Source organism: Bacillus piscicola, from assembly GCF_022458745.1.
In the GTDB taxonomy this organism is placed as follows: Bacteria; Bacillota; Bacilli; order Bacillales; family Marinococcaceae; genus Alteribacillus_A; species Alteribacillus_A piscicola.
This window is the reverse complement of record NZ_JAJJJF010000002.1, coordinates 56,800-172,142: the sequence shown is the minus strand read 5'-3', so window position 1 is coordinate 172,142 and position 115,343 is coordinate 56,800. Positions and strand designations below refer to the sequence as shown.

Sequence of the window (115,343 nt, the reverse complement as noted above, 5' to 3'; positions counted from 1 at the left end):
CTTTTGATACAGGTACCGTCCCCTCCATCGTAATAAAAACGTCCAGCTTCCCGCGCTCTACTGCTGCAGCAATCAGCCGGCGCAGTCTATCTTCCAAAAAAGCAAGCTGTCTGGGCATCCGGAATTGAATCTCACGAAACCGGTGATTTACCGACTTTATTTCTACAAGAATACGGCCGCCATCTTGATCCATCCATGCGCGGCCGTACCCGGTCATACTAACTGTCATTCCCTATCACATCCGCTTATTTCTATAATAAACAATTCTATCACCTGCTACAAGCGAAAGGAAAGAGGAATCTATAATATTGTCAAACGATGACAGCTGTCTGCCTTAGAATGGAGTACGTTATTTGCGCTTCGATCTCCCAAATAAGCTCCTTCCTGCTAATGCAAAGGTTGGAATCGAAGCAAGGGCCGTAATGAAAAGCCATTCCACCGCTGTAAGTGACGTCGTATGGAAAACCGGCTGTAACGCAGGTGTGTAAATAACAAGCAAGAGTAAGAGCAAAGATGAAAGCACGGCTCCAATCAAATATTTGTTCTCCAATGGATTGCGATCGAAAATGGTTCGATCGGTACGACAGTCAAACACGTGGATGAGCTGGGCCAGAACTAAAATCGAAAAGGCGATGGTCTGGGCGCGGACAAAGTCGTCCGGCTGTTCATAAAGGGCGGTAACAAAACCAATGAGTGTCACAACTCCGATGATGAAACCTCGGCTGATGATTTTCCATCCCATTCCGCGGGCAAAAATACTTTCGGAAGCAGAGCGCGGCGGCCGTTTCATCACATCTTCTTCCGGCTGATCAAGACCAAGGGCCATCGCCGGGAGACCGTCCGTTATTAGATTAATCCACAAAATTTGAATAGCGACGAGCGGGAGCGGCAGACCCAGAATCACCGCAAAAAGCATCACAAGAATTTCACCAACGTTTGAGGCGAGCATATAGCGAATGAATTTACGAATGTTTTCGTAAATGTTGCGCCCTTCGGTGATAGCCGAGCGGATCGTTGCAAAATTGTCGTCACGAAGCACAAGTGCCGATGCTTCCTTTGCTACGTCGGTTCCAGTTCTCCCCATTGCAATCCCGATATCAGCCGCTTTTAAAGCAGGAGCATCATTTACACCATCACCCGTCATCGCAACCACGTGTCCTTGACTTTGGAGAGCATGGACGATATTCAGTTTGTCCTGCGGGCTGACACGAGCGAACACATACGTACCTTGGATTAACGACAATTGTTCTTTTTGTGACGCTTCGTTCCACTCCTTACCTGTCAACACTTTACCATGAGGAGGAAGAATCCCGATATCTTTCGCGATTGCAGCAGCGGTATCTTTATGGTCACCGGTAATCATAATCGTTTTTATTCCAGCGCGTCGGCATTCCATGACCGCCTCTTTCACTTCCGGACGAGGTGGGTCAATCATTCCCTGGATGCCGACTAACGTTAAGTTCCTTTCTGCTAAATCAGCATTCTTGACTTCTTCATTTGCAGCTAGCGGCCGATAGGCGACGGCAATAGTACGGAGCGCTCCCTTTGCCATCCGTGCAACTGCTTCTTTCAACTCTTTTTTACGAGCCACTGTTAATCTTTCCTGTTTTCCATTGATTTCAATGGTTTGGGCTTTTTCAAGCAAAATATCAGGCGCGCCTTTGGTGATTACAAACGAATTTCCGTTTTTATTAGTTACCACCACCGACATCCGTTTTCTTTCCGAATCAAAAGAAAATGTTCGTTCAACCCTGTACTCTGTGAAAACATCACGGAGCCGGATTCCGGAAGAAATCGCAGCATTTGCCAGTGCTTTTTCAGTTGGATCTCCCTTAATCTCATCCGTGTCGGCTCCTGCGTCTGCGACGTGGTCAAGGACGGCTTGATTACAAAGGGCCCCGTAGGACAAGAGTTTGTCGTATTTTTTTATAGGGAAGCCTTTATTTTGCGATCGTGAAGCAATACTCCCGCCATTCCATACCGCCATGACCTTCATTTTGTTTTGCGTAAGCGTACCTGTCTTATCGGAACAAATGACAGAAGCACAACCAAGCGTTTCTACTGCCGGCAGTTCTCGAACAATTGCATTTCTTTTGATCATACGCTGGACACCTAGCGCAAGCACTACCGTCACAATCGCGGGCAGCCCTTCTGGTATTGCAGCAACAGCAAGGGACACGCCGGCAAGCAGCATCTTAAACAGCGGCTCTCCCTGCATCAAGCCAAGCACCACAACTAAAGCTGTTAAGAGAAGAGCCGTTGTCACTAATATTTTACCTAAGTGAGAAAGCCGTTTTTGAAGCGGCGTTTCTTGTTTCTTGGATTGTGATAATAAATGAGCGATCGTACCCATCTCTGTTTTCATCCCGGTTGCGACAACGATCCCTTCCGCTCTTCCTTTTGTAATAATCGTGCCCGCAAACAACATATTCGTACGGTCGCCAATCGACACATCTTCCTTATCGATCACGGTATTGTCTTTCGAAACGGGGTGTGATTCACCAGTTAACGCCGACTCCTCAACGGTGAGTCCGTTTCCAGATAAGATACGGATATCAGCACTGATTTTGTCGCCGCCATTCACTCGTACAACATCGCCAGGCACCACATCCCGCGAAGAAACCGGTATCCATCTCCCGCTTCGTTTTACAGTCATCGACGGTGAAGATAATTCTTTTAAAGCATCTAGTGAATTTTCTGCTTTCCTCTCTTGGACAAATCCGAGAATGCCGTTCAAAATGACGATAAAGATGATTGTCACCGCATCCGCATATTCCCCTAGAGCTGCTGATACCGCTGTCGCTCCAAGCAAAATAAGAATCATCGTATCCTGAAACTGCTGCAGAAACAGCTGCCAAGCCGGCGTCTTCTTCTTCTCATCCAATACGTTCGGGCCTGCTTGTTTAAGACGAGCTTTTGCCTGTTTTTCGTCCAAACCAGCTTTTGAAGAAACATGAAATATCTTCTCTAAGCTTTCTTGCGGTTGTTTATGCCAGTCCATTTCCATTCACCTCTGCATATACGTGTCCTCACATCCTATTCAGACAAGCCCGATTTCATGCTATACTTTTCAAAAGCGGGCATTTCTGAAAGGAACGCTCGTAGATGCACGATATGGAAAGGACGTCTTACTACATGTCTTTTGATGGAATCATGACAAGAGCTGTCGTACACGAATGTTCCCAGACTTTAATGAACGGCAGAATTACGAAAATAAAACAGCCGTACCAATCAGATTTACTGCTAACCGTTCGCGCAAACCGTACCAATTATCAACTGTTATTATCAGCGAATCCGAGCTTTGCGCGTGTTCATCTTACGAATGCCAAATTAGACAATCCTTCTGAACCGCCGATGTTCTGTATGATGCTCAGAAAGCATCTCGAGAGCGGTTTTATCCGGGAGATTAGGCAGCATGGGATGGAGCGGATCATCACGTTTGTGATCGAGGGGAAAGATGAGATCGGTGACACATCGACGAAGCATCTAGTCGTTGAAATTATGGGGAAACACAGCAATATTCTACTAGTCGATCCGGAGACGAACCATATTCTCGACAGCATGAAACACATCCCCCCTTCAGTGAACCGCCACCGGACGATTTTACCGGGCAGAGACTATGTCGCACCACCGGAACAAGGGAAAGCCGATCCTCTTACTGCCGATGACGATACAGTCCTCCGCAAGCTCGATATGAATCAAGGAAAACTTGGCCGCCAGCTCGTTCACGCATTTACCGGCTTGTCTCCACAAACAGCCGAAGAAATCATCCACCGGGCTGGTATCGGGAACCCCCGTAAGATTGCCGAGACGTTTACCGCGGTGATGCAGGATATACAAAAACACCACTACGAGCCGCAAATGCGGATAGCCGCGGGGAAAGAATTTTACAGTGTCATTGACTTAACGTATGTAGAGGGGGAGAAACGAACCTTTGCCACTGTCAGTGAACTGCTTGAACATTTTTTCACCGGGAAAGCAGAACGGGATCGCGTGAAGCAGCAAGCACACGATCTTGAGCGGCTGCTACGCAATGAGCTCGCCAAAAACAAGAAAAAGATTAAAAAACTCGAAAAAACAGTCCAAGAAGCCGACAAACGCCAAGAACAACAGAAATTCGGCGAACTGTTAACCGCTAATTTGCATCTGCTCAAAGGTGGCGAAAAAGAGATCGAAGTTATGGATTATTATGATGAAGCCGGCGGCACCATTACGATCCCGCTCGACCCGGAGAAGTCACCCGCCGAGAACGCTCAGCAATTCTTCCGCAAATACAACAAGGCGAAAATGTCACTCAAAATGGGGAAAGAACAAATTAATGAAACAAATGCGGAGATCCGCTACCTGGAACAACTCATCCAGCAACTCGACTCCGCTTCCCCTGCCGACATTGCCGAAATTCGCGAAGAACTTGCGGAAGAAGGCTATGTGAAGAAACAGCCAAACAAAGGAAAACAGAAAAAGAAGCCGGGAAAACCGGTTCTCGAGCATTATCAATCAAGCGAAGGTGCGGATATCCTCGTCGGAAAAAACAACAAACAAAATGAGTACTTAACGAGCCGGGTGGCACACAAAGAAGACACGTGGCTTCATACGAAAGACATCCCCGGCTCCCACGTTGTGATACGCGGGGAACATGTCGGAGATACGACCCTTAAAGAAGCAGCAAACATTGCCGCCTTTTACTCGAAAGCCAAAGACTCTGCCTCCGTTCCGGTAGACTACACAAAAATCAAACACGTCAAAAAACCAAACGGCGCGAAACCCGGCTTCGTCACCTACGATCAGCAGGCAACCGTGTTCGTCACCCCTGACGAAGAACTGGTCCGAAAGCTACGTGTACGGGAAGGAGCAAAATACAAAAACACCTGATAAGGCGTTAATCAGTTCAGCGAGCACCGGGAACATACCCGGCTCGCTTTTTTAGTGACTGCTTGCAGGGTATCTCATCCGTATTAGAGCTTGAAACAGGTCTGCGGGAAAATTGTCGAATAATTGTTATTGACCAACGTACTGAAAAGTGAAACAATTGTATTTGAAGATCCCCCTTTTCCTCTCAGAAATCAATCTTCTCAGATAGCACCACAACATTTCCCAACCTGTGTGTAAACTCCTTTTTCATCATTGTACTCCATCCCACTCTGATTCTTTTTCTCCTGTCATCTGTCTCCATTCTAACCTATCGTACCGACAATATTCCTCTGTACAAACAGTTCTATCATGCAGTTTATCCTTTCCCTTTCACGAATCCAAAAAAAACGTTTAAAGGAGGCCACCTTTATGGGGCACGATATCTGTGGTTTTAACAAAGAAGGAGAAGAAATTGCGTATGCCAGATTCAGCATGGGTAATTATAATGCGCTTACATTATACAAGGTATTGGATGCATACGAGTATTATGGCGGAGTAAGCGGAATTGGGAGAGCTTCCAATTTTTCTACAGAACAAATGGAAAAGGCCTGGCTTGCCTATGAGGAAATGGCTAATACAGACACTTCTCCATCACCGGAAAGTAAATTTGTAGAATGGGATAAGAAACAAATCTCGCAGTTCATACAAAATTGTTTAAAAACCGCCCAAGAAGAAGGTAGTGTCCGGGTCTCTTTCGGTTAATACAAGGCCAATCCCGTCTTAAACGCGTTGTCGTTGTCTGCTTGCGCTTAACAAAGGGGATCAAGAAAGGGGGGTATAAGTAGTTCTAGTGGGAAAGCCTCACAGATGCGTATGTGATCCAAAGGTCTGTCCCCCCTGAACTATTATTTATAGACCGTTTCTACACTTTCTTGATCTTTGTACATATTGTACAGGCAAAATTTTGGTTCTCACGAACTTTTGGTGATGTTATTTATTGAATATATATGGATATAGCTCTGTAAAAAAGGAGCGATGATATTAACAGACACATTGTCTACTAATATATGGTCACTTGTATAAAACAATAGACACGATGACTATTTGATTAGGTCACTTGCCGAAGTTATAGTTTCACTAGAGATATTGATTTAAATCTTTATCTCAAAGGATGCAATATAAAAAACGGCAAACCAATCTTATGGAAAAGGGGAATAAATCATGTCAACTATGAAGGCTTGGCAATTACAAGGCGTTGGGTTAGAACATCTAAAATTGGTGGATTTACCCGTGCCGGAACCCGGACCGAAACAAATTCTCGTTCGTGTGAAAGCGGTTTCTCTTAACTTCCGTGACGGAGGAATTGTGGATGGGAGTTATTTACCAGAATTAATGGTTAGACCATTTATACCAGTATCTGACGCGTCTGGCGAAGTGGTAAGTGTAGGGTCAAAGGTAACTAAATTTAAAAAAGGTGATCGTGTAACGTCGCATATGTATTATAAATGGTTGGATGGCAGCCCAAACCAAAATGATATTTTCACTTACTCAATAGGAGGCCCTTCAGATGGTGGGTTAGCAGAATACATATTGCTTAATGAGGATGCAACTGTAATGACACCAGTTACCTTTACAAACGAGGAAGCTTCGACACTTCCTATTGCTGCACTTACTGGTTGGTTTTCATTAGTTGAGTATGGAAAAATCAAAGCAGGAGATACAGTACTTGTACTGGGAACCGGAGGAGTTTCAGTATATGCTGTTCAATTTGCCTCAGCATTGGGAGCAAGAGTAATTGTGACGAGTAGCAGCAACGAAAAATTAGAAAAGGTAAAAGCACTTGGTGCAAAAGATGTTATAAACTATGTAGAGACTCCAGATTGGGAAAAAGAAGTATTAAAAATTACTGAAGGAAAAGGCGTCCAGCATATTCTGGAAGTAGTTGGTGGCCAAAGTATTAACCATTCACTTGAAGCTCTAGCTTTTCAAGGTCATATCTATGTCATTGGTTACTTGGATAATATGTTATCAGAAGTGAAACTACGGTCAATAATAGAAAAACAAGCTCAAATCCAGGGAATTAATGTAGGACATCGTAGAGCGTTTGAAGACATGATCAAAGCATTTGATGAGCTAAACATTAAACCTGTTATTGACACTGTCTATTCATTTAATCAAGCCCATGAAGCTTTTGAACATCTATACAAAGGGGCATTTGGAAAGATTGTTATAAAAATTTCTGAGTAAGTAAGCACCATGTATGAGAGGATTGCTTTGTTCCATAAGCAGATTACATACTGAAACCGTTTTCCTTATTCGAATGGAGAACGGTTTTTTGTTCTTATCACAACTCTTGGTGAAACAGGATAAAACAGGACCCGGTCTTTCGGAATCGTACCTATATTCATACAATGTGGAGGTGGCCAGGTTACGGTTCATATGGTCTAGTAGGGCCTATGACTCTAGCAAGTGTAATAATTGGTTTATTACAAGGGCTTTTTGCAGGAGTAGGTTATAAACTTATTAAATATGTAGAATATTATTGTAACTCATAAACTTTCACTTGAAGCGTTGGTTTACTGCGGAAACCCGAGTGGCCCTTATGTAACATTCTTTATATTACTTGATTTGCTGATTGGTTTTTTTGTGACCATGGACTTCTACTGGTGATTTCCTTATCTTCAAAGTTTCTTCCTCTATTTATGGTACGATTCCCCCCTATTTATCTTAAACTCACAAACCTATGGACAGGTTTTTTCCTGTCTTGTTTTGTTTATCCATTCTCTGCATAATGGGTAATCTCCTCATGAAAGGAATGATCTGTGTCGGCGACTGTACTTGCACCCCCGTCTCATAACCAACATACCATATTCAAAGTATTCTATATTCCTCGGATAGAGGGGGTAACGTTCATGGAGTTAGAACTGTCACATTGGTTATATTTGGTTGGAACATTACTCATTATTTTAACGATGTTATTTCGGCAAAATGTCGTTGTTCCAGCGTTAAGCATGATTTTTTTCGTTGCCTGGTCCTTTACAGGTTCTTTCTTAGATGGTATTCAAGCTATTTTCACCGCAAACTTAACCGCAGCTTCAGAGTTATTTAACATCTTTTTAATCATTGCGATTATGACGGCTCTCTTGCGTTCGATTCAATCGATTGGCGCTGATGAGCAAATGATTCAGCCGTTCCAGAAGGTAATGAGAAATGGGACGTTAGCTTATTGGGTGCTTGTCGTGATCACGTACCTTTTGTCTTTATTCTTCTGGCCCGCACCGGCAGTTCCACTAATTGGTGCCCTGTTAATACCTGTTGCTATTCGGGCAGGTCTTTCACCAATAGGAGCAGCACTTGCGATTTCCCTTGCTGGTCATGGGATGGCACTGTCGTCTGATTTTGTCTTGAAAGTTGCACCTGAATTAACTGCTTCTAGCAGCCGTGTCCTGGAAGCGAGTGCCATCGGGGAACAAGCGTTAATTTTATCCTTAGTGGCCGGGGCAGTTTCTCTCACAATCGTGTATTTCTCCGTTCGTAGATCGATGAAAAAACCAGCAAAAGAAAATCTCACAGAATGGGAAGAGAGTGGGGATGATGACTTAAACATTAAAGCTGATGATGCTGAAGTGAAAAAAGGTCGATATAGTCCCATATTCGCGTTTCTCGTTCCCGTCATCTTTTTAGTCATTGTCACCTATGTCATTGTCGCCACCTTTTCTAATCTCTTGCCAGCGATTGAAGATGGAGCTGGGTCCTCCCTCGTTGGTGGTACGGCGATCCTCTTAATTATTATCATGTCCTTGTTTCGTAACTACAAAGAAACGTTACAGGAGGTCAGCGATAATATTGTGAAAGGGTTCGTATTTGCTTTTAAAGTAATGGGGCTTGTTATCCCTGTTGCCGCCTTTTTCTTCATCGGAAGCGGTGAACTAGCAGGCCAGATTTTCGGTACAGATCCTGACACGACACCCTCTTTTCTATTTGACCTGGTTCAAGCAAGTCAGGCATATATTCCTGACAACGCCTTTTTCACAGCATTAGGTGTCTTGATTCTAGGGATGGTTTCCGGTCTGGATGGTTCCGGTTTCTCTGCCCTTCCCTTAATTGGTTCGCTTTCTGAAGCGTTAGCCGCGTCAACGGGAGTCGATCCAACAACACTTGCCTCCATTGGGCAAATCGGTGCTATTTGGGTAGGTGGCGGCACACTCGTCGCTTGGTCACCAATCATTGCCATCGCAGGCTTCGCCAAAATATCCGTCATTGACCTCGTCCGCAAAAGCTTCATCCCTGTCGTCATCGGCCTCCTTGTTTCAATGGTCTTTGCTTTACTATTATTCTAAAAGCAAAGATGAAAAAGAGCGCGACTGGGCAAATCTAACACTCGTAACTGAAAAGTCGAACAATTAAATTGTGAACGTATATTCTAAGTGTAGTTAAAATACGTAGACTCCAGCAGGAACAGCACGAGCCGAAGATCCACTTGGTAAAGGGTTTTCCTTTACCAAGTTAGCTGAGGCCGTGCCTGCGGAAAGCAAAGTATGTTGACGGAACGGTGTTAACAATTAATTCGTTAACTTAATAATCCGAACTGATTGTCTCCAATCGTTCGGATTATTCTGTACGTAAGATACTTTTGCCCCGGTTTAGTTCTTTTTCATGCCGTCTTAATTTCGATTATGTCGTTTATTTTTCTTTCCATCCAAATTTAAAAACTCGGTATCCTTAGCAATTTCCACGTCATTCTTTTCATGTTTCGGTTCCGTATCATATTTTATAACATTTTTTTGTTTTCCCTTATCTTTATTACGATTCTTATTTTGTTCCGACACTGCTTTAACCTCCCATGATAATAATCGACAAACTTAGTATATCCATGACCCAAAACCTTATGCTCCGAAGTAAAAGGATGTAACTGAGTTGGAAGGCATTAAGTACGAATCGGCTTTGACAGGCAAATGTTGCTCACCAAAAAGCGAGCTCAGGAAAACTCCTGGCTCGCTCTATTTTAGAAATTATGTCTACACATTTTGTAATTGTCTTGTTTTCTCATCCACTGCATCTTCCTCTGCGTTACTTACGCTGAGACCTAGTGACTGAGCGGTTGACGTTTGAATCTCATGGTAAAGCTCTGGGTTGTCCGCTAATGAGACGCCATAGGACGGAATCATTTCTTTTAATTTCGGTTCCCACTCTTTTAGTTGCTCAGGGAAACATTTCTTGAAGACTTCAATCATAACGTGCACAGCGGTGGACGCACCTGGAGATGCACCGAGTAATGCCGCGATCGTGCCGTCTGCGTCCGTCACTACTTCGGTACCGAATTGAAGGGTGCCTTTGCCGCCTTCTTCGGTATCTTTAATCACTTGCACACGCTGGCCCGCAACCACGAGTTCCCAGTCTTCGCTTTTTGCATTTGGCACAAATTCCCGTAGTTCTTCCATGCGTTGCTCTTTCGATAACATTACTTGCTGTATCAAGTATTTTGTCAAGGACATTTCTTTTACTCCTGCTGACAGCATCGTAAAGAGGTTATCTGGTTTCACAGAAGTGACTAAGTCGAGCATGGACCCGGTTTTTAAGAATTTTGGCGAGAATCCAGCGAACGGTCCAAACAGCAGCGACTTTTCATTATCGATATATCTGGTGTCCAGATGTGGAACGGACATCGGCGGTGCACCGACGGCCGCTTTCCCGTATACTTTCGCATGATGCTCCTCGATCACATCAGGATTATTACAGACCATAAACAAGCCGCTTACCGGGAATCCGCCGATATGCTTTCCTTCGGGAATACCTGATTTTTGCAGCAAATGTAAGCTGCCGCCCCCTGCACCAATAAAGACGAACTTGGCAGTGTGGGTTTCGCTCATACCGTTGTTAAGATTTTTCACTTTTAATTCCCAGAGCCCGTCATCGGCCCGTTTTATATTCGTGACACTATGCTTATAGTTGATATCTACATTATTACTCCTGAGATGGTCAAATAGCTTGTGCGTCAAAGCACCAAAGTTGACATCCGTACCCGAGTCAATTTTCGTTGCCGCAATCGGCTCATTTAACGTACGGCCTTCCAACATAAGCGGAATCCATTCCTTCAGCCTCTCTGGGTCTTCTGAGTACTCCATTCCCTGAAACAGGTGGTTATGAGAAAGAGCTTCAAACCGTCTTTTTAAAAAGTTTACATTTTCCTCTCCGTGAACGTAACTCAAATGAGGCAGTGGCATAATAAAGTCTTGTGGTCTTCCAATCATGTCCCTATTCACAAGATAAGACCAAAACTGTCTAGAAAGCTGGAACTGTTCATTAATGTTAATCGCTTTCGTAATATCCACAGAACCATCAGGCTTTTCGACGGTATAGTTAAGCTCACACAATGCAGAGTGACCCGTTCCTGCATTATTCCATTCGTTCGAGCTTTCCTCTCCTGCATCTGCTAGTTTCTCAAACACAGTAACCTTCCAATCCGGCGCTAATTCTTTCAACAGTGTACCTAAAGTAGCACTCATGATGCCGGCACCTATTAAGATAACATCTGTATCAGCTTGTCTGCTCATATTTACCATATCCTTCTATCATAAGATTTGCAGAAAGAATGTGGGCGCTTTCCGATTATGCCTCACAATTAAACAACAAGTAACCTGAAAACACCTCTTCTGTATCAATATCCTGATTGTAGTATAGCACTATTAAGTGTAGTATAGCACTATTTTTAATAAATTAGTAGAGTAAAATAACTACTGTTATATGATAGTTATAGTTTTTCCATATCGTAAAAATATTTTTGTAATCTTCGTTTCTTTTTATCATATACGAATGCGTTGATAGATCTGCTTCTCCCACTTGTTCTCGTTTTCAAAGGTACTGTTACCCTTATATCCTCGTAGGTATTCCTAAAAACTGGATCTTTCCCAATAGCCATTCAGCAATCGTTTGTTTTTCTAATCCGCGTGTATAATGTCCTATGTATTGCGGCCGAATATAACTGGAAAAAAGTAAGCTCGATTGCAGGAACCGAGCTTACTTTTTTATGTAACCTGTACCGAGAGTAGCCCATCTTTATCAACTTCGATTGAGGTCTCAGCAGGTGTTAGCTTAAGTGCGTTCCGGAGATCACGAAGAGAGCTGCATTGTTGTAATGCAAGTGTCATCACCTTCATAGGTGGAAATGCTAGATTCCACTGTTTCCCCGTCATGCTGTATAGCTACGTTATACGTGTCATTACGTGGCAGCCACAAGTCGATAAATCCATTTGGCTTGGAGTTCATCGTTTTATCCAGAATAATGTTACCTTCTTCGTCTTCAATAAGCATGTCAAATTCTTCATCCTTTAATTCTCCCTGACAACCTGTCAGGCTATGAATTTGTCATGGATGGGTCTCATGTACATACGGAGCAATTGAAACAAAGAATTCATTCTCAGGTAAGTCGTAAGCCTTCTCGCTGTTATTTTCATCTGTTAGGATGAGCTCTTCTGAAGTAATAACAGCAGATACGTTGGCACTGTTTGCCGCACTGTATTCACTCACCAATTCCTTGACGTCGTCTGGCTTTGTTCCTTCTGCATTATCTTGTTCACCAGCACCGCTCGAGCAAGCTGTTAAGAACGCACAGGCCAGCCCAATACATATAGCAATCAAACGCTTCAACGTCTATTCACCTCACTTGATACGTACTTTATTTCATAACCCCTCTTCTCATCTTAACTGAAAAAGCGAGCCATTCTACTATAAATATCGAAAAATAAGCGAAAGATTATACTATCCTTATTCACTGAGCCATTTGCTCGTTATTTTACCGTCGAGGCAAGCCAGTCTGTGCTTTCAGGGTTGCTTTGCCATTTACGAAGACGGGTGACGTCTTGTTGCGTTAAATACTCGTTGTCACGAGCGGTTTCTAACAAATTGTCGTAGTCGGTAAGCGTATGATAGGAAAGACTGGCGGCGGCGAGCTTTTGCTTCCCTTTCTCTAATCCGTATGTGAAGATAGCAGCGGTTCCAAGTACGGTGACTTTTTGTTCAAGCAGTGCTTCTTGTACGTTGATGACGCTGCCTCCTGTGGAGATTAGGTCTTCGATGATAACTGCTTTTGCGCCTGCGTCAACCTTGCCTTCAATTTGATTTTCTTTTCCGTGTGATTTGGACTTGGAGCGTACATACGCCATTGGGAGTCCCATTTTGTCTGCGACGAGCGCCGCATGGGCAATGCCCGCAGTCGCCGTGCCGACAATGACCTCTGCTTCTGGATAATGTTTATGAATCATCGCAACCATGCCTTCGGCGATGCTCTGGCGCAGTGTCGGGTAGGACAGCGTCAAGCGGTTATCACAGTATATCGGTGATTTTAAGCCAGAGGACCACGTGTAAGGCTCGTCTGGGCTTAACGTCACGGCGTTGATGTCCAACAATTCTTTTGCTAACCAATGTTGCATGATGCATTCCTCCATTGCCTATTTATTGCTTGGTATGCGCTCCGTGGATTCTCTGCTTGAATGATACTTCTCCCGACGACAATCGCATCACTACCTAGTTCACGTGCTCTTTCCGGGGTCACAACCCGCTCTTGGTCGTTGTTTTCATTTTCTTTAAGACGAATGCCTGGTGTCACGGTTTCGAAGGTTGGGCCGACTTTTTCTTTAATCATCGGTACCTCGAGAGCGGAACAAACGACACCTTGCAGGCCGGCTTTTTTGGCGTTTTTCGCATAATGAATGACGGTTTCTTCTAACGACTGGGCAATGCCAAGTTCGTTTTGCATCACCGCTTCGCTTGTACTCGTCAGCTGTGTGACTGCAACACAGTCGGGAGTTGTTTCCGAGGCGGGTGTCCCCGCTTCAATTCCTTCACGGGCTGCTTCCATCATCTTCATGCCGCCGGCTGCATGAACGGTGATGAGATCAACATGTAACGATGCGAGCTGACGGGCTGCGCTTTTTACGGTATTCGGGATGTCATGAAGCTTTACGTCCAGGAAGATATGATGTCCTTTTGCTTTCCACTCTTGTACGAGAGCGGGTCCTTCTTTATAAAATAATTCCATGCCGATTTTCAGAAAAAGCGGCTCGCCGGCAAACGCTTCTAAACAACGGTCTGCCGTATTTTTATCTGGAAAATCCATCGCCACTATCAAGGGATTATTCATGATGTTTTCACCTCGTTTATATGTAGGTCCTGTATATTGGAAAGGCTCTTTTCTGTTGCCCACTTTTCCAGTCCTTCGATTAGTTCCAGACAAATAAAAGGATTGGTAAAGTTTGCGGTTCCAACCGCGACTGCATTCGCTCCTGCCATGAAAAACTCGATTACATCTTCCACAGAGGAAATTCCTCCCATGCCGATAATCGGAAGATCCGTCGCTTGACGTACTTCATAAATCATCCGGATAGCAATCGGTTTGACGGCGGGTCCCGATAAACCACCGGTGCCATTCGCAAGCAGCGGTCTTCCTGTTTGGATGTCGATTTTCATCCCGGTTACCGTATTAATCATCGACAATCCATCAGCACCTGCTTTTTCTACCGCTTTAGCAAGCGTTGTAACGTTCGTCACGTTTGGTGATAACTTGACATAAACCGGCACGTGAGAAACGGTTTTTACCCGTTTGGTCAGCTCGGCTGCGAGCTCTGGATCTGTTCCGAAGGTGATGCCGCCTTCCTTCACATTCGGACACGATATATTTAACTCAAGTGCACAGACGCGCTTGTGTGCTGATAAAGCCGCTGCTGTTCTTTCATAATCTTCCATCGTAGAGCCCGAGATATTCGCAAGGAGCGGTACCGTATATTTTTCAAGCCAGCTGAGCTTCTCGTTTATTACTGTTTCTACACCAGGATTTTGAAGGCCGATTGCGTTTAGCATTCCCGAGGATGTTTCCGCTACTCGCGGTGTTTCATTTCCGTAGCGCGCTTCCTGTGTCGTTCCTTTCAGTGCAATCGCGCCTAGTTCATTCAAGTCATACAACTTCGCAAACTCTTCGCCGAACCCGAAGCATCCGGATGCCGGCATAATTGGATTCTCCATGGAGAGTCCTGGCAGATTTGTCTCAAGTCTGTTCATAGTGCTATCTCCCTCCATGGAAATACCGGTCCATCACTGCACACTTTTCGGTACTCCCGGCCGCTTGGATCTTCTTGCAGATGGCAGACACAGGCAAGACACGCCCCAATGCCGCATCCCATTCTTTCCTCAAGTGACAGGCTGCCTTTTGCCTCAGGATACTGGCATTCCAGTGCCCGCAGCATCGGTTTCGGGCCGCATGCATACAGCCAGTCACAATCAATGTGTTCACGCTTCATCACATCTGTGACCATCCCTTTGTACCCGGCACTGCCATCAACCGTACATGTGTAAACATCGCCAAGTTCTTTAAATTTTTCTTCGTAAAATATGGTATCTGCATCGTTAAAGCCAAGAACCGTTACGACGTTTATCCCCTTCGTTGTAAGTGCTTTTGCGAGGCCGTACAGGGGTGGCACTCCGACACCGCCGCCGACAAGTACTGCTCTCTTTCCGACTTCTGTTCCGTTAATAGCAAAACCATTGCCAAGCGGGCCGAGTACGTCCAGTGACAATCCCGCTTTCTTTTCGGCGAATAGTCTCGTGCCGGCACCTCCCGCTCGGTAAATAACGGTCATTCGACCTGCCTTTTTGTCCGCATCGCAAATACTAAGCGGGCGGCGTAGGAGGAATGGGGATTCATCGGCCGTTTTTATATGGACAAATTGACCGGGCCGTTCTATATCATAAACGATTTCCCCTTCTAGTACCATCTCAAAAATAGAATTAGCTATTTTTTTATTAGAATAGATTGTCATGTTGTTTTTTTTCATGACGCTCCTCCATTCACACTCACTTTTTCACTCGGTTCCATTTGCGGCATTGCTTCTGCTCGGAACGTCATCATTTCAAGTACTTTTAGTAAAGCATCGGCCGTATCGATGGATGTCAGACAGACAACTTCATTTTCAACCGCTTCCCGGCGGATACGGAAACCGTCCCGTGCCGGCAGTTTCCCCTTTGTGAGTGTATTAATGACAAACTGTGCCTGTCCTTCTCTAATAATATCGAGAAGATTAGGAGAAGACTCAGCCACCTTATTCACGACAGTTACCGGGATATCTTCTTGCAGTAAGTACGAAGCGGTTCCCTCTGTCGCAATCAGTGTGTAACCTATATGATGAAATCTTCGGGCGAGTGCAAGTGCTTCTTTCTTATCTTTATCGGCGATTGTAAACAAGACCGATCCGTGCTTTGGAATATTCATCCCTGATGCCACCAATCCTTTATACAATGCCTTTTCAAGGGAATGGTCACGCCCGATTACTTCTCCAGTAGACTTCATTTCCGGTCCGAGTGAAATATCGACACGTCGTAGTTTGGCAAAGGAGAAAACCGGCACTTTAACGGATACTTCCTTTTTCTCCTGCAACAGCCCATTGTCATAGCCTTGATTAAGTAAACTTCTCCCGGTCATTATTTTGGCGGCAACAGAGGCAATCGGTACCCCGGTAATTTTACTTAGAAAAGGCACGGTCCTGCTGGCGCGCGGATTCACTTCGAGTACGTAGACCTCCTCTTCATGAATGACAAACTGGATATTTAATAGTCCCTTGATTTGCAGCCCTCTTCCTATTGCAATCGTCCGCTCCACGAGTTTTTGTTTCAACGCTTCCGGGACGGTTTGTGTTGGATAGACAGCAATCGAGTCTCCGGAATGGACACCGGCTCGTTCAATATGCTCCATAATTCCCGGTACAAACACGGTTTCGCCGTCTGAAATCGCATCCACCTCTATTTCTTTTCCGAGCAAGTAGCGGTCAATGAGAACAGGATGCTTTTCATTCACTTTCACAGCTCGCTCCATATAGAGAAAAAGCTCTTCCTCATGTTCGACAATTTCCATTGCACGGCCACCGAGTACATAAGACGGGCGTACGAGGACAGGATAGCCGATATCAGCGGCAATCACGAGTGCTTCCTCGGGCGAATAAGCAGTGCGGCCGAGCGGCTGTGGAATCCCAAGATTTTGAAGTGCTTGTTCAAATTTATCTCGATTTTCTGCTCGGTCCATATCTTCAAGGGTAGTTCCTAAAATATTCACCCCACGCTCCTGGAGGCCTTCTGCTAAATTGATTGCGGTCTGACCTCCAAATTGGACGATTACGCCTTCCGGTTGCTCAATATCAATGACATGCATGACATCTTCAAGTGTAAGTGGCTCAAAGTACAATTTATCCGAAATACTAAAATCCGTTGATACCGTTTCTGGATTATTATTAAGAATGATAGCTTCGTAGCCTTCTTCTTGGAGCGCCCAGACTGTGTGCACCGTGGCGTAATCAAATTCTACCCCTTGGCCAATACGGATCGGGCCAGAACCAAGGACCAGCACAGATGGCTTTTCGGTACGAGTACTTTCATTTTCTCTTTCGTAAGTTGAATAGTAATAGGGAGTGTCGGATTCGTATTCACCTGCGCATGTATCGACCATTTTGTATACTGGCTTGATACCCTCTTTTTCCCGAAAATGGTAGAGGTCCAGCTCCGTCCATTCCCACAGCCTGGCTGCTGTTTCATCAGCGATGCCAAGTTCTTTTGCGCACAAGAGTTTCTCAGCGTCTCCTGGATAGTCGCGCAGTTCTTCACCAATGCTGACTATCCGCGCGATTTTCTCTAAGAAGAATGGGACAATTTTCGTTAACTCATGTACCTCTCTTACGGACCAAGCGCGGCGGAATGCTTCCCCGATGACAAAGATTCGTTCATCTTCTGCTTTTTGGAGCTTCATCTCCAGCTGTTCATCAGACAGCTCCATATATTCATTATTATATAAATGCGGCTTCCCGAGTTCCAACGAACGGATGCCTTTCATGAGCGACTCTTCGAAAGATCTGCCGATGGCCATTACTTCCCCGGTTGCTTTCATCTGTGTACCGAGTTTGCGGTTCGCCGACTCAAATTTATCAAAGGGCCAACGCGGAATTTTTGTTACGACGTAGTCCAGTGCCGGTTCGCAATAAGCAACAGTAGTGCCAGTAATCGGATTTTGCAATTCATCTAATCGATATCCTGCAGCAATTTTGGTCGCAAGCTTTGCAATCGGATAGCCCGTTGCTTTTGAAGCCAATGCCGATGAGCGGCTTACACGTGGATTCACCTCGATAATATAATACTCAAAGCTGTCCGGAGAGAGAGCGAATTGAACATTACAACCGCCTTCTATTTCAAGTGCTTCAATGATCTTAAGAGCGGAGCGGCGGAGCATCTGGTGTTCTCGATCGGTCAGAGTCTGACATGGTGCTGTCACGATCGAGTCACCTGTATGGATCCCGACAGCGTCGACGTTTTCCATGTTGCAGACGACGATTTTCTGCCCAGCCGCATCCCGCATTACTTCATATTCAATTTCTTTATAGCCAGCTATACTCTTTTCAATTAAGCACTGGGTGACCGGGCTGTATTTCAAACCGGAGCTGACGATTTCATGAAGGTCTTCGCTGTTATAGACGAGACCTCCGCCAGTTCCGCCCAGTGTGTAGGCGGGCCGGACAATGACTGGATACCCGATCTCTTCCACGAATCGCTTCGCTTCTTCCATATTTGTAACAATTTCACTCTCCGGCACTGGTTCGTTTAACGTTCTCATTAATGTCCGAAAAGCATCACGGTCTTCCGCTTGCTCGATCGCTTGTAGTTCGGTACCGAGAAGGAGAAGGTTAAACCCTTTTAAAACACCTTCGCGGTGAAGCTCCATCGCCATATTTAAACCTGTCTGTCCGCCTAATGTTGGCAAAATCGCATCCGGTCTTTCTTTACGGATGACGCGCGTTACAAATTCAAACGTAATCGGCTCCGTATATACCTTATCCGCCATATTCGTGTCTGTCATAATGGTCGCTGGGTTTGAATTAATAAGGATAACTTCATAACCTTCTTCTTTTAGCGCTTGACAGGCCTGCGTACCGGCATAATCAAATTCTGCTGCCTGTCCGATAATAATGGGTCCCGAACCGATAACGAGGATTTTCTTTATATCTGTACGTTTTGGCATGTTCATCTCTCCTATCCCTTTATTGGTTGATTTTTATAGTTATCCATCATCTTCACAAAAGCGTCAAAGATATGATTGGCATCATCCGGTCCTGGTGATGCTTCAGGTTGGAACTGGACGCCAAATGCAGGCCCGCCGGTATGAGATACTCCTTGCAAGGTGCCATCGTTTACATGGAGATGGGTTGCTTCAAGTTCTGTTCCTTGAAGTGACTCCAGTTCGATCAGATAGTCATGGTTTTGCGCCGTAATTTCTACTTTTCCGCTCTTTACGTGACGGACTGGATGACCGCTGCCGTGACGGCCGTACTTCATTTTAACGACCGCAGCACCTGAAGCTGCACACAAAAGCTGGTATCCAAGGCCGATACCGAAAATGGGAAGCTTACCTATCAGCTCTTGCACCGTGTCCACTGCCTCAGTAATATTTGCAGGGGATCCAGGGCCATTACTTAGCATGACACCATCCGGGTTTAATTTCAGAACCTCCTTCGCTGAGGTGCGAAAAGGGAGGACAAATAAATCACAGTTACGCTCAATTAAGTTACGGGCAATGCTATGCTTCGCACCGTAATCGATAAGTACGACACGACGGCCGAATCCAGGTGCATGGTAGGCATTTTTCGTTGAGACTTTTTCTACTTTATCCAGAGACGGTATGTATTCCTGTAGTTCTGCAACGACCCTGTCCGTATCAGCGTCTTCATTTGCAATCCGGCCACACAGTGTCCCTTCGCTCCTCAGCATTCGAGTGAGCATACGTGTATCAATCCCGGAAATTCCCGGAATATCGTTTTCCGCTAACCACTCATCAAGTGTTGCAATACTTCGGAAATTACTAGGCTCTGCGACTGCTTCTTTTACGATGACACCTCCGGCCACTGGATGAAGTGTTTCAAAATCATCCCGGTTAATACCAGAGCCTGTGATGAGCGGATAGGTCATCGCAACAATTTGTTCACAGCTAGACGGATTCGATAATACTTCTTGATGCCCCGTCATGCCTGTATAAAAAATAATTTCACCCGTGCTTTCCCGCTTGCTGCCAATAGCTTTTCCTGTGAAAACAGCTCCGTTTTCAAGGATCAATTTTCTATTCATGTACCTTTCCTCCTCTTGCATTTTTTAAGACATGGGTGAGTACTGCCATTCGTGCAAAAACCCCGTTGGTCATCTGCCTGAAAATCCTGGAGCGGCTGCACTCCACAAGCTCGCTTGCGATCTCTACCCCGCGATTAACAGGACCTGGGTGCATAATAATGCTGTTTTTTTTCATCACTTGTTCTCTTTCTAACGTAAGACCGTAACGCTCATAGTACGATGCTTTTGTTTCTGTATGGTTGTCTCTATGCCGCTCGTTCTGAATACGCAGCATCATCATGACATCCGCTTGCCGGACAGCATCATCGATTGGTACAAACATAGGCATGTACTCTTCTGGAATCCATGCTGGCGGACCGCTTACATGTACGAGAGCGCCGAGCTTCTTTAAAAGTTTCATATGGGAGCGAGCGACTCGGCTGTGGCGGATGTCACCGGTGATCACGACATTCCGTCCTTTAAATCCTTTGAATTCTTGATAGATAGTCATCAAGTCGAGAAGTGTTTGAGTCGGATGATCCCCACAACCATCTCCGCCGTTAATGATCGGAACCTTGATACGGTCCTGCAATTCCTCAAAGTACCGCTCTTTGCTATGGCGAATGACGATGACATCCGCACCAACACTCTCGATCGTCTTCACTGTGTCGTATAGTGATTCCCCTTTACATACGCTCGAGGTATTTACATCAAAAGGCAGAATCTCGAGTCCAAGGTTTCGTTCTGCCGCTTCAAAGCTTATTTTTGTACGGGTGCTCGGCTCATAGAAAAGGTTTACAGCAAACAGCCTCTTCGGTATTGGTTGACACCGCGGTTCAGCCGCATAACTTTCGGCTTTGGTGAGAAGGGTATGTATGTCAGCAGCTTCCCAATCTTCGGCTCTTAAGATATGCAACTGCCTGTTAGTATCCTGCGCTCTTTGTTCCGTCATCATCTGCTGTCGTACCCCCTTATGTGGATAAAAAAATCCCCCTGAAGACACTTCTCAGGGGGAGGCGGAGTTCGTTTTCTCCTCGATAGGCGTATAAAGCCACGGAGAGGAACATGATGTCCTTTTCCACTTCGTGTATACACCTATATTGCCTTTCAACCTTGAGAGTCTCTCTGTACTCTGTTAAAGGTGCTATAATGTTGTCCCATTCACGCGGTATCTTTACTCTTTTCATCTTCAGCTTCGTCAAGTGATGCAAACATCGCTCCATTTCCAGATCCATACTCTTTTCCAGGGAGAATCGCATTTAAGATAATACCGAAGAACGTCGCCAGTGCCATTCCTGAAATTTCTACACTGCCGAGATTAATAAATGCTCCGCCGATTCCCGTAACAAGAATGACAGAAGGGATGATAAGGTTACGGTTTATGCCAAAATCAATTTGGTTGTCAATTAGCATTCTCATACCTGATGACGCGATAATCCCGTACAAGAGAATCGAAACACCGCCGAGCACTGGTCCCGGGATACTCGCAATCAATGCCTCTACTTTACCGACGAATCCAAATATGATAGCAAGCGATGCTGCTCCCCCTATGACAAACACGCTGAACACTTTTGTGATTGCCACCACACCGACGTTTTCTCCGTACGTTGTATTCGGAGGACCACCGACAAAGGACGCGATCATCGTTGCCACACCGTCTCCCATAATCGTCCGATGAAGGCCCGGTTTCTTCCAGAAGTTTTTTCCTACTACTTTACTTAAGACCGCTGTATCACCCAAATGCTCAGCTAACGTAACGAGCGCGATCGGGGTCATTAACGCGACAATACCCCAGTTCCAATTAGGGGTGAACGTGACAAATGGGATAACGAAATCCGGAATGCGAAACCACGGTGCTTCCACAACTGACGTAAAATCGACTAATCCGGCGATTGCTGCGATAATGTAGCCACCTACTACACCAATGAAAATCGGAATCAATTTTAAGAATCCTCTGAAAAAAACAGCTGCAACAATCGTAATCAAAAGGGTAAGGAGCGCCACACTTAAGTGGAGCATCGGTTGGGTATACTCACCACTGTCTCCATCAAAATTCATCGCCATTTCAATTGCATTTCCCGAGAGCCCTAGGCCAATAACCATAATAATCGGCCCTACAACCACAGGTGGCAGGAGATTCATCAGCCACTGAACACCGACCCCTTTAATAATGATAGACGCGACCCCATACACTATCCCTGCAGTAAACGTTCCAATCATGACCCCTTCAGGACCACCTATCGTCATGGCAGCAATAATCGGCATGATAAAAGCGAACGAAGAACCGAGATAGGCAGGAACCTGCCCTTTTGTAATGATCAAGTAAGCAATCGTCCCGAGACCACTGGAGACAAGAGCAACTGCCGGGCTTAGTCCTGTTAAAATCGGGACTAGAATCGTGGCACCAAACATAGCAAATAAGTGCTGCAAACTTAAAATAATCCACTCGTTCCACTTTGGTATATCATGGACCCCTAACCTCACTTTTTCTTTTTCCATGTCATACGTCCTCCCCTTTTCATAATATATATGGTACGTCTTTCCTACCAGCGAAAAACAAAATACCCCCTTGCCCCGGAGACAAAGAGGTATAGATCGCTGGTAGGAAGGCCGGGTGGCCCGCATTCGATTATACTCTTCTCAGTCTCTCAGGACCGAATTAAAGATAGTATATTATTTGTTTTGCTGAATCATGACTTCATCAGTACCATCCACTTCCGCAAAGCGAACGGCAATCATCTCATCTTTGGATGTGGGGACGTTTTTCCCAACAAAATCCGGACGGATCGGCAGTTCACGATGACCGCGGTCTATCAGGACAGCGAGTTGGATTTGAGAAGGCCTTCCTCCCGCGTCCATGAGCGCATCCATCGCCGCCCTTACCGTGCGTCCCGTATAGAGAACGTCATCAATCAGGATTACCCGTTTCTCGTCAAGGTTGATCGGGATGCTCGTCCCTTTTAATTCTGGGTCTAGGGTAGAAGATGCAGGTGAAAGGTCATCCCGATACATTGTAATATCTACTTCGCCAACCGGAATTGATTCCCCTTCTATCCGGGTAATATTCTCTGCAATGCGCTCGGCCATGTAAATACCTCGTGTTTTAATGCCGACAAGCATACAATCTGTAATGCCTTTGTTTTTTTCAATGATCTCGTGAGTGATTCGTGTTAGTGCCCTTCTGATTGCTTGTTCATCTAAGAGAGTTCTTTCTTTTGTTTCCATGTTTAGTACCTGCCTATCATAGAGTTATCTCACACAAAAAGACCTCTCACCCGTTTAGATGAGAGGTTGGTTCGCTGCTTGTTATACTTGTCGAACTGGTAAAAACGATACGTTCGACTCGCATAGACATGATCCTTCTCAGCCTCACGGGACTACATTAAAGGGTGACTATCTACATGATGTGTGTGTTCTTTTGTTATATTGATTATGCCAAACGTTTAAACAGAAATCAAGGCTTTTGCTGTAATTCATCCAGCAATTGTTTCATATCTGTAGGAATCTCTGCGTTTATCGTCATTTCTCGTCCAGTCCGGGGATGGATAAAACCCAGTTCTGCCGCATGCAAGGCCTGTCCCTTAATCGACAGCATTTTAGTAGGCCCGTATTTCGGATCGCCAGCGACCGGATGCCCGATATATGCCATATGCACGCGAATTTGGTGAGTACGCCCAGTCTCTAGTTGGCATTCTACGTAAGTGTAGTCTTCCCACTGTTCCAATACATTAAAATGAGTCACCGCTTCTTTTGCATGCTCCGCTGTCACGGCCATTTTCTGGCGGTCTTTCGGATCTCGGCCTATTGGCGCTTCAATCGTACCGTATTCATGAGGAATCACCCCGTGGACAATCGCTCGGTAGACACGTTTTAAGCGGCGCTCTTGTAATTGTTCATTCAGATTTTCATGAGCGTCATCTTTTTTTGCGACAATAAGTAAACCAGATGTGTCTTTGTCAAGACGATGGACAATTCCTGGACGCTCTTCTCCGTTCAAAGAGGATAAATCCTTCACATGATAGAGGAGTGCGTGTACGAGTGTCCCGGAATCATGGCCCGGCGCAGGATGAACAACCATGCCCCGCGGCTTATTCACAACTAGGATGTCATCATCCTCGAAGCAGATATTGAGCGGAATGTTCTCCGGCACAATTTCTTTCTCCTTTGATTTCTCTGGATATACCGTTATTTCATCATCTTTCTGGAGTGCATAGTTACTTTTTACTGTTTTTCCGTTTACGAGCACACGACCATCTTTGATCCAAGCCTGCAAGAGTGTCCGTGACCAATCCGCACGCATATTCGCCAAATGCTTGTCTATTCGTCTGCCTGTTTCATCTGCTGTGATGATCCATACCTCTTGATTCATGCGCTTTTCTTCCTCTTTCCTTTCCATTCATCCTGCACCATTTTAATAAACAATAGAACCACCCCAACGACTAACGCGGAGTCTGCTATATTAAAGATCGGGTAATTATAGTTGAAGATATAAACGTTAAAAAAGTCGACCACTTCCCCGTACAAAACACGGTCAATGAAATTCCCAATGGCACCTCCCAAAATGAGGGCAAGTGTCACTCCTATCATCTGACTGTCTTTCCCGAATTTATGCAAATAATAAATAACCGCGATAATGACAGCAACCGTAATGATATAAAAGAAAGCCATCTGCCCCTGTAAAATACCAAAAGCAGCACCAGCATTACGGTGAGAAGTTAAATAGAAAAAGCTCGGGATAATCTCAATACTTTCTCCTATCTCCATATTTTTCGCTACAAAATATTTCGATACTTGGTCGAGACCGATAATGAAAAGTGTGAGCACATAGTACAAAATGAACATGTTAGCGACACCCTGCTTTTCCATCTGAAACACAACCAGCAGTCTCTCACTTTCCAATAAACTGCTGGCTGCTCCAGGTTTTAATTAAACTTGACTGTAATGAGTCTTTACAATTTCTGCACATTTTTCACAAAGATCAGGATGGTCTTCATCGTTTCCAACCGTCTCCGACACTGTCCAGCAACGCGCACAAGTCTCCCCTTCAGCTGGGCGGACTTCGACTGCTGTATGTTCAAAAGTTTCGGCACTTGCCGGTGCTGTTTGTTTGTCTCCACCAATTCCGGCCTTGGATACGATAAACAATTTCGCCAAATCACCTGCGTTTTCGAGCAGACTTTTCCAGTCAGCATCAGGATAAAGAATGATCTCTGCTGTTAACGATTTGCCAATCACTTTTTCGTTCCGTGCCTTTTCAAGTGCTTTAAGAACATCATCACGGACAGCCATAACTTGGTCCCATTTTCGGGAGAGTCTGCGTTCGTCTTCTGAAACAGCTGCATGTTCCGGCATGTCTGTCAGTTGTACATGATCAGCGTTCGTTTCGGGGATGAAGTCCCACACCTCTTCTGCGGTGTGCGGGATAATCGGTGCTGCCAACTGTACAAGCGCTGTCAGCGTGTCATACATTACCGTCTGAATGGCGCGTCGGTATTTATTATCAGCCGCTTCAATATACAATGTATCTTTCGCGATATCCATGTAAAAAGAGCTCATTTCAATTGTACAGAAATTGTGTAAGTCATGATAGACACTGGCAAACTGATAATCGTCATACCCTTTTCTTACTTTATTTACCAGTTCCTGCAGTTTAATGAGCATATACCGCTCAAGCTCTGGAAGCTCTTCAGCTGCTACTCGGTCGGTTGACGGAGTAAAGTCATTTAAGTTACCGAGCATGAAGCGGAACGTATTTCTTAATTTCCGATATACTTCCGCTACTTGTTTTAGAATGTCGTCGGAAATACGTACATCAGCTTGATAATCGACAGAAGCGACCCAGAGTCGTAAAATATCGGCACCCAATTGTTTCATAACTTTATTAGGCACCACAACGTTCCCGACAGATTTACTCATTTTCCGTCCTTTGCCGTCAAGCGCAAAACCATGGCTGATAATCGCTTTATACGGCGCTTTGCCAGTCGTTGCGACGCTTGTAGATAACGAAGAATTAAACCAGCCTCGATATTGGTCGGACCCTTCTAAATAAATATCAGCCGGACGAACGAGATCCTCTCTTTCTTCCAGTACAGCTTGGTGAGACGAGCCGCTGTCAAACCATACATCCATAATATCCATTTCTCTCGTGAATGTACCATTTGGACTGTGTTCGGACGCAAACCCTTCTGGAAGTAATTCTTTTGTTTCCCATTCAAACCAAATGTTTGAGCCGTGTTGCCGGAAGAGTTCAGAGACGTGAGCAATCGTTTCATCATTGATGATCGCTTCTCCATCTTCTCCGTAAAAAATCGGAATTGGCACACCCCAGGCACGCTGGCGGGAAATACACCAGTCACCACGATCACGCACCATATTATAAAGGCGTGTCTCTCCCCATTCCGGAAGCCATTTCACATTCCGAACCTCTTGAAGCAGATCTTCACGGAAATTCTCAATAGAAGCAAACCATTGCGCCGTTGCTCGGAAAATAACAGGCTTCTTCGTACGCCAATCATGCGGATAAGAGTGCGTGATGAATTGCAGCTTCAAAAGCGCTCCCAGTTCTTCTAATTTTTCTGTGATCGCTTTATTCGCTTCGTCGTAAAACAGCCCTTCAAAGCCTGGTGCTTCTTTCGTAAAATACCCCTTATCATCGACCGGACAGAGCGCGTCCAGGCCGTACTGCTTACCGACGATATAGTCATCCTCCCCGTGTCCAGGAGCTGTGTGTACACATCCTGTTCCCGCATCAAGTGTTACATGCTCACCTAAAATGATAAGGGATTCCCGGTCATAGAGCGGATGTACCGCTGTAATCTGTTCTAGTTCCCGACCTTTTATCGTTTTTAGAACAGTCGGATTTTCCCACTCCAGCTCTGTTTTTAATGTTTCCAAGAGCCCTTCGGCAACAATATATTTTTGTCTGCCTTCCTCAATGACTACATACGTGTAATCAGGGTGAACCGTAATAGCAAGATTTGCAGGGATCGTCCACGGTGTCGTCGTCCAGATAATAAACTGCTCATCGCCTGCGAGCACATTTTTGCCGTCTTTGACGGAAAATGCCACATAAATAGACGGCGAACGCTTATCATGATACTCAATTTCTGCTTCAGCAAGTGCTGATTCGGAAGAAGGCGACCAGTAAACAGGTTTTTTCCCTTTGTAAATATAGCCTTTTTTGGCCATTTCTCCAAAGACGTTAATTTGTTGAGCTTCATATTCGTTTGTCAACGTAATATACGGGTTCTCCCAGTCACCACGCACTCCGAGACGCTTGAATTGTTCACGCTGGCGGTCAATCTGTTCGCGTGCGTAATCTTCACAGAGCTGCCTGAAAGCCGCCACAGACATCTCTTTCCGTTTCACTTTTTTGTTTTTCGTGAGCGCCGTTTCAATCGGCAGTCCATGTGTATCCCAGCCCGGCACGTACGGGGCATGATATCCCATCGTCGACTTGGACCGAACAATAATATCTTTTAAAATTTTGTTTAGGGCGTGCCCCATGTGAATGTCGCCATTTGCGTAAGGAGGTCCGTCATGCAAGACAAAGAGCGGACGTCCCTTCGTACGCTCCTGAACTCTTTCATACATGTTTTCTTCTTCCCACTGTTGCTGTCTTTCCGGCTCTTTATTTGGCAGATTACCCTTCATCGGAAATTTTGTTTTTGGCATTAATAACGTCTCTTTATAACTCACTTTATTACTTCCTCCTCATGTGATAAGTGAAAAAAAAACGAATTTTATTCGAACAGAAAAGCCTTCTCATCCCTTGGAAAAGGGACGAGAAGGCCTCGCGGTACCACCCTAATTGATTGAAGACGCTGCTTTTCGGCAGTCTCCAAACCACTTGTAACAGGATAACGGCAGCGGCCGCCAGAGCTTATTTGGCAATGTGCAAGTCGGCTCTGGAACTCCAAGGTGATGTCCGTTTTGCGCTTCCACCGTGCTCCCACCTTCCACGGCTCGCTGTTTCGGAAAACATGCAAAAACGGTGCGTCCTTATCGTTGTCTGTAGTTTATGATATTGTAAAAAATTATAAAACAAACGGCATGTCCACGTCAAACGACTATTATTCGTTATATGCGTCAAGTCTTTCCCGACATGGTTATCCGTGCAATATTTCTAACATACACATACTTATTCGTTATTAGACATGCTTTCTTCCATTTCTCTTTTCTCATCTTCTGTCACCTGGTCCCAGTCGTCATTATGTAACATTTCCATCTGTGCTTCAATCAACATTTTGAAACGCATCCGATACACCGATGCCTGTTTTTTCAGTTCTTCAATTTCTAGTTCTATCTTGCGAGATTTATTCAGTGCATCATTAATAATGCGATCGGCATTTTTTTCTGATTCTTTGATAATTAACTGGGCCTCTTTTCTAGCGTTGCGCCGCACTTCTTCTGCCGACTCTTGAGCAATGAGAATCGATTTATTCAATGTTTCTTCAATATTTGAAAAATGCTCCAGCCTTTCTTCTAACTCATCTACTTTTGAGAATAATTCACTCTTTTCACGGATAACCGTCTCATAATCTTTAATGACCTGATCTAAAAATTCATTCACTTCATCTTCATCATATCCGCGAAATCCTCTTGTGAATTCTTTGTTATGAATATCAAGTGGCGTTAACGGCAAACCAAACACCTCCATACATGTCTGTTTTGTTTTTTGTATCATTCGTCAAATATCGCAAAAATCCTTTATAAAAAATCAAGGATCTTGTTTTTTTCCAAATGTCACCTTAAAGCGGCCTTTTTTCGTCTGTCCGGCTGTTTCGATTACCTTTCTCCTGCCGAGTCCGCGTATGGACACGTAATCATCACTGTTTAGCAAAAAGTCAGGCTGTTCGGTAGTCTTCCAGTTGACTTTCACCAGTCCTTTTTCGATATAAGTAAGCGCCTTGCTTCTGGATAAATGATACATCTTGGCGGTAAGAGCGTCGAGTCTGAAAGAGGATACCGTTGTCTCGGCTTCTTCCCAAACATCGCTGATCGGCAGCATGCGGTGAAAAGAAATCGGCTCTACCGAAACGGAAGCGTTGCCGACCTTATGTAAATTCATCTCAATAAAAGAAGAGATCTCCGCGGCAGCAATAAATTGAAACCGTCCTTCTTTTTCCATAATATCTCCGAATTTACGCCGCTCTATCCCAAGACCGATTAATGATCCAAGAATATCCCGGTGCTTGATAACCGTGAATTTAGCAGGATAGTTGAGTTGAAACAAGGAGAGCGCAAAGTCTTCCTTTGATATTTCTTCATAAAAGGGATAAAGGAGAGCCCGCTTTCGTTCACATTCGCCATCTCCCCCCCAGAAAGAGAGATGGACGGTATCATCTTTTCCAATGACAGATGCCAGTATTTCTTGTTCACGCGGATCCAAAAAATCAGTCCGCTTTTTTTCATAAAATGTCTCCACAGCGCCTTTCCATTCGAGGGCCTGTTCAATAAATATATGTTCTTCTTTACGATAATGATCGAAAATAGACATGACAGCACCCTAGAAAAAGAGCGCTTGGACGCCGTAACGAGCAAAATGGAGCGCAATAATAGCCACAATCGGAGAAATATCTATCATACCGAGTGGAGGGATGATTCTCCGAAATGGTTCCATGTATGGCTCTACGACCGACCCAAGCATCTGTCCTAGAGACGACTCACGCGCGTTTGGAAACCATGACATTAAAATATAAATGATAATCAGATAAGAATATATCTGCATTCCAGCAAGCAAGATAAAACCAATTGTTTGCATAGGCTACATTTCTCCTTTAATTCTATTCAATCGTGTGAAAGATTCAGCATTTCAGATATTGCCCCGGATACATCGACGTTATCCGGTGTACAAAGAAAAATAGCAGCGCCGACCTTCTGCATCTCTCCGCCAATAGCGTAAACAGTACCACTTAAAAAATCAATGATCTGACGTGCCTCATCATTCGGAAGTCGCTGTAAATTAATAATGACCGATTTGCGGTTTTTTAAATGATCGGCTATATCTTGGGCTTCCTCAAACACGCGTGGTTCCACGAGCATCACTTTGGACACTTGCTGTACACTTTGGAGACTGACAACGTTCTGGGCTTTTTTATCGCTATCTGTCGGCTCTGCACTCTCAATTTCGTGTTCTACAGTGTCATCATCTAATTCAAAAAAACGTTTGAATTTCGATTTAAAATTCACCGTTTTTCCCCTCCCCTTGCCAAGTAAAAGCCAGGACGGCCTATTCTTTTCCTACTAATATGCTGCCAATGCGAACAAATGTCGCTCCTTCTTCGACGGCAACATGAAAATCGTTGGACATTCCCATCGATAATTCTCGGCACGGTGCATGAGAGAGATTCAGTTTTTGTACCTCGTCACGCAGTTCCCGTAATCCACGAAACACCGGACGAGCTTCCTCTGGATTCTCTACAAAGGGCGCCATCGTCATGAGTCCGATAACTTCCAAAGCCGGGTATTTTTCCAGTGATTTAATAAAGGGGATCGTTTCTTTTAGAGAAAGGCCAGCTTTTGATTCTTCCCCGGATACGTTTACTTGGACAAAGCAGCGAATTTTTTCACCCTCCGGACAGCGCTTTTGGAACTCTTTTGCAAGCGAAAGACGATCGAGCGAATGAAAATAATCATATTTTCCGATTAGATCTTTTGCTTTGCGCGACTGCAGTGTTCCAATAAAGTGAAAAGTGGCTTGTCCGTCAAATTCCTGCCATTTTTCAAGGGCACCTTCCAACCTATTTTCACCTAAGTGCTCTACTCCAGCTTTAAGGGCAGCTCCCGCCGTATCAATCGAGACATACTTCGTCACAGCAATAATTGTTACGTCTGCTGCATCACGTCCTGCTTTATCGCACGATTTTTGAATGGTGTTCTTTATATGAGCAAGATTATCTGCAATCGTCACGTTGATTTCCTCCTATTTTTTTCTTCCTGCTGGCTTTTACGGCCGATAAAAGCCAGCATTCTGCCTGTTCGTCCGTGCTCACGCCGGTAAGAAAAAAACAAATCCTCCTCGTCATATGTACAATGTCCGCTTACGACAATTTGGTTGACAGGCAGCCCTTCTGCCGCAAGCAATTGACGATTCATCTCTTTCAGATCAAGATGGAAACGGTTGTTACCGACGGGCCTCCATGGTTTCTCGTTCTCATTTGGTAGAACCGCTTTCATCTTTGCAATAACGTGATTATCCACTTCATAGTTTAATTGGGAAATTGCAGGCCCGATCACCGCATATATCGTTTCCGGCGAAATCTTCTCTTCCTTCTCCCATGTCCGAATGAAAGTACCGCCAATGTTTTGGGCTGTTCCTTTCCAACCAGCATGGACAAGCCCGATAAACCCCTGGTCTGGTGCAAAGAAGTACAGTGGCACACAATCAGCAAAAAAGCTAGCAAGCAGTACATTCGCTTCTTCCGTATAGAGTCCATCTGCTTTTCCGACACTATCTGCGTCGGAATATGCGCCATGTCCCCGGTGTTCGGTGCCCACTTTTATAATCCGGCTTCCGTGCACCTGCTCTGCCACTGTCCAATCAGAAAGTGCAAAGCCGGTATCAGTGGCGACGCGGCGGCGGTTTTCTCTTACTGCTTCTGCTTTGTCGCCTGCATAAAAAGCCATATTTAAAGTGTCGTAAGGAGGAGCGCCCACTCCCCCTGTACGCACTGTTATCCCGGCAGTGACATGAAAACGCGATTGAAACGGGTTGGTTTCAATCTGTAGCAAACGGTCTGTCATTTTAGTGAAAGGTTCTTTTCCCACCATTATCCGCTTCTTTCTTTCCTAGCATAAGCAGGAATCGTTTCTTTATTTTAACATATTTTGTCGCTTTCCCATAGAAAAGTTGCCTTTTCCACGTACACTTTATTCTCTTATGAAGAAGTCTCCCGAGATAATCCCTCCGCTGCTTTATAATTCTTCTTCTTCGTACAAATTAACGAGAATAACATCTGACCCTATTTTGACAATTTGCGTCCATGACACGACAAATTCGTTGTCCTTGTTAAAGAAGCTCATCATTTTCCCAGCACCGCCGACGATAATGGCCTCCACTTGCCCTGTAGAGACATTAATATCAATATCTCCGACATTTCCCAGTCTTCTGCCTGTATGCATGTTAACAATGTCTTTCGCCTGTAAATCTGATATTCTCATTGGTGTCTCCCCTTCTTTTAGAAGTAGCCGTATTACATTGTATGTCAGAGAACGGCCGAACATTTCTCCATACGCAAAAGTTCAGAAGGGAATGAAAGAGAAATCAAAAAAGACCAGCCTCCTTTTTCAGAAGACAGGTCATCATTCATCAATAACTTAAACACTTGCTGTACGATTCATTTGTTTAATTGCCGCTTTTTCCAAGCGTGACACTTGGGCCTGTGAAATTCCAATTTCTTCTGCTACTTCCATTTGTGTTTTTCCTTGGAAGAAACGCATATCGAGTATCATCTTCTCGCGGCCATTCAGCCGGACCATTGCCTCTTTTAAGGCGAGATGATCGAGCCATTTGCCATCTTGTTCTTTGTCGTCGCTAATCTGATCCATGACGTAGATTGGATCACCACCGTCATTATAAATAGGCTCAAATAACGAAACAGGATCTTGGATGGCATCCAAGGCAAACACGACATCCTCTTTCGGCATATCAAGCTTCGCTGCAATTTCTTGTACAGTAGGCTCGTCTTCCCGAGCTTTTTCGGCCATCAGTTTGTCGCGAACCTGAAGCGCTTTGTAAGCCGTATCCCGCAGTGACCTGGAGACGCGAATTGGATTGTTATCGCGAAGATATCGTCTCACCTCTCCAATTATCATCGGGACGGCATACGTAGAAAAACGAACGTTTTGAGATAGATCAAAGTTATCAATGGATTTCATCAACCCGATACAGCCAACTTGAAAGAGATCATCCATATGTTCTCCTCGGTTATTGAAACGCTGAATGACGCTTAGGACGAGTCGGAGATTGCCATTCACCAACGCTTCACGTGCCATTTCATCTCCTGCTTGCAGTTTTCGAAAAAGTTCTCTCATTTCGTTATTTTTTAGAACGGGAAGTTTCGATGTATCCACACCACAAATTTCCACTTTGCTACGTGCCACTGTCATTCCTCCCAAGCAATGATGTCTGGGGATGTCCTTTTTATGTAAAAGGAAATCATCGAATGAGTAGTAAGTATCATCCCGCTTCTTCGTATGTTTCATGAACAGTATGGTCGTTCGGCAAGAAAATTATGCAGTGGCAAAAAATACCGTTAGGTGGATTTCGTCTCATTCAAAGAATAAAACCCGGCATCCTGCCGGGTTTTTTATCTTAAACCATTTTATTAAATTCTTTTTGCAACCGCTTAATAATTCTTTTCTCTAAACGGGAAATATAAGACTGAGAAATGCCCAATAAATCCGCAACGTCTTTTTGAGTCTTTTCTCTTTTTCCTGATAAACCAAAGCGCATTTCCATGATTTGCTTTTCTCGTGGATTCAACGTTTCCAACGCCCCTTTTAGAAGCGTTCGGTCGACCTTTTCTTCGATTCCTCTCGTAATAATATCCTCGTCCGTGCCGAGAATATCAGACAACAGCAGCTCATTTCCATCCCAATCAATATTGAGCGGTTCATCAAACGATATTTCGGAACGTATTTTGTTGGTTCGTCGCAAATGCATTAAGATTTCATTTTCAATACAGCGGGAGGCATAAGTCGCTAATTTAATTTTCTTTTCCGGATTAAATGTATTCACGGCCTTAATGAGCCCAATCGTCCCAATACTGATTAAATCCTCGATATTAATGCCAGTGTTTTCAAACTTGCGGGCAATATAGACGACAAGCCGTAAATTGCGTTCAATTAAGAGTGAGCGTGCTTCTTCATCATTATTCGGAAGCAGGCTGATTAAATGGGCCTCCTCTTCTTTTGAAAGTGGTGGCGGCAGGGCTTCACTTCCTCCGATGTAATAGAGTTCGTCCGGTTTTATTCCAAACTTTTTTAATACCTTAATCCAGTAGAGTCGCAGCTTTAATTTCAGCAAACCGATGACCTCCTACATATTGTATTATGCTGTGGCATTTGTGCTGGTCTGCAGAGGATCCGCTGGTAATATCATTGTGAAATCTCCGTTTGATGAAAGAGATTGAGGTTCGAGTCCGACTAACATGGAATCAAACTGTACTTCCGTGTTGTCGTAGTTTACCCGGACATTATCCGGTTTCAGCGCAAACATCATCTGTAAGTCCTGTCCTGCAGTCCGAAATGGTATCAATCGCCACCTCTCTTTCCAACTTTCCACATGTTCGATATCCTCCATGCGCTTCTCACGCACCATTGTCTGGATTTGCTTGTATTTGTCACTTGAGAGCTTGTCTTCAAGAACCGACACTTCCATAACCATCACGGGCGCACGGGTTATCGGGTCCTTAAGCTCATTTCCTGTATCTACGAGCGCCTCCCCGTGAAAATGATCTTCCCCTATTTGAACATTGACATTGGCAAGCTTGGCCGATTTCAGTTTTCTTGTTTTTGTCACAAGGTCTGTCCAGCGATTAATCAACCAAATGACTGGCAATGCACTTACCATAAGTATGATCGAAAAACTACCGTACATGGAGGCTGTGTAATCATTTAAAAATCCATGGTTTTCAAGCATTGAAAAGCGGATTGTTTCTAAAGCGATTAACGTCCCTGCCGCAAGAAAGCTGACAACATAAAACATAAAAACGGTCTGAGCAAAAGTTTTTAAGGACCGATAACCAAATGCCATCCACACGAGCAGAACAGAGAGAAGAGCTTTTCCAACCGGATGAACAAACCAAGACTCGAACGGAGTAAGAATGATAAAGACCGTACAGGAACCAGCAATCGACACCGTCCATAATCGTTTCTTTGTTAATCTTCGTTTCATTAAGCGAGCGGTTCCTGAAAATAAAATGAAGTGAATGATGACATTTAGGCACCACAGCACGTCTAGGTAATATATCCCTACCACCTTCTTTCACCGCTATATAATTGTTTAATTCCATTATATAAATAACGTATTTAAAAGTCTGTCAGTTCATGACACACTTTTCTACTTCTTTTGTGTTTTTTTGTCAATACGCGTATAGCAGTGGCTCGTGAGGTGAGACCAGGGGAACAAAACATAGTAGAGATCCATATATTTCTTCGTAGGGAATACAGAGGCAGGTGAGGAATACCCAGTCTCTCAGCAAGGAATCCAAATTTGAACGCGGGGTATCCAGTTTTCGAGTGAGTTATCTGAATTCTAATGAGAAGACAACCTCTATGACGTCGTTATTTTGACCACGATGCGATTTCATGACTTCATCCACCCTCTATGGCGTTGCTATTTTCATCACCGCGCTTTTTCACGACTTCATACGCACTCTATGGCGTCGTTATTTCGGCACCAACGCGGTTTCACGACTTCATACAACCCCTATGACTGTGCTATTTTGACATCAACACGGTTTCGTTACTTCATACAGTCCCTATGACGTCGTTATTTTCACCACAATGCGATTTCAGTATCTAGACTCCGCGCAAAAAACCGCCTGTGCAGAACAGGCGGCTTTGGTAAATATGTTATTATTTGCGTCTGCGGCGGTTGCGAAGGAATGCGGGAATATCCAATGTGTCCGCTCCTTCTTCTTGTGCAGATGGTACTTCGCGAGGTGGTTCTTTCACTTCTTCTTGCTGCGGACGTTCTTGTTGCGATGGAAGACGGGATCCTCCGCTTTGCTGCTGGGAGCGCCGTTTTTGGAGAGCACTTTGATTTTGTGCCGCTTTCGCCTTTTTATCCTCGATGTCTTCAAAACCAGTAGCGATGACTGTGACAACAATCTCCTCATCCAGATTTTCATTAATGACCGAACCGAAAATCATGTTTACCTCTTGATCAGATGCTTCTGAGACAATTTCAGCTGCTTCATGTACTTCAAATAAACTTAAATTACTGCCGCCGGTAATATTCATCAGCACCCCTTGGGCACCGTCAACGGATGTTTCTAAAAGCGGGCTTGAGATTGCCTTTTTCGCTGCTTCTGCTGCCCGATTCTCACCGGTTGCAATGCCTATTCCCATCAATGCGGAGCCTTTTTCACTCATGATCGTTTTTACGTCAGCAAAGTCAAGGTTAATCAATCCTGGAACAGCAATTAAGTCGGAAATTCCCTGCACCCCTTGACGAAGAACGTTATCTGCTTCCCGGAAAGCTTCGAGCATCGGTGTACTCTTATCTACTATTTCTAATAAACGATCGTTCGGGATCACGATTAATGTGTCCACTTTTTCCTTCAAAGCAGCGATTCCTGCTGCTGCTTGTGTCGAGCGTTTACGTCCTTCAAAGGTGAAAGGTCTTGTGACGACACCGACAGTCAATGCACCAATTTCCTTTGCTGCTTCCGCAATAACCGGTGCTGCGCCAGTACCAGTTCCCCCACCCATGCCGGCTGTGATAAACACCATATCAGCACCATTTAACGCTTCTTCAATCTGTTCTTTGCTTTCTTCGGCTGCCTTTTTCCCAATTTCAGGGTTGGCCCCAGCTCCCAAACCGCGTGTTAACTTACCGCCGAGCTGTAGCTTTGTCTCCGCTTCAGAGAGCTGCAGTGCCTGTGCATCTGTGTTGACTGCAATAAACTCTACTCCTTGGAGACCGTTTTCTATCATTCGGTTAACGGCATTTGATCCACCGCCTCCGACACCAATTACTTTTATTTGTGCTAGCTGTTCCATATCCATTTCAAATTCCAACATTCAAGGTCCTCCCTAATCAAATCTATCTATCGAGCTAGATGCATTATTCAAAAAAGACTTTGAAGAAATTCTTCATTTTCGATTTCATTCCAGGGTCATCCGGTTTTTCAGCTTTTTGTGTAGTCTTCCTCTCACTTGGGCTTCCTTTCGGTTGTTGAAGGCTGTTAGCCGTATTCACAGATGCAGCTGTCTCTTTGTTTTGAATTTTTACATTCTGGTGAGCAAATTCAATAAGTCCGATGCCTGTCGCATATTTCGGTTCTCTTACCCCAATATAATCGGGGACAGCCATACGGACATTCTGCCGCCATACATCCCTTGCCAGTTCCAGGACACCTGGTATCATAACGGTTCCACCTGTCAGGACAAAGCCTCCGGGTAGATCTGAAAACCCAAGCTTGTACACTTGATCTGCAGCCAATTCAAAAATCTCTTCCATCCTCGGCTCTATGACATGGGCAATTTCATATTGCGTGTACTCTTCCATTTCTTCGCTGCCAATCGTTTTCATCTCAAATGAGACTTCATCCGAAGCATCATCGATGAAAGCGTGACCATGCTCTGTTTTCACACGCTCTGCTTCTTCCATTGTCGTACGAAGACCAACGGAAATGTCGTTCGTAATGTGATCTCCACCAATCGTAAGCACAGATGTTGCCTGCATCGTGCCGTTTTGGAAAACAGATACCGTCGTGGAACCTCCTCCGATATCAACAAGCGCCACCCCAAGGGCTTTTTCATCTTTTGAAATAGCAACTGTTCCAGCGGCTAGCGGCTGCAAGCATATATCTGCAACGCCGAGCCCAGCTTTTTCCACGCAGCGAAGTAAATTATGTAAAGCTGTTTTAGCTCCTGTTATAATTGTCCCTTCCATTTCCAGCCTAACGCCAAGCATTCCCCGCGGATCTTTGATCTCACCGAGCCCATCTACGATAAACTGGGTTGGAATGACATCGATAATCTCTCTTTCCGGGGGTATCGGCATCACTTGCGCCGCATCCATGACTCGTTCAATATCTTCATCTCTTATTTCTCTATCCGAGCCGGATACAGCAACGACACCACTGCAAAACTGCATATCAATGTGATTACCATTAACTCCAACAACCACTTGTTCAACATTAAGCCCGACCATCCGCTCCGCTTCTTCAACTGCTTGTTTAATAGATTTCACCGTTTCATCGATATCTACGATTGCCCCTCTTTTCAAACCGGTTGAAGGAGCATTCCCGACCCCCATAACTTTTAAGGAACCTCCGGACATATCACCAATTATAACGCGCACGCCGGATGTACCGATATCAAGGCTGACATATATATCCTCGCTGTTCACTTAGTGGCACCTCCCGTTGTTGATCTTAACTGCATCTATTAATTGTTGTTAGCCTTTTACTTCATCTTCTTCTCATCTTAGCACGGGTGACTGCTTTGTAATAGTGAAAATAACCTATAAACGATTACGATTGTTTTTCAAAGTAGTTACAACTTCCACATATCCTCCTCATTTTCCTTTAAGAAGACTGAATTAAATAAGAATGAAGTTATGTTTAAGTCTACACTAACTTTTAGCAGCAGAAAAGCTAAACCTATATGAAAAGGAGAAGCATCTGTACTATTCTTCTGCTGTATCAGTCTCCTGCTGTTCTTTTTCCTCTCCGGTGTACTCAAAGTAGGAGCTCATTTTCATATGCAAAACTCCTTCTGCATCAGAGTCTATTTCTTTAGCAATAGCAGGATAGGAGGACATGTTGGTAGCAAATCCAGGGATCGCACTCACTACTTCAATACCATCATTCATATAGAGGAGAAGCTCCTCTTCATTCTGCGGCCGGTAGTGAACCTCGGAAATACGGTTTAAAATCCCGTCTCCCAACCGACTGAGTTCTTCCGTAAATGCTTTTAGTTTCGTTTCTTCCGTGAAATTTATTAACAACGGGGCATCCGCAAGAAGTTGTTTGATGGTATTGTCGGTAAGAACATCTCCGTTTTGCAGAACGGGAACATATTGATTTCCCGTATCCACATAGGCGATCCGTCTATGTTCTGTTACAGTGATCTGAATGTCCGCTGGAAAACGGCGGCTGACAGAGGCAGACTCCACTTCCCTTAAACCTGCAATTCTTTTTTCAACTTGAGCAGTGTCCACTTTCCAAAGGCTTGTCCCTTCTTCAACTTGACTGACTTCTTCTATTTTCTGAGGGGCCAAATGTTCTGTCCCCTGCACCGTAATGTCACGCACATGACTCAATGGAGATTGGAAATAAACGACGAGCAAAATTAGAATAAAAAAGATGGAAAGATACATGATAAGCCGCCGATTTGTGCGTTTGCGGCGCTGTTCTTTCAATGCTGGGATACGGTCATCTACTGGTACTACTTTCTCATCCGGCATCTTTTTTACCCTCCAATCTCGTACATGAAGCAAGCTGACCTACCTTTCAGAAGGCGAACTGCCTATACTTATTCCATCAAGCCATTGAAGAGGAGAGCGGGCCCGGCAAGTCGGGGCCTCACGCCTCTCTTTTTACAATTTCTACCTCTGTCCGCATCTCCACCCCGTAACGTTCATGGATCGTGTCTTGCACATGGCGGATAATAGCAAGAACATCAGCAGCTTTTGCCTCTCCTAAATTCACAATAAAATTACCATGAAGTTCAGAGATTTGCGCATCCCCAACCCGGTACCCTTTTAATCCGGACTTTTCAATAAGTGCTCCTGCATGATCCGGAAGCGGGTTGCGAAAGACACTGCCGGCGCATGGACGATTCCAAGGCTGTGTTTCTCGTCGATATCGTTTATGTTTCATCATCTCTTGTATAATTTCTTCTTTATTTCCTGGTTTCACTTCTAAAGCGGCCTCTATACAAACCCCTCTTTCCTTTTGCAGGCGAGAGGTACGGTAGGAAAATTCCATTTCTTTATTTTTTATCCATTCAAGCCTGCCATCAGGGAATAAAATATGAGCCTCCGTTAAAATATTCGCTATTTCCGAACCGTGGGCACCGGCGTTCATAAAGACAGCCCCACCAATCGTTCCCGGAATACCGCCAGCAAACTCGAGGCCCGTCAATCCCTCTTTACTAATCACGTTCGCAAGTTTGATAATAGAATAGCCGGCTCCGACCTTAACTATATTCCCATCCAGCTCTAAGTGGCTTAATTTCGGGCCAAATTTCAGCACTGCTCCGGCAATCCCGGCATCATCAACGAGAAGATTTGATCCTCTGCCAATTGCCCGCCAAGGCAAATTGTGGCGCTTGATCACTTCCATCGTTTGAATGACACCATCTACGCTGTCCGGTTCAATAAAGATATCAGCAGGACCGCCAATTTTCCACATGGTATGTTTAGAAAGAGGTTCATTTTGTGCGACCTTTCCGACTTTCGCCTCTTCCAGTTCCCGTATGATTTCTATCATGTTGCCGTTATTCCCTCCTTTTCTTTGGTTTCATTAATCCTTTCACTAGTCGAACTACATTCTCAGCCGCATGAGGATATGCTAACTGCAAAGATGCTTCATGCATCGCTCCCCAGACCTTTTGATCTTGCAAAATATGGTCAATGTCTTGGAGCAGCAGATTTCCGTTCAGATCAGTTTCTTTTCTAAGGATCGCTGCGCCGTTCTCACTAAGCATTCTTGCATTTTTTTCTTGGTGATTGTTAGTGACATAGGGGCTTGGAATTAAGACAGCCGGCAATCCTAATGCGGTAATTTCCGCAAGTGTCGTAGCGCCTGCCCGTGTCACAATGAGGTCGGCATGATATAACACGGCTGGCATATTATCAATAAATGGTTGGATGACCACGTTATTTGGGTTTCCTGCCTTTTCCACTTCTTCTATTACTTTATCATAATGAACGGAACCTGTTATATACAAAAATTGCCATTTCTTATCACGGACTGCCGGCAGAGCTTCAAGAAATGCTTCATTAATCGGCCTGGCACCGCGACTCCCTCCAACAATAACGACTGTCTTTTTCACTGTACTTAGACCGAGTGCGAGAAACGGATTGTTCGGCTTCGTACTTGCTACTTCAGATGCCCGTGGATTACCGGTGACTCTTACTTTTTCTTTCTTTGGGAAATACGCCGCTGCCTCTGAAAAGGACACTGCTACTTTATCCGCATAGCGGCTTAAAAATTTATTTGTCAGTCCTGGGATGCTGTTTTGTTCATGGATGATCGTCGGCACACCTAGCTTTGACGCAGCATAAACAACGGGACCAGCAACATATCCGCCGGTTCCGACAACAACATCTGCCTGAAAGGAACGAATTTTCTTCTTCGCCGTCCGTGTACCTCGCAAAAATCGCCACACTGTTTTAATATTTTGCGGGGAGAGCTTTCGCTTAAAACCGCTTATTTCAATCGTTTCAAAGGGAATACCCGCGTTGGGAACGATTCGGCTTTCTAAACCATTTTTTGTGCCGATATATAAGCACTCACTCTCTGGATTCTGTTTTTTTATTTCATTGATAAGCGCGAGGGCAGGATATATATGGCCTCCTGTCCCACCCCCAGTCACGATAACTTTCATAAATATCCTCCCATAAATTGTTCCTGTCTCACTTCTTAATTAAAATGGGTTCTATGCCTCGTTATATTCAGGACGATTCCCATTGCAAGGAGCATCAACGTAAGAGATGAGCCCCCGTAGCTTAAAAATGGCAGAGTAATGCCAGTGACGGGAAAGAGCCCAATGACAACCCCTATATTTATGAGCACCTGCAAGAAAATCATTCCGCATACGCCTGCTGCCAGGAGCGCACCGTACATATCAGGCGCAGCGAGAGCAGCTGCGATGCCCCTCCATAGTAGTATCCCGAAAAGAAGAAGGACGAAGCCGCCTCCGATAAAACCTGCCTCCTCAGCGAGAATCGCAAAAATAAAATCCGTCTGTGGCTCGGGCAAATAGTAAAATTTTTGGCGGCTCTCCCCAAATCCAAGTCCAAAAAGACCGCCCGGGCCAACAGCATATAACGATTGAATAATTTGAAAACCGGCTCCCAGTGGGTCAGACCACGGGTCTACAAAAGATGTAATACGCTGCAGACGATACGGCGCAGATAAAATCAATCCGACAAACCCGATAACACCAATTCCGCCAAGGAAAACAAAATGCCGAATCCGGGCACCTGCTGCGAAAAGCAGGACAAAGCACGTGCCTACCATTACAGCTCCAGTACCAAGGTCAGGTTGCAGCATAATTAATCCGAAAGCCGAAAAAATGAGCAACAAAGCAGGAAGCATTCCCTTTCTAAAATGGGGAAGGTGTTTCTGATGCTTTGAAACGTAATAAGAGAGAAATATAATCATACCTAGTTTCATAAACTCAGAGGGCTGAATAGAAAAGGCTCCAGCTCCAATCCAACTCCGTGCTCCACCCCTGACCATCCCGATTCCCGGTATTAATACGAGAATGAGCATAATAAAACAGACAATGAGAATGACAAAAGCCCATCGCTGCCAAAACCAATAATCGATTTGGGCGATAAAAAGCATAGCAGCTACGCCCATAACGGCAAATATCAACTGCCTTTTGACAAAATAAAAGGCATCCCCCTGTACGTGTTCACCCCAGGCTGAGCTGGCACTATATACCATGAAAAGCCCGACAATCAGCAGACCAGCGATTGCTGCAACAAGTACAGCATCGAAAGGCCGGCGTCGATTTTTCATAACGTTCACCTCGCGCATCCATTAGATTCCCTTTTATGAATGTATGCTTGTTTGAGGTGAACATGCTTTCTTCTTGGCCCACTATTCGTTTCCGAGCGTATCTACAGCACGCGCAAAGTGATTACCTCGTTCTTCAAACGTTTTGAACTGATCCCAGCTGGCACAGGCCGGGGAAAGCAGGAGTACATCTCCTGCATCTGTATGTGAGAAAGCAGCTGGAACAGCATCTGCCAGCGTTTCCTTCGCCTCTACTATCGGAACACCTGCTTTTTTAGCAGCTTCTGTTAATTTTTGTTTCGTTTCCCCATAAAAAACAGCTGCTTTTACGTTTTGAAGAGCGGGTATTAGATCAGTAAAACTATTACCGCGGTCAAGACCGCCGGCAATTAACACAATCGGGTTTTCAAAAGCCTGAATTGCTTTTTTTGTTGATAAAATATTGGTAGCCTTCGAATCATTGTAGACACGGCGACCGTCAACTGTTTTTAAAAACTGGAGGCGGTGCTCAATCCCCTTGAATGAGCGCAACACCTTCTGGACGGAAGCAATATCCGCCCCGTGGATCATAGCTGCTGCGATCGCTGCTAACATGTTCTCCTGGTTGTGCTTGCCAGGAAGAGCCGCTTCTTTCACAGGCAAGATCGCTTCCTCCTGAAAATAAAAAATGTCATCCTTCACATAAGCACCACCACGATTTGTTCCTTCAGTTGAAAAAGGAAGAAGTGCCGCCCGGGACTGCTTAGCAAGTACAGTAACCACAGGATCATCGCTATTATAAACAGCCGTATTACCAGGATCCATGTTTCGAAACAGTTTCCCTTTTGAACGTTCATAATCATGACGGCTTCCGTGATAGTCAAGATGAGCATCAAAAATATTCAACAGAACTGCCGTTTGCGGGTGAAATGTCTCGGTTCCTTTCAACTGAAAGCTTGATACTTCTGTCACCATAATCTCACCCTTTTGGACTTGCTCTGCCACTTCACAAGCCGCTTTACCGATGTTGCCCGCTAAGTAAGCCGTTTTACCACTTTCTTCTAACATATCATGGATAAGATGGGTCGTAGTTGTCTTACCGTTGGAACCGGATATCGCAATCATATCTCCTCGGCAGAGAAATCCAGCTAATTCGATCTCTGTCACGACCGGCAACTCTTTTTCAAGTGCGTACTGTACTAGCGGGTTGTCATAACGAATGCCCGGATTTTTCACGACATACTCCACTTCATCAACAAGCTCTAGAGGGTGGGAACCGGACACAAGAGTAATTCCAAGTCCTGTAAGTGTTTTTTCCTCCTCACTTCCTCGTAGGTCTTGGGCGTCATTCACAACAACAACGGCTCCGTATTTTCTTAACACTCTCGCCGCTGCCATACCGCTTTTTGCCAAACCGATTATTAAAACTTTTTTTCCGTCAAACCACTCTATTCCATTCATAGCCACACCTCAATATAAATGCCAAGTACTGCACAAACAATGCCCGCCGCCCAAAATGTCACGACGACCCGCCATTCGGACCATCCAGATAACTCAAAGTGATGATGGAGCGGACTCATTTTAAATAAGCGATTTCCCGTTGTTTTAAAAGAAATAACTTGCAAAATAACCGAGAGTGTCTCCACAACGAAGACACCGCCTATTATGACGAGCAGGAATTCCATTTTCACGATGATTGCAAGGGCAGCAATCGCTCCCCCAAGTGCAAGCGAGCCAGTGTCACCCATAAACACTTTAGCAGGATGGGCATTAAACACTAAAAACCCGAGAACGGCACCGACAACGGCAGCAGCAAAGATAGATGTCTCTTCCATGCCGATATACCATGCCAGAACGGCAAAGGCCCCAAACGCAATGGCACCGGTTCCGGCGAGGAGCCCATCAAGCCCGTCTGTCAAGTTCACTGCGTTAGAGGCTCCTACCAACATGACAATAACGAGAAGGAAATAAAACCAGCCCATATCAAATGACAAATTGGTTCCCGGGACACTTACGATTGTTTCAAAGCCGGTGTTATTCAACACGATAAAAAAAACAAGTGCGACCACCAACTGGCCAAAAAGCTTTTGTTTCGATGTCAGACCCAGGTTTCTTTTTTTTGTTATTTTAATGAAGTCATCGAGGAATCCAATAAGGCCAAAACCAGCCGTCACAAAAAGAAGCAATAACACTTCCGTTTTTAATTCAAGCCATATTCCCTGGACTAAAAGAGTGACTATCATGATGGAAACAATGATCATCACTCCTCCCATCGTGGGAGTACCACCTTTTTTTAAATGGGACTCCGGCCCGTCTTCCCGGATGCTCTGCCCGAATTTCAATTGCTTTAAAAACGGAATAAACAAGGGTGATAGTAACACAGTAAGAATGAATGCTGCGGCTAAAGCTACAAATATAGCAGCTGTCATGGTGCGTCCTCCTCTACTATTGCTTCAATTCGTTAATTGCTTGTTCTGCTACTTGACGGTCGTCAAAATCAAGCACTTTACTTCCAATGAGCTGATATGTCTCATGTCCTTTCCCGGCAATCAAAACAACATCGTCTTTCTCTGCTTTATTAATCGCAGCCCGGATGGCTTCACGGCGGTCTTCGATCACCGAGAAGTGATCTGTCTCTTTGACCCCTTTTATCATATCATTTAAGATTTCCCGAGGTTCTTCTGTACGGGGATTATCTGAAGTGAAGATGGCCTTATCACTGTATTGAACAGCGATTTTTGCCATCTCTGGGCGTTTTGTCGCATCGCGGTCTCCTCCGCAGCCAATGACGGTTACGACCTTGCCCTCAGTCATTCCTTGTACTGTTTCCAACACATTTTCCAGACTATCCGGTGTGTGGGCGTAATCGACAATCACCGCGAACTTCTGACCGGCGTCTACTGGCTCAAAGCGTCCTGCGACCCCTTTTACCTGACAGAGCGCTCCACAGATTGTATCAAGCGCAATTCCTTCAGCGAGACAGGCCGTTGCTGCGGCGAGAGCATTGTATATGCTGAAACGGCCAATTAAAGACATTGATATTTCTCGTTCTCCCCACGGAGTAACCAGCTGGAATGACGTTCCGTTAGGCGATAAGACCACATCTTTTGCCTTCACGTCACTATCTTGATCCATTCCATATGTAAGCACCTGCACAGAAGTCATCCGTTGATAGTCTTCTGCCGCTGGGTCGTCTAAGTTTAATACTACTGTCTTTCGCTCCCCATCATACGTGTTGCCAAGCTGGGAAAACAAGAGCCCCTTGGCCTGTTTATATGCTTCCATTGTACCGTGATAATCAAGGTGGTCTTTCGATAGATTGGTAAAAACAGTTGTATTAAAATCACAGCCCCGGACGCGGCCAAGGTCTAGGGCATGGGAGGATACTTCCATGACACAGGAATCCACCTTCTCCTCCGCCATATCAGCGAACAGCTTTTGAAGCGGCAAGGACTCGGGGGTTGTATTCTTCGCTTCGGCTTTTTTTTCACCTATTTTTGTATACATGGTGCCGACCAATCCTGTTTTTTGATGATCAGCTTGTAAGATCGATTCAATTAAATGACTGGTTGTTGTTTTTCCATTCGTCCCTGTTATCCCGAACAAACGGAAAGAGCGCGTCGGATGATCATAAAATACGGAGGCGATAACCGCCATAGCTTTCCTAACATCCTTCACGAGTACAACTGGAATGTCTACATCGAGGGGGCGATCTGCAACTAGCGCAGCCGCCCCGCTTTCCTCTGCCTGATTGGCAAAATCATGTCCATCTACGGTATACCCGCTCACACAAAAAAACAGACTTCCGCTTCTCACTTGCCGGGAATCCATTTCGACTGACGTAATAAGCGGATTATCTGGATGTGTTAGCTTTTTGACTAACAAATGATTGGTTAAATCATGTAACCTTTTCATTTTGGATCGCTCCTGCACGTAGTATATTATTCCTCTTAATCCGGGTCTCACAGACTTGGCTGTCTGAAGTTTTTCGTCCTTCTATTCTAATCGGTTACCAACGATTTGTCACCAAGATACAGCCGAATCGTTCCACCTTCTGTAATTTTCTCTCCGGCTTCTGGTGATTGGGCAATGACCACTTTTCCTTTTCCGCGTGTTTCGATATTGAACGGGTAGTAGGCTTGATGCACTTCTTTTAAAGTCCGTCCCACTATATCCGGAACTTCTATCAGGGCTTCTTCATTCCACTTCAGCTCTTTTTCGATTTGATCACTGCGTTTCTCCACGCCCATGGCGGACAAACTATCGTGAATGATATTTCCGACTATCGGTGCTGCTACTATCCCGCCAAACTGCAGTGTATCTTGCGGGTTATCGATAGCCGTATAGACGACAATCTCCGGGTCATCAGCAGGGGCAAAGCCAATGAAAGAGACAATATGATTGTTCTGTAAGTATCTTCCCCCTACTGCCTTTTGGGCAGTACCTGTCTTTCCGCCAATCCGGTAGCCGTCTCGAAAAGCCCCTCTTCCTGTTCCTTTCGCTACAACATGTTCAAGGGCGTCGCGCACTTTCGCAGATGTCTCCGACGAAATGACTCTTCGTTTCATATCTGGCGGATACGACTCAATAATGCGGCCGGTCTCGGGGTCGACCCATTCTTTTGCAAGCCGCGGTTGGTAAAGATAGCCGCCATTTACAGTTGCAGCTACCGCGGTCACCTGCTGAAGCGGTGTTACAGATACTCCCTGTCCGAAAGAAGTCGTCGCAAGTTCGAGCGGTCCGACATTCTCGCGGTTAAATAAAATACCTTTTCCCTCTCCCTGTAGGTCGATTCCAGTCTTTTTCCCAAAACCAAACGATTCAATATAGTCAAAGAGTGTGTCTTTGCCAAGCCGCTCGCCAAGCGTAACGAACCCAGGGTTGCATGAGTTCTCCACTACTTCTAAAAAGGTTTGGTCACCGTGTCCTCCTTTTTTCCAACAGCGCAACCGACTTCCGCTTACTTCGATATAACCTTTGTCATGAAAATGCTCATCCTCTAAATCAACCTTGTCTTCCTCAAGCGCCGCCGCTAATGTGATAATCTTAAACGTAGACCCTGGTTCATACTGCGACCAGACCGGTTTGTTTTGATTGTAGACTTCCGGGGGCAATTCACGGTAATTTTCAGGATGAAAGTCAGGACGGCTGCTCATCCCTAATATTTCACCGGTATCAGGATCCATGGCAATCGCGAGGGCACCATCCGGCTTATAGGTTGCCTCTGCAATATCAAGCTCCCTTTCGATTATCGTCTGTACTTTCGCATCGATAGTGAGACGCAGGTTATCACCTTGTTCAGGGCGTTTGTAGCGATCTGCAATTCCCGGCATCCGTTGCCCCTTTGCATCCGAAAAAAAAGAAACATATCCTTTTTCCCCTCTCAGATGCTCATCGTAATATTTTTCTATGCCAGTCAGCCCTTGATTGTCAATGCCAGCAAAACCAAGAACGTGTGACAGGAATGTTCCTTTTGGGTAATGACGCTTGTTATCTTCGGCTATATAAATCCCTTCCAGATCCAAATCTCGTACTTCTTTTGCCTTCTCCTTACTGATCTTGCGACCTTCCGGATTAAGGCGGACCATCGATTCCTTTTTTGTTACCCATTCATACGCCTTGTCTTCACTCACGCCTAATACAGCAGCCAATTGTTCTGCTGTGTTCTCTGGCTCCTTTATTTGCCGTGGCACGACAAGAATAGAGGGAGCGCTTATGTTTGTTGCTAATACTTCACCGCCGCGGTCTAAAATCTCGCCGCGCTCTGCTTCAAAAGGGACATCCCTGCTCCATGAATCTTCCGCAAGTCCGGAAAGCCAGTTTCCCATCGTAAACTGCACATATCCGAGCCGCACTAAGAGAATAAAAATGGCTAACGCTCCAGCAATTAAAACGAAAAATAACCTTTTTCTTACCGTTACTGTTGAGATACGCAAATTCCACCACCACCATAAGGCTGAAGTTTAGAGAAACTGGCTGCAGCTATCTATTCGTTGTCTCTATACACCCTATGCTTGTTTATTAGTTGACAGAACACGGTATCTCCCAGCACGCTCAAATAGAGGAACTACAGTTTCCTGAATCATCGTCATTACTCGTGGGGTTCGTTGTTTCGCTCTTTCTTTTCCTCGTGGCTGTCCTCTTCTTTTTTCGTTTCCTCTTGTTCTTTCCGTATTTGATCAGGATCCTTTAACTCTACTGTCAAATAATCATTTTCTTGAAGAACAGCCCCTGGATCAATACTCTGCTCGGTAACATAACCGGAGCCGAGATGATGAAGCTGCAGTCCCACCAGCACACTGAAGCGTTTCGCATCTCTTAGAGACCAGCCTGCCATATCCGGCATCTGCAACTTTCCGCTCGTCAGTAAAAATACTTTCTCCCCAATAATAAGCGAAGATCCTGCAAGCGGATATTGCTCGGTAATCGTGGAACCATCGCCAATGACAACAGGCTTAAGACCCAGTTCTTTGACACTCTTCACTGCTTTTTTGACATGTTTGTTTTCAAAGGAATCAAGCTGGATGCCATCCTCTTCGTATACCTTCTCCGTCTTCGCATCTCCTGTAGACAAATTCATATACGACAGGCTTTGCTTCATAACAGGATTGAAAATTTTTGATACAGGTGCGGAGCCAGTTTCATGTCCCGGCAGCTGTGGGCGATCAACGGCAACATAAACGATAACCTTGGGATCTTCCGCAGGTGCCATCCCGAGAAAAGAAAAGATGTTCTGATTATAACCGGAGAGATAGCCTTTCCCGTTTGGATTACTTATTTGCGCTGTCCCTGTTTTACCAGCGACATTGATTCCCTCAATTTGGTAAGGATGACCCGTTCCGTGTTCTCCTGTTACTACTTGTTCGAGTTTCTCCCGCACCTTTACCGCCGTTTCTTTCTTGATCGGCTCGCCGGCTGCTTCTGGCACTGCTTCGTAAGTTTGTTTATTTTCGTTCAGATCATACATTTTGTCAATAATATAAGGTTTCATCATTTTGCCATCGTTCGCAATAGCTGTAGCAGCCTGTACCATTTGAATAGGGGTAACCGCCGTTCCCTGCCCAAATGCAGTAACAGCAGCATCCAGTTTACTAGAATGAGCAACGAGGCTGTCCGCTTCATTCGGCAGATCGATTCCCGTCTTTTCACGGAAGCCAAATGCTTGTAAGTACTCATAGAAGCGCTCTGGCTTTAATTTTTCAAGTGCCAGCTTCGCAAATGCCACATTTGAGGAACGAACTAATCCCTCGTCAAAACTAATCGTACCCCAGCCACGGCTATTGTTATGATCTCCTATTGTAGAATCACCGATCGTGTAAGTCCCGGATTCATACGTTTCATGTTCATTATACACACCAGCGTCTATCGCGGCGGCAAGGGTGAACATCTTCATCGTGGACCCTGGCTCAAACCGATCAGAGACAGCGTAATTCGTATAATTGGTAATCGACGAATAATCATTTGGATTGAAACTTGGCCGATTACCCATTGCCAAAATTTCTCCCGTTTCTGCATTCGCAACGATCGCCGTCATTTTTTGCGGCTTATACTCTTCGTCTACAGCTGTCATTGCCTGTTCGAGAGCAATTTGAATGTTTGTATCAATCGTTAAATAGACATCCTCACCGTTTTTTGGCTCTCTTAAAATCTCTTCTTTATTCAGAAGCGGAATTCCTTTCACGTTCCGTTGGTAAGTTAAAGAACCATCTTTGGCAGACAGACGCTTATCAAGACTGGCCTCTAACCCCATCACTGCCTCGCTCATATCGCGGGCGGTATACCCTAACACGTGCGACGCAAAAACTTGTTTTGGATAATAACGTTTTTTCTCTGTACGAAAATAAATACCGGGTAATTCTAGCGCCTCAATCTCTTGTTTTTGCGACAGGGTCAAATACTTTGATCCAGGACCTAGTTCTACCTGGAATTGATCTCTTTGTAAAAGCTCAGCCAACCTGGATTCCTCCATATCAATATAAGGGGCCAACTTCTCGGCAGTAACCTTGGGGTCTTCGACATGTCCGTCGTAGTCCTCGTCAAGAATTGCAAACGCCGTGTATGCCTGTACTTCTTTTGCCAGCTGTTGGCCTTCACGCGTATAAATGGTACCTCTTTCTCCTGGAAGCGTCTGTGTCGTTGTCCACCGCGATTCCGCAAGCGCCTGCAAATCTTGGCCGTTGACTTCCTTCCCAGTAGAAATGTAGAAAACCCTACCCGCAAAAATGAGGAAACATAAGGTGACAACGGCCATTAAGAGTAACGCTCTTTTTACTGTTTCTTTTCGTAACCGGCCCAGTTTGGCCACCACCTCTCTGTTCGACTTCTAATCATCGGGAGTTCTCTGTTCACAGTTGTCCATGCAAAAAAGGGCCGGCCCGGTATCATTACATCGGCCGCCCCTTTTCCACCTCTATCCTATTATTACGGCGCTGATTCTTGGATAACTTTAACCTTATCATCGTTTAATGTCATGCCCAATTCTTCCTTTGCATAATACATAATCCGATCAGGTGCGCTTAATTCAGACACTTCTACTTCATATCCATTGTTAATCTCTGCCTGTTCCTTAATGGAATACGTTAGATTTGTAATTTCCCGGTCTTGCGCATACACTTTTGCATAATTGGATATCACGAGAAATGAGGCGCATATGATGGCAAGTACCATGGTTAGGGCAATTAATTTTTCGCCTTTCGTAATTTTCCCGCGGACGCGCCGTTTTTCAATAGTAGTATGTACTGCCTGCTTCTCTTGGTTTTGCCGATGGATTTGCTGTGCTAAGTTCGTCAACGTTTTATCCCCCTAACGTTTTTCCGCTACCCGCAATTTAGCCGAATGTGAACGATTGTTCTCGGTAAGTTCAGCATCATGAGCGGTTATTGGTTTTTTAGTTACGACACGAAGTTCAGTCTCTGCCTCTTCTGGAATAACAGGCAGTCCTCTTGGCAAATCGGGAAGCGTGCTTTTCGCTTTGAAAATTTGTTTACAGAGCCTGTCCTCCAAAGAATGGAAAGAAATGACACAAATCCTGCCCTTTTCATTCAATAAATCTATCGCATCATGTAATGCTTTCTCTAATACTTCTAGTTCGTTATTCACAGCCATCCGAATCGCTTGAAAAGTTCGCTTCGAGGGATGACCACCCTTCCTGCGCGCTGGGGCTGGGATAGCTTCCTTAATAATGTCCGTCAGTTCAAACGTTGTTTCGATCGGTTTTATCTTTCGCGCTGCTTCTATTTTTCGTGCAATTTGTTTAGCAAATTTCTCCTCACCATAACGCGAAAAAATATACAGCAAATCACCGAAGCTCCATTCATTGACAACTTCCTTAGCGGTTAATCCCTGCTGCTGGTTCATTCGCATATCAAGTGGCGCATCAAATCGGTAGCTGAATCCTCGTTCTGCTTCGTCAAATTGCGGTGAGGAGACACCTAGATCGAATAAAATACCATCCACTTTACTCACGTCTCTTCGTGAAAGCTGTTCAGTAATTTCCTCAAAGTTGGCATGTATAGCCGTAAAGCAATGCTCATATTCGTTGAGTCGTTCCTGAGCATGCGCGATTGCATTGTCATCTTGATCAAATGCATACAAATGGCCGCCGTCTAGCTTTTGTAATATCAACTCACTGTGACCACCACCACCGAGTGTGCAATCTACGTATATACCACCCGGTTTGACAGCTAGTCCATCCACTGCTTCCTGCAGTAATACGGTATCATGGCTAAATGGCGTCAAGGGTCCGCCTCCCCCCTTTCATACATCTTCCTAATCCTATTCATCAGAAATCAAAATCTACAATGTTTTCAGCTATGTCAGCAAAGGATTCCTGTGATTCTTCGAAATATGTATCCCAGTGATCCTTGCTCCAAATTTCTACGCGTGTGGAAACACCAATAATCACGGTTTCTTTCTGGAGCTTCGCATAGTGGCGCAAAGTGGAGGGAATACTTATTCTTCCCTGTTTATCCAATTCACATTCGGCTGCTCCTGAAAAAAAGAAACGGGTGAAAGCTCTTGCATCTTTTTTCGTGAAGGGCAGGGACTTCAGCTTGCTCTCCAGCCGTTCCCATTCGTCCATGGGGTATATAAATAAACATTCATCCATACCGCGCGTAATAACAAAGGCACTTCCCAGTCCGTCGCGGAAGCGCGAGGGAATAATCACTCTACCTTTATCATCCACGTTATGGTGATATTCCCCCATAAACATCGTCTCATCCATCCTCCTCCACTTTCTATTTTAAAGTTACCACATTCCCCCACTTTACACCACAACTTTTCTTTGTTTTTTCACGACAAAAAAGCCTCCGCCACATGGCAGAAGCTCCTAAAAATAGTCGTTCTTACTAAAATTTTTCATTTATTTTACATTTTCACAACGTGATGAGACAATTCTCGTTCGACAATCTTGTTACATAGGCTTATGGCCAGATCGCTCCCATATTCATTCAGAAACCATAGAACGTTAAAAACACGTTCTTGCGGTTTATTGCGAGGCAGGAGAAATTGTGCTGCTTGTTGTATGTTTTGAAGGCGTTGCTCCTCCTTACCGTCTTGAAAGGAATCTATTTTCTTCGCGAATTTTCGTATCTCCCGCTCAATAATAAGCCAGTTTTTCTCTCCGTATTGCGCTTCAGATGGGTTCAATGCTCCCCATTCCTCACGCATTTTATCGTGAAAAGGCAGGGCCGCCTGTAAAAAATTCTCAGCCAATTGCTGTCCATCGACCTGTCTTGCTTCATCCAGAATTGCTGATTTCCTTTCATCTCCGCCATCACTTATTATATCCTCTATCGTTAACTGCTCCCGCTCCAACCGCGCTTCCATGCAGCGCGGCAGCAAGGTGTAGGAGATCCGTGGTACGACAGGGGGGACAGTTACGTTAAACTGATGAAATAAGGGGCGGAGAAGCGACCAGTAATGTATCTCCCCTGGGCCGGCAATGAAGGAAAGTACTGGGAGCAGCTTCTCCTGCACAAGCGGTCTCGTGAGGACATTTGCACTGAAGCACTCCGGATAACGTACAGTTGCTGCTAGTAAATCCTTTTTATCATACTCTGCCATCCCGCTTTTATCAGTGAATGTGCTTCTGTTTTTTTCATAAAGCAATCTTCTCTGTTTTGCGTCATGATAGAATACATGGATACTTTCCTGAGGCAATCCTGCCGGCAGACCGTATGCAGAACTCCGGCGCCTGTCCATTCCTTTTTGGACAGTTTCATTTACCTCCCTATGGCCCTTTAGCAAGTGTAGAAATGTATCTTGTTCCAACTCGCGGATAGACGGGTGATGAGCATCCAGGACGATAAGGCCTGTATCACGAAAGAGCCAGCGCATCATTTCCCCGAAAAATTCGGTTACTGTATGTGCGCGTGCTGCTAATTGACTCACCTTCCGATCGATAGACGCAGTATGCCGCGTTTCCGGCAGGAGTTCCATAATTTCCTCCCACCATCCTTGAAACGCTTTTTTCTCGAATACTTGGTCGGAAATAGAGCGTCCGGGATCATAAGGACCTTTATAGTTGATTTTTGTTGCGCCATTTTCACCTGGAAGCCAAATATGATTGACCTCTTCCCAATCATGATCTTCACCGGCTATCCAAAATACTGGCAATACTGGGACTTGCAGGTCAACCTCTAATTTTTTTGCTTCTTTTAAAATCGTAATCGCTTTGGAAATCGTGTAAAAGGGACCGGTTAAGAGTCCAGCCTGCTGCCCGCCGACCGCCATTACCGCTCGGGGATTATGCAGTTTCTCTAATTCCTCTAAAGCCTTTTCATGATGCAGAAATTGTCTATTATATGTATAAAGATGATTATACAAAGATGCTCTCGGAAACGAATCTCCTCTCTCCTGCAAATCGCGAAGCCGTCGTTTTTTCGCTTCTTGTGAAAAACCATAGTCAAAAAAAGCAAGCGCCGCTGATTTCTGCTTCATATAGTCACGGACAAATTTATCAGGATGGGGCCAATACTTTTCCACTAACTCCATGTGTCGTCCAACCTTTCTGCCTCTTCCCCTATTCTCTCACTCTGAATATCAGATTATCATGAAGCGTTAAGCAAGAAAAGCAGAAAGCAAATAACTAACTATTCCATAAAAAGACAATAAAATATACCCGCCGCAAAAGAGAAAAAATGTAAAGCGCCAAATACCTTTTACGAGTTTCATCACTTCAATATCATGACGGGTGCGGTAATGCACAATTGTAAATAATGCCGCTGTCAGTAAAATCACCAACAAGATCAACCAAAAATAGGAATTATTCCATATCGCCATCATGAGAAAATGAACAGAGAGAATAAACAAAACGGTTGAAAAATCAGCTGCAAGCCGCACTGCCTTGCTTTTTTGTTTTGTCCATTTTACCGTAATAATGTAAACGAGATACCATGCAAGAAATGGGATTGTAAGCATTGTTGTCGCTAAAAAGACAAAGAAATCCCCCACTTGGAAACACCTCCCTTTCTTATCTTTTCTCAAAATTTAGCATAAACGACTCCTTTCCGCGGTGCAAGGTTATGGATACAAAATCACAATACAAAAAAACGGCCGCTGTGAAATTCACGCAGCTAGCCGCTTTCTTCCATATTCTCGTCTTGTAAATAAGGGAGTGCTCCTTCCGATAATGCCCGCGCTTTTTCCATCACATCAAGAAGGGCACGGTAATCCTCTCGCAGCCTCCGGAAATCTTTTTTCACTTGAGTTAATTCTTTTTGCAATGCTTGATTTTCTTGCTGAAGCGCTTGCTTTTTCGCAGCTTGTTCGTTCTGTTCCTTGCTGTTGTTGTCCTTTAAGAAGCGAGACAGTTGCTTCAGAAAAGTGACTGTGTCCTGAAGCTGATCAGCCATATGGATTGGCTCGATTTCCTCTGCCACTTCATACTTTTCCTCAATGCGAGGAGGTTGTTCTTTCCCTTCCCCTGTATCGGAAACGGGTTCTAGTGGTACTGACTGCAAAGGAGACGATGTTTCTTTTGAGTCAACGCTTTCTCCTTCCCGGTGTTCCTTCTGTTTACGAGCCAGTTCGATCGCTGCTTCATACTTTTTGCGAATGCATGCATTCCATCGAAATCCGCATGCTGCAGCGGTGCGTGATAGTTTTTGGCTGGCTTCCTCAAAAGCGGCCAGCTGGGTGCTTCCCTCACGCACATGGCGAAGCACAATTTCTGCTAGTGTAATATCATCATCATCAGACCATGCATCTTGTCTGGATATTCCCATCATAATCCCTCCGTTCCTTTCTTTATCTCTATGATTGGAATATAAAAGATAGAATGACTCTATCAGCAAATTATTACCTACTTTTCAAAAAATATTCCTTTTCATAGAAAAAAAAGACTTTCGGAGTGATAGCAAGGCTTCGTGGTTTCTGTTCATATGTTAGACTTTCACGGGTTATTATATTCGTCAAATCGGGTGCCGTTGTTAACGTTTTTTATTCCGGAAAGCTTCTACTGCCTGATGATGTGCATCGCTCCCCCATAGTACGGCACATTCTTCCACTTCTCTCTTCATCCGTTGCCGCAGCATGTTCAAGTCTGTGTGATCTAATTTCCGTCTTTTATATGCAGCTAGTACTTGAACAGGGATGTCCTGCCAGGCGGCAAAATATTGTTCTAATTCGGCTCTTCCTTGTCCAGGATTCAATACGTGCTGAAGAAAACCAATTTCTTTCGCTTTGTCAGCTGGATAAAGGCGACAAGAAGCAGCCATGTCAAATGCGGTCTCTGCGCTCACACGCTCTAATAGAATAGACGTACCGCCCCACCCCGTCGTAATAGCCAGTTTCCCTTGGACAAAACCTATTTTCGCCTCGGGTACTGCGACACGGTAATCACATGCTGCAGCAATTTCCGCCCCTCCTCCTACGGCTGAACCATTGATGAAGGCAATGGTAGGAATTTCGAGAGAAAAGAGCTGCAGCAAGATCTTGCTCATACGATCAAGCATCGGCCATGCGTCCTCTTTCGTATACAGCGAGTGAAACACCGACAGATCACCACCCGAACAAAATGCGTCATTACCCGCTCCTGTGATGATGAGGCAACGATCTGTCTTTTTCAATTTTACGTCATCCAACACATTTTCTAATTGTTCCATGACTTCATAATCAACTGCGTTACGCTTCTCTGGCTGATTGATCTCCACATATGTAAAAAAATCTTCGCGCGTCACGATTACCTTTTTCCCCAATGTTCTTCCCCTCCTCGAGTATTCCCCCAGGTGATCCTGTCCCAAGCGGAACGTTAAAATCCTTCACTATTCAGTCACGTGGCGGCATATACACTTACACTAACAAAAAAGCTGAGCACCTCTTCGGTAATCTCAGCTTCTCTGGCTCGTTTATTCGCTTCTTTAGTTCTTTTCTACAACGGTCTCCCCTTTGTAGGAACCGCAGTTCTTACAAACACGGTGAGACAATTTCATTTCACCGCATTCAGCACATTCAACCATGCCTGGTGCTTGGAGCTTGTAATGGGCACGGCGTTGGCCTTTTCGAGCTTTTGACGTACGTCTTTTTGGTACTGCCATAATTCTCCACCTCCTTTATATAGATGTGTCAACATATTTTCATTCTTGTTTGTCAAAAAACTTGGCTAAATCAGCCATTCGTGGGTCTATGTCCCTTTTTTCATCCTGTCGATGTTCCCCGCTATTCTCACTAGTGATTACTTCCCAGTCATTTCCTTCCTGCGGCGCAACTGCTTCTTTTTCATCTACATTGTCCGCAAAAATCTGAATGGGCAGTTCCAGTAAGATATTTTCCTTCACATACGGTAGAAGATCAACATAGCCATCTTCAGGCTCATGTGTGTAAATCTCCTCTTCGTCTACCGGCATACCGTCTAAACGAAAATGTTCCGTCATCTCGATATCAAAAGGAAAGGTAACATCCACAAGGGTTCGGGAACAAGGCAAGATCATCGATCCTGTTATCCGTAAGTGAAATGAAACCGTATCTCCAGAAAATGAGGCTTCCCCTGTTACATGGACTGGCGTGATATCTCGAATTTCTCGATCTCGCTCTTTTAATTCGCTGACATCTACGGATTGATCCACGGTTAAGCCTGCATGCTTTTTAGTGAGCAGCTGGTTAATACTCCATTTCATCAGAAATCACCTCTAGGCAACAAAAATAATTATAGCTACAGCATATTTATTTGTCAACATTTTTTCTTTACAATATAATTAAGAAGAGCAAGTACTGACGGGTCTTACATATCATAACACGCCCTTGATTCAATAGAAAGAGATCCTGCGCAGGAGAAGGAGGTAGTCATGAAAGCGGTCGGTTTAATTGTCGAGTATAATCCGTTTCATAATGGTCATTTTTATCATATCCATTCTTCCAAAGAAAAAACAAACGCTGATGTTGTCGTCTGTGTCATGAGTGGTTATTTTTTACAGCGCGGCGAACCGGCCCTTTTGCCGAGAAGAGTGCGTACGATGATGGCACTTGAAGGCGGTGCTGATCTCGTCGTTGAGCTTCCCTATATTTTTTCAAGCCAGCATGCGAGTTGGTTTGCCCGCGGTGCCGTTTCAATTCTAAGTGAACTCGGCGTTGATACTCTCTGCTTTGGCAGTGAACACGGAGATGTTTACCCATTTCTTGAACTTGCCAAGTTTCTACAGAATCATGAGAAAACGTATAATTCCCTGATTAAAGAATACAGCTCTAAGGGCCTCAGCTATCCGAACGCAGCGGCGCAGGCTTTTTCAGCACTGGAACCGGAGAAGTCATGGCCCGATTTAACAAAACCAAATAACATTTTGGGCTTTCATTATGTTCGCGCTCTTCGTGAGCTGCATAGCTCTGTTCAGCCTGAAACCATTACACGAAAACAGGCTGGTTATCATGATGTGCAGATATCTGAACATGAAATCGCGAGTGCCACCAGCATCCGTCGTTCCCTCATCAATGAGAAAATGCCACCGTCAGCAATCGCTCATACCATTCCAGAGACGACGCGACTCCAAATTGAACGTTTTCTAAAACATGGGGATCAACTTTATGAATGGGAGCGTTTTTATCCGTACTTACAAGAAAAAATCCTAGCGTCCTCCCTCGAATATCTAGCACGTATCTATGAGGCTGAAGAAGGACTAGAGCACCGATTCGTATCACACATAAAGCAACAGCCGTCCTTCCATGATTTTATGAAAGCTTGTAAAACAAAGCGGTATACGTGGACCCGGTTGCAACGCCTCGCTGTCCATCTTCTCACGGGAACGGAAAAGCAGGAAGCAACCACGGCTCTTTCACCAGGAAAAGCCGATCACATCCGTCTGCTCGGTATGAACAAAACCGGACAAGCCTACTTAAACAAAGTTAAAAAACATGTCGGTGTGCCGCTTCTTGCGAAAATGACAAAAAGAAAAACCGCACAGCAAAAACTTGATGAAAGGGCAGCACTGGCGTATTACATGCCCTTATCCCCTTCACAACGCATACTGAAGTGGAAAGAAGAATATGAACTGCCCCCCGTCATCCTGTCATAACCTAAAAGAAAAAGCAGCCAGCTCAAGAGAATCCTCTTGGACGGCTGTTTTTTCTTTTAGACGATTCTCTAAATAAGAGACCGCGTCGTTAAATTCTTTCACTGGTATGACTACCATATCTGTTCCCAACTCTTCAGCCGTTTTTACCGCGATTTGATAGTTGGACGGAGTTGCAAGGTCATCATCAGGAGCAAAGAAAACATCGACACCGGCTTTATGTGCGGCAACTATTTTTTTGTCAATCCCGCCGATTCTGCCAACGTTCCCATCTTCATCAATCGTTCCCGTTCCGGCTACGTCGAGTCCTCCGGTTAAATCTTTTTCAATTAATTGATTGTATATTTCGAGTGAAAACATCAGACCTGCGGATGGACCGCCAATTGCTCCAGCATCGATCGTAACTTCAGGATCAAATGTCACATCACGCTGTGTAAACGGATAAAGCAACCCAAGCCCGACTTTATCGTACTGTCCCATTTCAGCGGGGAATGTATCCATTTCCACAACGACATCCTTGGTTGCACCGTCTCGTTTAATCGTGAGCTCTACTTCTTCTCCTGCCTTTTCATCGGCCAAAAGCGAGTTCAGCTCCTCCAAGGTTGTAATCGGTTCTCCTCTTAATTTTGTGATCAAGTCGCCTTCTTTTAAATGGTTGGCCGCATCCATCCCTTCGATCACTTGAGTAACGCGGATTCCTTGGAATTTCACATCAAACGGGAATCCTGCTGCCTCATACGCCGTGATTTTAGCAGCTTCTTGGGCACTGTCCATCAACATCGTCTGTCGATGAAAATATTCTTCATCCGTCTCATCCTCTAACAGAAAGGCATCGGTCGGAACAACTTCCCGATAAGAAGAAAATTTTGCCCATATAAAAAGTGGAATCGTTGCACGTCGCTGCCTGATCGTCGTTAAGTAAAATTCACCTACTTCTCCGTTACCACTGTCAACGGATATCATCTCACCGAGTGGTGCCGCGTCACCTGGCTGTGAATAGTAATAAGGAAGCGGAATTTGTGTAACCACTAACAGAACTGCCAGAACAATTAATGCTGTCCAGCGCCGGGGTGTTCCTTTCCTAATACGATCGTTCATCTTATGTCCCCTTCCACTGCTTTATCTTTTCTATAATTAATGGGATTACTTTCTCTGCGGCATCTTTGCCTTCTTGAATAAGCGTGTCAACATTTTCAAATACGAGAGAGTGCTGATAACTGGAGATCGGCTTAATGAGAAAATCTGCTTCGCCTTCTTTATAGGTTTTCAACTGCCTTCCCATAATATCCATTGTTCGCACGATAACATCGTAAATTGTATGAATAGCTGGCTCCGTGTTATAAAACGACACATCTACTGCGATAACCAGATCTGCTCCCATGAGACGTGCCTGCTGAACAGGAACAAGATCAGTTACACCACCGTCTACATACATTCTGCCCCGGTAATAGGCCGGCACAAATATTCCAGGGATGGAAATGCTCGCACGAACAGCTTCGGCGGCAGGTCCGTCCCTGAATAGAACAGACTCTCCTGTCTGTAAATCAGCTGCTACGATTCCGACAGGCAGCTCCATGTCTTGTAAATTCTTTTTTTTTGATAGAACGTGTATTAATTCTTTCACTCTTTCCCCTTGGACGAAACCTAATTTAGGTACCGTAAAGTCCAAATAAAACCTTCTTTTAAAATAACGGGCAAAGGCTTCCATCGTTTCCGGCGTTTGGCCGGCTCCGTACAAAGAGGCAATTAATCCACCCATACTACTCCCCGTCATTGTGTCAATAGGAATATTATGCTTGTTTAATGTGTCGATAACACCGATGTGAGCGAATCCCCGTACGCCTCCCGCTCCTAAAGCGAGTCCGATGGATGGACGGTGCTGTGTCACTCTGACACCCCTCCCTCCTTAATAGGAACAGCTGCTCTTACCCAGCGAAAAAAGAAAAGGATAATGGTATAAATTATGCCGCTCTCTTCATATTCATGTGTAAGGACAACCTGGAAGGGTCTCTTCTTAACCGCTGCATACGTCTTTTCTCGTCATTCGCAGCTCTTTTAGCACCATTCCAATATACCACTTCGTCCCGCCATTTCACAAAGGAGGTTATCCCAGTTGAACGTAAAAACAATTCGGATGCTAAGCATGGCTTTTGTCGTAACCTTTATTGCAGTATGTATTATTATTTTCCCGCAAGATGTCTTGGAGGCCTCGCGAAAAGGGGTTGAAATGTGGAGTCAGTCTGTACTTCCTGCGTTGCTGCCGTTTTTTATTATCGCAGAGTTGTTAATCGCTTTTGGTGTCGTCAGCTTTATAGGAGTGCTGCTTGAACCGCTCATGCGACCGTTATTTCGTGTACCCGGATGCGGCGGGTTTGTATGGGCAATGGGTTTCGCTTCTGGCTTTCCTTCCGGGGCTAAGTTTACAGTCAGACTTAGGGAAGCAGGTAAGCTTACAAGAGAAGAAGCGGAAAGGCTTGTCAGTTTTACTAACTCATCGAGCCCCTTATTTATTTTTGGTGCCATATCCGTTGGCTTTTTTCATGATCCGACTCTCGGACTTCTGCTTGCGTTTGCCCACTATGCCTCCAATACAACCGTTGGGATTCTAATGCGCTTTTACAAGCATTCTGCACCCCCGTCTCCTCCAGCCAGCGCTTCATTTTCGATTGGCGCCGCGCTCCGTGCTTTAAAACGGGAGCAAGAAAATGATAAACGCCCGTTAGGAAAGAAGCTGGGTGATGCCTTGACAACTTCGATACATACGCTGCTTATGGTCGGCGGTTTTATCGTGTTGTTTTCTGTTCTCTACCGAATCATGCATGTTACAGGCTTGATTCATTTTGTCGCTTTAATCCCTGCTTATGCTCTTCACAGCCTTCAATTTGCTCAGGAACTCGCTTTTCCATGGGTATCGGGTTTTTTTGAGATCACCGTCGGAAGCAAGCTGACGAGTGATCTTGAACATACAAGCCTGCTCGAAAAAGCAATTGTAGTCAGTTTCATCCTGGGCTTCAGTGGATTTTCCGTACAAGCACAGGTTGCGAGTTTACTAGCGGACAGTGACCTGCGCTTTAAACCATTCTTCATTGCTCGATGGCTGCACGGTTGTTTAGCCGCCCTGTTCACCTATCTTGCCTGGGAGCCTTTTTATAAAAAACTGCTGCAGGAGCCGACCTTCAACGGAAATTCTCTCCCAACTATGACGACATGGTGGGATGTAGTGGAGAAATGGCTCTCGACATACGGTAGCTTTTTCACCATTGCTGCCCTGCTCTTATATGTATATACGATTCATCGTTTTACCCTTTCAAAGCGTAATGAAACGTAAAACAAGTGAATCTCTGACCCGATGTACTTGTTTTACAAACTACTGGTGAAACGTGTACATTAGACATATGACACTTCGAGTTAATTGCAGTGGTACCTGCTGAAGGAGTATGGCGTATGCTCAATTATTTTCTTACATTAGATCCCGTTATCCAAGCTTTTCTTGCATCGTTATTTACATGGGGAATGACCGCATTAGGCGCAGCGCTCGTTTTCACTACAAAAACCTTCAATCAAAAGCTCATGGACAGCATGCTCGGGTTTGCCGGCGGTGTCATGATCGCCGCCAGCTTCTGGTCGCTTCTTGCTCCAGCGCTCGAGATGGCTGAAGAAAACGGAGCGATTCCTTGGATACCAGCAGCAGGCGGCTTTATGCTTGGCGGAATTTTTCTATGGGGGATGGACCAGTTCCTACCCCACCTCCATCCAAATGCACCGGAACAGAATGCCGAGGGAATTCATCCTGGAAAGAAAAAACGCAGCACCTTGCTGATGCTTGCAATCACCATGCATAACATTCCTGAAGGACTCGCTGTCGGGGTTGCTTTTGGTGCAGTTGCAGCCGGCTTTTCATCGTCATCTATTACAGGAGCAATTGCGCTGGCAATCGGGATCGGGATTCAAAACTTTCCAGAAGGCGTTGCGGTCTCGATGCCGCTGCGTCGTGATGGCATGTCAAGAAGAAAAAGTTTTATGTATGGGCAATTTTCTGGTTTGGTCGAACCAGTCGCTGCCATTATCGGAGCACTTGCGGTTACGTTTATCCAACCATTACTCCCATATGCGTTAAGTTTCGCTGCCGGAGCGATGATTTTTGTAGTCGCTGAAGAAGTAATACCAGGCTCCCAGGAAGAAGGGAATACCGACCTCGCTTCGATGAGCTTAATGATCGGCTTTACGGTAATGATGATTTTGGACGTCGCACTTGGCTGAGCAGGTTTCAGAACCTGTGTATTATTTCCATAGGAGCGACGTTTTGCGTTTTTGTGCTTCAAGTACTTACGCTTAGACTGAAGCATGCCATTCTTCTATGTGAAAACAGCCATCCTGCTTTTTCTCACCAGTTGCAGGATGGCTGTTTTCTACATCGCTTCCTTAATGCCTTTTTTGACAAGCCACCAGTTTGCTGGATAACTCGTTAAAAAGCCTAAAATCATGGCGATCTGCATCATGAACCAATAGACGGCGGTGTTCGGCTTAGGTGGTTCCGTAAAAAGTAAATAATGGACAATCGCCATCCAGCCGAACATCCCCACTTCAAACGTGATCAACGACAACGTGTCCGCTTTTACTGCTGCTTTTATATTGCCGGCTACACCTTGCTCTTTATTCATTGGGTAAATCGCATAAAATTGGAAAATTATCCCGAAAATATAAGCTAATATAAACTCAACGGTGTAATGCGCAAATAGAGTGCTACCAGCAATTGTCAGTGCAGTGAGAGCAACAATAGGTACGCCGAGTGCGTCTCCTGCTGTACATCCGGCTGAACAGTGGCTCGTTGACATAAATACCTTGGCTGCTTGCCCGCGCTCATCTTCTCTTTCATTATCCTTCGCCTTCAGACGTCCCCATTTAAAATACGTCCAAAGAGCAAATGGTCCGAAAAACCAGCCGTTAATCGGCCAGACAACATTCATGATCGTCATCATCTGCGGATGCCTGATCACATCTACAACAATGATCACAGAACAAAGTAATCCTATTCCTAAAGCAATCCATGAGATAACAGTCAGCATGTTTTCACCCCCGAGAAGGTTTCACGCTTGTATACCCTCGGTAGGTATAAAGTAAACATGTTGACTTCTTTAGGGTTATCCTAGAGCAACTTTTAGCAATAAGCTTCCACTGTCTGCTTCTCCCCTATTAAAAGAGTTAAAATCTGCTGCATGTTATTTATCTGGAAATGATAGCTGTCGTCGCCGCTGGTAAAGTTCAAGCAAATGATAATCTTCATAGATTTTTGCTAATCTAAGCAATTCACTGTCTGCCCCCTTCGCACTTATAAGCTGAACACTCGCAGGCAGGTTAGTAGAAGTCATGCCAACCGGCAAAGATAGCACCGGGTGTCCTGTTAAATTAAAGTAAGAAGTATAACGTATCATGCAGTTAAAAATAGGTTCGGTCTGCCCGTCAATGGTTACTTCTTCTTGCCCAATTGGTTTTGGCAGCGCGGGTAAGGACGGTGTCATCAACAAATCGATATCAGTAAATAACCGCTCACAAGCGAAGCTAATAGCTTTTTGTCGTTTTCGAGCTTCAATGTATTCCACAGCCGGAACGGTGGCCCCTGCATCTATTGCCAAACGTACATCCTCACCGTATTTTTTGAGATACTTCGCTGCGCGCCATCGATGGATAGAGGCTGCTTCTGCTGTTGCTATTGTAAAAGTCAATGCCCCTGCAAGCTCAGCATCAGGGACTTCCACTTCGACAAGTTGTGCCCCTAATTGTTCAAATTGTTGCAAAGCCTTCTTATACACAGCCAAGATCTCTCTTTCACAACGGTTCGTGAAATGATTGACAGGAACACCAACTTTTATTCCTTTCAAATCTTGCTTTCTTTCATCTTCTATTTCAAAATTGCATTCCGTTAACGCTTCCATCATAATACGGATATCATCCACAGTACCTGCGATAGGCCCTATGTGGTCCAAACTCCAGGATATTAAAGTAACACCCGAATTTTTCACAAGATTATAGGTAGGTTTAAAACCGACCAAGCCGCAGCAAGCGGCAGGGATACGAACCGATCCTCCCGTGTCTGTTCCAAGAGAACCAGCAGCTGAACCGCCTGCCACAGAAACCGCGGAACCACCGCTTGAACCGCCTGCAATCAACTCAGAATTCCATGGATTACGTGCCGGCCCATAAAAAGGATTATTATTCGTTATCCCAAACGCAAATTCATGCATATTTGTCTTGCCAATCATGACCGCACCTTCTCTGTTGCAGTCGCGTACCGCTCTGGCATGGTGTTTGGGAACAAAGTGTTTATCAATCAGCGAACCGCTCGTTGCAGGTAAGCCCTTTACATAAATGTTATCCTTATAGCTAACCGGAATTCCTTCCAGGCGGCCGGCGTCCTCGAGGTTCCAGCGCCTTTCAGCAATCTCCGCCTGTTGGAGCGCAATGTCTTCCGTTTGCAAAATAAAAGCATTCAAGTGTTGGTTTTGCCGGGCACGCTCTAATTGTTTCCGTGTTATTTCTGGTGGAGAAAATTTTTGCTCACGATAACCGGCTAATAAACTTTTGATCGTGTCCATTCCTAAAAACACCTCCAAAAAATAATCATCTATTCTTTTATGACTTTTCCGAGGTGTGCTGTTCATCCCTACGGGGTATTTTTCGTCACATACGTTCCAGCAAGCATATCATGTATACTGCGCTTATCATCACGCAGCCCAACCATGAACGCACTGATAAGAGCTGCAATTCCTATCGTTATCGCGTAAATAAGGCCTGCTACAAATGTACGCAGCAGCATCGCCCCAACCCCTAATTTATTTCCATTTACTTTTACAATCCTGACTCCCATGATACGTTTCCCTACCGTATATCCAAACCAAACCACCGGTACAATGATGGCATACGCAAGGCTTAACAAATTTGTAAACCAATCGCCTTCAGCATTCCCTGTGATGATGTAACTAATCACAGCCAATGGAATGCCAATGACGATGCCGTCTAAAAGATTAGCAGCTAATCTCCGCCAAAATCCTGCAGGGTTCCTAACCATTTTTTCTCATCCCCTTTTCTATTTTAAAATCCTTCTTCATCCTAACATACTCACAAGCAACAACAGTAAGAAGCGTCATCCATCACAAAAAGGTGCAAGCTGTGAATACGCAGCTTGCACCTTTTACTTACGTTTGTGGAATAAGACCACTGTCCCCCTTACATACAGATTGTTCGTCGTGGGAGTGTTCTTCGCTTTCCATTTGAATCGTCGCGTGGTCAATTCCTTTTTCTTTTAATTGTTTTTCCAATGTTTGAATGAGAGCTTCACTTTCATAGACGGTTAAACCCCCGTTCACTACCGCGTGGCAGGAAAGAGCATTCTGACCGCTCGTAATGCTCCAAACATGAAGGTCATGAATACCGAGTACTCCTTTTACTTCCTCCATCGTTTGTACAATTTCTTTGGTATCAACATTTTCAGGGGTACCCTCCATCAGTACATGTATGGCATCTTTGCTGACACGCCAACCACTTATTAATACAAGTACAGCGACAATGACACTCGCAAGTGGATCTGCCCACCCCCAATTAAAAAACATAATAAACAGTGCGGCTGTAATGGCACCTATTGATCCAACCAAATCCCCTAGCACATGGAGAAACGCGGCTCGCATGTTTAGGTTTTCTTTCGTATCGCCGCCGCGACTCATAATCCAAGCAACGAGAATATTCACAAGCAATCCGATAATGGCGATAATCAGCATGCCGTTTGTGGAAACATCAGGAGGGTTGAAAAAACGGGGATATGCTTCATAAAAAATATACAGAGAAATAAGGATTAGTGTGACACCGTTAAAAACAGCTGCTAATATTTCAAAACGCTTGTAACCGTATGTTTTGGAAGCATTCGCTGCCTTACCGCCTATTGTGAACGCAAGCACACCGATTCCCAAGGATACCGCATCACTTAACATATGTCCTGCATCTGACAACAGCGCGAGGCTGTTCGTAAGAAAACCACCGACCGCTTCCACAATCATATATACCGTTATGATAAAAAAGCTAATTAATAATGTTTTTCTATTAGTTGAATGGGAGTGGCCCAAGTGTGATCCCTCCTAACTAAAACAACTATTTAACGTTACTGTTCCCGAAAATAACGAAAGTCACTCATCTATAGAACTAACCCTTAAAATAAGAAATCGCCAAATGAAAAAAAGGATCATACTAAATGGTCTATCTCCCACCGATAGACGCATAAAAAAGCTGGTACTGCAGAGTTCGTCTCTCTCGGACCAGCTTTTTGTCTTCCTTCTATCCTGCTAATTTTTCTGTTTCCCCAGCTTCTTTTTTCCCTTTCGGAATCAGGAGATTCAGAAACACAGTTGCCAATGCCCCAACAGTAATACCAGACGACAAAATATAATTCACCCAATCCGGCGCATTCTCCAACACCTCTTTTGGCAGTACTGTCATCGCGATCGTCAACAAAATCGGAACACCAATCACGATCATATTTCGGTCATCAATCAAGATTGGCTGAATGACTTTCATGCCGTTCGTCACGATTGCAACACAGACAATCGTAAAGATGCCGTTAATAACAGATTCCGGAATGCAAGTAATCGCTGTTGAGAGCTTCGGCACGAGACCAAGTCCGACTAAGAGAAGGCCGCTTGTAAGAATGACCATTCTGCTTGCTACACCCGTAATTTGCAGAAGACCAGCATTGGATGAATAACCAGTCAGCGGTGTACTGCCGACAAGCGCACCGGCAAAACAGCCAATTCCCTCCCCAACAGACGCACGGTTTAAACGTTTCTCACCGAGATCTTCCCCGGTGACCGAGGAAACGACAAACCATGTCCCGGTTGTTTCAATCAAAATCACAAAGTATACGAGGACCATCGTAATGATCGCACTAACATCAAATACAGGTGCTCCGAATGGAAACAAAGTTGGAAGCGAAAACCAGCTTGCTTCCTTTACTGGCGAAAAATCAAGCGGATGAAAAAAACTCGCTGCCATTGTCCCGAGAATGATAGCAACAATAACAGACACAAGCCGGAAAAAGGTACCAAACCCTTTCAGTCGGTTTCCAAGAAGCATACATATTATGAGGACTGCTGCCGAAATCGCACCGATGGCAATGTTTTCACTGATCGTTCCACCTTCCGCATAAAAGATATTATTAAGCCCAACCGGCATTAACGAAATACCTACAATAATGATGACCGTACCCCCAACAAGCGGCGGGATAATCTTTTTCACTGTTTTGGCAAACACTTTTAACGGATAACCTAATGCCGCAACGATAAGCGCACCTGGGATTAAACTTCCGGCAATGGCGCCGAGGCCGAGCTTACTGCCAATTGCGGCAATGGCCCCAATTGGGACGTACGACGGCCCCTGTACGACAGGAAGTTTGAGTCCTGCCCCCGTCTGAATGAGAGTCGCTATTCCAGTCGCCAGAAAACACATTTGCACAAAAAAAGAGGTGTTCTCAGCACTTAAGGATAGGAGTCCGGCAATAATTATCGGAGCAATATACAAATCCATGGCCAGTACGTGCTGCAATCCAAGCAGCAATGATTTAGAAGGACTGATTTTATCATGAACACCTATTAGAATGTCACTTTTCATCTGTTTCTCCATTCCCAAAACCCCTTTGCTCTATTTTCGAATGTTATGAGAGGATTATAAAAGATTTCCGGTCGTTTGTACACCTAAAAACGAACGTTTATATATATTTTTATTTTTTAGTTCGTTTTTAGGTTGAAAGAGGTGGTGAGCTGATTTAGAATAAAGTAGTAAACGACAGAGGAGGTTTCTAATTGTGGTGAAGGATCAAGCTTTAATGGAAGATTGGATAGTAGCCTGCCGTGCGGAGGATGTGCAGGATAAACCGATTCAAGTAATGATCATGGGGGAGCGTCTCGTTATCTTTCGAAATTCAAAAGGGGTGCACGCGTTTAAAGATTTGTGTATTCACCGTGGTGCCGCACTTTCACTTGGGGAAGTGAAAAATGATTGCCTCGTATGTCCGTATCACGCCTGGGAATATGATGACAGCGGAGCGTGTGTCTCCATTCCCCAACTACCAGAAGGTCGGAAAATACCAAAAAAAGCAAAAGCTGTTTCTTATTCATGTCAGGAAAAGTACGATCTGGTTTGGGTAAACTTAGCAGGGAATGAACCCGCGCTCTTTACCTATCCTCCAATGGCGGATGAAGCCTATCATAATATCATTTGGGGTCCACAACAAGTGACGGCGAAACCACCGCGTGTCGTCGAGAATTTTCTCGATGTCGGCCATCTCGCCGTTGTCCATGAAGGGTATTTAGGAGAGAAAAAGCACCGGGAGATTTCAGATTATAAAGTACATCGTGAAGGGGAGCGGATTTTCTCCGATGAAATTGCCATCTTTCAGCCAGATCCGGATGGTTCCGGACAAGCGAAAAATGTCTATTACACATACGAGATACTTCGACCATTAACAGTCCTTTTTACAAAACGCGATCCGGATACAAATACGAAGATGACCATCTTACTTACCGTCCGCCCTATCGATGAAGAGAAATCAATGGCGTACGGCATTATGTCATTTAACTATGAAACTGGGAATTCAGATGCGGACACGATAGCCTTTCAGGATGAAATTTTCTCCCAAGATAAGCCAATCGTAGAAAACCAAAAACCAGAAGAGCTGCCTTTGGATCTGCAAGTGGAATTGTCACTAGTTTCTGACCGGGTGAGCATCGCCTATCGTCAATACTTAAAAGAATGCGGTGTCGTACTCGGTACATCTTAAGAGAGACACCGTAGCTCATTCAACCGGCGTGTATATCGTCGGCAGTGTCGCAGAAATGATATCCCCATTTTCAAGCTCGGCAACATATTCGTGTAGAAAAATACTTTCCTGCCTGTTGCCGAGTAAAATACTCACTTTTTCTGCCCCACCATCCATAACGTAGTTTCCATTACCGCCGTCTGGCTCGATTTTATATCTCCCAGCTGGCATATCCTTCCCTACCGTAAAAGAACCAGCGGGTAAAGAATGTGGTTCTGCTTTTTTTTCAACAATTACTGCCTGAAGCTTTTTCAATTCTGTTTCCAGTGAGCGCAAAGCTTGTTCCTTTTTTGCCAATTCGCTCTCCATCTCTTTTTTTTTCGCCGTTATTCTTTGTGTTTTCTCGTATTGATCTTTTATAGAAGACAATTTTTCTTTTTGTAATTTGTAAGCAGCTGTTACCTTTTTTTCTTGTTTCTTCAACGAAGCAAGCTGGTGCTTTACTTCTTCGATGTTCACTGTCATTTCTTCTATTTGGACAGTAGCGTGTTCGTAGCCTTGCTTATAAGCCGCAACCATGCCACTAATAGATAGAATAATAATTACTGATACTAGGATGATCATATCACGCCTGAACACACTCATTCTCTTTATTTCTTTCAAAAGGAACTCCTTCTTTTCTACAAGTGATTGTCGCGTAACTATTGGTAATGAGGCTGCTCAATAAAATCGTATCCGGGATCTTTTCACCCGTTTTTATGAGGAGTGTCATCTAGTTAATGATCACAGCAAGATGAACTTGTTCGACCATCTCTATCCAATATAATGATGCTCCTCTACTTTTTCTACCTTTATGTTCTGGCTGTTATCATCCCAGATGAACACACACCCAGAGCGCGGGAGTACCCATTTGTCCAGCTCAATTTTAACAATATTGTTAGGCAGGTGGCTGATCACTTCACTTGCATCGAAAAATGGGATCGGCACAATCCTAATATTCTTATCGTCGTGTGTAAACAGCACGTCCACGTTATAAGTCGGTTCTGAGATAATGGAGATGAATTTTTTCATTGTTTTTAATTGCGGCATTTGAAACTTATACTTAAATTTATATTCTTTGTCAGCAGATGTTTCGATGGAGGAGTCAATTTGAAACTGGAGATAAAAACCATTTGTACTATTCTCAACTTCATATGTAAGCGGCTTATCGTTTAGCTCAAATGTGAATGTTAAGACCTCGGTAACGAAATTTTTCAGCTCTTCGTTCGTAAACTGCTGAATGGCTTCTTTATGTTCGTCGGAAATGAAAAGATTTTCCCGAAAAAACACCCCTTCTCCTTTAAACAATTCCTCTAATTCATCTTCCCAATAGGAAAAGCCAACCGTAATTCTTCTTTTCTTTAATTGAAAAATATTCATATTGCGAAAAAAAGATAGATCTTCTTCCACCCAATAATAATCGCTGCCAGTAAACTCCATCAAATACGGGCCAACTTGGTAAACTCGGTCGTTCCCATTGGAATAACAAACATTATACTTAAAGTTGCGGCGGAAATTATAGCGATTCTCCAAATACGGTTCAATTAGCGTCGTATATAGCATTTTCCCTTCATCCTCGCCGAGCAGTGATTCGGTAGAATTCCGGATGAAATTCTTTCGAGACGCGACCGAAAAACGCGCGAGTACGTTTTTATTCAACATAAATGCGTTCGCAATCGTATCTGACATTTCGAGTTTTTGATGAGATTTTGTGAAATGATCATACGCTAAATTAAATAACACCAGAGGAATCATCACACCAATCAAGGAGGTTATCATGTCCATATAAAAACTTTTCCATGTAATCGTGCCGATAAACACATTTAAAAATACAACAACGATAAGCAGAAGTAATAGAACCATAAAAAATAATATATTTATATTGCGGTAGGAGCGCTTTGACTCCTTTCTCACATCGTATTCGCCCATTTTTTTTACTCCTTACATTTCTAAAAGTAAATCTCCTACAACGTTGCAACTCCGTAAAGTGCAGATGGTGCCCCTGTCAAACCCGCCCACCACTGGTTGCCGTAATCAAAGTGCCACCACTCTTCCCGGTAATTAGTAAACCCGGCCGCACGCATTACGTTGAATAAGAGACGGCGATTCTCCAAAGCCATTCTTTCATCATTTTCCAGTGTCTCATTTTGGGCTTTCTGTTCCCAATAACAGGTCGCTGCTCTTGCCGTAAAATCATCGAAACCTGTACCCATCTCGACTACTTCCCCATCCGGACCAGCTATTGTTACATCTATGGAGCCGCCGGTTATATGTGGGGAGGGTGCTGTTCTAGAATTGGAGGGACGAGACACATATTGTTTCGTTAATTTCATTAACTCGTCATTCTTTTTATCGGGATGGGCTATTTTAAGCTGATTAAAATAGTCCTTGAAGATTGCCTCCTGAACGTGGTAGGGCCGGAAGCCATCCCAAACAAGCAATGTATAAGGTTCTGGAAGCAGAGCAGCCGCTTGCAGCAGTCGCTCTCCTACTCCTTCACGTATAAAACATGATCGCAGTGCTCCCGGGACCCCATGTTTTTGATACATCGGCTCTGCCTTTACTTTCTCTGATCCTAGTTTCTCTACAGAGACAAGCGGTTCGGATACATGGCGAATAGGGATCATTTCCCATTCATTCGGAAAAGAGAGCAAAGGAATGGGTGTATGATTGCAAGACATATCGATACCTCGTTCCTAATTGAAATACGTCTGCCGCTTTAGGTATTTTTTTGTTTCTTCGGCAATCGCAGGATTGGCATGTTGACGAACTGTATATAAAAGATCTTCCTCTGATTGAAAAACTGTATCCGTTTCATCCTTTTGCAGAAGGTGGCGAATGCGCAGACGCTGTTCATTAATGGAGATCGTCTTTTCTGGCAAACATTTTGACAGAAGCAGCTGCTTGTTAAAAGCAGAGCGATCGTCGTCAGTGATGATGAACTTAATACGGTCGAGCTCTGACCAATCGGCCGGCTCTGTTGAGAAAGCGTAACGAAGCTGCCAGTCTGTTGTTCCTTTCGTTTCTAAAACAGCGTTTCCTTTTTCCGTATTTTTGAGGCGCACGCGAAATATCCCTGCGCTCGATTCTTCTGGAGGGCCGTCAACCACTAGAGGCTTCCGGCTTAAATTATTTCCAAAGCCGGCATCTGCCACATAAAGCTCTCCCTCTATGTCAACCACATTCAATACGTGTGTCTTATCCGTCGCCCAGCCGTCCTCATGATACACCGTACCAAGTGCTAAATGAACATCAATACCCAATTTCTTTAGACATAGATAGACAAGCGGGTTCAATTCGTAACAAAGACCACCACGGTTTTGTATGAGATGCTTTTTAATAAGAAAATCTTCCGTAACCTTTTCTTTATCTCTCATTACAACATCTACGTTTTCAAACGGGAAACGGTCTGCAGTAGCTTCGAGAACCTTTGTTATCGATTCTAATTTGTCCTCCTTAGCCGAAACACCGATTTCACTTAAAAAAGTGTTCAATCTATCGCTCATATTACCAGCTCCTCCATACAATCAGGGCAAACAGGCCCTTTCACTTTCATCCTATTATAATGTAGCGGCTACAGACTGAAAACAAAAACTTGATCAACTTAAAAAGACACTACGGGAAAGGTCCACAGTGCCAAGCATTATCCTCATTGACACTAGCTCATTTTCTTTACAGATAAATGAAAAAACGCTCAGTGCATGGTTGCCTGAACGTTAAGCTTTATTATTTTTTGTTTTGACTGTATTTTTCGTGAAGAGCTTTCTCGACGATTTCTGGCACGAGTGAGCTGACGTTTGCTTCATACTTGGCTACTTCTTTTACGATGCTTGAGCTTAGATAGGAATATTGGTTGTTCGTCATCATAAAAAAGGTCTCAATGCTCGGGTCCAGCTTCCGGTTAATGGATGCAGCTTGCATTTCATATTCAAAATCTGATACTGCTCGCAGACCACGAACAATCGTGTGGGCTTTCTTCTGGCGGACATAGTCGATTAAGAGCCCGTTAAAAGAATCAACTTCGACATTGTCCAGGTAGGAGACCGATTGTTTCAGCATTCGAACACGTTCCTCGACAGAGAACAGCGGAACTTTATTACGGTTATGCAGCACAGCCACGACCATGTGATCAAAGACTTTAGCGCTTCTTTCGATAATATCTAGATGTCCGTTAGTCACAGGGTCAAAACTTCCGGGGTAGACTGCTATAGAAGGCACGCTTCTTCTCCCCCTTTCTATATATTAATCAGATTTGTAAATAGAAATTCCTGTATCCCCATATGTCACTGCTTGCTTTTTATGTAAGGTTGTGACTGAACCAGGCAGATCGACAGAAGAGCGATGTTCACAAATTATTTGTCCCGATTCTGCGAGCAGCCCCATTTCAACAATTAATTCTATGACGTCCGTTACATTTTCATCCGCATAGGGAGGATCAAGGAAAATGACGTCAAACATTCTCTTTCGTTTCGCCAGCACATGAAGGGCACGTTCTGCTTCATTACGATACACTTCACACATGCCGAGAAGATCCAGACTTGATAAATTATTCTTAATCACCCGCACAGCTTGTTGAGCACGGTCGACAAATACACATGTCGAAAAACCTCTGCTCACAGCCTCAATGCCAAGGCTTCCTGTTCCCGCATACAGATCAAGTGCCGTTCCCCCGTCAAAATAAGGACCGATCTTGTTAAAGAGAGCTTCCTTCACTTTATCGGATGTCGGTCTGGTTTTCATCCCGGGTACTGCTTTTAACGGCCTTCCTTTAAATCTTCCAGAAATGACACGCATAGTTTGTTCACGGCCTTTTGTCAAAATTCGCTCTTTAGTTTCACTTTATCCTACCACAATGTTTTTAAGAATGGCAAAGAATTCTTTTATTAACTTTTTTCTTTAGAAATATGTATATTATCCGCTTACACCGTACATAATGACAGACAGCAGCATCATTCATGCTGCTATTAACCGCGGAGAAGACTTACTTTCCCCATAAGTTCTTCCTCCGGTTTCTCCTCTCCCATAGCCCGCTAAATGCGGGCAAGGCTGTTCCTTTACCCTGAGGAACAGCCTTTTTTTAATCTCGGAATGACTTGCATTCTCATCACAAATACACCAGCTATGAGCAAAATGGCGGAGATGAAAAATAACCCGCGAATTCCCATTGTTGATGCAATCAGGCCGCCTGACATAGGGCCCAGCATGGATCCAAGGAAAAGAAAGCTGTTAGAAAATCCATATGTCCGGCTTTCCATCCCTTCTGGCGACAACGTTCTTATTAAGGAATTAGCTGCCGGTAAAAGACCGCCAAGACAAAGGCCGGTTAAAAACCGCATTACAATCAAATGCCAAAGCTCTGTAACAAATGCTTGTGGAACTGCAAACAGTGCGGCACCGATTAAGGAAAACAACAGTACATATTGTGCACCTTTTCTGTCGCTCAATCTTCCTAAGCGAGGCGAAGCAAGCATATTGGCAAATCCCATCGCTGATACTGCGAGGCCTGCAAAAAAGGCACTATTCACTCCCCCGCTTAAATCTTCCACCAATAGGGACACCATTGGATTCAATCCGACGAGAGAAAATTGAATAATAAAGACAATCACAAAAATAAACGGTACCGGCTGAACGGCCGCTATTTTTTTAAAATCTTGCCAGGTGCTCGTTTTTTCCTCATTTTTAGGAGGAGTAAAGTCTTCCTTCACAAACATTAGGACAGTTAAAGCTGCAATGGCTACTAATATCCCGGTGATATTAAAAATTGTTCGAAAGCCGAACACCTCTGCCATTAGTCCGCCAAACAAAGGTCCGCAGATGGCACCGGCAACGGAGCCTGCCTGCAAAATTCCGAGGGCATATCCGACATGTTTTTTCGGTGTATTTGTGGAAACGAGTGCAATGGATGCAGGATTGAAACCCGATATCGTCCCGTTAATAAGACGGAAAACGAACAGACTCCACGGACCTGTCGCAAACCCCATTAAGACCATCACAATTGCCATTCCAAACCCAGAACGAAGCACCATTAAACGACGGCCGTGTCGATCCGCAAGTCTTCCCCATAACGGCGACACAAGAAACGCACTAAAAAAGTTTACCCCGACAATCAGACCGGACCAGATTGTCACTTCCTTATGGCCGGTCACACCGAGGTCTTGCAAGTAAAGCGGCAGAAAGGGGATGATCATTGTCATACCTGACATCACGATAAAAACAGACGTCGTTAAAATATATAAATTCTTCTTCCAATCGTTCACGAACGAGACCCTTCTTTCCTCTTCCAAAACATGTGCGTTATTATAATATAGACTTGAAAGCTGAACAAAATAATTGCTTATTTTTTTACTATACACCAACACAAAAAACCGTCCTCTCATTTTGAGACGGACAGTTCCTTATAAACCCATATTGTAATTAAACGTTTTTCGTTCTTCTGTTTCGCGAGGATGAAGACGGCCACTGAAAGTTGTCCGCAGCTTTGGTTTCATGGAAAGTTCCACTTTGGTAACAAACGGAAGTGCTTGCAACTTCTCTTTCACTTCTTCTACCTCCGACTGTGCGCAGTAAAGAATGGCGTAGTTCATTTTTTTGGATATATAATGGACGGTTCCATATTTGCGAAGCTGCCGCGCTTGTTTCATCGCATTCAGCCAAACCGCTATCCCAATCCGTGCTTCTGACATTGCCCATTCTCCTTTCAGCGTAACTCCTATTTAGTTTAGCACGAAGAAAGTGACCCGGCAAATAGCAGGAATTTGTCGTATGTGTCAAGTTTCTCTCTAAATGGTTATGAGAACAATACTTGCAACACTTTGTTTTTACACATCTACACGACTTCCAATCGCTCTGGGCGGACGCTTTCACCTTCAGGCACAAGCACGACATCAGTTCGAAACTTCGCTCACGCTCGTTCTCACTGTGTCTTCTTAGCCGCGGGCAACGCTTCAGCTTCCTCGGGCCTACAGGATGTTGGTCATGCAACCGTTGCGACAGACGCTCGCGAATTTAGGTTGCCTCCCTTTAACCGCTCACTGCGGGATCTAAGGAAGCCGCCTAAGTTCCCCACGTCCTGTGGGAACGGCGGCCCTAGCACCTCCTGTGCGTCGCAGGATGCGGTGGCTTCTGCGTTCACTTGTACAGGACGTACTGACTTCTACGTTGCAAACAGGACGTTTGCGTTCTTAGTAGAAGTTCCCTTCCCGACGTGTGCGGTTTTAGCAGAAGTTCCTTTATGCTTTTCCCGCTGGAGTCGCCGCCCGACGCTCTTTTCAGTCCACAAATAGCAATTTTCTTTTGAAATTATCGAGCAATATTTTATACATACGAATTTGTCTGGAACATCTGGTAGGGATAGGGTTGTATGAAAAAAACGTTTTTGTTTACATAATATTATTACGCAAAAAATAATACACCCACTGTCTAGCTTGACAAACGCTAACAATTTCTCACATAATATGATATAGATAAGAACTATGTTTAAAAAAGCAACGATAGGGATTAGTAGAATGGATCGGCGCCTTTTAGAGAGCACAATCCGTGGCTGCAAGATTGTGCGGAGAGCCCCCTTTGAACCTGCCCTGGAGCTGTTGGAACGATGAATTCCTACCGTTCTCCTGCGTTAAAGGAGTAAAGCGGGATCACGACCTCGAATGGCGTGTATCCAAGTAAAGGTGGTACCGCGGAAATGAACCTCTTCCGTCCTTTTTTAAGGACAGAAGAGGTTTTTTGTAAGAAGGTACAAGTGCTTTGGCATGTAAAACCCCTCTAGAGCCGCGATCATAATAGAAATGAGAGTGCTGGCACAACACTAGAGGAACGAACGATTATAGGGAACTTATAAGGTGATGACATGAAAAAAGAACGAATCGTCGTTAAAATCGGAAGCAGTTCCTTAACGAACCCAGGCGGCGAACTTAGCCGGGAAAAATTAACCCAGTACACTGCTGCGATTGCCAGACTTCGTGAAGCCGGGCACCAAGTAATTTTGATTTCTTCCGGAGCGGTAGCTGCCGGTTTTTCAGGGTTGAAATATCCGTCACGCCCCGTGACCCTTGCTGGAAAGCAGGCGGCAGCAGCTGTCGGGCAAGGACTGTTAATGCAAGCATATACAGAAGCATTTAACAAGTACGGCATCGAAACAGGCCAGATTCTACTCACGCGCAGTAACTTTGCTAATAAACAACAATATCAAAATGCATACGCCACCTTGTCAGAGCTGCTCCGGCGCGGCGTTCTCCCCATCATTAATGAGAATGACTCCATTGCAGTAGATGAGTTGACGTTTGGTGACAATGATATGTTATCGGCACTTGTCGGCGGCTTAATTCATGCCGACAGCCTGTTCATCCTCACGGATATCGATGGTATTTATGATGATAATCCAAAAACAAACCCAGAAGCAAAACGTTATCAATTTTTATCAGAGATACCACCCCTCTTGTATGAACAAGCGGGAGAGGCGGGAACCAACGTCGGAACCGGTGGAATGCGCTCCAAACTGGACGCTTCCAAAACAGCTCTGTCCCTTGGACTCCGTGTCTTTATCGGTACAGCCGCCGATGAAAATTGTTTACTGGATATTCTTTCCGGTAAAGGCAACGGCACGTATATCGGGTTTAGCGGCCATGAAATACTGACGAATAAAAAACAATGGCTTGCCCTCCATTCCCTCCCTGCCGGCGAACTTCATATTGATAGTGGTGCCAAAAAGGCCCTGCTCCATAAAGGAAAAAGCCTTCTGCCTGCAGGGATTGTAAAAGTCACCGGCCGTTTTGAGCAAGGAGCTGTCGTAGAAGTAAAAGATGAACAAGGACTATTGCTCGGTAAAGGCCAAGTAAACATGAGTGCTGCCGAATTAGAAAAAATCAAAGGAAAATCGACTGCCGAAGCAGCAGCATACACGAGAACGACACGCCCCGAAGTCATTCACCGTGATGAATGGGTTCATATTGAAAAGGAGAGGGTATAACAATGAGTAAAACGATGAGTACGATGCTCACACAAGGGCAGAAAGTAAAAAGGGGTGCAGAGCAAGTGGCCCTCCTCTCTACCGAGGAAAAAAACAATCTCCTGCTTGTGATGCACGAACAACTGCTTGAGGACACAGAAATGATTCTCGCTGAAAATGAAAAAGACATGGAAGCCGGTGAAAAAAACGGCCTTTCTGTAGCCTTGCTGGATCGTCTGCGTCTTTCAGCTGCCAGAATTGAAGATATGGCGGAAGGTTTCCAGCAAATCGCTTCTCTTAGCGACCCGATTGGTCAAGTGATGGAAAGCTGGGAGCGCCCAAATGGACTCCAAATTGAAAAAGTACGCGTACCACTTGGTGTAGCGGGCATTATATATGAAGCACGTCCTAATGTTACCGCCGATGCCGCAGCCTTATGTTTAAAAACCGGCAATGCCGTATTTTTACGCGGAAGTTCATCTGCATACTATTCCAATCGGGCGATTGTTGCATCGATTCATAAAGCCCTTAAAAAGAAAGGGATCACGACCGATGCCTTGCAGCTTGCCGAAGATACATCACGGGAAGCAGCTTCTGAGATGTTCACGATGAACCAATATTTAGATGTACTTATCCCACGGGGAGGAGCGGGGCTCATTCAAGCAGTCGTAAAAAACTCCTCCATTCCAGTTCTCGAGACTGGGGTCGGTAACTGTCATGTCTATATTGACGAAACAGCCAATAAAGAAATGGGAATCTCTATTGCCGTAAATGCTAAAACACAGCGGCCTTCTGTATGTAATGCGGCTGAAACCATTATTCTTCATGAAGCATGGGTACGGGAGAACGGCGAGGAATTAGTAGCAGCCCTCTTGGAAAAAGGAGTAGAAATCCGCGGGGATGAGACGATTCAAGCCCTCCACGCCAATGTGAAAAAAGCAGTAGCAGCCGATTGGGAAGAAGAATATCTCGATTTAACTGTTGCCATAAAAACAGTTCCCGATACAAAAACAGCGATCGCCCACATTAAGCAATACGGAACTGGACATTCAGAGTCGATCGTGACCGAATCGACAGCTAATAAAGAAATGTTTCTCAGCCACCTTGATGCAGCAGCCTTGTATCACAATGCGTCTACTCGCTTTACCGACGGTTTTGAATTCGGGTTCGGCGCTGAAATCGGCATCAGCACCCAGAAACTCCACGCCCGTGGGCCGATGGGATTGGAAGCATTAACATCATACAAATATGTTGTATCCGGTAACGGACAAATAAAAGAATAGGAGGAGTAGTATGCTGGAAAACAAAAAAATTGCCTTTATTGGTGCCGGTTCAATGGCAGAATCGATCTTTGCCGGCTTAATCACCAACAAACTTGTTGACGCGGAGAATATTATATTAACGAATAAATCTAATCACGATAAGCTAAAAAATTTAGAAGAACAATATAACGTAAAGACAACGACCTCTAATGAAGAGGCGATGAATGCAGCTGATGTTGTTGTTTTAGCTATGAAGCCGCAGCATATAGAAAAGGCAGCGGCCGACTTAAAAACATACACACGAGAAGACCATCTTTTAATCTCTGTCCTTGCCGGAACTTCTTCATCCTTCATTGAAGAGTTATTCGGCAATGAACCAGCCGTTGTCCGTACAATGCCGAATACATCCGCCAAAGTAGGCGCTTCTGCTACCGTCATCTGTGCGGGACGTTATGCCAGTGAATATGATATGGAAACGGCATCCGCCCTTTTTTCTGCTGTAGGAACCGTGACAGTTCTGGATGAATCGATGATGGACCGAGTAACCGGCATTTCCGGAAGTGGGCCAGCGTATTTTTATTATTTCGTAGAGGCAATGGAAGATGCTGCAGCCGAAGTCGGCCTACCCGATGCAGAGTCAAAAGAGCTGATTATTGAAACAATCGCAGGTGCGGTCAAACAACTTCGGGAGACAGATAAAGAAACGCATGAACTTTATGATGAAATTATGAGTCCAAACGGTGCAACCGAAGCTGCTTTTCGGGTGCTAAGAGAAAACAATGTCGCCGAACATTTTAAAGACAGCATGAAAGCAGCAATGAAACGCTCTGCTGAACTCGGTGAATCTTCTAAAAGTTCACTATCTCGATAAAGGGAGCTAGTCATGTTAATCCTTGCGACAGAACGTCACGTTTTGTTGACCTGGTTATAATTTGTACAAAAACGAACGCTCAGCATTAGGACTGAACGTTCGTTTTTGATTGTGTAAAATACATTAGACATTCATACAAATTAAGAAAATATTAAGAGGTAGAACGATGGGGTTGTAATCTTAGTGATTGTGCTTTTTTATGGCGCCATTCGAATACCTAAGACATCTCTGTGTCCGTTTTACTGTGTTTTCGTGGCGTCACAGACGCGCTATGAGTCAAGTCCATAATATTGTGTAAAAGTGTTATAATGTTTTGCCGGTGTGGTTCCAATAAAAAAGAGAGAACGGAAATCTATTTCGCCTTTATTTGGAGGGGCGGGCATGATAGCCTGGAATGGTTAGCCAGGTTGTTTCATAACCTGGCTTCCTGGCTAGAATTCATGCCCGCAGAGGCTCCAAGTCAAGGTGAAATACGTCTCCCACTCATTCATTCGATGTGGTTTCCAAGCCTCCCAAATAAGGACGATTTTGTTTCTTCCAGCGTTCTTCCATATCCATGAGGACAGAGCCAAGAATGCGGATAGCGGATTGGTCGTGAGGGAAAATACGAATCACTTTTTCTCTTCGTCGCAGTTCCTCGTTGGCCCGTTCGATCACATTGGTAGTACGCAGATGCACGTAATGCTTGAAGTCATGAGCATAGAACTGGGTGGCGTCGTCAAACCCATCATCCAATTTCTGAATCACTTTAGAGAAGCCTTTTTGATCCTCGTATTTGGTCATGAATTGGTTTTTTAGCTGCCGTGCTGAAGGAAGGTCTGTCGCTTTAAAAATGGCTCGCAGCTCTTGACGAGCTTTTTCAGTCCCTTTCTTCGGCATGACCTCTATCATATTTCGGAGAAGATGCACGCAGCACCGTTGCCAGGAGGTTCCGACGAATTTCTTTTTAATAGCGGATACGAGCCCGGTGTGAGCATCCGAAATCACCATTTTAGGAGAACTGAGTCCGCGTGATTTCAAGTAATCGAAAAAAGTAACCCAGCTTTCCTCTGATTCTCCGTGCGTAATCTGTAGTCCGATGATTTCCCGGTCGCCTTTTTGATTCACCCCGCAGGCGATATGAACCGCTTTCGACACCACTTTATGATGTTCCCGCACCTTGATGTACATGGCATCCACGTAAATATATGGATAGTAAAACACATGTAAAGGGCGGTCTTTCCATTCCTGCACGACCGGATCCAAGGATTTCATTAGGTCAGAGACAAGCGATTTCGATACACTTTTTCCGCAGAGTTCCTCCACAATTTTGGTGACCTTTCGCGTTGATACCCCGTTGACGACCATTTCCATCATCGATACGATCAGGGCCTGTTCGCAGCGTTTATACCGCTGAAAGACGGTGGTGGAGAATTCTCCGTCCCGCGTACGCGGAACCTTTAGTCGCAACGAACCGGCTCCTGAAATCAATTCGCGTTCATAATAGCCATTGCGATACCCCCGCCGTTCCTCGGTTCGCTCGTGTGACAGCGCATTAATATACTCATCTCGTTCTTTCTCCATCATCGAATTCAACAAAATTGTTAAGGCTGCTTTCACAGGTGATTCGAGAGAACTACTTTCTACTTTGTCTTTCAGATCATCCAAGTTTAGTGTAATATTGAGTTGGGTCATCATCAGCACCTCCGTGTTTTTTTGTTTCGGCAAAGACATTATAACACGGTCTGATGATGACCTTTCTCTTTTACACAATTATAAGGACACAATCCGCGCTATGATGCTTCTATTTCGGTTGTGCTGCCTTTTCGTGACCTCATACTTGGGCTATGACGTCGTTATTTCCGAACTAGCGTATGTTCACGACGCCACACAAGAGCTAAGGCGTTGTTATCTCAGTGCTCAGTCATTTTCAGGGCGCCATTCAAACACTATCACATCGCTATTCCTAGACTATCTAATTTTCGCGACGCCATTCGAGCGTTATGAGTTGTTATTTCGAGGAAATGTGTTGACGCGGCACCATACGAACAGGAACGGCTACCTATACGAGAATCTGCCACAACTCGGTTGGATTTTCTAGTAATTCTTTTAGCCGGTTCGTAAATGCAACCGCTGTTCCGCCATCTGCAACACGATGATCAAATGACATTGACAGGTTCATCATTGGTCGTATGACGATCTCGTCTTCTTCTGTTACAACGGCTCGCTTTTTCGTTTGATGAAAAGAAACGAGCGCAGTTTCCGGGTAGTTTATAATTGGCGTAGCACCTGTGCTACCAAGAGGGCCGACATTGCTAATTGTCATTGTGCTCCCTGATAAATCACGGGGAGTCAGTTTTCCGTCTTTCGTTTTTGCGTTTAATTCCTTCATTTCTCTATGAATAGTAGACAAAGATTTCTGATCCGCATGTTTTAAAACAGGTACCATCAAGCCCTTTTTTGTGTCAACCGCAAGGCCAATATGATATTCAGTTTTTAAATGAATGACTTCCTCTTCTTCATCTAGTACAGCGTTGAAAACCGGGAATTCTTTTAGAGCAACTACGGTAGCTTTCACAAAAAAAGCGGCTGCCGATATGGATATCTGATCTTTTTTCATTTGAGTTCGCAGTTTGGATATAGCAGACATATCAACTTCTTCCCAATGAGTAACGTGTGGAATCGTATAGAGCGACTGGGTCATTTTTTTTGCAATATGCTGACGTACTTTTGTGAAGGGAATTGTTTTCAGGTCGTCTCCTTCATTGATTTCATTTTCTTTTGGCTGTTCTTGAGAAGACATCTCCTGTTGTTGCGGTCGTCTTACCTGCTGCTCCGTACGTAGAAACTGATAAATGTCTTTTTCTCTCACTGTATCTCCGGCTATCGCTTTCGCTACTTCTTCAAGTTTAACACCATAATCTCGTGCTATCTTCCGCGTATAAGGAGCAGCTAATACACGGTTATATTTATTCACTGCATCAGTTTGTTGGTCTTCGTTAAGCAATGGACCACCTCCCACTTCCTACATTAGACGACTGTTACCGTATTTCCTTTCCAAAAGTGGAATACTATTGTAGGTAATATTTTGATCTTTTTACCCTTAGGGCTCCGTGTCAATCAATGTTGATTACGTTTTTGAAGGTATACCCTTCCTTAATTAAATTAGAAAGTACCGCTGGTGGAAAAAATTATTCAAATGAATATACTTTTTTTATGGCATCTTTAATACGCGTTGGTGTTGGCACATAGTGATCTTCAAGCGAATAATAAGGCACGGGGACATCAAAGCCGGTTACTTTCTCAATAGGTGCTCGCAAATACATAAAACTCGTCTTGTTTATGATTGCTAAAATATCGTTACCGAGACCGCTCGTTTCATGAGCTTCATGTACGACAACCACTCTTCCTGTCTTCTTGATCGAATCGCTGATGAGCTCCTTATCAAGAGGGTACAAGGTGCGCATGTCTAAAACTTCACAGCTAATCCCCTCTTTTTCAGCTTCTTTTGCTGCTTCCTCGGCTGCACGGGTCATCGCGCCCCACGCCACAATCGTCACCTCACCCCCTTCTCGCCTCTTGGTTCCTTTCCCAAGTTCGACCGTATAGAGTCCTTCCGGTACTTCTTCCCGTCCCGAGCGGTACAGACGCATCGATTCCAAAAAGAGCACAGGGTCCGGGTCTTGTATGGCTGCACTTAAGAGCCCTTTCGCATCGTAGGGGGATGACGGGCAGACGACTTTCAACCCTGGCATATGCGTAAAAAACACTTCAGTACTGTCAGAATGTATTTCCGGCGCCCGCACTCCAGCTCCGTACGGTGCCCGAATTACCATCGGAACAGAAAGCTCTCCCATTGTTCGCGCTCGCATACGGGTTACGTGAGTGGCGATTTGTTCAAATGCAGGATAAATAAAACCAAGAAATTGAATTTCAGGTACCGGTTTCATCCCATTTACCGCAAGGCCTACAGCGGCTCCGATTATACCCGCTTCACTTAGCGGTGTATCCACAACCCGTCCGCTGCCGTGCTTTTTCTGCAGTCCGTCTGTTGCTCGAAACACCCCGCCGTTCACACCGATGTCTTCACCGAGCAGCATGACACGGTCATCTTCTACGAGCATCGTATCCAGTGCATCCGTAACCGCTTGTACCATCGTCAACGCACGCTTTGTCTCACGTTTGATACGGTTGTTTTTTGGGGACAGAGTGTTCATGCTTTCTCCCTCCTCATCCAACTAAGGTAGGCTTCTTTTTGCTCTGCCACCGGCCACGGTAAGTCTTTAAAGACGTAGTCAAATAAGTCATCGATATGAGGATCTGGATACGCTTCCATTGCTTCAATAGCGATTTTCATCTCTTCCTTAATGTCAGCGGCAGTTCTCGCGGCCCACTCTTGATCCCAATATCCATTTCCTTTCATACAACGCTCGAGACGAAGGAGTGGATCTAGTTTATCCCGTGACTTTTCAAGTGCAGCTTGGTCTCGGTATTTAGATGGATCGTCAGCGGTCGTATGCGCACCGAACCGCTGAGTAACAGCTTCGATTAAGGTAGGCCCCCCTCCAGTTCGTGCCCGCTCCAATGCTTTTTTTGTTTCCATGTAAACTGCCAGCACGTCATTTCCATCAACTCGTATGCCCGGCAAGTCATAGGCTGCACTTTTTTGAGCAATGGTTTTGGAATTCATCTGCTTATCGACAGGAACAGATATCGCGTATCCGTTATTTTGATTGAAAAAGACAACAGGGGTCTGAAAGACGGAAGCAAAGTTCATTCCTTCATGAAAATCACCTTCCGAGGTAGCACCATCTCCAAAGTAAGCGATTGCTGCATTGCGTGTACCCTTTCGCTGCTCAGCCCAGGCGGCTCCAACAGCATGGGGAAGTTGGGTGGCAATCGGTACAGCAGGCGGGAAAATCCGCTTTCCCGGATGAAAGCTTCCCTCAGTTCTTCCTTTCCAGTACAACAGAACGCGTACAACATCTGCCCCGTAGGTCAACATAGCACCGTGATCACGATATGTTGGAAATAACCAGTCTTCCTTTCTTAATGCTAAAGCGCTACCAACTTGAGCGGCTTCCTGACCTTCCATTAAAGCATACGTGCCGATCCGTCCTTGACGCTGTAAATTTTTTGCACTTCTATCAAAGGTACGCATGCGCAACATATGATGATAAAAACTCTTAGCTAAATCTTCTGAAAACGTAGCAGGCACATGTTCTTTTGTGGATTCACCTTTTTCATTAATGAGTTGCATTAGCGAATAGTGTTTATCGATATCCATCGGTTCTCACCTCACGTCATGAGTAATTACCGTTTTCATCTGACACCTCACAAAAACCAGTTGAAGAAACCGCTTATGATAAACCTACTTAAATGACGAATATTTTACGTATTTTTAATTTTTGTAATGTATTTTCTTTTATTTGAATGTACTAAAGTAATATGCTAATGTCAACGTTTTCATTATAAAACTTACTCATTTATCAAGAAAATTTTTTTACGTGTACTTCCACTTTCTAACCTTCTTTCTAAACAGCAATTTGCTTTTGTAATATATTATAATGTAAAGCATTAACGCGTTTTTGCGTTATTGCTTTACATTGGTTAAATATCATGACATTTAATCTGTCACTATTATTTCGTCATAAGTTTACGGAGACACAAAAAGGCCGGACAGGAGGTAATATTCCTGTCCGGCTTCTCATTTATATCTCTTATTGCAATACTTCTTTTGTGCTGAAAAATTCTTCATAAAGGCCACGGATCGCCTCGTCCACGTCTTCTTCGTCAATTCCAAAAGAGAGTGACACTTCCGATGATCCTTGGTTAATCATTTCAATGTTGATTCCTTGATCGGCAATTGCTTTTGTCGCACGCGAAGCAATTCCTACTGTCTCGTGCATACCTTCACCAACAAGCATAATCATCGCATAGCCTTTTTCAATATAGGCATCATCGACATCTAATTCCTCTTTCACACGTTTTAAAATCGTCTCTTCTTTCTCCGGTGTCAACTGATCAGCCTCTAATATAACAGAGGTGTCATCAATCCCGGATGGTATGTGTTCATACGAGATACCTTCATCTTCAATAATCTCTAACAGACGGCGGCCGAAACCGACTTCACGGTTCATCAGATATTTTCGTACATATATCGTACTAAATCCCTTTTGGGCCGCAATCCCGATTACTGGATTCAACACATACTCCCGTTCGCTAATGATCATCGTGCCACTTCCTGACGGATTGTTTGTGTTTTTCACGCAAACTGGAATATTGCTTTTAAAAGCGGGGATAAGCGCTTCGTCGTGAAAGACACCAAACCCTGCATAAGACAACTCACGCATTTCACGATACGTCATCCGTTTAATCGAAACCGGACTATCCACAACATTCGGGTTGGCCGCAAACACGGAATCGACATCCGTGAAGTTTTCGTATAGATCAGCTTTAATACCCGCCGCCAATATAGAACCAGTTATATCAGAGCCGCCGCGCGGGAACGTTACTAGGCGTCCTTCTTTGGAGTAGCCAAAAAATCCTGGAAAAATTAATATTCCCTTTTTCTCTCTTAATTTATAGAGATTGTCGTAGGATTCAGGCAGCACTTGAGCATTTCCTGGTGTGTCGCTGACAAACAAGCCGGCTTCTTGGGGGTGAACATATTCTGCTACATAACCCATGCTTTGCAAGTAGCGTGCTAACAACTTAGCATTGTTATCTTCACCGCTCGCTTTTAGCTGATCCATAAACTGTCCTTCGTTAGCCGTATCATAAAGAAGGCGGGTGCGCAGGTCATCTTCTATTGTTTCAACGATTTCAGAACCAAGTCCAAGCCCGGTTGCAATGTCTTCATACCTGCCAATAACTTTCTGAAGAACAACGTCAGTCTCTTCTTTTTTTAGATGAGCTGAGCCCAACTCGATTAAAAGATCGGTCACTTTCGTATCTTCACCGCTGCGCTTCCCCGGCGCAGATACGACAATGACTTTTCTGTCCGTGTCTGATGTAATAATATTTGTTACTTTCTTCATTTGATCTGCACTAGCGAGGGAAGTCCCTCCAAATTTAGCAACTTTTAACACTTCTCCACAACTCCCACCTTATTCTTCATTCTATCTGATATTCTCACAACAATTAGATTACCATACGAAACAACTCATCACAAAGGTTCTTTCCTTCCAATAAGTACGGTTCACCCAGCTAACATCATCTAACAGATAATCAACATACAATCGCTCTTAATCTTGCGCCCATCCTCCACTGTATGGAACGGTGCTTATCTTTTTAAACCTATAAGGCTACTATTTTCAAAAACATAACAGAACGGTGCCTCTCACATAAAAAGACACCGTTTCTATCTGTTACTTCCACTTGTTATCTTTTTCCCACTTTGTTTCTATCAAGCCCGCTTTTTTCAACAAGGCAATATTAGCCGGGACATCTTTTTCTGTGAGACTGTTGGTTGTGCAAGCTGATTCTGGCTCATACCCAAGTTTTTTCGCCTGCTCATACTTTGTTTCTTGTAGGTAATTGCTTAATTCTGCCTCGTTGAAGCAAGGCGGAGTAACGTAAGTAAGGTTCGTATGATCTACGATTGTACGCACATCGGGCGGAGCACTTATTTTTACCGGGATAAAAAATCCACTAATGAAAAGGGCACCACACAACATAACCCCAACAATGAGTAAATTTTTCATACCATTCCCCTTAATCGAGCCACGTTATACATTCCTGTTCATGACGCTTTTTCGGCTTTGGCGGCTCTCCTTCTGGATAACCAATAAAAATAAATCCGACTAACTCCTCGTCTTCAGCAGCACCAGTAAGTTTAATTGCTTCTTTATCTTGAACGAGTCCTCCCGTTGACCATTTAGTACCAACGCCTTCTTCCCACAAGGCGAGCATAAAATTCTGAACCGCACATGAAACAGCAGCATAATCTTCTTTATCGCGAACCGTGTCATCAGGCGAGCGCCGTGTTGTCACTGCAGCTACCCACGGGAGATCCACCATAAATTGATAACCCTTCTCTTTTGCGATAGCACCTCGTTCATCCCCATCTTCAAATTTCGCTGCTTTCAAAGCTCCTCTTCTTTTTGCTAACTGTTCTTTCGATTGACCCGAAAGTATGTAAAAATGCCATGGTTCGGTGTTTTTATGGTTAGGAGCGCGAAAGGCACAATGCAGTGCTTTTTCAATAATGGAACGATCTACTGTTTCTTTGGAAAAAGTGCTTATTGTTCTCCTTGTTAGGAGCCCTTCAATCAGTTTCATGCCACTCGTCCTTTCATTATGTTTTTAGTAGTTACATCTTTTATTATACAAGACCCCTTCTCACTTGTCTTAGAAAAAACTCTTTCACCTCCAGTTTGTTGCTTCATGTAGAAAGAAGTCCGAATGGAAAGAAAACAGAAAATAACGGCGCACATGCTTGAGTTACTGAATACAATAGAAGGAACAGATTACGTTCCTTCCATGTTTACTATTTGTTGAATTGGGTATATGGAAAGGTATGCAAACTTTGACGAAAACGCTCAACTTCCGTCATATATTGAAAGAAAACGCTTACACGTTTTTCTTGACATCTACTTACACACCACCTACTATTAAAGTTGGATGCAATATTTTTTTCAATGTTATTTGGGCCACTTTCTTTTTTAAACTTTTATTCCTAAAAGAAAGAAAGTGATAATGATGTTGCTGCAAACATTAAAAGACAGTAAAATTATGGATAATGAAATTAAGGAATTAATGATCCCCCATGAAAAGGTAGCACATGTACAATCAACTAATCCGCTTGATCATGCTTTGCTTGTCCTTATTAAATCAGGCTACACAGCTATACCTGTTCTAGATACAGAATATAAAGTCCAGGGACAAATTAGCAAGGCACAAATCCTAGATTCTATCTTAGGCATTGAACGTATTGAAATGGAAAGGCTTCACGATTATAAAGTTAGTGAAGTAATGACCTCTAAAGTGCCACGGATGCACAAGAACGAGACGTTTGGAAAAGCCTTGATGCTTTCAATTAACCACCCTTTTGTCTGTATTGAAGATCATGACCAATCGTTTATCGGTATGATGACGCGAAGGTCGATACTGGCACTAATACACCGCCATCTTGGTAGATCATAACGTAGGAAACATATTCGTACAAGAAGACATATATGCCTGCTCAGTGCGTTAAATGTTTTTAACCCTTTAAAGCGTTGACCAGAAATGACACGTTCGTGTGCAGTTGTATACCTAAGAAAGATGGCCCTCTAAAACGCAGCCAAAAAAACTCCAAGCAACATTGCTCGGAGTTTTTTAGTGTCTGCCTACTGAAAAGACGGAGTGCGTGTAAATACCCTTCTTACCATCGGCTCAAAAAAAGCGGCTGGCAAGCATTTAAAGTCTGGGTCAAAACAGTTTTGATCATAGTGCTCACAAAAACGAACACAATCATCATAGTAAGGATGGTCACGATATTGATCTCGTGCATTTTGCTCTTCCTCTGTTTTGTGTGCCATATATTTTTGCTGGAAAACACCGTGATGTTTCACAATCCAAGCGGCTTTATCCGAAACGAACGGCTTTAAAATAGCCGCTACCATCTCTCCGTGTGTATGAGGAGCAATCTCATCCCCGATATCATGAAGAAGAGCCGCTACTACGATGTCTTCCTCCTCATTGTTCTGATAAGCTCTTGTCGCGGACTGTAACGAGTGTTCATAGCGGGAAATCGGATATCCACTAAAGCTATTTTTTAGGTTATCGAGCATCGCCATAAGGCGATCAGGCAATCCTGTGTTAAAACCAGCCTCTAGTTCTTCTAAATACTCAAATTCCTCTTTTGTTCCCTCTATCATTTTTGTAAAGTTTACTACCTTTTGCATGATGATCTCCTTTCCATTCTTCTGATTAGCTAGGCAGACTTTTTAGCTTTTTTTTCATTTTCTATTTTGTATTTTTCTTTCACAACGTGGGCAGGAAGGTCTTTGACATCTTCACGCATCCACCTTATCAACCCATATATCATTACAACCAAAATGGCCATTAACGGAATGGACGTCACGATCGCCGCTGTTTTTACCGTATTCAGAGGCGCATCAATAAAAATCATCGTCATCGGTACGAGCACAACGACAAAACACCAAAACAAACGATGAAGAGAGGATGGATCCTCGTGGTCTCTTAAACCTTTTGTCGCCGTAGCTGCCAGCGTATAGGAAGCTGAATCCAGGGTCGACGCGAGGAACAAAATAGACACAACGACAAAAAAGATGATAAAGAATGCAGATGCCGGCAAGGAGTAAAGCACGTCAATAATTGCTTGATTGCCACCGTCTTCCCCTAATCTTCCAGCAACATCTACGATCCCGTTAATGTGTGCGTCCATACTCAAATTTTGCAGGATTCCGAAGAACACCCAACATCCTACGCTTCCACTGATCAGCATATTAAAAATTAATTCTTTAATCCTCCGGCCTCTCGATATCCTAGCGACAAATATTCCCATAAACGGCGCGTACGTAACCCAATACAACCAGTAAAAGATTGTCCAAGTTTCTGGAAAGGAACCATTATCGATCGGGTCAGTCCAGAGACTCATATGCACAAAGTTTTGCATCATCAAACCGATGGCATTTGTCGTGTTACTAAGCGTAAATAAGCTTGGACCAATAAAGAAAATAATACCGATAAAAATTAAGACGAACACCGTATTTAAATCAGTGACTCGTTTGACTCCCTTTTCAATGCCCAAATACGCGCTAAGCGTAAAAATGACTGAAATAACGGCAATAATTACAAGGTCAATCGTAAATGTTTTTTCGATACCGAGAATACTTGCAATTGCCTGTGACAACAAAGGAACACTTAAACCCAATGTAATACTTAACCCGCCAAGGCAAGTAAAGATAAAAATAATATCAACGATTTTTCCGACAACACCGTTTGCCTTAAAACCGGTAATTGATTCAATAACCGAACTAAGACTAAGTCCTTTGTTTTTCCTTACGTAAAAGTGATACGCAATAGGAAGAGCCGCTATACAATATAAAGCCCACGCGCTAATTCCCCAATGAAAGAAATTATAGGCCAGACTCCATTCATAAGCTAAACTGGACTGGGCCTCTGCTCCTAAACCTGGCGTATTATAATAGAACGACCACTCCACAAAAGCCCAATAAACCGTAGCAGACCCGAGACCTGCCGTTAACATCATAGCAATCCAGCTTTTTGTTTTAAATTGGGGTGCTTCTTTACCTAGCCTGATTTCCCCATATTTACTAAAAGCTAAATAACCTAAAAATACGACCACTCCAAAGGTAAACAATAACACAGGCGAACCAAATAACTGAGTCAAAAATCCAAACAATTGATCTGCAATTGCGGTTCCTTGTTCTGGAAAAATACTTAATAGTAATACAATCGCTAATACAACCGCTAAACTGATCGAAATTAACGTTACATCATAACTTTTTTTTACTGTACTTTTCTCCTCTTTTGTATAAATACAATCTCCTCCCAATAATTTTCCCTTCATGGCATAGTGGATCAACAGAACAATCTCTTATCCGCATTCCCTGTTTTAAGTGTACAGGAAATAGCATGTATGCTGTCTGGAAACTTAATCCAGCAAATCCGGCTGTTCGTCTACGATGCGCTCCCACAAAGGCTGAAAATTATCCCAACCATCTTGCTCACGCCCGACTTGAGCAGCAGTTAAGGCAGCATTTTTTTCGTCAATCGGATGAACGATACCCGCAGCTTCTGCAAGCAGCTGAGCCTGGCATGATCTTTCCATCGTAATAAACCAAAAAGCTGCGGAATCTACTGACTGTCCTACCGTTAGTAATCCGTGATATCGCAAAATGCATGCTTTATTATCTCCGAGTGATTCTGCAATGCGATCCCCTTCTTCTTTTTCATACACGACCCCTGCGAAATCATCCATCACGGAGTGGTCGTTATAAAACGCACATACATCTTGAGTAATCGGGTCAAGAAGGCGTCCACTAGCTGCCCATGTTTTCCCGTAAACAGAATGGGCATGGGCGGAAGCAATGACGTCCGGCCGTGCACGGTGGATAGACGAATGAATCATTAATGCTGACTTATGGATAGAGTACTTGCCTTCCACCACTTCGCCTTCTTCATTCACGAGGACAAGATCTGATGCTTTTATTTTGCTGAATGGAATACCATACGGATTTACCCAGAGATGATCTGTCCACTCAGGATCCCGGTAGGTGATGTGCCCCGCAATTCCTTCCGTGAAGCCAAATTTTGCAAATAGACGAAATGCAGCTGCTAAACGCTGTTTGTTATGCTGCCGTTCTTCATCGAGTGAGTTAAATACCGGTTTTTGTAAGTAATCCTGCACGTTGCTTCCGTGCACCCGCTCCTCTTTGTATTGTTGCATAATCTGTTCTCCTCCCCCTTTTTTAAGGATAACTTTTTAATTCGTTTAGTATCGTAACATATATTGTTATATTGTCAACAATACAAATGAAATACATTGTTAAAGTAAACATGACTACAATGAAAAAAATCTGTCTCATGTTAAGCATGAGACAGATTTCGTAGTGAAATTCATTCACGGTTTTGACTTGTATTGGTTAAATCTGGAAGTAACTCAGCTCTTGTCTTATTCGTTTTAATAAGATGATCCTCAAGCTGTTTCACCGCGGCGTCCACGTCACCGCTTTTGAACGAATCTAACAGAACACGGTGATCCTCTGTATATTGATGCAAATCATCTGATAAAGAATTTTGATAAATAAAATGAAGCCGGATACGGTTTAAAATACTTTCCCATAAATGAACAACATTGTTCATTTTTGAGGACAACACAATTAATTCGTGAAACTGGATGTCGACGTCATTGAACAGAGGTAGATCATCAAAGATCGAAGCCCGTCTCATTTTTTCTAAAATGTCGTCAAACTGTTGAAATAACTCCTTATTCCACGAGGGAAACCCTTTTTTGAGTGCAAATGTTTCAAGATTAACCCTCATTGGAACGAGCAGATCAGTAACTTCTTCGGTCGTTATTTGACTGACACGGGTTTCTTTAAAAGTGGTTGAAACGAGTAGACCTTCCATCACTAAAATCTGCATAGCTTCACGAACTGGCCCGCGGCTTACCTCAAACTTCTGTGCTATCACCGTTTCAGTCACTTTGTCTCCTGGTTTGAGTACTCCCCGAAAGATTTCCTTTCTGACAGCTTCAGCAATTTGATATTTTAAAGAACTTTTTTTAACGTTCACATTCATTTTTTTATAGCATCCTTTGTTTTATTGGTCATTCCTCAACAGTTGCATGTTTAGGTGACTCCATCATAACGCATAATAAGATTGTTGACAATAGATTCAGGGAGCGCGATGAAAATCAAAAAAAGGTCCCCAACGATAGGTTGGGACCTTTTTGATGACTAGGAACACCCGCATTTATTGCCGGTACCGCAGCCGCCTCCACAAGACGCATCAAAATGCGGATTACCGGTTGGAACTTTAATGGTTGGGGACACAACGCCTGTAATTTCAGCGGATATTTGATTCAACAGCATTTCTAACTCTCTTTCCGCTTTTTTAAACGTTGCTATGGTTTCATGCATATCCATTTCCCGTTTTATAGATCGTACTTCTCGGGTGATCGTTTTATAATCCGGGTGGTATTTGCCGAACCGCTGCACGTCTTCATAGTGGTCTTTCATCTTGTTAAATTCCGTAATCAAACGCTGAGCTTCTTGATCGTTTCTCATATGTTCACGAGCAGTTTGATAATGTATAAAAACCTCAGATTCGAGGATGAACTCCCCTAACGAGGCGGCTTCCTCTAACAAATCAGCTGAAGTAGAAATGACGGCTGACATTAAAAACACCTCCATTCTCCTATTATACATGCTTGAGCAAGTTGTTTGAAGATCATTCCCACGAAAAGTGGTCTTCATCAGTAAGGATTCTCACTGTCCATTAATGCCAGGGGAAAACAATACAGTGGGGGTCAACAACCCCCACTGATTACTCACCATTTATCTTAATTGAAAATTCAATGATTTCCCCGTGTTTTTCACCGTTGTGAAGAACGGGCACTACTTCAATAGTGTGTTCTCCCGGAGGTAAATTCTTCATCATGAAGGCGGCTTTTTGCATTTTTGCTGCCTCCATGCCATTCATTTTCACCAATAAATAACCATCTTTTTCTAAAGAAAAATCACTGATAACACATTCCAAATACAGATTATGATTGTTTACTTTATAACGAAGTGACCAATTATCTTTTTCGATTCCTTGGGAATGGGAATCTGAAACAGTCTCGGCGTGTATCTCTTGTACGTTAAAAGCGGCTGCACTTACATCGTCGATTGTAGAAAAAAAGATACTGCCTGCTGTAAGCATACAAGCAAATACCGTCGCTGCATTTTTCATCGCCGCAACCCTCCCTTGTCCTGTTAGTATGAGACAAAGAAAGATTTTTAAACCAGATTATTTTTGATTCATTAAGCTTAATAACATTAACGCCATATCCATGTTACCTTTAAAGCGTTCCAACCGCTGCGGCAATGTTTGTCCGTGATAACGCCGTGATTCCTCCACAAATTCCTCTATTAATTCCGGATTTCGATTTAACAGACGATACCAGACCGGGTGAAAGCGAATAAATTCTTTATACTCTGGGCTGGAATGTATCCACTCCCCCAATTGTGGTTCCATATCTCTTTACCTCCTTTCTAAAAGCCTCGAAAGGAAAAGGGGTCTTGAGGAGGACGCTTGGGATTAGACGGCTTTTGAAATTGTGATAACACTCGCTGTACGTTGCCAATCACCCCGCTAAATTGGGACATCTGCTGTTGTAGCTCTTGAATGTTAATCTGGCTGAGCATTTTCATAAGGGCGGGTACCGTTTCACCTTGCTCATCATTCATGCTTTTAGTTGTTGATTGGTATGCTGTCCAATCCTCATGATCTTCACCTAAAATCACCCAGTCCTGGTACAGCTCATTCCATGTACGCCGTCCCTCACGTACTTCTTTGATCAATCCAGGATGCGATTGAATAAATGTACGAAACTCCTGAACGGATGGTGGCAATGTTTCTTTGCTCATGGTCCTCACCTCCACTTCTTTCTTACCATCATATGCTAACGTGACTTGGGTGTTCCTCTTGATTAGTAGTAGTGATTCTTTCTTTAAAGGTTGGAGTACGATACAATGAAACAAGTTGCTGAACTTAAAAAGAAAGGATAAAGTTACATGTCTCAAACACGAAGTGAATTACAAAATAAATACACATCTTTTTTAGAAAGCGCCTCGGATAAAGAATTGGAGATAATGGAACGAGCACTATCCGGCTGGGAGAAAAAACGCGGCGGCTGTTATTCATCCTACGTAACGAGCTGGCTGCAACCGGATTATGAATGGCGGGAGGATCAATCTCTTGCGGTGACGATCCCGCTTCATACCGGGCTTTATAACGAACTGCACATTGCGCACGGTGGTGTAACGGCAACACTTCTCGATTCAGCAATGGGCACGCTCGCTGATAAAGAAGCACCTGTGGGGTACGGGGCCGTCACGATGGAAATAAAAATAAATTACATAAAACCCGGAAAAGGACATAGTCTTCGCTGTCTTACAAAGGTATTATCAAAAACGAAAAAAACGATTATCACGGAAGGCAGCGTGTATAACGATAAAGATGCCTTAATCGCACATGCCACCGCAACATTTTATGTAATAAGTAACAGCTAATTCTTCCCTTGCCGATCTCTTGAAAGATATGGCGAAACCTGTCAGCGCTGTGCCTAATCTTTCACGAAATAGTAATAGAACAGCGTTGCAACTTCCTATGATTCATACTATCATTAACATACAGCAGGTTTTGTTAAATTAGGAGGGGAAACTATGAAAATCGAAGGTTATGATTTTGAGGGGAAAGAGTATAATTTCGGAAGCTTAGTTAGAATTATGGAGAAACATGGCTTTGTCCACGCTGAACAATGGGACTATGAGCGAGTTTCTTTAGACTATAAAATGCTTGATACGACACAAAACGCGACGTACTACTTGCGCGTTCTTGCATACGCAGTTGACGGAGAGATACCAAAACGCAGTACAAAAGTACGTTTATTAACACCTATTCTAGGACGTCATTATTACCCTCACGGTGTTGAATACGATGAAGATTTTCCTGATAAGATTGTTAAGAAGTCAACAGCTATTATTGAAAAAGCCGCCAAAGACTTGTTTGCTTCCGAAAAAGTTACATCATAAACGTTTTAGCTCTATTATAACCGGTTGAATTTTTTCTATTCACCGGTTTATTTTTATGGCAAAAAGGTCAGCTGGATTTTCATGCTGTTCAAATATACACTCGCATATTATAATGAAGAAGAATGTTTCACCGTAATCACCGTTATGGAATTCCCCGTCGGCTCAGGGGATAGTCGAAAGGAGCTTGGCCGTGCCATTTGTGTTAAACAAAAAAATAATACTTCGTCTGATTGCAGCCGCAATTGTGTTGGTCGGAGCATACTACATACTTCCTATTTCCGGTCCTATCGTTCTGGCTTTACTAACTGCTCTCTTCTTATCGCCGGCGATTCGCTTCATTATGGAGAAAATGAAAGCAAAAAGAAGTATTGCAGTTACCATCGTCTTTACTTGTTTTTTATGTGTTCTCGGCATCAGTATTTTTTTTCTCATTACCCAAGTCGTTACCCAAGTTGTTGTCTTTATCGAGAATTTACCGGCATATATTAGTGATATCAACCGGTCATGGCTCAATACGCAAGAAAAAATTGAGAAAGCTTATCAGGACTTGAATTTGCCTCCTGTTGTTATCCATGAAATTAATAACCAAATTACTGACATGCTGAGCAATTTACGTGAAGACTTTGGAAGCGGTGGTATGATTAACGATCTCGCAAGTCTTGTCGCTGCAATACCAAGATATTTAGTCTCATTTCTCGTTTATCTAATTGCCCTGTTTCTCTTTATGCTTGAACTTCCACGTCTCAGAAAGCAAATGTATGCATTCATGAAAGACGATACGGCTGAAAAATTTAAATTTATGACCTCGCGGCTCTCTTACGTCATACTCGGTTTCTTTAAAGCTCAGTTTCTCGTCAGTATTATTATTTTTCTAGTCACCCTTATCGGTCTTTACCTATTCACGCCAGAGGTTGCCTTGATGATGTCTGTGATTATTTGGCTGATTGATTTTGTGCCAATTATTGGCTCGATTGTCATTTTGGCCCCTTGGTCTCTCTATCACTACATCGCTGGTGATACCCTTCTTGGTACCCAGTTGTTAGTATTGGCAGGAGTTCTTCTAATTATTAGGAGGACCGTTGAGCCAAAAGTTATGGGACACCATATTGGTCTTTCCCCTTTGGCGACGTTAATCTCACTATATATAGGGCTGACTCTTTTAGGAGTGCTTGGCTTTATTATCGGCCCGCTTACCGTTATCGCCTTTACTTCTGCGAAAGAAGCCGGACTGATAAAACTAAATTTTCGAATTTAAAACAGAGGGAACAGATGTATTTCTTTCATCCATTCCCTCTGTTTTTTTCTTGTCAGTTCATTTTTTTAATGAATAATACTTTAAGATAATCCCCTTCTGGAAAGTCTTTGTTCGTCTTAAAATCTTCAGGTAAAGAGAACTCTTCTATCACGCGATACTGTTTACCCGTTTCATGAAAAGCTTTTTTCACTAGTTCTTTGAATTTCGTCATTCCAAAACCGGCATAATTAGTGGAGGCCACAATCACCCCGTTGCGTTTTGTTATAGCTATCGCATCTTTCAGTAAGTTTTTATAATCTTTAGGAACGCTGAATGTGTTTTTTTTGGATCTCGCAAAACTGGGGGGATCGAGGATAATCATCTCGTACGAAATGCCTTTTTTTACTGCATATTTAAAATAACGAAAGACATCCATTACTTTAATTTCGTGTGCTTCTCTCTCTATGTTATTCATGCTGAACTGCTCAGTAGTTCTTGGCAGGCTGCGATTAGCAAGGTCAACACTCGTTGTATGTGCTGCTCCTCCGAGCGCAGCACATACCGAGAAAGCACCAGTATAAGAAAACGTATTTAACACTTTTTTTCCTTTTGCATAGGATTTGCGAATTGTTTTTCTAACTTCTCTTTGATCTAAAAAGATGCCTGTCATAGGACCGTCATTTAAATAGACAGCAAAACGAACGCCGTTCTCCTTCACGATGATGGGAAACTCTTCTCGCTCCCCCATCACAAAATCGTCATCCTCGACATACTTGCCTCCGACGTTGAACCTTTTTTTCTCATAAATCCCTTTATAAGACACCAGCTTTTCAAGTGACTGCGTGACTTCTTCTTTAAATTGAAAGATACCATCACTATACCAGTTAATGACATAATTATCTTTATAATAATCGATAGTGAAACCGCCGATACCATCACCTTCTCCGTTGAACACACGAAAAGCAGTCGTATCTTCGTCATCAAAGAACGGCTTCCTGTCATTCAAAGCGGCAGAGATCTTCCTTTCGAAAAATTGCTGATCAATTGTTTCTTTCTCTTTATGTGTAAGCACCCAGCCTAACCCTTTGTTTTGTTTTCCGTAAAAACCTTTACCGATAAAAGCACCGTTTTCCCCTACCAGTTTCAGAAGACTGCCTTCTTTTCCTAAATCATGTGGATCTCGAATTGCTTCTTCAAAAATAAGCGGGTATCCTTGTTGAAATTTTTTTCGAAAAGCATCTTTTATGGTAATGACAAGTTCACACATTCTTTATCAACTTCTTTCCAGCTCCAGATGGCTACTGTTTAAATCGTATTGTTTGATGGCCGGTCTGTTCAATAAGCCCTTGTTTCAAGAGACGACCCACTGCACGCTTAAACGCAGCTTTGCTTAATTGAAACTCTCGTTGAATATCACGCGGGTCACTTTTGTCACTATAAGATATTTCTCCTTGGTTTCGGGAAAGACTTAACAGGATTTTCTCTGCATCTTGGCCGATTCGTTCTTCTTTTAACGGTTTACAAGAAAGATTAACGGTGCCATCTTCTTTGACTCCTGTCACTCGTGCTTGTACATGCTGCCCGAGTCGGGGTTCATCGTCACGTTCGCTTGCATGAAGAAAGCCGCGATAGCGATCAGTCGTCCAAATAAACGAACCTACTTTCCCTGTTCGGTAAACAAGGCCAGTCACCTTTTCATTCTGAAGCGAAGCCGGTGCTCTTTCCGTGTGTTTCATAATATCTTCTTCTGTTGCCAACTTGGCGAACAACATGTTTTTCTTGTCGACAACAAGAGTAGCGTAAAGTTTATCGCCTCTTTTCGGCCACACTTCTTGGAACAGCGGCAGATCATCTTTAGAAAGTAGCATATCCTTCTCTATTCCAATATGAAGAAATACACCGAGTCGCGGAACAACGTCAGCAACAGTTGCCCAGCCGAAACTGTCAACCGTAATATCCGGAAGTGTCATTGTGGCAACCATGGAACCTTTCTTATTCTTGTAAACAAAAACACGAACTTCTTCACCCGCTGAAAGCGAGCGAGTCACATACCTTACGGGAAGTTCGAGCTGTTTTTTTCCTTTTTCCAACGTATACGCCTGCTGCTTTTCGTCTCTCACTGTACATGTTTGTACGGTACCAAGATGAATCATTATTTTACCAACTTCTTTCTATTTATAATAGAAAACGGACCTGAGCACATTCCCAGCGTCCGTTTTTTCCAGTTACTCTGTGCCCGAATACTCAGCTATCCACTAAACGTTAGTATGAATTTCACCTTTTAGTGATGCACACTTAATAGTAAGGTGAAATCATCACATAAACAAGTACACCGGTGATACTGACATAAAGCCAGAGCGGCATCGTCCAGCGTGCTATTTTTCGGTGTTTCCTCACTTGGTTTTTAAAACCTCGTAAGAATGTCAATATCGCAAGCGGTACAATGACAGCAGCGAGCACAATGTGAGTAATTAAAATAAAATAATAGATCCCGGCAAGAATACCACTTCCCCCGTAAGATGTAGACTCTGCCAAGTAATGATACGTTAAATACGTAATTAAAAACAAAAAAGTACTCGTAAATGCACCGTAAATGAAACGGCGGTGCATCGTGATATTTTTACGTAAAATAAAAAACAATGCCATTAACAGAAAGACAGTTGTAAAACTGTTAAAGATAGCGTTCATCATTGGTAAAATCGTCAAATCAAAATGAACATCACCACTGAAGCCTTCCGCAAAAATTAAGTAGGTAATCAGGCCATTCACCACTATCGTCACTATTACGGCAATCCATACACTCTGTTTATCATTCGCATGGCGGGCGGAATTTTCCCCTTGAACCACATCGATGCCTCCTCATTTTATATTACTTCACCTATTATTATACATAAAAAAGCCAGCGCCATCCTTTTCATGTTGCAACAAATAAGTGAACGAAAAAAGCTGCTCAAGCGCAAGCTTGAAGCAGCTTTTCGTTATATTTTACCATTTCGTAACACCCAATAGTAAGATCAGAGCAATTAACATAGGAGTCATTAAGACTAATCCAGTTGTAAAGAAAGTGTTCGGCCATCCATGATCTTTATCTTTCAGATGCATAAAATAAAACAGCTGTAAGAAAAATTGTACAGCACCTAATAACAAAATGAACGGGATCGCAAACCCTGTCACAATAGTTTCAGTTGAAACAGATAAAAAGGACATAATGGTTAAGCCGATCATAAAGGCAAAAGAGATAACCTGAATACGTGTCTCTCTTTTAAGCTCGTATCTTTCGTCCTCTGTCATAGCGCTTTTTGGAAATGGTTTCGACATTTCATCAGACATATTTTATGCACCCCCTACTGACAATAGATACACAACTGTAAAGATAAAGACCCAAACAACGTCAATAAAGTGCCAATACAGACTCGCGGAATAAAACTTCGGCGCGTTAGCAAGCGTTACTCCGCCTGCATTCCAATAACGAGCAAGCAAAGTAATTATCCAACCTAGTCCGAATAACACGTGACAGCCGTGAAGTCCAACAAGCGTATAGAAAGAAGAGGCAAAGGCACTGGTTGTGTATCCTAGTCCCTCATGGTAATAATGATAAAACTCATACACTTCAAAACCGACAAAGCCGAAACCTAACAGGACAGTGAGCAGCATACACGTTCTAAGCGTCTTAAAGTTATTCCTTTTCATCGCAAGAATACCGAGAACACTCGTGAGCGAGCTAGTTAAAAGTATCATAGTCATGATAAAGACGAGCGGAAGGGAAAATAGATCTTCCGCTGTCGGCCCACCGACTGTTCCTTTACGTAAACCTAGGAACGTTCCGAAGAAAGTTGCAAACATGACGGTTTCCCCGCCTAAGAATACCCACATGCCGAGAAATTTATTTTTACCTTCTAATGTTGCTTTTTCAGGATTGGCTGGAAGTCCCTGCGCAACATCAATGTGATCTGCCATTTTAGCCAACCCCCTTTTCAATTTTCTTCACTTCGTCAACAGGAATATGGTAGCCGTGATCTTCTTTCGAGTGCAGCACCATCATACCAAACGTAATCACAAAACCAACGCCGATGACGATGGCTGGTGGGATAATCGGATTATCCATGTTCAGCATAATCATACCGAATCCCCAAATAAAGAGACCGAGCCCAATCATAAATGGCAGGATTGAACCATTAGGCATATGAATATCACCCATCGGCTCAGCCGGCTTCATCGTGCCGTCCCCATGGACTTTTTCGTAAAACCAAGGATCAAGAGAACGAACTTGCGGTGTTTGCGCAAAGTTATACTCCGGAATCGGTGTAGGTGTAGACCATTCAAGTGTTCTTGCATCCCATGGATCGCGTACCGTAATCCGCTCAGATGTATAAGCAGAGTATACAATATTGATCACGAGAACAACAATCGCCGCACCCATTACAAATGAACCGATACTTGAAACGAGGTTCATCATATCAAAGCCTTGCCCGCCAAGGTACGTGTAAACTCGACGCTGCATCCCAATTAAACCAAGAATGTGCTGGATAAAAAATGTTAGGTGGAAGCCAATATAAAGCGACCAAAACATGATTTTCCCTAATGTTTCATTCAATTTATGGCCAAACATCTTCGGATACCAGTAATAGAGACCTGCAAGGAGACCGAAGACGATACCGCCAACAATGATGTAGTGGAAGTGCGCCACGACAAAGTACGTATCATGATACAGATAATCGACAGGAGCCATAGACAGCATAACCCCAGTAATCCCACCTAATACGAATGTCGGTACGAATGAAGCAGCGCATAGCATCGCTGTATTAAATACGAGCTTTCCTCCCCACATCGTGAAGAGCCAGTTAAAGATTTTAATACCCGTCGGCACCGCAATCGTCATCGTTGCAAGGGCGAACACCGAGTTCGTAATCGGACCGATACCGATCGTAAACATGTGGTGAACCCAAACCATAAATGACAAGAAGGCGATTACGATTGTCGCAAAGACCATCGCTGTATAGCCAAATAGACGTTTATGCGAGAATGCAGGAACTACTTCTGAAATGATTCCAAACGCCGGGAGAACAAGAATGTACACTTCCGGGTGCCCGAAAATCCAGAAAATGTGTGCCCACAAAATCGCATTTCCGCCCATATCCGGCAGGAAGAACTGGCCGCTAAAAATCCGGTCAAGCATTAATAATGCAAGCCCTGCAGCAAGCGGTGTAAAGGCAAAGACGATCAATATGGACGTAACAAGTCCTGTCCAACAGAATAACGGCATTCTCATCATCGTCATTCCTGGAGCACGCATGTTAATAATTGTAACAATAAAGTTGATCGCTGATATTAATGTACCGAAACCACTTACCTGAAGCCCCAGTGCATAGAAGTCCATGCCGGACCCCGCAAATTCACGTGTAGAAAGTGGTACATAAGCGGTCCAGCCTGCGTCTGGAGCACCTCCGAAAAACCAGCTGACACTTAGTAATAGTCCTCCGAAAAAGAAGATCCAGAATCCGAGCGCGTTAATAAAAGGAAACGCAACGTCCCGGGCTCCGATTTGCAAAGGGATTGCAAAGTTCATAAACCCAAATATCAGCGGAGTGACCGCCAAAAACAACATAATAGTACCGTGCATGGTGATCAGTTCGTTAAAGACTTGGCCAGTCATGAAATCATTCTCTGGAATCATTAACTGTATACGTATAAAAAGTGCCATCACACCAGCTTTAACAAAGAACAGTGTGCCCGCCACCAAATACAAAATTGCCAGCTTTTTATGATCGACTGTTGTCAGCCAATCCCACAAAACACTTTTTTCTTTTTTTGCTGTCATAGTAGCAGTAGCCAAGTGGTTTACCTCCTTTATTCCACATATTACTCTTCCGCACTAAGCGTATTGAGATATTCAATAAGTGCTTCCATATCCTCATCACTCATGTTCGGATACGGCTGCATATTGTTACCTTGTTTAAAAGACTGTGGATCACGTATCCACGCCTCTAAATTCTCGTTATTATAGTCAATAACTCCGGCAATGTATTCACGGTCGGCAAAGTTAGTCAGCGTCGGTCCTTGAGCGGATCCCTGGCCTCCAACAGCGTGACAGCCAATACAGCCTTGATCTTCAAATACTTTACGCCCATCTGCAACAACTGTGTTCTCTTCAGGAGGCTGCTCTTCCGCAGACATTTCTTCAACCCATGCAGCGTACTCGTCCGGTTCTTGGACAATTACTTTAAAATCCATCAATGCATGAGAAGGTCCGCACAATTCAGCACATTTTCCTTTATAGACCCCTGGTTCATCAGCTTGGAGCCACATCATACTTTCAACACCAGGGACAGTATCTAATTTCCCTCCGAGAGCGGGAACCCAGAAAGAGTGCATGACATCACTTGCTGTTAAGTTAAACCAAACTTTTTCACCAACAGGGATGTGTACTTCATTTCCTGCAGTGAAACCTTCCTGGTAGTCAAACTGCCACCAATACTGATGCCCGGTTACGTCGATCACAATTGCGTCTGTTTCCGGTGCAGCCCCGTCTTCTCCCTCTGTGCCGCTTTCACCTGCAGCTTCGGGAGGACCCTCAGCAAAATAGTATGTACCTTGAATGGTTGGTACAGCAAGGATAATCAAGAGGATAATCGGGATAACCGTCCACGTAATCTCCAATGCTTTACTACCTTCCACCTGCTTTGGAAGTTCATTATCTCCAGGCTTCTTTCTGAATTTTACTACTGCAATAAAAAACAACGTGAAAACTACAATGACAACTAAGGCCATGACATATAAGCTTAGTACCATGTTGTCAAAGATCCATTGCGCCTGCGGGCCTTTTGGATCTAATGCAGATAACCTTTCCTCTCCACAACCCGCAAGTAACAAAAGTATCGCGGATAGAGGGAGGAAACGCAACAAGCCTTTGCGCTTTCTCATAAAACCATCAAACCTCTCTTTCACTTAAAAATGATTGCAAAATTTATATGCTGTTACAGTCATTTTCCCTTAATCTACGAGTGAACAAACAGCCAAGATCTGCAAACTTCAGGCCCGAATCACTCGTTCAAAAATGGACAATGACCATAAGCACAAACAAAATAGTGAGGTAAATCAGTGAGTATACAAACATCATGCCTGCCCATTTACTATCATCTTTCATTGTGAAGCCGGCAAGACCGAGCATGAGCCATCCTAATCCAAGAACAGCAGCAGCCGTCGTATAGACGCCTCCAAAGGGATATAGGAACAATGACACAGGCAAGAGAATGGCAACATACAGGACAATTTGTCGTTTTGTCATGGCGAAACCTGCCACTACAGGAAGCATTGGCACATTTGCCGCTTCATATTCATTGGAGCGGCGCATCGCTAATGAAAGAAAATGTGGAGGCTGCCAAATAAACATAATCACAAACAACAGCCAGGCATAGATATGAAGTCCGGGATCAATTGCTGCCCAACCAATAAGTGGCGGGACTGCTCCAGAGATACTCCTAGCAACAGTGCTTAACGCCGATACCCTTTTTAACCACATCGTATACATGAGTACATATACAACGAGTCCAACGCCCCCTATTACAGCAGCAACTATTTCTACTGCTGCCAGCATAAAAATCCCGGCAGCTGCCTGAATGAGACCAGCAAACAGGACATTGGAAAGCTTAACACTTCCGGTGGCCGTAGGTCTATCCTGGGTGTGCTTCATCAGAGAATCAATGTCATGATCAATATAATTATTAAGCGTGTATCCCCCCGCCATTACGAGTCCTGAACCCACCATTGTTAAGATTAATATGTGTAAGTTTTGGAGCAGATAAAAATCCGTATAAACAGAGGCAAGAAAGATCCCCGCAAATACAGTAATTAAATTCGAAGAAACAATGCCCGCCTTAGCCAGTGCTTGGTAATCTTTCCGCATTTTATTGCCAGCTTCTTCCTGCACATTTCCCATGTCTGTATCCATAACTTTAGCAGTGCTTGCCACCGTGTTACTTTTATGCAAATCGTTCCCTCCCTTCTCAACGCGGCTCTGTGTGAACAATTTAAGGAATACTCGACAAAATTTGTAAAAGTTCTCCACCGATAATATCACATAACCGCGAAAAAGAGAAAGACTGATCTGCCTTCCCTCAACTAACTTCTACATGACATTATAGCCTAAAAAAATGTTTGTTTCATCTTTTTCAAGAGTTTCACAGTATCTTCACATTTTCCTATCACCTCAACAAAGTTCATGTTTTGGAAATTGACTTTCTTCCTTTATTATTTATAAGATGAGGGTATTCATGCTAAATCTTAATGTATATACGGCAAATAAAGGAGATGTATAGATTGAACAGAGGGTTGAAATTCTTTGGTATATTTGCCTCTATTGGGATGATGATCGTCCTTTTGCAGGGAGCTTTAGTGACGAAAACTGGATCGGCAGAAGGGTGCGGGGCGACGTGGCCACTCTGTTTTGGAGAAGTTGTTCCAGAAAACCCAGCCATCGAAACAATTATTGAGTACAGCCACCGCCTCTGGTCCGGACTAATGGGGATTGTCATCATTATACTAGCCATCTGGGCTTGGAAGAAACTTTCCCATTTAAAAGAGGCAAAGTTCTTATCATTAATGGCCGTACTGTTTATCGTTTTTCAAGGATTAATGGGAGCAGGTGCCGTTATTTGGGGAAATTCCGACATCGTCCTTGCTCTTCACTTTGGTATTTCTACTATTTCATTTGCATCTGTCGCACTTCTAAGTATTCTCGCTTTTGAAGATGGAAAGTCTTCAACCGCCCCGGTGGTGAGCAAAAGTTACCGTATTTATCTTTTTATCGTCTTTATCTATTCGTACTTAGTCATCTATACAGGTGCGTATGTAAAACATTCAGATGCAACTTATGCCTGTTCGGGCTTTCCGCTCTGTAATAATCAAATTATTCCTGACATGTCAAGCGGCATCGGTCATCAAATTGGTGTTCATTTCACTCACCGGGTAGCAGCTTACCTGTTAACATTGTTGTTACTTATTTTAGCCATTTGGACCATCAAGCAATATAAACATTACGCCAGCTTGTTATGGACAAGCATTACTGTTTTTGTGCTCATCCTCATCCAGATAGCCGCGGGAGTTTCGATATTGTATGCAGACACATACTTAACTCCAGCACTTTTTCATGCGTTGACGATCACATTATTATTTACAGTACTAGGCTACATGGTTATGATCATTACCAGAAAAACTTATTCGTAAACAAATTTCTTTTAACCTTTGCCGATTTTTTTCATTGAAAAAGGGACTGTTCATGAAACCGGAACAGTCTCCTTTTTATATTATATACACATGAAAAAGAGAGCATTGCCACCATCAGCTTGTGACCTACAGCTTCATTGTAATGGTTTTTGGTTCTGAATAAAATTCAAAGCTATGGCGTCCGCCTTCGCGCCCAATGCCGCTCGCCTTGGAACCGCCAAACGGTGTTCTTAAATCGCGGATATACCAGCAATTCACCCATAACAAGCCAGAGTTGATGCCAGTCGTAACCCGCTGTGCCCTTCTTAAATTGTTCGTCCACACGACACCTGCTAAGCCATACGGGGAATCATTCGCAATCTTAACCGCTTCCTCCTCGTCTTTAAAGGGGATAACTACTAAAACAGGACCGAATATTTCCTCTTGGGCAACACGCATTTTATTATCGACATCATAGAGAACGGTTGGCTCATAGAAATTCCCTTTTTCAAGTCCTTCTACTCTCTTTCCACCATAGGCTAATTTAGCTCCTTCTGCCAGTCCGATTTTCACATAATCATCTACGGTTTCCAGATGACTCTCGGCAACGAGAGCGCCCATATCCGTTTTTTTATCAAGCGGATCTCCTACTTTTATCTTCTTTACTCGGTTCACGAACTTTTCTAGAAACTTGTCATAGATACTCTCTTGTACGAGCAAACGCGACCCGGCAAGACAGATTTCTCCTTGGTTGCGGTAGATCGCATCAATCGATCCTTCTACTGCTTCATCTAGATCGGCATCTTCAAAAACAATATTCGCCGACTTGCCGCCGAGTTCGAGAGAAACGGGAATTAAGTTTTCAGCGGCGTTTTTCATTACAGTTTTTCCAGTGGATGATTCGCCGACAAACGACACTCGTCTCACGAATGGATGGGTAACCATTGCTGTTCCAAGTGTACTTCCTGGTCCGGTAATAATATTTAAGACACCCGGAGGAAGGCCAGCCTCATTCGCAATATCCCCGAGCATCAGGGCACTGAGCGGTGTGTAAGAAGCCGGTTTCACAACTACCGTATTACCAGCTGCAAGCGCCGCTGAGGCTTTCCAGGTCAATTGCATAAACGGCAGATTCCACGGAATAATCAGACTTGTCACACCAGCAGGTGCGTATTCTGAATACGACATCACATGTTTGTTAGGAAAATTCTCGTGTGTCCAAAACTTGATCATCTCTGCAAAAAAGCGGAAATTAGAAGCTGCTCTCGGTATATCAAAACCGATGCTTTCGTTAATCGGTTTTCCGACGTCCAATGTTTCTACGTACGCGATTTCTTCAACCCGTTCTAAAATCAGGTCTGAAATTCTACACAAAATCAGCGACCTGTCCTCCACCGTCATATTGCTCCAGACACCGCTTGCAAACGTACGCTGGGCTACGTCAATGGCATACCTTGCATCTTCTTCCCCGCCGTTTGCTACAGAGGCAAGCTTTTCATTCGTCGCTGGATTATACGAGTCAAACGTACTTCCTGAGGCCGTATCCACGTATTTCCCGTCTATAAAAAGCTTGGCATCTTTCACTAGCTTTTCATGCATTACCTGGCTCATTTGTTTTCTCCCCCTTTACTGTTTACACCACTTGAAAACATACATTGTCGTTCTGGCCCAGTTTTGCTTCCACTGTATCTCCTGGCTCCAGGGCAACTGCTGCTGTCAATCCTCCAGTTAGAATGATATCTCCTTTTCGCAAATATTGGTCTCGCTCATGAAGCATATTCGCAAGCTCTGCTAATGAATTCGCCGGATGACCGAGCACAGCTGCACCGGCCCCGGATGCTTTTAATTCTCCGTTAATCCAAAATGTCATGCCAACAAGACGCATGTCTATCTCTGTAGGCTCTATTGGCTTCGTCCCTAACACAAAACGTGAGGAGGAAGCATTATCTGCTACGACGTCCGGCAGTTTAAAGTCAAAATTCTCATATCGGCTGTCAATGATCTCAAAGGCCGGTACAACGTAATCGATAGCACGTATGGCTTCAGCTGCCGTAACATCCGGGCCTTGCAGGTCTTTTTTCAAGACGCAGGCGATCTCCGCCTCTGCTTTCGGGTGGATTAATTCTGAATGGATGAGAGGAACTCCCGGATCGAGCTGCATATAATCTAATAGATGGCCGTATATTGGAGAATTAACATTCATCTGCTGCATTTTTGCCAGACTCGTCAGCCCCATTTTCATCCCAATGATACGATGCGATTGACTGAGGCGTTTTTTTATCAACATATTCTGGAGATCATATCCCTGTTCAATGGAAAAATCCGGGTTATCCTTTGTAAATCGGATTAGTTCCTGATGGTTGTCTTCCGCTGACAACAATTGCTCTACCATTTTTTCTACTTCGAACATTCTCCCTCACCTCTACAACTATTATTAATAGTGCTATTTTTTCGACATTTCGTAGGCGATATCGACAATCATATCTTCCTGACCGCCGACGACTTTCATTTCCCCGAGCTTCGTGAGAATATCTCTCGCATCTAAGTTGTATTTTTCAGCAGCGCGGCGGGCATGTAGGAGAAAGCTGGAGTACACGCCGGCGTATCCCATTGCGAGACTGTCCTTCGTTATTTCTTGCGGCTGAGGAAGCAGCGGTGCAACATGATACTCGGCAGCATCCATTATTTTATACAGACCAATCCCGGTCTTAATTCCTAAACGGTCACATACTGCAGTCAAAACTTCGGTCTGCGTGTTGCCAGCGCCTGCACCGAGACAGCGGATACTTCCATCAATTCTTGTCGCACCCGCATCAATTGCTTCCAGAGTATTTCCCATAGCAACTGACAAATTATTATGAGCGTGGAAGCCGACTTCTATAGTTAGCTCCTCTTTCAGTGCTTGGACTCGTTCTCTTACTTCATGAGGAAGTAGCGCGCCCGCAGAATCTGTAATATATACAACATCTGCCCCATAGCTCTCCATTAGTTTTGCCTGTTCCACTAACTTCACGGTTGGTACCATATGGGCCATCATCAGAAATCCAACTGTCTCCATTCCCATTTCTTTTGCTAAATGAATATGCTGGGCGGATACATCGGCTTCTGTGACGTGCGTTGCAATTCTTGCCATGTGGGCGCCAATATTACGTGCTTCCTGCAGTTTGGTTTTTGTGCCGATACCCGGCAGCAGTAAGACTGCGATTTTGGAACGTACACATTTCGATACCGCGGCTTCGATTAATTTCATTTCATCTACTTTTGAACGTCCATACTGCAAGGATGAACCGCCTAATCCGTCACCATGTGCAACTTCTATATAGGGAACATTTGCACCATCCAGCTGCTCAACAATATCTTCCACTTGTTCGACTGTAAATTGATGGGCGACTGCATGGCTTCCATCACGCAGTGCTACTTCTGTTATTAAAATATCTCGGTTGTCCATCTTCATCATCCGCCTTCCCTTCTTTTTTAATCGGCCGTAACCGTCTGCTTAGCCAATTGTTCAGCAACCCGTACTGAAGCCGCAGTCATAATATCAAGATTTCCGGCATATTGCGGGAGAAAATGCCCCGCACCCTCAACTCCGATAAAAATCGTAATTTTATTTTCCTCGAAAATCGGTTCAGAGCGCAGCCGGTATCCCGGCACGTATTCCTGTACTTCTTCCACTATGTTATGGATTGAATTCGTAATAGCCTTCTTATCAACTGGTGCTTCATGAAGTTCGCAATAAACCGTGTCTCTCATCAAAATCGGTGGTTCGGCAGGATTTAGAATAATGATAGCTTTACCGGCATCTGCACCGCCAATTTGTTCAATACCCCATGCAGTTGTTTCGGTAAATTCATCAATGTTTGCTCGTGTTCCTGGACCCGCACTTTTGCTGGCAATCGTGGCAACAATTTCTGCGTATGCAACAGACTGCACCCGATTTACAGCATGGACAAGCGGGATAGTCGCTTGGCCTCCACACGTAATAAGGTTTAGATCTTTTTCATCGGTAAGTCTGTCAAGGTTTACGGGAGGAATGACAGCTGGACCTATTTTAGCTGGTGTTAAATCAAGCATCTTAGTATGATACGGTTCCAGCTTCTCCGCATTTAGCACATGAGCTTTAGCCGAAGTCGCATCAAACATTAAATCCGGCATCTTGTCTTTATTTTTTTCAATAAATTCCTCGATTCCACCTGTATAGACCGGGTAACCCATGTCAGCAGCTCGTTTTAACCCTTCTGAGCCCCGTTCAATACCTACCATTCCAACAAGTTCCAAAAGTTCTGACTGTTGTATTTTATACATTAAATCTGTTCCGATATTTCCCGACCCGACAATCACTGTTTGCAGCCGTTTACTCATAAATGTGCTCCTCCTTCTTCTAAAGTGTGACAGAAACTGATCCTAATTTCTCCAGCTCAATTTCAAACAAATCACCGTGTTTTCCGTCTACTGCTTTCGACAGCGCCCCTGATAAAATGACTTCCCCTGCCTTTAGAGAGATATCAAAGTGAGAGAGACGGTTCGCAAGCCACGCAACACATCGTGCGGGGTGGTTCATCGCAGCAGCTCCGGCTCCCGTGTTTATCAACTCTCCATTCTTATAAAGGACCATGCCAAGCTGTGACAGATCAAGTCCTTTGGGAGAGATGGGCTCATCTCCAAGAACGTACAGGCCGGAAGAAGCATTATCAGCAATCGTATCTTCTAATTTTATCTGCCAATCTTTCACACGACTGTCGACAATTTCAATCGCCGGCAAGACGTATTCCGTTGCTTGTAAAATATCATGCGTCGTGATTCCGGGCCCTTTGATATCCTTATTAAGAACGAAAGCGATTTCACCTTCAATCCGCGGATAGATCAGTTTCCCTGCAGGGACGACTCCCCGATTACCAATTGCCATGTCATCAAAGAGATGACCATAATCCGGTTCATTCACACCTAAGAGCTCCTGCATAGCAAGAGATGTTAACCCTATTTTTTTCCCTGTTATACGTCGTCCGCTATCCGTTTTTCGTTTGACGTTTTCTAATTGAATATAGTAAGCTTCTTCGGCTGTCAATGCAGGGTAAGACGAAGTTAATGGCTCCACCCCGTTCCCTGTTATTTCAGCATCATGTAATTTTTCCGCTAATTGTATAATTGTCGATTGATCAACCATCACGACACAACCTCCTCTGCTAGTTTAAGAGTTACTTTAAACAATATGAGATAACAAGGAGAACGTTATCCTTCCTTCTAACAACATTATGGAACATTTTGCAGAAAAATCAATTAACTTATCCCGTATCGTGAAATTAAATGAAGAGATTCATCCGAAAAGTAATTTCTCTTAAGTAAAAGACAAAGACTGCCCTCCGAAGTGGAAGACAGTCTCGTTTAAGCCCTGTAGTTCCCTTCCAACAAGGGAAAAACGTAGGGACTGATTTACTTTGTCAACTCAATGAGAAGGTCACCTGTTTCTATCGTGTCGCCATCATTAACATGGATGTCCTTCACCTCTCCATCAAATGGAGCTTGCACGGTTGTTTCCATTTTCATCGCTTCCGTAATCATCAGATGATCGCCTTTTTTCACGCGCTCCCCTTTTTCCGCAAGTCTTTTGATAACCGTCCCTGGCATGGAAGCCCCGATATGGTTCGCATTTGTTTTATCCGCTTTCGGTCGATTCGTTTCAGCTGTCTTTACATTCTGGTCTTTAATGATGACTTCCCGCGACTGGCCGTTAAGTTCAAAATAAACGATTCGGTTGCCGTTATCCTGAGGCTTGGAAATTGAGATTAGCTTAACAATTAATGTTTTTCCCTGTTCAATTTCGATTTCAATTTCTTCGCCAAGGCGGAGACCGTAGAAGAACGTCGGGGTATCGAGAACCGATACATCACCGAATTGCTCGCGGAACCGCTCAAATTCCATGTACACTTTCGGATATAATGCATATGAAATCAAGTCATGACTTGTTACTTGGCGATCCAGAGAGTGATATAGTTCTTCTTTCAACTCTTGGAAGCGAACAGGCTCCATATGTTCACCTGGACGAGTCGTAATCGCTTCTCTTCCTTTTAAAATAATGCTCTGCAATTCTTTTGGAAAACCTTGATAAGGCTGGCCGATATCCCCACGGAAAAATTCAATAACGGAATCAGGGAAATCGAGGTTTTCGCCGTTCTCATAAATGTCATCTTCCGTTAAGTTATTTTGCACCATGTACAGAGCCATGTCGCCGACAACTTTAGAAGAAGGTGTTACTTTGACGATGTCTCCAAACATGTCATTCACACGGCGGTACATCTTCTTCACTTCGTTCCAGCGTCCTTTTAGCCCAACTGCTTTTGCCTGTTGCTGCAGGTTGCTGTACTGACCGCCGGGCATTTCATGTTCATAAACTTCCGTATGGGGCGCGTTCATCCCGCTTTCAAATCCTTGATAAAATTTGCGTGTGTAATCCCAATACTCGCTAAACTGCTCAAGCGCTTGAATGTCAACGTTTGGCGCACGGTCGGTTCCTTTGAGTGCGTAATAAAGACTATTGGCGCTCGGCTGCGACGTAAGGCCGGCCATCGAACTCACTGCTACGTCTACAATGTCTACACCTGCCTCGACTGCGCGGGTATACATGACAAGACCGTTTCCGCTCGTATCATGCGTATGTAGGTGTATCGGAATATCAACTGTCGCTTTTAACTCCGAAATTAACTGGTACGCCGCTTCAGGTTTTAGAAGGCCGGCCATGTCTTTAATCCCAAGAATATGGGCACCTGCACGTTCAAGCTCTTTCGCAAAGTTCTTATAGTAAGCTAAATCATATTTATTACGCGACGGATCAAGAATATCTCCGGTATAGCAGACGGATGCTTCTGCTACTTTGTTTTGTTCACGGACTTCATTAATCGCGAGTTTCATTCCATCCAGCCAATTTAAGGAATCGAAAATCCGAAAGACATCAATTCCTGCTTCTGCGGAACGCGAAACAAATTCTTTAATGACATTATCCGGATAGTTTTTATAACCTACTGCATTGGAAGCACGCAAGAGCATTTGCAGCAAGATGTTCGGCATCTTTTCTCGTAACGTGATCAAGCGTTCCCACGGATCTTCATGCAAGAAACGCATCGCCACATCGAAGGTGGCTCCTCCCCACATCTCGGAAGAAAATAAGTTTGGCAGGAGGCGGGCGGTCGGTTCGGCAATCCTCTTCAAATCATGCGTACGTACTCGTGTAGCTAAAAGAGATTGATGGGCATCACGAAATGTTGTGTCTGTTAATAGTACTTCTTTTTGGTTTTTTACCCACTCTGCCAGACCGTCCGGCCCTCTTTCATCAAGTATCTGTTTCGTTCCGGACGGAATCGGATCACTATATTTCACTTTTGGAATATCGACTTGTTCGAAGATCGGTTTTTTTACCTTTTCCAAACCTGGATAGCCATTTATAATCGTCTCTCCGATAAATGTTAACATTTTTGTTCCGCGGTCTTTACGCTTCGGAAAGACGAATAACTCCGGTGTTGCATCAATAAAGGAGGTATCGTATTTTCCGTTAAGGAACTCTTCATGCTGAACGACATTTTCTAAAAAAGCAATGTTTGTTTTAATCCCGCGAATTCGAAATTCCCGTAAGTTACGGAGCATTTTCGCTGCCGCGCCTTCAAACGTCAACGACCAGGTCGAGACTTTCACTAAGAGAGAATCATAGTGAGGAGTAATGACAGCCCCTTGATAGCCGTTCCCGGCATCCAACCGAACTCCGAATCCGCCACTTGAACGGTAAGCCATAATCTTGCCCGTATCCGGGAAGAAATTATTTGAGGGATCCTCTGTTGTCACTCGTGACTGGATTGCAA

General features: G+C 44.0%; 108 protein-coding genes and 1 other annotated feature (2 of these 109 only partly in view). Of the genes, 16 read left to right on the top strand and 92 right to left on the bottom strand.

The genetic code is table 11. From position 1 onward, the window contains the following. Together LOR49_RS05520 and LOR49_RS05515 are read right to left on the bottom strand one after the other, a co-directional pair. On the bottom strand, positions 1–229 hold the beginning of the coding sequence (locus tag LOR49_RS05520) for a YicC/YloC family endoribonuclease (protein WP_240375245.1). It extends 653 nt beyond the left edge of the window; only the first 229 of its 882 coding nucleotides appear in the window; it begins with the start codon at positions 227–229; the stop codon falls past the left edge of the window. 120 nt (positions 230–349) lie between these two features. Continuing rightward, on the bottom strand, positions 350–3,001 hold the full coding sequence (locus LOR49_RS05515; RefSeq protein ID WP_240375243.1) for a calcium-translocating P-type ATPase, SERCA-type: 2,652 nt from the start codon (positions 2,999–3,001) through the stop codon (positions 350–352). 134 nt (positions 3,002–3,135) lie between these two features. Between LOR49_RS05515 and LOR49_RS05510 the strand changes: the two genes are divergently transcribed. The 4 genes from LOR49_RS05510 to LOR49_RS05495 all read left to right on the top strand — a co-directional run bounded on the left by LOR49_RS05510 (position 3,136) and on the right by LOR49_RS05495 (position 9,191). Next, positions 3,136–4,872, top strand: coding sequence for an Rqc2 family fibronectin-binding protein (locus tag LOR49_RS05510; protein ID WP_240375242.1), 1,737 nt, complete (start codon positions 3,136–3,138; stop codon positions 4,870–4,872). A 408-nt stretch (positions 4,873–5,280) separates the two neighbouring features. Further along, entirely contained in the window at positions 5,281–5,613 is a 333-nt protein-coding gene (locus tag LOR49_RS05505) for a hypothetical protein (protein ID WP_240375241.1), read from the top strand. A 459-nt stretch (positions 5,614–6,072) separates the two neighbouring features. Beyond that, a complete protein-coding gene (locus tag LOR49_RS05500) occupies positions 6,073–7,098 on the top strand; it encodes a zinc-dependent alcohol dehydrogenase family protein (protein ID WP_240375240.1) in 1,026 nt (341 codons plus the stop codon). Positions 7,099–7,763: 665 nt separating this feature from the next. Then, entirely contained in the window at positions 7,764–9,191 is a 1,428-nt protein-coding gene (locus LOR49_RS05495) for a hypothetical protein (RefSeq protein ID WP_240375238.1), read from the top strand. Positions 9,192–9,515: 324 nt separating this feature from the next. Here the strand turns inward: LOR49_RS05495 and LOR49_RS05490 are convergent, their stop codons facing one another. The 46 genes from LOR49_RS05490 to LOR49_RS05260 form a co-directional block, all read right to left on the bottom strand. After that, the gene (locus LOR49_RS05490) at positions 9,516–9,680 is read right to left on the bottom strand and encodes a hypothetical protein (protein WP_240375236.1); all 165 of its coding nucleotides are present in this window, start codon (positions 9,678–9,680) and stop codon (positions 9,516–9,518) included. Between the two features lie 189 nt (positions 9,681–9,869). Beyond that, positions 9,870–11,405 (bottom strand): malate:quinone oxidoreductase, encoded by a 1,536-nt coding sequence (locus LOR49_RS05485; RefSeq protein WP_240375234.1) that lies wholly within the window; start codon positions 11,403–11,405, stop codon positions 9,870–9,872. Between the two features lie 556 nt (positions 11,406–11,961). Next, positions 11,962–12,498 (bottom strand): CueP family metal-binding protein, encoded by a 537-nt coding sequence (locus LOR49_RS17610; protein WP_420830403.1) that lies wholly within the window; start codon positions 12,496–12,498, stop codon positions 11,962–11,964. Positions 12,499–12,638: 140 nt separating this feature from the next. Then, positions 12,639–13,280 (bottom strand): orotate phosphoribosyltransferase, encoded by a 642-nt coding sequence (gene pyrE, locus LOR49_RS05470; protein WP_240375228.1) that lies wholly within the window; start codon positions 13,278–13,280, stop codon positions 12,639–12,641. Continuing rightward, positions 13,265–13,990 (bottom strand): orotidine-5'-phosphate decarboxylase, encoded by a 726-nt coding sequence (gene pyrF / locus LOR49_RS05465; protein WP_240375226.1) that lies wholly within the window; start codon positions 13,988–13,990, stop codon positions 13,265–13,267. The genes pyrE and pyrF overlap by 16 nt, the downstream gene beginning before the upstream one ends. Next, complete coding sequence (locus LOR49_RS05460; protein ID WP_240375224.1) at positions 13,987–14,904, bottom strand: dihydroorotate dehydrogenase; 918 nt, start codon at positions 14,902–14,904, stop codon at positions 13,987–13,989. Before LOR49_RS05460 ends, pyrF begins: the two co-directional genes overlap by 4 nt. Next, positions 14,901–15,677 carry a dihydroorotate dehydrogenase electron transfer subunit gene (locus LOR49_RS05455; protein WP_240375222.1) on the bottom strand — a complete coding sequence of 259 codons (777 nt, stop codon included), beginning with the start codon at positions 15,675–15,677 and terminating at the stop codon, positions 14,901–14,903. The genes LOR49_RS05460 and LOR49_RS05455 overlap by 4 nt, the downstream gene beginning before the upstream one ends. Then, positions 15,674–18,898: a carbamoyl-phosphate synthase large subunit gene (gene carB / locus LOR49_RS05450; protein ID WP_240375219.1), complete on the bottom strand. Its 3,225-nt coding sequence runs from the start codon at positions 18,896–18,898 to the stop codon at positions 15,674–15,676. Before carB ends, LOR49_RS05455 begins: the two co-directional genes overlap by 4 nt. Positions 18,899–18,909: 11 nt before the next feature. Beyond that, positions 18,910–19,998: a carbamoyl phosphate synthase small subunit gene (locus LOR49_RS05445; RefSeq protein WP_240375216.1), complete on the bottom strand. Its 1,089-nt coding sequence runs from the start codon at positions 19,996–19,998 to the stop codon at positions 18,910–18,912. Continuing rightward, on the bottom strand, positions 19,991–20,932 hold the full coding sequence (locus LOR49_RS05440; protein ID WP_240375213.1) for an aspartate carbamoyltransferase catalytic subunit: 942 nt from the start codon (positions 20,930–20,932) through the stop codon (positions 19,991–19,993). The genes LOR49_RS05445 and LOR49_RS05440 overlap by 8 nt, the downstream gene beginning before the upstream one ends. A 206-nt stretch (positions 20,933–21,138) precedes the next feature. Continuing rightward, positions 21,139–22,476: a uracil-xanthine permease family protein gene (locus LOR49_RS05435; protein ID WP_240375211.1), complete on the bottom strand. Its 1,338-nt coding sequence runs from the start codon at positions 22,474–22,476 to the stop codon at positions 21,139–21,141. 174 nt (positions 22,477–22,650) lie between these two features. After that, positions 22,651–23,202, bottom strand: a complete 552-nt coding sequence (gene pyrR, locus LOR49_RS05430) for a bifunctional pyr operon transcriptional regulator/uracil phosphoribosyltransferase PyrR (RefSeq protein ID WP_240375209.1) — start codon at positions 23,200–23,202, stop codon at positions 22,651–22,653. A gap of 229 nt (positions 23,203–23,431) precedes the next feature. Continuing rightward, positions 23,432–24,346 (bottom strand): RluA family pseudouridine synthase, encoded by a 915-nt coding sequence (locus tag LOR49_RS05425; RefSeq protein WP_240375207.1) that lies wholly within the window; start codon positions 24,344–24,346, stop codon positions 23,432–23,434. Continuing rightward, complete coding sequence (lspA, locus tag LOR49_RS05420) at positions 24,343–24,813, bottom strand: signal peptidase II (RefSeq protein WP_240375707.1); 471 nt, start codon at positions 24,811–24,813, stop codon at positions 24,343–24,345. Before lspA ends, LOR49_RS05425 begins: the two co-directional genes overlap by 4 nt. A 90-nt stretch (positions 24,814–24,903) precedes the next feature. Next, positions 24,904–27,675, bottom strand: a complete 2,772-nt coding sequence (ileS, locus tag LOR49_RS05415) for an isoleucine--tRNA ligase (protein WP_240375205.1) — start codon at positions 27,673–27,675, stop codon at positions 24,904–24,906. A gap of 108 nt (positions 27,676–27,783) precedes the next feature. Next, complete coding sequence (locus LOR49_RS05410; protein WP_240375203.1) at positions 27,784–27,921, bottom strand: hypothetical protein; 138 nt, start codon at positions 27,919–27,921, stop codon at positions 27,784–27,786. A gap of 196 nt (positions 27,922–28,117) precedes the next feature. Further along, positions 28,118–28,621, bottom strand: coding sequence for a DivIVA domain-containing protein (locus tag LOR49_RS05405; RefSeq protein ID WP_240375202.1), 504 nt, complete (start codon positions 28,619–28,621; stop codon positions 28,118–28,120). Between the two features lie 75 nt (positions 28,622–28,696). Continuing rightward, a complete protein-coding gene (locus LOR49_RS05400) occupies positions 28,697–29,476 on the bottom strand; it encodes a YlmH family RNA-binding protein (RefSeq protein ID WP_240375200.1) in 780 nt (259 codons plus the stop codon). Between the two features lie 9 nt (positions 29,477–29,485). Then, entirely contained in the window at positions 29,486–29,740 is a 255-nt protein-coding gene (locus LOR49_RS05395) for a YggT family protein (RefSeq protein ID WP_240375198.1), read from the bottom strand. A gap of 26 nt (positions 29,741–29,766) precedes the next feature. Next, positions 29,767–30,168: a cell division protein SepF gene (locus LOR49_RS05390; protein ID WP_240375196.1), complete on the bottom strand. Its 402-nt coding sequence runs from the start codon at positions 30,166–30,168 to the stop codon at positions 29,767–29,769. A gap of 40 nt (positions 30,169–30,208) precedes the next feature. Continuing rightward, entirely contained in the window at positions 30,209–30,889 is a 681-nt protein-coding gene (locus LOR49_RS05385; protein ID WP_240375194.1) for a YggS family pyridoxal phosphate-dependent enzyme, read from the bottom strand. Beyond that, entirely contained in the window at positions 30,886–31,749 is an 864-nt protein-coding gene (pgeF, locus tag LOR49_RS05380; protein ID WP_240375192.1) for a peptidoglycan editing factor PgeF, read from the bottom strand. Before pgeF ends, LOR49_RS05385 begins: the two co-directional genes overlap by 4 nt. A 144-nt stretch (positions 31,750–31,893) precedes the next feature. Further along, positions 31,894–32,139 carry a YlmC/YmxH family sporulation protein gene (locus tag LOR49_RS05375; RefSeq protein ID WP_240375191.1) on the bottom strand — a complete coding sequence of 82 codons (246 nt, stop codon included), beginning with the start codon at positions 32,137–32,139 and terminating at the stop codon, positions 31,894–31,896. A gap of 156 nt (positions 32,140–32,295) precedes the next feature. Beyond that, positions 32,296–33,081, bottom strand: a complete 786-nt coding sequence (gene sigG, locus LOR49_RS05370) for an RNA polymerase sporulation sigma factor SigG (protein ID WP_240375189.1) — start codon at positions 33,079–33,081, stop codon at positions 32,296–32,298. 211 nt (positions 33,082–33,292) lie between these two features. Continuing rightward, on the bottom strand, positions 33,293–34,006 hold the full coding sequence (gene sigE, locus LOR49_RS05365; protein WP_240375187.1) for an RNA polymerase sporulation sigma factor SigE: 714 nt from the start codon (positions 34,004–34,006) through the stop codon (positions 33,293–33,295). Positions 34,007–34,030: 24 nt separating this feature from the next. Beyond that, positions 34,031–34,936 carry a sigma-E processing peptidase SpoIIGA gene (spoIIGA, locus tag LOR49_RS05360; RefSeq protein ID WP_240375706.1) on the bottom strand — a complete coding sequence of 302 codons (906 nt, stop codon included), beginning with the start codon at positions 34,934–34,936 and terminating at the stop codon, positions 34,031–34,033. A 623-nt stretch (positions 34,937–35,559) separates the two neighbouring features. Further along, entirely contained in the window at positions 35,560–36,729 is a 1,170-nt protein-coding gene (gene ftsZ, locus LOR49_RS05355; protein ID WP_240375185.1) for a cell division protein FtsZ, read from the bottom strand. 43 nt (positions 36,730–36,772) lie between these two features. Then, a complete protein-coding gene (gene ftsA, locus LOR49_RS05350; protein ID WP_240375184.1) occupies positions 36,773–38,062 on the bottom strand; it encodes a cell division protein FtsA in 1,290 nt (429 codons plus the stop codon). Positions 38,063–38,341: 279 nt separating this feature from the next. Then, positions 38,342–39,121, bottom strand: a complete 780-nt coding sequence (locus LOR49_RS05345) for a cell division protein FtsQ/DivIB (RefSeq protein WP_240375182.1) — start codon at positions 39,119–39,121, stop codon at positions 38,342–38,344. Positions 39,122–39,239: 118 nt separating this feature from the next. Continuing rightward, on the bottom strand, positions 39,240–40,148 hold the full coding sequence (gene murB, locus LOR49_RS05340; RefSeq protein WP_240375180.1) for a UDP-N-acetylmuramate dehydrogenase: 909 nt from the start codon (positions 40,146–40,148) through the stop codon (positions 39,240–39,242). Positions 40,149–40,155: 7 nt separating this feature from the next. Continuing rightward, complete coding sequence (gene murG, locus LOR49_RS05335; protein ID WP_240375179.1) at positions 40,156–41,268, bottom strand: undecaprenyldiphospho-muramoylpentapeptide beta-N-acetylglucosaminyltransferase; 1,113 nt, start codon at positions 41,266–41,268, stop codon at positions 40,156–40,158. A 35-nt stretch (positions 41,269–41,303) separates the two neighbouring features. Beyond that, positions 41,304–42,410: a stage V sporulation protein E gene (gene spoVE, locus LOR49_RS05330; RefSeq protein WP_240375177.1), complete on the bottom strand. Its 1,107-nt coding sequence runs from the start codon at positions 42,408–42,410 to the stop codon at positions 41,304–41,306. 81 nt (positions 42,411–42,491) lie between these two features. Further along, positions 42,492–43,847: a UDP-N-acetylmuramoyl-L-alanine--D-glutamate ligase gene (gene murD, locus LOR49_RS05325; RefSeq protein ID WP_240375174.1), complete on the bottom strand. Its 1,356-nt coding sequence runs from the start codon at positions 43,845–43,847 to the stop codon at positions 42,492–42,494. Next, positions 43,844–44,815: a phospho-N-acetylmuramoyl-pentapeptide-transferase gene (gene mraY, locus LOR49_RS05320; protein WP_240375171.1), complete on the bottom strand. Its 972-nt coding sequence runs from the start codon at positions 44,813–44,815 to the stop codon at positions 43,844–43,846. The genes murD and mraY overlap by 4 nt, the downstream gene beginning before the upstream one ends. A 16-nt stretch (positions 44,816–44,831) precedes the next feature. Beyond that, positions 44,832–46,301, bottom strand: a complete 1,470-nt coding sequence (locus LOR49_RS05315) for a UDP-N-acetylmuramoyl-L-alanyl-D-glutamate--2,6-diaminopimelate ligase (RefSeq protein WP_240375169.1) — start codon at positions 46,299–46,301, stop codon at positions 44,832–44,834. Positions 46,302–46,387: 86 nt separating this feature from the next. Then, a complete protein-coding gene (locus LOR49_RS05310) occupies positions 46,388–48,322 on the bottom strand; it encodes a stage V sporulation protein D (protein WP_240375167.1) in 1,935 nt (644 codons plus the stop codon). Positions 48,323–48,477: 155 nt separating this feature from the next. Further along, positions 48,478–50,694: a penicillin-binding protein gene (locus tag LOR49_RS05305; protein WP_240375165.1), complete on the bottom strand. Its 2,217-nt coding sequence runs from the start codon at positions 50,692–50,694 to the stop codon at positions 48,478–48,480. A gap of 113 nt (positions 50,695–50,807) precedes the next feature. After that, positions 50,808–51,176, bottom strand: a complete 369-nt coding sequence (ftsL, locus tag LOR49_RS05300) for a cell division protein FtsL (protein ID WP_240375163.1) — start codon at positions 51,174–51,176, stop codon at positions 50,808–50,810. A 12-nt stretch (positions 51,177–51,188) separates the two neighbouring features. After that, positions 51,189–52,124, bottom strand: a complete 936-nt coding sequence (gene rsmH / locus LOR49_RS05295; RefSeq protein WP_240375162.1) for a 16S rRNA (cytosine(1402)-N(4))-methyltransferase RsmH — start codon at positions 52,122–52,124, stop codon at positions 51,189–51,191. 43 nt (positions 52,125–52,167) lie between these two features. After that, positions 52,168–52,599 carry a division/cell wall cluster transcriptional repressor MraZ gene (gene mraZ, locus LOR49_RS05290; protein WP_240375705.1) on the bottom strand — a complete coding sequence of 144 codons (432 nt, stop codon included), beginning with the start codon at positions 52,597–52,599 and terminating at the stop codon, positions 52,168–52,170. 155 nt (positions 52,600–52,754) lie between these two features. Next, positions 52,755–54,383, bottom strand: a complete 1,629-nt coding sequence (gene bshC, locus LOR49_RS05285; RefSeq protein WP_240375160.1) for a bacillithiol biosynthesis cysteine-adding enzyme BshC — start codon at positions 54,381–54,383, stop codon at positions 52,755–52,757. A 66-nt stretch (positions 54,384–54,449) separates the two neighbouring features. Continuing rightward, on the bottom strand, positions 54,450–54,842 hold the full coding sequence (locus LOR49_RS05280) for a DUF3397 domain-containing protein (RefSeq protein WP_240375158.1): 393 nt from the start codon (positions 54,840–54,842) through the stop codon (positions 54,450–54,452). Positions 54,843–54,964: 122 nt separating this feature from the next. Next, the gene (locus LOR49_RS05275) at positions 54,965–55,615 is read right to left on the bottom strand and encodes an RsfA family transcriptional regulator (RefSeq protein ID WP_240375157.1); all 651 of its coding nucleotides are present in this window, start codon (positions 55,613–55,615) and stop codon (positions 54,965–54,967) included. 204 nt (positions 55,616–55,819) lie between these two features. Next, on the bottom strand, positions 55,820–56,587 hold the full coding sequence (locus tag LOR49_RS05270; protein ID WP_240375154.1) for an enoyl-CoA hydratase/isomerase family protein: 768 nt from the start codon (positions 56,585–56,587) through the stop codon (positions 55,820–55,822). A gap of 162 nt (positions 56,588–56,749) precedes the next feature. Continuing rightward, positions 56,750–56,926 carry a 50S ribosomal protein L32 gene (gene rpmF, locus LOR49_RS05265; RefSeq protein WP_240375151.1) on the bottom strand — a complete coding sequence of 59 codons (177 nt, stop codon included), beginning with the start codon at positions 56,924–56,926 and terminating at the stop codon, positions 56,750–56,752. A gap of 39 nt (positions 56,927–56,965) precedes the next feature. Continuing rightward, positions 56,966–57,505 carry a YceD family protein gene (locus LOR49_RS05260; RefSeq protein WP_240375149.1) on the bottom strand — a complete coding sequence of 180 codons (540 nt, stop codon included), beginning with the start codon at positions 57,503–57,505 and terminating at the stop codon, positions 56,966–56,968. 168 nt (positions 57,506–57,673) lie between these two features. Between LOR49_RS05260 and LOR49_RS05255 the strand changes: the two genes are divergently transcribed. Further along, the gene (locus LOR49_RS05255) at positions 57,674–58,894 is read left to right on the top strand and encodes a nucleotidyltransferase (RefSeq protein ID WP_240375147.1); all 1,221 of its coding nucleotides are present in this window, start codon (positions 57,674–57,676) and stop codon (positions 58,892–58,894) included. On the opposite strand, the gene LOR49_RS05250 is transcribed toward LOR49_RS05255, so the two are convergent. Then, on the bottom strand, positions 58,889–59,989 hold the full coding sequence (locus tag LOR49_RS05250) for a YlbL family protein (RefSeq protein ID WP_240375144.1): 1,101 nt from the start codon (positions 59,987–59,989) through the stop codon (positions 58,889–58,891). The two genes, LOR49_RS05255 and LOR49_RS05250, sit on opposite strands and share 6 nt — an antisense overlap. Position 59,990: 1 nt before the next feature. Continuing rightward, positions 59,991–60,779 (bottom strand): patatin-like phospholipase family protein, encoded by a 789-nt coding sequence (locus LOR49_RS05245; protein WP_240375141.1) that lies wholly within the window; start codon positions 60,777–60,779, stop codon positions 59,991–59,993. A gap of 225 nt (positions 60,780–61,004) precedes the next feature. Between LOR49_RS05245 and ylbJ the strand changes: the two genes are divergently transcribed. Both ylbJ and LOR49_RS05235 read left to right on the top strand, forming a co-directional pair. Continuing rightward, entirely contained in the window at positions 61,005–62,219 is a 1,215-nt protein-coding gene (ylbJ, locus tag LOR49_RS05240; protein WP_240375139.1) for a sporulation integral membrane protein YlbJ, read from the top strand. 116 nt (positions 62,220–62,335) lie between these two features. Further along, positions 62,336–63,151, top strand: coding sequence for a ZIP family metal transporter (locus LOR49_RS05235; RefSeq protein WP_240375137.1), 816 nt, complete (start codon positions 62,336–62,338; stop codon positions 63,149–63,151). A gap of 149 nt (positions 63,152–63,300) precedes the next feature. On the opposite strand, the gene LOR49_RS05230 is transcribed toward LOR49_RS05235, so the two are convergent. The 5 genes from LOR49_RS05230 to LOR49_RS05210 all read right to left on the bottom strand — a co-directional run bounded on the left by LOR49_RS05230 (position 63,301) and on the right by LOR49_RS05210 (position 68,554). Beyond that, complete coding sequence (locus tag LOR49_RS05230; RefSeq protein WP_240375135.1) at positions 63,301–63,957, bottom strand: DUF4396 domain-containing protein; 657 nt, start codon at positions 63,955–63,957, stop codon at positions 63,301–63,303. Between the two features lie 153 nt (positions 63,958–64,110). Next, the gene (locus LOR49_RS05225; protein WP_240375132.1) at positions 64,111–65,484 is read right to left on the bottom strand and encodes an amidase; all 1,374 of its coding nucleotides are present in this window, start codon (positions 65,482–65,484) and stop codon (positions 64,111–64,113) included. 68 nt (positions 65,485–65,552) lie between these two features. After that, the gene (locus LOR49_RS05220) at positions 65,553–65,957 is read right to left on the bottom strand and encodes an RDD family protein (RefSeq protein ID WP_240375129.1); all 405 of its coding nucleotides are present in this window, start codon (positions 65,955–65,957) and stop codon (positions 65,553–65,555) included. A gap of 127 nt (positions 65,958–66,084) precedes the next feature. Beyond that, a complete protein-coding gene (locus LOR49_RS05215; protein ID WP_240375127.1) occupies positions 66,085–67,005 on the bottom strand; it encodes a cation diffusion facilitator family transporter in 921 nt (306 codons plus the stop codon). A 208-nt stretch (positions 67,006–67,213) separates the two neighbouring features. Beyond that, on the bottom strand, positions 67,214–68,554 hold the full coding sequence (locus LOR49_RS05210) for a uracil-xanthine permease family protein (protein ID WP_240375125.1): 1,341 nt from the start codon (positions 68,552–68,554) through the stop codon (positions 67,214–67,216). Between the two features lie 178 nt (positions 68,555–68,732). On the opposite strand from LOR49_RS05210, the gene LOR49_RS05205 reads away from it, so the two are divergent. Next, on the top strand, positions 68,733–69,710 hold the full coding sequence (locus LOR49_RS05205) for a Rieske 2Fe-2S domain-containing protein (protein ID WP_240375704.1): 978 nt from the start codon (positions 68,733–68,735) through the stop codon (positions 69,708–69,710). Positions 69,711–69,725: 15 nt separating this feature from the next. Here LOR49_RS05205 and LOR49_RS05200 read toward each other — a convergent pair whose 3' ends face one another. From LOR49_RS05200 to LOR49_RS05165, 8 genes are all read right to left on the bottom strand, one after another. Further along, positions 69,726–70,352: an ABC transporter permease family protein gene (locus LOR49_RS05200; protein WP_240375123.1), complete on the bottom strand. Its 627-nt coding sequence runs from the start codon at positions 70,350–70,352 to the stop codon at positions 69,726–69,728. A gap of 150 nt (positions 70,353–70,502) precedes the next feature. Then, on the bottom strand, positions 70,503–71,657 hold the full coding sequence (locus LOR49_RS05195; RefSeq protein ID WP_240375121.1) for a hypothetical protein: 1,155 nt from the start codon (positions 71,655–71,657) through the stop codon (positions 70,503–70,505). Positions 71,658–71,692: 35 nt separating this feature from the next. Continuing rightward, positions 71,693–72,409, bottom strand: a complete 717-nt coding sequence (locus tag LOR49_RS05190) for a M15 family metallopeptidase (protein ID WP_240375120.1) — start codon at positions 72,407–72,409, stop codon at positions 71,693–71,695. 15 nt (positions 72,410–72,424) lie between these two features. Beyond that, positions 72,425–73,234 (bottom strand): arylamine N-acetyltransferase family protein, encoded by an 810-nt coding sequence (locus tag LOR49_RS05185; RefSeq protein ID WP_240375118.1) that lies wholly within the window; start codon positions 73,232–73,234, stop codon positions 72,425–72,427. A 220-nt stretch (positions 73,235–73,454) separates the two neighbouring features. Then, positions 73,455–73,946, bottom strand: a complete 492-nt coding sequence (coaD, locus tag LOR49_RS05180) for a pantetheine-phosphate adenylyltransferase (RefSeq protein ID WP_240375116.1) — start codon at positions 73,944–73,946, stop codon at positions 73,455–73,457. A 24-nt stretch (positions 73,947–73,970) separates the two neighbouring features. Next, entirely contained in the window at positions 73,971–74,522 is a 552-nt protein-coding gene (rsmD, locus tag LOR49_RS05175) for a 16S rRNA (guanine(966)-N(2))-methyltransferase RsmD (RefSeq protein WP_240375702.1), read from the bottom strand. 260 nt (positions 74,523–74,782) lie between these two features. Next, positions 74,783–75,985, bottom strand: coding sequence for an MFS transporter (locus LOR49_RS05170; protein ID WP_240375113.1), 1,203 nt, complete (start codon positions 75,983–75,985; stop codon positions 74,783–74,785). A 138-nt stretch (positions 75,986–76,123) separates the two neighbouring features. Continuing rightward, complete coding sequence (locus LOR49_RS05165) at positions 76,124–76,411, bottom strand: YlbG family protein (protein WP_240375110.1); 288 nt, start codon at positions 76,409–76,411, stop codon at positions 76,124–76,126. Between the two features lie 795 nt (positions 76,412–77,206). Further along, positions 77,207–77,434: a binding site (T-box leader), on the top strand. A gap of 143 nt (positions 77,435–77,577) precedes the next feature. Between LOR49_RS05165 and proB the strand changes: the two genes are divergently transcribed. The 3 genes from proB to proC are packed head-to-tail and all read left to right on the top strand — an operon-like array spanning position 77,578 to position 80,808. Next, positions 77,578–78,696, top strand: coding sequence for a glutamate 5-kinase (proB, locus tag LOR49_RS05160; RefSeq protein WP_240375108.1), 1,119 nt, complete (start codon positions 77,578–77,580; stop codon positions 78,694–78,696). Between the two features lie 14 nt (positions 78,697–78,710). After that, positions 78,711–79,958 carry a glutamate-5-semialdehyde dehydrogenase gene (locus tag LOR49_RS05155; protein WP_240375701.1) on the top strand — a complete coding sequence of 416 codons (1,248 nt, stop codon included), beginning with the start codon at positions 78,711–78,713 and terminating at the stop codon, positions 79,956–79,958. A 10-nt stretch (positions 79,959–79,968) separates the two neighbouring features. Then, a complete protein-coding gene (gene proC / locus LOR49_RS05150) occupies positions 79,969–80,808 on the top strand; it encodes a pyrroline-5-carboxylate reductase (RefSeq protein ID WP_240375106.1) in 840 nt (279 codons plus the stop codon). Between the two features lie 483 nt (positions 80,809–81,291). Here proC and LOR49_RS05145 read toward each other — a convergent pair whose 3' ends face one another. The 7 genes from LOR49_RS05145 to LOR49_RS05115 form a co-directional block, all read right to left on the bottom strand. Further along, positions 81,292–82,482 (bottom strand): IS256 family transposase, encoded by a 1,191-nt coding sequence (locus tag LOR49_RS05145; protein WP_240375700.1) that lies wholly within the window; start codon positions 82,480–82,482, stop codon positions 81,292–81,294. A 367-nt stretch (positions 82,483–82,849) separates the two neighbouring features. Beyond that, positions 82,850–83,794 carry a dihydrolipoamide acetyltransferase family protein gene (locus LOR49_RS05140; protein WP_240375104.1) on the bottom strand — a complete coding sequence of 315 codons (945 nt, stop codon included), beginning with the start codon at positions 83,792–83,794 and terminating at the stop codon, positions 82,850–82,852. A gap of 184 nt (positions 83,795–83,978) precedes the next feature. Beyond that, on the bottom strand, positions 83,979–85,004 hold the full coding sequence (locus tag LOR49_RS05135) for an alpha-ketoacid dehydrogenase subunit beta (RefSeq protein ID WP_240375102.1): 1,026 nt from the start codon (positions 85,002–85,004) through the stop codon (positions 83,979–83,981). After that, the gene (gene pdhA / locus LOR49_RS05130) at positions 85,001–86,074 is read right to left on the bottom strand and encodes a pyruvate dehydrogenase (acetyl-transferring) E1 component subunit alpha (protein WP_240375100.1); all 1,074 of its coding nucleotides are present in this window, start codon (positions 86,072–86,074) and stop codon (positions 85,001–85,003) included. Before pdhA ends, LOR49_RS05135 begins: the two co-directional genes overlap by 4 nt. A gap of 433 nt (positions 86,075–86,507) precedes the next feature. Beyond that, positions 86,508–87,878, bottom strand: a complete 1,371-nt coding sequence (locus tag LOR49_RS05125) for an aspartate kinase (RefSeq protein ID WP_338021125.1) — start codon at positions 87,876–87,878, stop codon at positions 86,508–86,510. 279 nt (positions 87,879–88,157) lie between these two features. Next, positions 88,158–88,493 (bottom strand): hypothetical protein, encoded by a 336-nt coding sequence (locus LOR49_RS05120; RefSeq protein ID WP_240375099.1) that lies wholly within the window; start codon positions 88,491–88,493, stop codon positions 88,158–88,160. 10 nt (positions 88,494–88,503) lie between these two features. After that, complete coding sequence (locus LOR49_RS05115; RefSeq protein WP_240375097.1) at positions 88,504–89,070, bottom strand: nitroreductase family protein; 567 nt, start codon at positions 89,068–89,070, stop codon at positions 88,504–88,506. A gap of 417 nt (positions 89,071–89,487) precedes the next feature. Between LOR49_RS05115 and cbpB the strand changes: the two genes are divergently transcribed. Beyond that, positions 89,488–89,934: a cyclic-di-AMP-binding protein CbpB gene (cbpB, locus tag LOR49_RS05110; protein ID WP_240375095.1), complete on the top strand. Its 447-nt coding sequence runs from the start codon at positions 89,488–89,490 to the stop codon at positions 89,932–89,934. Positions 89,935–90,119: 185 nt separating this feature from the next. Here cbpB and LOR49_RS05105 read toward each other — a convergent pair whose 3' ends face one another. From LOR49_RS05105 to ylbD, 8 genes are all read right to left on the bottom strand, one after another. Next, positions 90,120–90,677 carry an HD domain-containing protein gene (locus LOR49_RS05105; RefSeq protein ID WP_240375092.1) on the bottom strand — a complete coding sequence of 186 codons (558 nt, stop codon included), beginning with the start codon at positions 90,675–90,677 and terminating at the stop codon, positions 90,120–90,122. A gap of 29 nt (positions 90,678–90,706) precedes the next feature. After that, positions 90,707–92,344 (bottom strand): BCCT family transporter, encoded by a 1,638-nt coding sequence (locus LOR49_RS05100; protein WP_240375089.1) that lies wholly within the window; start codon positions 92,342–92,344, stop codon positions 90,707–90,709. A 69-nt stretch (positions 92,345–92,413) separates the two neighbouring features. After that, positions 92,414–93,208: a class II aldolase/adducin family protein gene (locus LOR49_RS05095; RefSeq protein WP_240375086.1), complete on the bottom strand. Its 795-nt coding sequence runs from the start codon at positions 93,206–93,208 to the stop codon at positions 92,414–92,416. Between the two features lie 170 nt (positions 93,209–93,378). Then, complete coding sequence (locus LOR49_RS05090; protein WP_240375083.1) at positions 93,379–94,062, bottom strand: GntR family transcriptional regulator; 684 nt, start codon at positions 94,060–94,062, stop codon at positions 93,379–93,381. A 158-nt stretch (positions 94,063–94,220) separates the two neighbouring features. After that, positions 94,221–94,661, bottom strand: a complete 441-nt coding sequence (locus tag LOR49_RS05085) for a YlbF/YmcA family competence regulator (protein ID WP_240375081.1) — start codon at positions 94,659–94,661, stop codon at positions 94,221–94,223. Positions 94,662–94,809: 148 nt separating this feature from the next. Further along, positions 94,810–95,217, bottom strand: a complete 408-nt coding sequence (locus LOR49_RS05080; protein ID WP_240375079.1) for a hypothetical protein — start codon at positions 95,215–95,217, stop codon at positions 94,810–94,812. Positions 95,218–95,274: 57 nt separating this feature from the next. Further along, positions 95,275–95,502, bottom strand: coding sequence for a YlbE-like family protein (locus LOR49_RS05075; RefSeq protein ID WP_240375078.1), 228 nt, complete (start codon positions 95,500–95,502; stop codon positions 95,275–95,277). A gap of 17 nt (positions 95,503–95,519) precedes the next feature. Continuing rightward, complete coding sequence (gene ylbD / locus LOR49_RS05070; protein WP_240375077.1) at positions 95,520–95,894, bottom strand: YlbD family protein; 375 nt, start codon at positions 95,892–95,894, stop codon at positions 95,520–95,522. A gap of 147 nt (positions 95,895–96,041) precedes the next feature. Here ylbD and LOR49_RS05065 point away from each other — a divergent pair, with 147 nt between their 5' ends. From LOR49_RS05065 to ytvI, 3 genes are all read left to right on the top strand, one after another. Further along, positions 96,042–96,539, top strand: coding sequence for a PaaI family thioesterase (locus tag LOR49_RS05065; protein ID WP_240375076.1), 498 nt, complete (start codon positions 96,042–96,044; stop codon positions 96,537–96,539). A 153-nt stretch (positions 96,540–96,692) separates the two neighbouring features. Beyond that, positions 96,693–97,061: a YugN family protein gene (locus LOR49_RS05060; protein ID WP_240375075.1), complete on the top strand. Its 369-nt coding sequence runs from the start codon at positions 96,693–96,695 to the stop codon at positions 97,059–97,061. 190 nt (positions 97,062–97,251) lie between these two features. Continuing rightward, complete coding sequence (gene ytvI, locus LOR49_RS05055) at positions 97,252–98,316, top strand: sporulation integral membrane protein YtvI (RefSeq protein ID WP_240375073.1); 1,065 nt, start codon at positions 97,252–97,254, stop codon at positions 98,314–98,316. 52 nt (positions 98,317–98,368) lie between these two features. On the opposite strand, the gene LOR49_RS05050 is transcribed toward ytvI, so the two are convergent. From LOR49_RS05050 to cyoE, 8 genes are all read right to left on the bottom strand, one after another. Next, positions 98,369–99,562 (bottom strand): class I SAM-dependent rRNA methyltransferase, encoded by a 1,194-nt coding sequence (locus LOR49_RS05050; protein ID WP_240375072.1) that lies wholly within the window; start codon positions 99,560–99,562, stop codon positions 98,369–98,371. Between the two features lie 31 nt (positions 99,563–99,593). Beyond that, positions 99,594–100,448, bottom strand: coding sequence for a CvfB family protein (locus LOR49_RS05045; protein WP_240375071.1), 855 nt, complete (start codon positions 100,446–100,448; stop codon positions 99,594–99,596). Between the two features lie 142 nt (positions 100,449–100,590). Further along, complete coding sequence (locus LOR49_RS05040) at positions 100,591–101,142, bottom strand: DUF420 domain-containing protein (protein ID WP_240375070.1); 552 nt, start codon at positions 101,140–101,142, stop codon at positions 100,591–100,593. 138 nt (positions 101,143–101,280) lie between these two features. Continuing rightward, entirely contained in the window at positions 101,281–101,625 is a 345-nt protein-coding gene (locus LOR49_RS05035) for a cytochrome C oxidase subunit IV family protein (RefSeq protein WP_240375069.1), read from the bottom strand. A gap of 3 nt (positions 101,626–101,628) precedes the next feature. Further along, positions 101,629–102,252: a cytochrome c oxidase subunit 3 gene (locus tag LOR49_RS05030; RefSeq protein WP_240375068.1), complete on the bottom strand. Its 624-nt coding sequence runs from the start codon at positions 102,250–102,252 to the stop codon at positions 101,629–101,631. A 1-nt stretch (position 102,253) separates the two neighbouring features. Beyond that, the gene (locus tag LOR49_RS05025; protein ID WP_240375698.1) at positions 102,254–104,113 is read right to left on the bottom strand and encodes a cytochrome c oxidase subunit I; all 1,860 of its coding nucleotides are present in this window, start codon (positions 104,111–104,113) and stop codon (positions 102,254–102,256) included. Between the two features lie 41 nt (positions 104,114–104,154). Next, positions 104,155–105,216, bottom strand: a complete 1,062-nt coding sequence (gene coxB / locus LOR49_RS05020) for a cytochrome c oxidase subunit II (RefSeq protein WP_240375067.1) — start codon at positions 105,214–105,216, stop codon at positions 104,155–104,157. 127 nt (positions 105,217–105,343) lie between these two features. Then, positions 105,344–106,282, bottom strand: a complete 939-nt coding sequence (cyoE, locus tag LOR49_RS05015; RefSeq protein ID WP_420830401.1) for a heme o synthase — start codon at positions 106,280–106,282, stop codon at positions 105,344–105,346. Positions 106,283–106,611: 329 nt separating this feature from the next. Between cyoE and LOR49_RS05010 the strand changes: the two genes are divergently transcribed. Continuing rightward, on the top strand, positions 106,612–107,517 hold the full coding sequence (locus tag LOR49_RS05010; RefSeq protein WP_240375066.1) for a COX15/CtaA family protein: 906 nt from the start codon (positions 106,612–106,614) through the stop codon (positions 107,515–107,517). Between the two features lie 126 nt (positions 107,518–107,643). On the opposite strand, the gene LOR49_RS05005 is transcribed toward LOR49_RS05010, so the two are convergent. The 6 genes from LOR49_RS05005 to pyc form a co-directional block, all read right to left on the bottom strand. Next, entirely contained in the window at positions 107,644–109,107 is a 1,464-nt protein-coding gene (locus tag LOR49_RS05005) for an aldehyde dehydrogenase (protein ID WP_240375064.1), read from the bottom strand. A gap of 22 nt (positions 109,108–109,129) precedes the next feature. Beyond that, positions 109,130–109,906: a 2-keto-4-pentenoate hydratase gene (locus tag LOR49_RS05000; RefSeq protein ID WP_240375062.1), complete on the bottom strand. Its 777-nt coding sequence runs from the start codon at positions 109,904–109,906 to the stop codon at positions 109,130–109,132. Between the two features lie 33 nt (positions 109,907–109,939). Continuing rightward, positions 109,940–110,953, bottom strand: coding sequence for a 4-hydroxy-2-oxovalerate aldolase (dmpG, locus tag LOR49_RS04995; RefSeq protein WP_240375061.1), 1,014 nt, complete (start codon positions 110,951–110,953; stop codon positions 109,940–109,942). A 17-nt stretch (positions 110,954–110,970) separates the two neighbouring features. Further along, positions 110,971–111,858, bottom strand: coding sequence for an acetaldehyde dehydrogenase (acetylating) (locus LOR49_RS04990; RefSeq protein WP_240375060.1), 888 nt, complete (start codon positions 111,856–111,858; stop codon positions 110,971–110,973). Between the two features lie 19 nt (positions 111,859–111,877). Further along, entirely contained in the window at positions 111,878–112,660 is a 783-nt protein-coding gene (locus LOR49_RS04985; RefSeq protein WP_240375696.1) for a 2-keto-4-pentenoate hydratase, read from the bottom strand. Between the two features lie 266 nt (positions 112,661–112,926). Further along, positions 112,927–115,343, bottom strand: partial view of a pyruvate carboxylase gene (gene pyc, locus LOR49_RS04980; RefSeq protein WP_240375059.1) — the 3' portion only. Its footprint extends 1,033 nt past the window's final position; only the last 2,417 of its 3,450 coding nucleotides appear in the window; its start codon lies beyond the right edge, outside the window; it ends in the stop codon at positions 112,927–112,929.

Bases quoted from the DNA above. Each gene is read 5' to 3' on its own strand.
- LOR49_RS05050 (WP_240375072.1), bottom strand. From the start codon at position 99,562: ATGTGTGAACTTGTCATTACCATAAAAGATGCTTTTCGAAAAAAATTT.
- LOR49_RS05225 (WP_240375132.1), bottom strand. From the start codon at position 65,484: ATGGACACGATCAAAAGTTTATTAGCCGGTTATCGTGAGCAAAAATTT.
- rsmD (WP_240375702.1), bottom strand. From the start codon at position 74,522: ATGCGTGTCATTTCTGGAAGATTTAAAGGAAGGCCGTTAAAAGCAGTA.
- LOR49_RS05005 (WP_240375064.1), bottom strand. From the start codon at position 109,107: ATGAGCCAGGTAATGCATGAAAAGCTAGTGAAAGATGCCAAGCTTTTT.
- LOR49_RS05275 (WP_240375157.1), bottom strand. From the start codon at position 55,615: ATGGGAATATCCAGACAAGATGCATGGTCTGATGATGATGATATTACA.
- LOR49_RS05220 (WP_240375129.1), bottom strand. From the start codon at position 65,957: ATGGTTAGGAACCCTGCAGGATTTTGGCGGAGATTAGCTGCTAATCTT.
- LOR49_RS05115 (WP_240375097.1), bottom strand. From the start codon at position 89,070: ATGAAACTGATTGAAGGGCTCCTAACAAGGAGAACAATAAGCACTTTT.
- LOR49_RS05395 (WP_240375198.1), bottom strand. From the start codon at position 29,740: ATGCAAACAATTGGTTTTATCTTGCTTGCTGGAATGCAGATATATTCT.
- LOR49_RS04985 (WP_240375696.1), bottom strand. From the start codon at position 112,660: ATGGTTGATCAATCGACAATTATACAATTAGCGGAAAAATTACATGAT.
- pyrR (WP_240375209.1), bottom strand. From the start codon at position 23,202: ATGGAAACAAAAGAAAGAACTCTCTTAGATGAACAAGCAATCAGAAGG.
- pgeF (WP_240375192.1), bottom strand. From the start codon at position 31,749: ATGGTGGGAAAAGAACCTTTCACTAAAATGACAGACCGTTTGCTACAG.
- LOR49_RS05460 (WP_240375224.1), bottom strand. From the start codon at position 14,904: ATGAACAGACTTGAGACAAATCTGCCAGGACTCTCCATGGAGAATCCA.
- proC (WP_240375106.1), top strand. From the start codon at position 79,969: ATGCTGGAAAACAAAAAAATTGCCTTTATTGGTGCCGGTTCAATGGCA.
- LOR49_RS05085 (WP_240375081.1), bottom strand. From the start codon at position 94,661: ATGTCAGCCGTCATTTCTACTTCAGCTGATTTGTTAGAGGAAGCCGCC.
- mraZ (WP_240375705.1), bottom strand. From the start codon at position 52,599: ATGTTTATGGGGGAATATCACCATAACGTGGATGATAAAGGTAGAGTG.
- LOR49_RS05185 (WP_240375118.1), bottom strand. From the start codon at position 73,234: ATGAGCGATAGATTGAACACTTTTTTAAGTGAAATCGGTGTTTCGGCT.
- LOR49_RS05345 (WP_240375182.1), bottom strand. From the start codon at position 39,121: ATGCCGGATGAGAAAGTAGTACCAGTAGATGACCGTATCCCAGCATTG.
- bshC (WP_240375160.1), bottom strand. From the start codon at position 54,383: ATGGAGTTAGTGGAAAAGTATTGGCCCCATCCTGATAAATTTGTCCGT.
- LOR49_RS05105 (WP_240375092.1), bottom strand. From the start codon at position 90,677: ATGCAAAAGGTAGTAAACTTTACAAAAATGATAGAGGGAACAAAAGAG.
- pyrE (WP_240375228.1), bottom strand. From the start codon at position 13,280: ATGCAACATTGGTTAGCAAAAGAATTGTTGGACATCAACGCCGTGACG.
- LOR49_RS05145 (WP_240375700.1), bottom strand. From the start codon at position 82,482: ATGACCCAACTCAATATTACACTAAACTTGGATGATCTGAAAGACAAA.
- LOR49_RS05250 (WP_240375144.1), bottom strand. From the start codon at position 59,989: ATGAACGATCGTATTAGGAAAGGAACACCCCGGCGCTGGACAGCATTA.
- LOR49_RS05090 (WP_240375083.1), bottom strand. From the start codon at position 94,062: ATGAATGTGAACGTTAAAAAAAGTTCTTTAAAATATCAAATTGCTGAA.
- LOR49_RS05255 (WP_240375147.1), top strand. From the start codon at position 57,674: ATGAAAGCGGTCGGTTTAATTGTCGAGTATAATCCGTTTCATAATGGT.
- LOR49_RS05045 (WP_240375071.1), bottom strand. From the start codon at position 100,448: ATGATTCATCTTGGTACCGTACAAACATGTACAGTGAGAGACGAAAAG.
- LOR49_RS05315 (WP_240375169.1), bottom strand. From the start codon at position 46,301: ATGAAAAGGTTACATGATTTAACCAATCATTTGTTAGTCAAAAAGCTA.
- spoVE (WP_240375177.1), bottom strand. From the start codon at position 42,410: ATGAAAAATCGACGCCGGCCTTTCGATGCTGTACTTGTTGCAGCAATC.
- LOR49_RS05455 (WP_240375222.1), bottom strand. From the start codon at position 15,677: ATGAAAAAAAACAACATGACAATCTATTCTAATAAAAAAATAGCTAAT.
- LOR49_RS05095 (WP_240375086.1), bottom strand. From the start codon at position 93,208: ATGCAACAATACAAAGAGGAGCGGGTGCACGGAAGCAACGTGCAGGAT.
- pdhA (WP_240375100.1), bottom strand. From the start codon at position 86,074: ATGGATATCGATAAACACTATTCGCTAATGCAACTCATTAATGAAAAA.
- LOR49_RS05135 (WP_240375102.1), bottom strand. From the start codon at position 85,004: ATGAACACTCTGTCCCCAAAAAACAACCGTATCAAACGTGAGACAAAG.
- mraY (WP_240375171.1), bottom strand. From the start codon at position 44,815: ATGACAGCTGCTATATTTGTAGCTTTAGCCGCAGCATTCATTCTTACT.
- LOR49_RS05155 (WP_240375701.1), top strand. From the start codon at position 78,711: ATGAGTACGATGCTCACACAAGGGCAGAAAGTAAAAAGGGGTGCAGAG.
- LOR49_RS05080 (WP_240375079.1), bottom strand. From the start codon at position 95,217: ATGAAAAATGCAGCGACGGTATTTGCTTGTATGCTTACAGCAGGCAGT.
- LOR49_RS05375 (WP_240375191.1), bottom strand. From the start codon at position 32,139: ATGAGAATATCAGATTTACAGGCGAAAGACATTGTTAACATGCATACA.
- LOR49_RS05235 (WP_240375137.1), top strand. From the start codon at position 62,336: ATGCTCAATTATTTTCTTACATTAGATCCCGTTATCCAAGCTTTTCTT.
- LOR49_RS05025 (WP_240375698.1), bottom strand. From the start codon at position 104,113: ATGACAGCAAAAAAAGAAAAAAGTGTTTTGTGGGATTGGCTGACAACA.
- cbpB (WP_240375095.1), top strand. From the start codon at position 89,488: ATGATGTTGCTGCAAACATTAAAAGACAGTAAAATTATGGATAATGAA.
- LOR49_RS05500 (WP_240375240.1), top strand. From the start codon at position 6,073: ATGTCAACTATGAAGGCTTGGCAATTACAAGGCGTTGGGTTAGAACAT.
- LOR49_RS05400 (WP_240375200.1), bottom strand. From the start codon at position 29,476: ATGTCTATTTTCGATCATTATCGTAAAGAAGAACATATATTTATTGAA.
- LOR49_RS05030 (WP_240375068.1), bottom strand. From the start codon at position 102,252: ATGGCAGATCACATTGATGTTGCGCAGGGACTTCCAGCCAATCCTGAA.
- carB (WP_240375219.1), bottom strand. From the start codon at position 18,898: ATGCCAAAACGTACAGATATAAAGAAAATCCTCGTTATCGGTTCGGGA.
- LOR49_RS05190 (WP_240375120.1), bottom strand. From the start codon at position 72,409: ATGTCTTGCAATCATACACCCATTCCTTTGCTCTCTTTTCCGAATGAA.
- LOR49_RS05210 (WP_240375125.1), bottom strand. From the start codon at position 68,554: ATGGAGAAACAGATGAAAAGTGACATTCTAATAGGTGTTCATGATAAA.
- LOR49_RS05065 (WP_240375076.1), top strand. From the start codon at position 96,042: ATGTCTCAAACACGAAGTGAATTACAAAATAAATACACATCTTTTTTA.
- LOR49_RS05120 (WP_240375099.1), bottom strand. From the start codon at position 88,493: ATGAAAAATTTACTCATTGTTGGGGTTATGTTGTGTGGTGCCCTTTTC.
- murB (WP_240375180.1), bottom strand. From the start codon at position 40,148: ATGATAGAAATCATACGGGAACTGGAAGAGGCGAAAGTCGGAAAGGTC.
- LOR49_RS05260 (WP_240375149.1), bottom strand. From the start codon at position 57,505: ATGAAATGGAGTATTAACCAGCTGCTCACTAAAAAGCATGCAGGCTTA.
- LOR49_RS05075 (WP_240375078.1), bottom strand. From the start codon at position 95,502: ATGGAACCACAATTGGGGGAGTGGATACATTCCAGCCCAGAGTATAAA.
- rpmF (WP_240375151.1), bottom strand. From the start codon at position 56,926: ATGGCAGTACCAAAAAGACGTACGTCAAAAGCTCGAAAAGGCCAACGC.
- LOR49_RS05515 (WP_240375243.1), bottom strand. From the start codon at position 3,001: ATGGACTGGCATAAACAACCGCAAGAAAGCTTAGAGAAGATATTTCAT.
- dmpG (WP_240375061.1), bottom strand. From the start codon at position 110,953: ATGATGAAGATGGACAACCGAGATATTTTAATAACAGAAGTAGCACTG.
- proB (WP_240375108.1), top strand. From the start codon at position 77,578: ATGAAAAAAGAACGAATCGTCGTTAAAATCGGAAGCAGTTCCTTAACG.
- LOR49_RS05000 (WP_240375062.1), bottom strand. From the start codon at position 109,906: ATGTTCGAAGTAGAAAAAATGGTAGAGCAATTGTTGTCAGCGGAAGAC.
- ylbD (WP_240375077.1), bottom strand. From the start codon at position 95,894: ATGAGCAAAGAAACATTGCCACCATCCGTTCAGGAGTTTCGTACATTT.
- LOR49_RS05230 (WP_240375135.1), bottom strand. From the start codon at position 63,957: ATGCTGACTGTTATCTCATGGATTGCTTTAGGAATAGGATTACTTTGT.
- murD (WP_240375174.1), bottom strand. From the start codon at position 43,847: ATGAATGGAATAGAGTGGTTTGACGGAAAAAAAGTTTTAATAATCGGT.
- LOR49_RS05060 (WP_240375075.1), top strand. From the start codon at position 96,693: ATGAAAATCGAAGGTTATGATTTTGAGGGGAAAGAGTATAATTTCGGA.
- LOR49_RS05495 (WP_240375238.1), top strand. From the start codon at position 7,764: ATGGAGTTAGAACTGTCACATTGGTTATATTTGGTTGGAACATTACTC.
- LOR49_RS05425 (WP_240375207.1), bottom strand. From the start codon at position 24,346: ATGAATCAAGAGGTATGGATCATCACAGCAGATGAAACAGGCAGACGA.
- LOR49_RS05485 (WP_240375234.1), bottom strand. From the start codon at position 11,405: ATGAGCAGACAAGCTGATACAGATGTTATCTTAATAGGTGCCGGCATC.
- LOR49_RS05440 (WP_240375213.1), bottom strand. From the start codon at position 20,932: ATGATGACGGAACAAAGAGCGCAGGATACTAACAGGCAGTTGCATATC.
- ftsZ (WP_240375185.1), bottom strand. From the start codon at position 36,729: ATGTTGGAATTTGAAATGGATATGGAACAGCTAGCACAAATAAAAGTA.
- LOR49_RS05445 (WP_240375216.1), bottom strand. From the start codon at position 19,998: ATGAATAGAAAATTGATCCTTGAAAACGGAGCTGTTTTCACAGGAAAA.
- LOR49_RS05435 (WP_240375211.1), bottom strand. From the start codon at position 22,476: ATGGAAAAAGAAAAAGTGAGGTTAGGGGTCCATGATATACCAAAGTGG.
- LOR49_RS05165 (WP_240375110.1), bottom strand. From the start codon at position 76,411: ATGTCAGAAGCACGGATTGGGATAGCGGTTTGGCTGAATGCGATGAAA.
- murG (WP_240375179.1), bottom strand. From the start codon at position 41,268: ATGAAAGTTATCGTGACTGGGGGTGGGACAGGAGGCCATATATATCCT.
- pyrF (WP_240375226.1), bottom strand. From the start codon at position 13,990: ATGAATAATCCCTTGATAGTGGCGATGGATTTTCCAGATAAAAATACG.
- LOR49_RS05510 (WP_240375242.1), top strand. From the start codon at position 3,136: ATGTCTTTTGATGGAATCATGACAAGAGCTGTCGTACACGAATGTTCC.
- LOR49_RS04990 (WP_240375060.1), bottom strand. From the start codon at position 111,858: ATGAGTAAACGGCTGCAAACAGTGATTGTCGGGTCGGGAAATATCGGA.
- coxB (WP_240375067.1), bottom strand. From the start codon at position 105,216: ATGAGAAAGCGCAAAGGCTTGTTGCGTTTCCTCCCTCTATCCGCGATA.
- LOR49_RS05035 (WP_240375069.1), bottom strand. From the start codon at position 101,625: ATGTCTGATGAAATGTCGAAACCATTTCCAAAAAGCGCTATGACAGAG.
- LOR49_RS05195 (WP_240375121.1), bottom strand. From the start codon at position 71,657: ATGGGCGAATACGATGTGAGAAAGGAGTCAAAGCGCTCCTACCGCAAT.
- LOR49_RS05505 (WP_240375241.1), top strand. From the start codon at position 5,281: ATGGGGCACGATATCTGTGGTTTTAACAAAGAAGGAGAAGAAATTGCG.